Here is a 115343-nt window from a genome sequence, read left to right as displayed (position 1 = left end):
ATTACAACATGCCCCGTGAAAATTTCCCAGAGGTAAAAGAAACCAAGATTTATGTGAGTTCTGTTTATCCGGGAAATACCGCCGAAGATATCGAAAAACTGATTACAGACCCACTAGAAGACCAGTTAAAAACCATTAGTAATGTGGTTGAAATTACGTCTACCTCTCAAGAAGATTATTCTATGGTTATCGTAGAATTTGATGAGAAAATAACAGTGGAAGCGGCTAAACAAAAAGTGAAAGATGAAATAGATTCTGAAACCGCAAGTGAAGATTGGCCCACTTTTAATGATGCTAAAGTAGAACCTAACGTTTTCGATTTAAACCTATCGGAAGAAATGCCTATCCTTAACATTAATATTTCTGGGGATTATCCCGTTGAAAAGTTAAAAGATTTTGGTGAATACCTTCAAGATGAAATTGAAGACCTTCAGGAAATAAAACAGGTAGACATTCGTGGCGCTCAAGACAAAGAAGTTGAAGTCGCTGTAGACATCTACCAAATGATGGCTGCCCAAGTAAGCTTCTCTGATGTTATTAATGCCATTCGTGGCGGAAACGTAACCATGTCGGCTGGGAATTTAATTTCTAGTGGACAACGAAGAACCATACGTATTTTAGGTGAGGTTACCGATCCTCATGAACTAAATAATTTCGTAATAAAATCAGACAACGGCAACCCTATTTATTTAAAAGACATTGCCAAGGTTTCGTTTAAAGAAAAAGACAGAACGACATATGCTCGTGAATTCGGCCATCGTGTAGTCATGTTAGATGTTAAAAAACGTGCTGGAAAAAACATGGTTGATGCTGCCGAGCAAATCAGACAAATTGTTGCAGATACCAAAGAAAATGTTTTTCCATCAGATTTAGATGTGACCATAGCCAATGACCAATCGTCGGTAACAATTGGACAGGTAGACGATCTGGTAAATAATATCATATTCGGTATTATACTTGTTGTTACAGTACTTATGTTTTTCTTAGGCTTTAAAAATGCCTTATTCGTAGGTTTCGCCATACCCATGTCGATGTTTATGTCTTTAATGATTTTAAATATATTAGGCTACACTTTAAATACCATGATCCTTTTCGGATTAATTATGGGTCTAGGAATGCTGGTAGACAATGGTATTGTAGTTGTTGAAAACGTTTACCGTTTAATGGATGAAGAAGGCATGAGTAGAAAGGAGGCCGCCAAAGTAGGTATTGGTGAAATCGCCTTTCCAATCATTATTTCTACAGCAACAACCGTAGCTGCCTTTATTCCATTAGGACTTTGGCCAGGTGTTATGGGACAATTTATGATGCTATTACCTATTACACTATCAACCGTTTTAGGATCCTCTTTAATTGTCGCTATTTTCTTCAACTCGGTATTGGTTTCTAAATTCATGACCACCGAAGACAAGGACATGCCTATAAAAAACATCATCACTATAACCAGTATCGTTTCGGTAATTGGATTACTTATTATAATATTTGGTGGTGCCTACAGAGGCTTAGGTGGACTCATGATTTTTACAGCTATCATGCTTTGGGTTTACAGGTTGCTATTAAGAAAAATGGCTAACAGATTTCAAACAAAAACATTAGTAAAACTTGAAAACTGGTATGAACGTGAGCTGCGTCGTGCATTAAGCAAAAAATGGCCTGCTTTTATTACGATAACAACCTTTGTGTTATTAATTATTGCGTTTATGGCTTTTGGAGCCTCTCTAGCGTCGCAACGTACTAAAGTGGAGTTTTTTCCAGATAATAAACCAAATCAGATTATTGTTTATATTGAATATCCTGAAGGTACCGATATCGAGAAAACCAATGCCATTACTAAAGAAATTGAGAAAAAGGTATATGATGTTTTAGATGATAATATGTACAAGGAAGGCGACTATAACTTTTTAGTTGAAAGTGCCGTTTCTCAGGTAGGTGAAGGCGCTGGTAATCCTCAAACCGATGGCGGTTCGGCTGCCGAAATGCCTCATAAAGCAAAGATTACTGCTTCCATGCGTGAATATAAATACCGTAAAGGAGCCGATAGTGAATTACTGCGTCAAAAAGTACAAACAGCTTTAGTGGGTATTTATCCTGGTATATTAATTTCTGTTGAAAAGGACCAAAATGGGCCACCAGCTGGTTCGCCTATAAACATTGAAATTGAAGGTGATGATTATGCACAACTTATCGGTGTGGCGGAAAACATGCGTGACTTTATCAATGAAAAAAACATCGCTGGTATTGATGAATTAAAAATTGATGTAAACAAAGACAAACCAACCATGATGGTGGAAGTCGATCGTGCCAAATCTGGAGAATTAGGAATAAGCGCGAGTCAAGTTGGAAGTCAGTTACGTAATTCTATTTTTGGTAGTAAAGCTGGTGTTTACAAAGAAGATGGTGACGATTTTGATATTTATGTGCGTTTTAATGAAGCAAATAGATATAATACGAGCGCCATTTTTAATCAGAAAATTACCTTTAGAGATAATACAGGGAAGATTAAGGAGATTCCAGTATCTGCCGTTGCCAAACAAAATAACACATCGGGGTATAATGCCATTAAACACAAGGACACCAAGCGTGTAGTTACAGTGTATTCTGCCTTATCTCCAGGTTTTACTGATGCCGCCGCGATTGTTGGGCAAATTCAAAGAGAAATGAAAACCTTTGAAAACTTACCTAAAGGTGTGAAAATTGATTACACAGGACAAATTGAAGAACAAAATAAGCAAATGGCCTTTTTAATGGGTGCCTTTTTTACAGGCTTAGCGCTTATCTTTTTCATATTAATTTTCCAATTCAACTCGGTTTCAAAACCAGGAATTATCATGTTGGCAATTTTCTTAAGTTTTATTGGCGTATTTGGCGGACTCGTAATCACAGGTGATGCTTTCGTTATTATGATGACCATGATGGGTATTATTTCACTCGCCGGAATTGTTGTAAACAACGGGGTGGTACTTCTAGATTATGCGCAACTGCTTATCGATAGAAAAAAGTTAGCATTAGACTTAGATGATGATACCTACCTAAGTCTTGATGATTTATACGAATGTATTGTTCGCGCTGGTAAAGCACGTTTACGTCCGGTATTATTAACGGCAATTACAACCATTTTAGGACTCATTCCTTTAGCCATTGGTTTAAACATTAACTTCTTTACTTTGGTAAATGAATTCAATGCACATATTTACATGGGAGGAGATAACGTGGTCTTCTGGGGGCCTTTAGCTTGGACCGTAATTTACGGATTACTAATCGCAACGTTCTTAACATTAATTGTAGTTCCGGTGTTGTTCTATTTAATAACACGATTTAAAATGTGGTTGTTTAAAGACCGTGTTGCTACCACCGAAAAAATCGCTTCTTAGAGCATTTATATATCCATTTTAATTGTGTGACTAACTCGATTAATAGCAAGAAAGCTTCAGTTTAATTACTGAGGCTTTTTTTGTTAGTTGATAGTTGTTAGTTTTTGGTTTTTGGTCGCTTACTCTTGCGGGGCTATGACACGGAGCATCGCTGAGATTACACAGAGCTTCACGGAGGGTTTTTTAGACACAGATTTTCACTGATTTTTTTGCCTTCTACATCTTTGCGGCCTTGCGACTTTGCGAGATACTTTTTTTAGTTGTGGGGTTTACTCTTGTGGGGTTATTACACAGAGGTTCGCTAAGGTTTCATGGAGACTCACAGAGAGTTCTGTACTATTTATGAAAATTAGCGTATGAGTAAGTCTAACAACTAATAACCAGCAACTAGCAACCAATAATTCTAGACACAGATTTCACGGATTTCACAGATTTTTACGCAATACATCTTTGCAAACTTGTGTCTCTTGCAAAATACTTCTTTTTACTATGAGAACCTCTGTGAAACCTCTATGTAGCTCAATGGCTGACTAAGTATACAGATTTAAGGATATAATTATCAAAAATAAAATTTAGATTTATTAGAAAATAAGAAAAACAAGAATTAGGAATGATCCAAATAAGTCCTAAATAATTGATATAACTTCACTAAATTTGCACCTCAATTTTTCATTATGTACAGAAGTCATAACTGCGGCGAATTAACAGCCGCACATATAAATACAGAAGTTACTTTAGCTGGATGGGTTCAAAAATCTAGAGACAAAGGTTTTATCGTTTGGGTCGATTTAAGAGACCGTTACGGGATTACGCAATTGGTTTTTGATGAAGAACGTACCTCAAAAGACTTAATCGCACAAGCGCAAAATTTAGGTCGCGAGTTTGTTATTCAAGTTAAAGGAACCGTTATCGAGCGCGCTTCAAAAAATCCTAATTTACCAACTGGAGATATTGAGCTTTTAGTTTCAGAATTAAACATTCTTAACGAAGCAAAACTGCCTCCTTTTACTATCGAAGACAAAACCGACGGTGGTGAAGATATTAGAATGAAGTACCGTTATTTAGATATTAGAAGAAATCCTGTAAAAAACAGCTTAATCTTCCGTCATAAAGTCACTCAAGAGGTTAGAAACTACTTATCTAACGCTGGGTTTATTGAAGTGGAAACGCCTTACTTAATCAAATCTACGCCAGAAGGGGCTCGTGATTTTGTAGTACCTTCAAGAATGAATGCTGGTCAATTTTATGCCTTACCACAATCGCCACAAACGTTTAAACAGCTGCTTATGGTTGGTGGTATGGATAAATATTTTCAGATTGTAAAATGCTTTAGAGATGAAGATTTACGTGCCGATAGACAACCAGAATTCACACAAATTGACTGTGAAATGGCTTTTATCGACCAAGAAGATATATTAAATGCTTTTGAAGGATTAACACGTCACTTACTTAAAGAAGTGAATGGGGTTGAGGTTGAAAAATTTCCAAGAATGCTTTACGACGATGCCATGCGTTTATACGGAAACGACAAACCAGACATTCGTTTTGGTATGGAGTTTGGCGAATTAAACGACGTAGCGCAACACAAAGATTTTGGTGTTTTTAATAATGCAGAATTGGTTGTTGGTATCGCAGTTCCTGGCGGAAATAGTTTCACAAGAAAAGAAATTGACAAATTAATTTCATGGGTTAAGCGTCCGCAAGTAGGTGCTTTAGGCATGGTGTATTCACGTTGTAATGATGATGGTTCATTTAAATCTTCAGTAGATAAATTCTACGATCAAGACGATTTAGCAAAATGGGCAGAAGCAACCAACGCCAAACCAGGTGATTTAGTTTGTATCCTTTCAGGAGATAAAAATAAAGTACGTGCACAATTAAGTGCTTTACGTATGGAATTGGCAGAGCAATTAGGTTTACGTAAACCGGATGAATTTGCACCGCTATGGGTAATGGACTTCCCGTTATTAGAGTGGGATGAAGAGACTGAACGTTACCACGCGATGCACCACCCATTTACATCACCTAAACCGGGGCAGTTAGAATTACTTAAAACAGACCCAGGTGCTGTAAAAGCTAATGCTTACGATTTAGTACTGAATGGTAACGAAATTGGAGGTGGTTCTATTAGAATTCACGATAAAGAAACACAAGCGTTAATGTTTGATTATTTAGGATTCACGCCTGAAGAAGCTAAAGAACAATTCGGTTTCCTTATGGATGCCTTCCAATATGGTGCACCACCACACGGCGGTTTGGCATTTGGACTTGATAGATTGGTAGCCATCTTAGGCGGGCAAGAAACGATTCGAGATTTTATCGCTTTTCCTAAAAACAATTCTGGCCGTGACGTCATGATTGATGCCCCTGCCGCAATTGACGATGAGCAACTCACAGAATTAAGTTTAAAACTGAATTTAAAATCATAACTTTATAAAATCCTGCTTCTTGCAGGATTTTTTGTAGATTTAATCATGCCAAAAAGAACCCTTTTTAAACGCTTCCTTATATGGAGAGCAAAACACATCTCCCATAAACAGTTCGTTTATATTTTAAGCGTAATCATTGGGTTTGCGGCAGGAGTTGGTGCGGTAGTGTTAAAAAACCTCACACACTTTATTCAAAGTTTATTAGAAGGTAAATTAATAGAACATTATCACCATGCCTTCTATTTCCTGTTTCCTATTTTAGGACTTACCATGGTGTATCTTATCATGAAATATGTGATAAGACATAAAGTAAGTCACGGGATTCCTTCAACCTTATTAGCCATATCAAAGCGAAAAGGGATTATGAAACGTTTTCAAATGTTTGGGTCTATTTTAACCGCACCCATTACCGTTGGTTTTGGAGGGTCGGTTGGACTGGAAGGCCCTACGGTAGCTACAGGGGCTGCCCTTGGCTCAAACATTTCGCGAATGTTTCATATGAACCAAACCACCAGAACACTACTTATAGGTTGTGCTGCTGCTGGTGCCATGAGTTCGATTTTTAAAGCGCCCATTGCTGCTATTATTTTTGCCATTGAGGTATTCAGTTTAGATCTTACCATTGCTTCCATGTTACCCCTTTTATTGGCTTCCCTTTCAGCAATTTTAACCTCCTATTTTTTCTTCGGAAATGATGTGATTTTACCCTTTAGAATTGAAGATAAATTTTATATATCTGATGCACCTTTCTACATGCTTCTAGGTGTTATTGCGGCTTTTGTGTCCATATATTTCACCGAAGTATACGATCGTATCCAGAAGCTTTTCGATAAATTAGAATCACCAATCAAGAAACTCATTGTTGGTGGTGTTGGTATTGGTATTCTTGTGTTTTTAATTCCGCCATTATACGGTGAAGGTTTCGATGTGATAAACAACCTTATTGTTGGAAACCCCGAAAAAGCTTTAGAAACAAATTTATTTAGCCTAGACTTAAACAACATTTGGTATGTGATTTTATTACTAATCGGTCTTTTACTATTTAAAATTGTAGCCAGCGCATTAACTTTTGGAGCCGGTGGTGTTGGTGGTATTTTTGCTCCAGTACTTTTTATGGGGAGTATTATGGGCTTTTGCATGTCTAAAATTGTTAACCATTGTGGTTTGTTTAGTCGTAGCATTTCCGAGAGTAATTTTACCCTAGTTGGTATGGCAGGTTTACTAGCAGGAGTTTTACACGCACCATTAACCGCAATTTTCCTTATTGCCGAACTTACGGGAGGTTATGAGCTCTTTATTCCGCTTATGCTTACTGCAACCATATCCTTTGGTATTACAAAATACTTCAGACCTCATTCTGTTTACACCATGGAATTAGGCCGAAAAGGAGAACTTATCACACACGATAAAGACCATGCGGTTTTAACGCTCATGAACATCAATAAAGTTATTGAAACGAATTTTATTTCGATAAATCCAGAAATGAATTTGGAAGAAATGATTAACAAGGCCGTAATCAAATCAAAACGGAATATTTTCCCTGTAGTTAATAAAGAAACCAAAAAATTAAAAGGCATCATTTTATTGGATGATTTACGTCCTATCATGTTCGACCGTACATTATACAAGGAAGTTCATGCCACGCATGTGATGCAAAAACCACCTGCAGTTATCTTCCTAGACCAGGATAAAATGACCGATATCATGCAGAAATTTCAAGACAGTAGCGCTTGGAATTTGCCAGTAACTAAAAATGGTGTGTATTATGGTTTTATCTCAAAATCTAAATTACTCACCGCTTACCGCCGTCAACTGATCAGCTTACAAGTGGATTCTTAATAAAACAGCATTCAAAACACTTCATGAAATATCTCATAAATATACTCGCTCTTGCTGCATTAACTAGCATTATTTTAGGTTTCGTACTCGATGTTGAGTACACCGAAAAACTGATAGGTTTTGGTGTTGCAGGTTTATTTTTTATTGTCTTTCCGCTATTTTCATACCTCCATTGGAAAGATAAAAAAGTTGAAGACTACATGCTCACCAAAGAGAACTTGGATAAAATGCGTGAAAATCAAAAACGCGAGAAATAGGTTTTCTGGCTATGACGCAGTGAATTCCTAAGAGTATTCGCTATTACGCAGAGCGACACTGAGGGTTTCACAGAGATTCACAGAGTAACAAAAAGTTTCTCGCAAAGGCGCGAAGTCGCAAAGATGTATTCGGTAAATAATCTGTGAAAATCAGTGCAATCTGTGTCTAAAAAATATAGCGCAAGAGTAAGTCCTCAAAAACCAACAACAAACAACCATTAACCAATATCTAATTCAAGCCGCGTCGTTCAATAAAAAAACGTCTCATCAAATTTCCTGCTTCTTCAGCCAATACACCACCTTCAATAACCGTTTTAGGATGCAATTTGGTATTTAAATGAATACAACCACGCTGTAAATCACGCGCCCCATAAACAATCTTAGAAATCTGACTCCAATACAAAGCCCCGGCGCACATTTGGCAAGGCTCTAAAGTCACATAAAGCGTGCATTTTTGAAGATATTTACCGCCCAAAAAGTTTGCTGCTGCGGTAATGGCTTGCATTTCGGCATGGGCAGTGACATCGTTAAGCATTTCGGTTAAATTATGTCCGCGAGCAATCACTTTATTATCAATAACAATAACAGCACCAACTGGAATCTCACCCTTTTCAAAAGCAGTTTCGGCTTCTTGAAGGGCTTTTTTCATAAAATAAGTATCATCAAAAGGTTCTAACATATTAGCAAAAATACAATTTCATTCTTGTACTTTTGCTTCGTGCAAAAAAGTCTGTTAGAAAATATTAATTCCCCAGAAGCGCTTCGTCTTTTATCCCAAAAAGACTTGCCGAAACTCGCTCAAGAATTACGTAAATTCATCATCAATATTGTAGCCACAAAGGAAGGCCATTTGGGGGCCAGTTTAGGCGTAGTAGAGCTCACTATCGCCTTACATTATGTATTTAACACCCCAGAAGACCAATTAATTTGGGATGTTGGTCATCAAGCATACGGACATAAAATACTCACGGGACGCAAAGACATTTTTCATACCAATCGCCAATTAGGCGGTATTAGCGGATTTCCAAATAGAGCTGAAAGCACTTACGACACCTTTGGCGTAGGACATGCTTCTACATCGATTTCGGCAGCTTTGGGTATGGCCATCGCCTCACGACTTAAAGGTGATTTAGAAAAACAACACATAGCCGTAATTGGAGATGCTAGTATTGCTGGAGGTATGGCCTTTGAAGGTCTAAACCATGCTGGCGTGTCTAAAGCCAATTTGTTGGTTATTCTAAACGATAATGCCATCGGCATCGACCCCAGCGTTGGTGCTTTAAAAATGTATTTAACCAACGTTAAAAAGGGCACACAAAAGCAAGATAATATCTTTGAAGCTCTAAATTTTGACTATTCAGGACCTATTAACGGCCATGATATGGATGCTGTGATTTCAGAATTAGAACGCCTAAAAACCGTTCAAGGTCCGAAATTTTTACACATCATTACCACCAAGGGTAAAGGCTTAAAGCAAGCTGAAAAAGATCAAGTAAAATACCATGCACCAGGAAAATTTGATGCCAAAACCGGTGATTTAGCGGCAAAATCAACCGAAATACAAGCTCCGAAATACCAAGATGTATTCGGACATACCATTGTTGAATTAGCAAAAAACAATAAGAAGATTGTAGGCATCACCCCTGCGATGCCAACTGGAAGTTCATTAAAATACATGATGGAAAGCATGCCCGATCGTGCTTTTGATGTTGGTATTGCCGAACAACACGCCGTAACCTTAGCTGCCGGTATGGCTACACAGGGCATAATCCCATTTTGTAATATCTATTCCACCTTTTTACAACGGGCTTACGACCAGATTATTCACGATGTGGCGTTGCAAAACTTACCAGTCATTTTCTGTTTAGACCGTGCTGGTTTGGTTGGTGAAGATGGCGCTACGCATCACGGTGTTTATGACTTAAGCTATTTACGCTGTATTCCAAACCTCATCATATTTGCACCGAGAAACGAAATAGAATTGCGAAACATCATGTACACCGCACAGTTAGGATTAGACCACCCGATTGCGATTCGTTATCCTCGCGGTCGCGGAAAAACCATAGATTGGAAACAGCCTCTTTCAAAAATTAATATCGGGGAAGGTGTGCAACTCAAACAGGGCGAAAATTGCGCTATTTTAAGCATTGGAAACATGGCTTATAATGTATCTGAAGCCATTGAAAACTTAAACATTTCGCATTACGACATGCGTTTTGTGAAACCTTTAGATGAAACATTACTGCATCACATCTGTAAAAACTACAGTACCATCGTCACCGTAGAAGACAACAGCATAAACGGTGGTTTCGGTTCTGCTGTTTTAGAATTTATGGCGCTTCACAATTATAAAAACAACATGAAGATTTTAGGTATTCCAGATGCTTTTATTGAACATGGTAAAGTTACTGAACTGCAAGAATCTATTGGGTTGGATTTTGGGAGTTTGAAGCGGTTTATTGAATCTTTAATTGTATTTTGATTGTATAGTGCTTGCGGACACCCCTGTAATCCCCTCAAGGGGATAATGGTTTGCGTTTTTATTGGAAGATAACTTAGAGTGGGTTCTAAAACCCAAAAAACCCAAATTTGAACAGCGTCAAATCTGGGTTTTATAATTTTTTATGAATGTGTATTATAAAATTCTGCTAGTCTTGAGAAGCTTCTTTTCTAACTGTTCTTGCTGCTTCGTTACGTTCAATTTTATGCTCTGGGCGTGTCCATCTTGGTTTTTCACCTAAAGCTTCAATTTGTGAATCTTGCGCTTCAACCGTTGCTGGTTGCACTTTTTTAGTGAATGGTTTTTGAGGTTTCAACCCTAAAAGCTCAAACATTTTCATGTCTTCATCTACGTCAGGGTTTGGTGTGGTTAATAATTTATCACCTGCAAAAATAGAATTCGCACCCGCAAAGAAACACATCGCCTGACCTTCTCTAGTCATTTGTGTACGACCAGCACTTAAACGTACTTGGGTTTCTGGCATCACAATTCTAGTGGTTGCTACCATACGAACCATATCCCAGATAGAAACTGGTTTTTGGTCTTCAAGTGGTGTTCCTTCAACAGCCACTAAGGCGTTAATTGGCGTAGATTCTGGTTGCGGATTTAATGTTGAAAGCGCCACAAGCATGCCTGCACGGTCTTCTATATTTTCTCCCATACCAATAATACCACCACTACAAACGGTAACATTGGTTTTACGCACATTATCAATCGTATCTAAACGGTCTTGATAACCACGTGTTGAAATCACTTCTTTATAATATTCTTCTGAAGAATCTAAGTTATGGTTGTAAGCATATAAACCAGCTTCAGCCAAACGTTTCGCTTGGTTTTCGGTAACCATACCAAGGGTACAACACACTTCCATTTCCAGTTTATTAATGGTTCTTACCATTTCTAAAACCTGATCAAATTCTTCGCCATCTTTAACATTTCGCCAAGCCGCTCCCATACAAACACGAGAACTTCCGCCAGATTTTGCACGTAAGGCTTGCGCTTTTACTTGCTGCACGGACATTAAATCGTTGCCTTCAATATCGGTGTGGTATCTTGCTGCTTGCGGACAATAGCCACAATCTTCTGAACATCCGCCAGTTTTTATAGACAATAACGTAGAAACCTGTACCGTATTTGGGTCATGATGCAGGCGGTGAACCGTTGCTGCTTCATAAAGCAATTCCATAAAAGGTTTGTTGTATATCTCTAAAATTTCTTCTTTGGTCCAATTGTGTCTCATCTCACTCATAATAGCCAACGCTTAATTTTGGGTCAAAAATACTAATAATATGGGAATGGTTTTACGTTTTGCTTATTAAAATGGAAACCGCGTTACCACCAAAGCCTACAGCATTTACAAGAATATGCTGTATTTTTTCTGGCGGATTTTGTGTTTTCGCAAATGGAACCCCTATAAACTCCTGTTTTTGAAGCATCAAAACGGCCAATTCTATACTTAAGGCTCCGGAAGCCCCAAAGGTATGTCCGATTTTCCATTTGTTGGTCGTTAGTGCAGGTTGCTTATTAAGGAACACTTTTTCAATAGCTTTTACTTCTGAAAGATCACCTTTTATCGTTCCAGGGGCGTGCATCACAATCACATCAACGGCATCGGGGTTTAAATCACCCAAAGCCATTTTCATCGATTTCTGAAAACATTTAGCATCGCTTGATATGGAAATATTGTGTTTTAAGATTTCGGTGGCATAGCCATAACCACTAATAACAGCTAAAGCATTATCTTGAATACCAGATTCTAAACAGGCTACTGAAGCCCCTTCACCCAACACCATGGTATTTTTAGTTTTATCTAAATCGAAAGCACGACAAGGAAAATCTGCATGATCAGGTTCTTGTTGCGCATAAATTTTTAAAGCTTGCATTTGCGCAATCGTAAAAGGCGTTAGCGGTGCTTCACTACCTCCCACTAAAAATTTATTACACATGCCTGAATTTATCCAAGCTATACCATTTAACATGGCGTGTAAGGCTGTAGAACAGGTTATGGAATGGCTTATTTCTGGTCCTTCGGTTTGTAAATCGTGAGCCACCCAAGAAGCAATATTTCCTAAAGTCGTTGTTGGCGAACTTAAGGTTTCTGCTTTATTGGTTTTTAAAAAGGAATCGTAATAGGTTTCAAAAAGTTCGGTAGCACCACGAGAAGAACCCAGGTTGATTCCGAAATTATCTGAAGCCTTCCAATTAGCTTGATTTACCGCTAACCGGGAAGCGTAAATAGCATATAAAACGGAATAATCTAAGGATTTATATTTTTGATCGGATGCTTTTAAAGCTTCAATATCCTGTTTAGCCTGTTCAGGGATTTCGGCCACCGCAATGACTTTATCTAAAACGGATTTTGCTGTAAAACAATGCATGTTGTTCAAGTAACTTTGCCAAATTTCATCGGCTGTTTTTCCTAAGGAAGAAATAGATGAAATGGCTGTAATTGAAATAGGTTGTTGCATACTTTATGTTTATGCTGAATGATGTTCAGCAGCACTTTTTGTTTTTATAAATTCTGAATGGTCTTCTGAAATACTAACACCAATGTAATGGTATAAGGCCACAAAAGTACTATTTATGCTTTAGGGATAGAAGCTGCATCCTTTTTAATTTTCTGAAACTTCAAAAAACTTCTCGCTATTGGGCTAGTTCGAGTTTGTAACTCGGACTCACATAATATCATCCAAATCTATGTTTTCTATATTGCTTTATATAATGGATTGAGGCGCCTCTTACTTATTCATACTCTTGACGGCACTCGTTAAAAACGAGCACTAGCGTCGGGGTGTATTCCGTAAATAATCTGTGGAAATCCGTGGAATCTGTGTCTAAAACCTAGCGCAAGAGTAAGCGACCAAAATCCATCAACCAATATACTAAACCGTTTCTAAAGCCATCTCAATCACGGTATAAACTTTAGCTAATTCGGCATCGGTAATCACGTATGGCGCCTGAATGTAAATGGTACTGCCAAGCGGACGTAAAAATACGCCATGATCCATGAAAAACTTGAAAAGCGTATCTCGTAGATTGCCGTAACGCGCCATTTCAATATTTAAATCTAAGGCGAAAATAATTCCCGATTGCCTAGTCGCTTTAACTTTAGGATGGTTTTTAACACGGTTTCCAAAAGCTTCATGAGACACCATAATACGTTTTATATTATTTTGAATGGCTTCCGATTGCAGTAATTCTACACTCGCCAAAGCCGCTGTACAAGCTAGGGGGTTCGCCGAATAGGTGTGCCCATGAAACAGACCTTTACCAATGTCATCGCTATAAAACGCATCATAAATATCTTGAGTACAAGTCGTCAAAGCCATAGGAAGCAAGCCTCCTGTAAGTGCCTTACTCAAACACATCACATCTGGTTTGGTTTCCATATGCAGGGAAGCGAAGTGCTTTCCGGTTTTTCCAAAACCCGTCATCACCTCATCGGCTACGGTAATAATGTTATTGTTTTTGCAGAATTTTAAAATCGCATCTAAACCCTTCGGATCATGCATTTTCATAGCTGCTGCGCCTTGCACCAATGGTTCGTAAACAAAACCTGCGACTTTATTTTCTTTAATTATGGTTTCTAACTGCTGTAAAACGGCGTCTAAATTATCTCCATTAGGAACGGGAATACGCTTAACGTCTAGAAAAAACTCTTCAAACGGACCATTATAAACCGATAAACCCGAGACACTCATTGCACCAAAAGTATCGCCGTGAAAACCGTCTTCAAAAGCGATTAAGGTGTTGCGTTTTTCGCCACGATTGAAATGGTATTGCAGCGCCATTTTAATCCCGATTTCAACACTAGTAGAACCGTTATCACTAAAAAATATCTTCTGTTGATTTTGCGGAAGAATGTCCATTAAAGCTTCCGATAATTTTATGGCAGGCTCATGTGTGAAACCACTAAAAACAACCTGGTCTAACCGTTTCATTTGTTCGGAAACGCGACTGGTTATAAAATCGTTACAATGCCCGTACATACAGGTGTACCAAGAAGCTATAGCATCTATATATTCGTTACCATTTTCATCGGTAAGCACACATTTTTTTGCTTTTGAAATTGCTAAAGATTCCGGATGAATTTTATGCTGTGTTAAAGGATGCCAAAGGTGTTTTTTATCGCGTTCTTGTAAACTCATATTTTTCTATTTCCGCGAAAGCGAAAGTCTTTTTTTTATTAAAATTTGATAACCAATTACAAATTTGGTTTAAACGTATCAGCATATTCTTTTATGACATTCTTATCGAAATACGGCTCTTCATCGATGCGTCCAATAATTGGCACGTTTGTCATTTTTTTAATGATAGTCTCGGTAGTTTTATGTTCGTTTCCGCTAAAAATGATGGAAATATCAAAACCTTTTTCTTTAAGTAAATTCACAGTTAAAAGCGTATGATTGATGCTTCCTAAATAATGTCTAGAAACCACAATAACTTTATAGTTTGGTTTAATAAGGTCTAAAATAGTTTCCGAATCGTTTAACGGTACCAATAAACCTCCAGCCCCTTCAATCACCAAATGATTCTTGGTTTTTGGCGGATTCATTTGGTTTACATCAATTTGAACACCATCAATTTCGGCAGCAGCATGCGGACTCATAGGCGTGTTTAACGCATAAGCATTGGGATGAAATTTAGAGTGACTGTTTGAAATGAGTTTTTCAACCTTTTGGGTGTCGCCATAATCTAATTCACCTGCCTGGATGGGCTTCCAATAATCGGCTTCCAAGGCTTCAGTAACTATGGCGGATGCTACGGTTTTACCAACCTCAGTGGATATACCTGTTATAAAGTATGTGCTGCTATTTTTCGTCATTTCGTTATTTCGTCATACTGAACTTGTTTCAGTATCACATTAAATTAATACTCTAAAGTTTGCAACGTTGGGTTTATGGTTTTAATTAAATTAAGCTTCCACGATTTACGCCAATTTTTTAGTTGTTTCTCTCTAGCAATTGCTTGTTTTATATCTGAAAAAGTTTCAAAATAAACTAAATCCTTCAAATTGTATTTTTTAGTAAATATTAAACCCGTTTCATTATAATGTTCTTGTAACCGTTTTGATAAATCAGCGGTCACTCCAATGTAAAATGTAGTTCTATATTTATTTGTTAATATGTAAATATAACTTGATTTCATATGTATGATGTGACCCTGAAACGAGTTCAGGGTGACGTACTACTTGATGATAAATTTCTACTTCAAATTAAATTCGGTAGCACAGCTGTCACACCTATATTTGTGTTTCATATAGAACGGCAGTGCGCTAAATAAAACGCCAAAAATAAACCAGAATAATGATTTAGCATCCTTAATTGTAGAAAAGAGTTCGACTTTCTTGCTCTTACAATTTGGGCAAACCATGGTTTTACCTTCGTCGTCAATCGCATATTTGCTAATGGTTTCTAAAATATGCTGAGCCTTTAAGGCTTGAACCGACAAGACTTTTAATTTGACACCTCCAATGGCGTTGCTTACCAAGGGATCGGTATCGATAGTTAAAGCATCTGATAAAAACACTTGAATACCTTCGGCCTCCAAGCGTCCTTTTATAATTTGAGCTTCGGTAGAATACTGAAAACGCGCTATGGTTTTAAACTTATCACTCATCTTTTAAGGCTTTGGTTAACAAGTTTAAAACTTCGGAAATTTCGGCTTCGGAATTATACGCGTGTAAACAAAATCTCAGTCGCTCCTGCCCTTTAGAAACCGTTGGTGACAAAATAGGTTTCACATCAAAACCTTTATCCCGAATGTGATTTGCGATACGCTTAACCTTATCGTTTCCTGAAATAATACAACATTGAATGGCCGATGTACTTTCTATAAATAGGTGCTGAAGTTTATTTTTATTTAGCTCGGCCTTAAAAAACTGAATATTTTGTCGCAATACTTGGCTACTTTTAGTTTCGGCTAATGCTTTATAAACGGAATGAATAGTTGCCAAACTGTGTGGCGATAAAGCAGTGGTGTAAATTAAACTTCTTGAAAAATTTACCAAATACTGCTTCAGATTGTCACTACCTAAAATGGCTGCTCCATGACAACCCAAAGCTTTTCCGAAGGTAACAATACGCGCAAAAACATTACTTTCCAGGTCTAATTCTTGTATTAACCCTTCATATTGATTTCCAAAAACACCAACAGCATGCGCTTCATCTACAATTAAAAAAGCTTGATGCTTTTTACAAATTGCTGCTACTATTTTTACATCTGGAGAGTCGCCATCCATTGAAAAAACAGATTCAGTAACCACGTAAATATTTTGTTTCTCCTTTTGTGATTCTGAAACCGCATCTGAATGGCGGGCGATTTGCTTTTCTAAATCGGCTAAATCATTATGTTTAAACTTATACGATTTCGCATGACTCATAGTTATACCGTCTCGAATGGAAGCGTGAATGTATTCATCAAAAAGAATAACATCACCACGTTGCGGCACGCTTGAAAAAAAACCAATGTTGGCATCGTAACCCGAATTAAAGATTAAGGCCGATTCACTTTTATGAAATGCTGCTAATTCTTTTTCAATAATTGGGTATAATTTATGATTTCCGGATAACAATCGTGAGCCTGTTGCTCCATTATGGAGCATATCATGCGTTTTTAAAAAATCATGACTGGCCTTAAAAATGTGTTCGTTTTTTGAAAAGCCCAAATAATCATTTGATGAAAAATCTATGAGTTGATTTTCCGCACCCAACTGCCTTAAAGCATTTTCAGCTTTGCGATTTTCTAATTTTCGATGTAGTTTATCGGGAAACATGCCGTAAATATACTCCGAAATTTAAGCATTCTCATAAATTAGACCTTATGATTTCCTTTGGCATAATTTCTGTATTTTTGAAGTCATTTACAACAGCTTATGAAACCTTATCTCCTTATTTTTTTATTCTCTATTTCATTTATCAGTTTTGCACAAGACAACCACATTGTAAAAACCGATGACGGCCGACGCGTTTTACTGAAAGCCGATTTCACCTGGGAATATATTGATGCTAAAGCCCCTGAAGAAAATGCTATTGAAGCCGCTGTTGCTGCAAACAAAAATGAAGAAGGCTGCCAAATAGCTGCGGACTATGAAGAGCCTAAACTTAATAGCAAGATTCAGGCACAACTTAAAAAAGGGCGTGCCACGATAGATCATGTTAAGGAAAAAGTGGCTAGTGATTATGAATGCCAAGCTAGTGATGTGATCCTTTTATGGGTAAAAGAGCAAAAATCTAAAGCCGTTTATATGTTTTGCGCCAATGGAACAAAAGTGAAATACAAACGTATGGGAAATTCGATTATTGAGGCTGGGAAGTTTTTTTGACGTAACCTCATCATTACAATCAAGTATAAATCATATTTCATTAACCGGCAGCGTTTCTTGCGTTTTCTTTAACTTGTTCCCAAGTAAACGATTTGCTCTCCCCTTTTAAATGTGCTGCTCTTCGCTTATCGATAATTTGGTACTGCTCTTCGCTTAATGACAATTCTTGTTCATCTTCCTGATAGCTTTCCGCTAATGCTTTTATCATTTTTAACAATCTAACATCAGCATTATTTACGTACTCTTTAACAGCTTCTCTTAATGCTAATGTTACCATAGTATTCTCTGTTTCTTATTGTAAAGATACAATTTCTGTTTCATCTTTTATTTTATCCTATTGAATCCTATTTATCAACAGCTTCTTGAAAATTGCTTAAGTCGCTGACTAAGCATATTATGCAAGTGGCAAGCTAAAAAATTCTATCACCTCGTACTAACTCTACGTCTTAGGCAATAACGGCTTTATTATTTTAGTAATTTTTCAAAATCGAACTTAATTAATTCCCAAACTTTTCCGCGATAACAGTTTGGAGTAAAATCATCTTCTGCTATTGAAAAATCGAGTATTTTAATTAACAACTCCTCTTTTGAATAGCCATAGGGATTTCTTTTAAGATAAAAGGCAATCATTTCATCCAATGTATACACCTCTAGCAATTCATGGATATCCCAAAAATCTTTTTTCCGACCACCATGAGCTATGACTTCAAATTTCATAGCCACAATGTCTTCCAAACTTGAAAACCTAACTCCCTGCTCAAGAATAACAGGGAAAACGAATGGGTCGGTATAAAATAAATCCAATTTGATTAATTCATTTTCATTATTTCCGACAAAATAGGACTTACCCATTCCAACTAAATCAGTAGATGACCTATCTACATAAGGAAACGTTTCAAGTAACTTACTTTCAAGAATATCAAAATCTATACTGCCGTATTCAGCATCTGTAAACAAATCGATATCAATAGATTCTCTATGTCCCAATTGAAGACTTAATGCAGTTCCTCCAACAATTCTAAAACTACTAAATTCCTCAATCAACATCAATTGATTTAGGGAATCCCATAGTAAATCGGTAACAGTATTTAAATATAAATCCATTAGACTAAATTATATGCTCTAATATTCTTTTCAAATGACGGCAAATAGCTTTCTTTTATAGATTTAACCACCTTAGAGATTGTTTTTTTTCCGTAGAATGAAATAATTTCATGAATCTCTGTATTATTCCCTCGTTCTAAAATTCTTTTTATAACCGCTTTTTTATTTTTGTCCCAGTCTATTGTATTGATATCCGTATCCCAAAAAACTACCTTCCTTATGTTATTCAGGTTAGGTGTTTCTTTTAATTCAGATTCTGCTATAATTTTTACATCATAACTTGCCTGAAGGCACATAAAGTAATCTTTTTCAGTTTTAAATATTTGAGATAATTTAATGGAGAGACTTGGGTTAACACTTCTTCGCTTGTTAAGAATCGCGCTAATGGTTTGTTTATGCTCACCAATAGCATCAGCCAGCTCAGACCCTTTTAGGTTTTGATTATCTAACGCCCATTTTAATAAAGTTCCGGGGTGTATGCCTTTAATTTTATTGAATCTTGGTAACATGGTTTAGCCATTTTATGTAAAATTAAGAAATAGCTAGATGGTAAACAAAAATGTTTACTAAAAATAAACAATATTGTTTACTTCACTGCCTTCTATTTGGCAATAACGGCGGTGGTTCTCCTGAAAAAGGATTCCACCTACTAATACTTTTAGCTTCCATGCCCGCCGCATTAATAACAGACCGATCGCCATAGCGTTCGCGCATTTTATCAATAGCTTGTGATAAGTGCAATTGTTTTTCATTGTCTTCAAACAAATTAATTTGATGACCACCAGATACTAGGTGACTAAATTTCACACCAATAAGCCGTACTAATAATCGACGGTTATACAGCTTCCTAAACAATTCTAAGGCTACAGGAATAACGGTATGATCCATGGCACTATACGGAATACGCTGCTGTTGGGTATAGGTTTGGAAATCGGAATACCTAATTTTAAAAGTAATGCAAGCCGTTAATTTATTACCACGACGTAATTGATAGGCTAAATTTTCGGTCATTGCTACAATAATACCCCTAAGTTTTGCTACATCGATGGTGTCTTTATTAAAAGTACGTTCGGTGGAAATAGACTTACGCTCATGGTACTGAACCACAGGGTTATTATCTATACCATTAGCCTTTCTCCAGATACTCAATCCGTTTTTACCCAACACCCGATGCATCATATCCATAGGCATATCCTGTACGGTTTTAATCTGTTTCACGCCCAAATCGCACAAGGTTTTATAAGTCACTTCGCCAACCATAGGAATTTTTCTAACCGAGAGCGGTGCTAAAAAAGGCTTTTCATTCCCTGTTAAAATTCGAATTTCATTATTAGGTTTAGCTTCACCCGTAGCAATTTTAGAAACCGTTTTATTGGCAGACATACCAAAAGAAATAGGCAGTCCCGTTTCTTTTATAATCCGTTGCCGTAACTCGGAAGCCAGTTTATGGCAGCCAAAAAACTTATCCATTCCTGTAAGATCGATGTAAAATTCATCTATAGAGGCCTTTTCGTAAAGCGGAACACTTTCGTTAATCACATCGGTAACATCTTTAGAGAAGTTACTATAAATTCCAGCATTTCCACGAAGTACCACAGCCTCTGGGCATAGCATTTTTGCCATACGCATAGGCATCGCAGAATGCACACCAAATTTCCTAGCCTCATAACTGCAGGAGGCCACCACCCCACGATCGGAAGTGCCACCAATAAGTACAGGCCGCCCAATTAAACGACTGTCTAACAAACGCTCGCAAGACACAAAAAAGGTGTCTAAATCCATATGAACAATAGCGCGATTTTTTAACATGATGCGGGTATTACATTTTGATGTTCTACATATCTAGGATCTTGAACTATCGCGCTTTTAAACATAGAAGTCACTTCGATATGAATACACCCAAATTCTTCTAAAACCTTCCCAGTAAGGGTATAAACCCCTTTTCCTCTAAAAGGAAACTGACGCGCTACAGGCGGAAAATGAACCGTATCTATAAAATGACCTTTCCCATCTAAAAAGGTTCCGAAATACATGACTTTCTGATTTTTGGTCACCGTATATTTTGTGGTCACCAAATAGCCATCTATAGTGATTCGTTTTCCTATGAAATTTGATAAATCTGAAGCTAGAAACACCATACTAGCTGGTTTTTCTAACAATTTAAACGGGTTGCAAAGCGGAAAACCTAAAAGCTCTAATTCTTCAAAAGCATTTTCCAATAGGGTACTTGGCAGTTTTGGCATTTTATAATGAACTTTTTCAGATTGAAATAAGGTCGCACGCGGACTTTCAACCTTTATTTTTCGAATTTTTAAATGCGCTTCCCAAAGCAATTCCCGCTTGTTAACGCCTGTAAAACGAAACCCATTAATTTTTATAAGAATAGAAATTTGTTCTATAGAAATAGGCACCCGATCTATAAAATGGTCTAAACTCTTAAAAACACCATGCGCTGTACGTTCTCGCAGTAACATTTTAATCGTTTTATCTTCTAAGGCATGCAAAAACATAAAGCCTAAAAAAATGGTTTTATCCTGAATAATGGCTTCAGTAAAACTTCTATTAACACAAGGCGCTTCAATAAGGCCGCCATGCATTTTAGCTTCATGTGCATAAAACTCGGTTCGGTAAAATCCGCCAAAATTATTAAGTGTGGCCACCATATATTCCAACGGGTAGTAAGCCTTTAAAAACAAACTCTGATAACTCTCAACGGCATAAGACGCAGAATGCCCTTTAGCAAAAGCATACCCCGCAAAACTTTCTATTTGATTCCAAATTTGATGAATAACAACCTCTGGCTCGCCCTTTTGCTTGCAATTATCAAAAAACAGCTGTTTAACGCTTAAAAATTCTTCCCTAGAACGAAATTTACCAGACATGCCGCGGCGCAATTTATCAGCTTCAGCTAAAGAAAGTCCGCCAAAATAATGCGCCACTTTTATAACGTCTTCTTGATACACCATAACCCCATAAGTTTCGGGCATGATATTAAGCAGTACGGGATGCGCTCTTTTTCGGTATTCGGGGTAACGGTGTCGTAAAATATACTCATGCATCATCCCCGATTTTGCCACCCCAGGACGAATAATAGAACTCGCGGCCACCAAACCTAAATACGTATCTACCTGTAATTTTTTAAGCAGCATACGCATGGCAGGCGATTCTACATAAAAACAACCAATCGCTTTAGCATTTCTAAGCAAGTCTTTTATTTTTTCATCTTGCTTAAACCGTTTAATATCATGTATATCTACAGGTGGTTTTTCTGAATGGTTGTATTTTATAATGTTTACGGCGTCTTTTATTTTTCCTAATCCGCGCTGACTCAAAATATCAAATTTGTACAGGCCAATATCTTCGGCCGTAATCATATCAAACTGTGTCGTCGCATAACCTTTGGGTGGTAAAAAGGTGGCAGTATAATAATGAATGGGTTTTTCTGAAATAATAATACCACTGGCATGAATGCCCAAATAGTTTGGAAACCCCTGAATGTATTCGCTATAAATAAGCACCAGCTTGGATAGTTTATCCAAAGTATTCGCAGGGTAACGTCGTTTTGTAAGTTTGTCTATTTCTTCTTTTGGCAAACCAAACACTTTCCCCAATTCGCGTACCGAGGCTTTAAATTTAAAAGTATTATAAACCGCTAACAGCGCGGTATTTTTAAAATTTTTAAAAATAAACTGGGTGATATCGTCACGATCTTTCCATGAAAAATCGATATCAAAATCTGGCGGATTTTTACGGTATAAATTAATAAACCGCTCAAAATACAAGTCTAATTCTATGGGGTCTACATCTGTAATACGCAGCAAATAGGCTACAATACTATTAGCACCACTACCACGACCTACATAAAAATAATCTTGAGATCGCGCATATTCTAAAATTTTCCAATTGATTAAAAAGTACGATACAAAGCCTTTTTCTTTAATAATTCCCAACTCTTTTTTTATGCGGCTATGAATGGCTTCATTAGGATTTTCGTAACGGTAACTTATCCCTGCGTAAGTTAATTTTTTTAGCAACTCGTAATCTGAATCTTCACTTTCGGTATACGATTTTTGATTATTGGGTACTTCGTTTGAAAAGTCGAAATCTACATGACAATCCTTTAAAATGGCTGCTGTATTATTTAAAAGCTCTGGAAATTCTTGATAGGTGTCACACAAATCTTTATACGACAACATACAGTCTGTTTCCACGCCTTCTTCACTTTTAGGCAACTTACTCAATAAAGTATTATTATCTATAGCCCGTAATAAGCGGTGGGTATTAAAGCCTTTTTTATTTTCGAAAGACACGGTTTGCAAAACCACGAGTTTATCTCTTAAATTTTTCCATTTAGAAAACTTAAGCGCGTTAAGATCTTGCGGTTTGATGCCTAAAAATTCATTCTGTTTTAGATGAAGTTTCTTTTGAGATTTATAAGGATAAATAACAAAAACATGGTCTAATTGAGGAGCTACCTCTGGAACCTCTAAACGGTTGTCATGTAAAAACTGCGACAAGTAAGCGTTTATATTTTGAAACCCTTTATTATTCTTGGCCAGTAATATAAACTGCTGATATGCTCCATTTCTAAAATCGACACCCAACACCGGCTTGATTTCATATTTTTCAGATAATCTTGCAAAATCTAAGCAAGCCGAAGTATTATTAATATCGGTTAAGGCTAGTGTTTTAAAGCCGTTTTTAGACGCTATAGCGAGCAACCTTTCTGGTTTTATGGTGCCATAACGCAAGCTGTAGTATGAGTGACAATTGAGATACATAGTTTAGCAAAATTAACTACATTTAATAGTAATTGTTGCTTAAATTTGTAGTAAATAATAAAAATGAAAAATGAAAATAAAATATTTGCAGTACCCTTAAGAGCCAAGAATCAAGAGCCTCAGTTTTCAGTAGTGCAGTACTCGATTAAACAGTTGCACGATTAAACAAATAAACAAGACATCAATTAACAATAAAAAGTTCCATCCACACGTAAACCCAATAGTCAATAGTCAATAGTCAATAAAAAATAACCAATCCTAAGTACAGTCCACAATTAAACGCATAAACAAATAAGCCAAGAGTTTCAATGTCATGTTTAGACTTCCGTCTTCGGTCTTCCGTCAATATTTTCAACTAAACGGTTAATCAATATCAAACTTAATCCCCTGCGCCAATGGCAACTCTGTAGTATAATTAATGGTATTGGTTTGACGGCGCATATAAACTTTCCAAGCGTCGGAACCTGATTCGCGACCGCCACCGGTTTCTTTTTCACCACCAAAGGCACCACCAATTTCGGCGCCTGAAGTCCCAATATTCACATTAGCGATACCACAATCGGAACCTTCAACTGAAAGGAAACGTTCGGCCTCACGTAAATTATTGGTCATAATCGCAGAGCTTAATCCTTGTGCTACACTGTTTTGAATATCCAAGGCATTTTCAACGTCACCCCTATATTTCATCACATATAAAATAGGCGCGAAAGTTTCTTGTTGAACCATTTTAAAATGTGGCTCCACGGCAACAATGGCTGGCTTGACATAACAAGCACTTTCAAAACCTTCACCTGAAATGACACCACCTTCAACAAGCACATGACCCCCTTCTTTTACCACCTGTTTTAATGCTTTCGTGTACATTTTTACGGCATCGGTATCTATAATAGGGCCTACATGATTATTTTCATCTAAAGGGTTCCCAATACGCAATTGTTTATAAGCCTCCACGACGGCAGCTATGATTTTATCGTAAACCGATTCATGAATTATTAATCGGCGTGTCGAGGTACAACGTTGTCCGGCAGTACCTACAGCTCCAAAAACGGCTCCAATTACGGTCATTTTCACATCGGCATCGGGCGTCACAATAATGGCATTATTACCACCAAGTTCTAATAAACTTTTTCCTAATCTGGCCGCTACTTCTTGGGCAACGGTTTTCCCCATTTTGGTCGAACCTGTTGCAGAAATTAACGGAATTCTGGTATCTTTAGTCATAAACGCACCCACCTTAGCATCGCCGTTAATTAGGCAAGAAATACCTTCGGGTAAATTATTTTCGGCAAAAACTTGAGCTGCTATATTATGACACGCGATACCACAAAGTGGTGTTTTTTCGGAAGGCTTCCAAACACAAACATCACCACAAACCCAGGCTAAAGCAGTATTCCAGGCCCAAACGGCTACAGGAAAATTAAAGGCTGAAATAATGCCAACCACGCCAAGCGGATGGTATTGTTCGTACATACGGTGCCCTGGACGCTCGCTATGCATGGTTAAGCCATGAAGCTGACGCGACAGACCAACTGCAAAATCGCAGATATCAATCATTTCTTGAACTTCACCTAAACCTTCTTGGTAACTTTTCCCCATTTCATAGGACACTAATTTACCAAGAGCTTCTTTCTTTTCGCGTAATTTATCTGCAAACTGGCGCACGATCTCACCACGCTGTGGGGCGGGTATTTTTCGCCATATTTTAAATGCCGAAGTCGCTGTTTCCATAACAACATCATAATCGGCCTTTGTTGTGGTTTTTACTTTCGCAATTAATTGTCCGTCTACGGGCGACAAACTACGAATTACACTTCCGTTTGAAAACTGTTCCTCACCTGTAGAAGTTCCTGCGTTTTCTGGCAGTATTCCCAAAATATTAAGTGCTTTATCTATACCAAAATCTAATACCTTTTTACTCATCGCTCATAAAGTTATGCATCTTTCCGCCGTTTTTACTAAGGTATGATTAAAAATATTAAATCTCACCTTAAGTGTAATGGCTAAAAATTTTTATGTTTTTACAATTCATAAAAAAAACCTGCTACATTTTATAAACGCAACAGGTTTTGGAGTATTTTTAATATAGACTAGAGCCTTATTTCTTCAAAAAGATAAACGAATAATAATACACACCAGAATCACTTTTATTGGCACCAATACCGATATGTGTAAAATCGGCTTCAATGTTATTTTTATTCCCAGAATGGTTTAACATGGCCTCTAGAACCTCATCGGCTGTTTTATACTTGGAAGCCACACTTTCTGCCATCTTGCTAGGGTTTTCATTTTCAATCAGTAAAACGGCACGTTCGTTTAAATTGTCGTAACTCAATTTGCTCTGGGCAGCCATATACAAACTGTGTTCATTAGCTAAAGTAGATGCATAAGCATTCATAATTAATACAGGTTTTTCTAAACTCAATCGATGGTCATTTAACGCGCTTAAAACCTGTGTATTAATAGTAGACTCTTCTTTCGCTTCATTACTTTCCGAATCATCGCTTGAAGAACAAGATACGCTACAGATAATCATGGTAAAACAAACCAAGGCGAACCATGGTTTTAAATAGGTGGTTTTCATATTTTTAGGTTTGGGTTTACCAAATATACATGATTTCACCAGCTAAAACGCTAATAAATTCGATAAATTACATAATAAACTGTGTTTTATTCTTACAAAAAAGAAGTCCTATACTTTCAAATAAGACCATAAACCCATAAAAATCACATAGATAAATACTAAAACCATGTAGTTAATCGAAAATAACAACGATACGATAGTTCGTTAAATTATAATAGGTAATTTTGCTACATGTATTTTGTATGTAAATACAAAAAAGAAGAATAAAACAATAGCACCTCTCACGCTCTCAATCGTTATGAAAAAAACCTACACGACTTTTTCTAGGTCTATTTTAGTGACCTTATTTTTATTGGTTAATGTTTATTTTGTTGGTGGGCAGTGTATGCCGTCAAATATTGGAGATACAAATAAAAAAGGAATTTCCAATTTTACTCTCACTGGTGACTCTGGATCAGAAATCAATCATGACAGTGGTGTTCAAGAAGGTGAAGTAGGACAAGAAGGCTACATCAACTACACTTCTAAATCCATAAATGTTACTATCGGTAACACCTATGATTTCACGGCGACAAACTCCGTTAGTAATGGAACTCCAACTGCAAGTATGGGCATTTGGATAGACTACGATGGCAATGGCAACTATGAGTTAGTGTATGATTCTGGTGTTACATCAAACAATTACACTTTTTCGGGTAGTATTACCATAAATGGAACTGCACCAGATACTGCAGTAATGAGAATTGCAACTGTTTACTGTTATAATAATGCAGGTTGCCAAACTATTCCTGCAACCCCATGTGATTTCAATAATGAACTTGCCGAAATAGAAGATTACACCCTAAACTTTTTGTTTCCAGATACCCCTGAAGCTTTTGACGACGAACTTTTAGTGGTAAGCAACTCAAGCGGCACTAATAATCAAATTAACTTAGGTCATAACGACAACATTAGTGTTCATCGTGGTGATGGCGATGATTTTTCAATAGTTTCATCACCAACTCATGGAAATGTTACTGAAGTTTTTGATGGCACTTTTGAATACGTACCAGATACCGATTATGTTGGAAACGATAGTTTCACCTATAATATCTGTGATAGTAACGGCAATTGTGATACGGCTACGGTTAATTTAACAGTTAACTTAGGTGCATGTGAACCGATATCTGAAACTAATGGTAGCGTATATATTACCAATGTTTCACTTGCCGGTGAATCCACAAATATTTATAATGCTTCTGGAGATGACGGTGGATACGGCAATTATTTAAACATTGCCGCTGCCGACTTACTATGGGGCAGTACATATACGGTTTCTATCTCAGGAGCCGGCGCACCAAAATCTAGAGCGTTATATATAGATTACAATAAAGATGGTCTATTTGATAATTCAGAATTTATTAGTGTAAAAAACAAGGAAAACATCTCCTTTACCATTCCAAATGATGCGATTGAAGGAACTACTGTTATGAGAGTAGGTGTATCCGAACCAACACATTTTCAATCAAATTCTTGTGGTGTTCATTACGATCTACAAGAATTCGAAGACTACTTCGTAACCATAGGCAACACATCTGTATCACCATCACCCCCAACACCCACCGTATACCCAGACACCGATGGGGACGGAATTACCGATAATATCGATTTAGATGATGATAATGATGGGGTGTTAGATGATGACGAAAACAACCATTGTAATACAAACCCACATGCAACGGTTGCAAAAACGGTTTTCTTATATGAAACTTTTGGCACTGGAACTAGCAGAGTACAAATTGATGAAAACTTTTCTGCTGCGAGTACAGACTATGAATTTTCGGCTAGTGGTAACGTTGTAGACGGTAAATATACCGTTTATCATAACGCTCAAGACATAGCAAGCTGGGCAGATGAGTATTGGTATAAAGGTGACGATTTCACACCTAATGACTCCGATGGTAGAATGGCTATTTTCAATGCTGAAACTACACCTGGCGGTGTATTTTATGAAAATCAAATCACAGGGGTAACACCAAATGTTACGGTAACCTACAGCTTTGCCGCTATTAACTTAGACCGTAAAGATGATGACAGTAGAAGTAAACCAAAATTCTTAATGGAAATTATAGCGCCAGACGGCACTGTTATAGCCGATAAGACTACCGATGCTATTGGAGGTTCAGACAATACAGGTTGGGTAATAAACGAACTTACTTTTATACCTACCACTTCAGATTTCACAGTGAGATTAAGTAACCTCGTGAGTGGTGGCTTAGGCAACGACCTTGCCTTAGACGACATTCTAGTTGAACAACTCTTTTGTGACTCAGACGGCGATGGTATTGCCAATAGCATTGACCTAGATGACGATAACGACGGCATCCCTACAGTTGTTGAATTAGGACTTTCTGACACTGATAAAGATGGCACTTTACTAGGCGATGGTTGGACAGACAGCGATAATAACGGCGTTCATGATTCTTACGAAAGTGGCGCTACATTAGTAAATTCTGATAGCGATACTGTTCCTAACTATCTAGATCTCGACTCCGATAACGATGGTGTCTTTGACGCTTACGAGTATGACGGACTAGGAGATATTGACATCACAGGAAATGGTGTTGGTGATGGTACCGATAGTGATGGCGATGGTATTTTAGATAGCATTGAGGACAAAGATGGTTTTGGTTTCACAACCTATAACGCCGCTGTAGAAACAACCTCTGGAACTCCCAATTATTTAAATACGCAATCTGGAGGAACAAACGATATTTTAGCAATATCACACCTATATCCTGGCTTGGTTATAGACGCCAATGGCGCAATAGATGACCATACAGATAGTGATGGCGACGGTATTTTAGACGCTTTTGATACCGATACCAGTACCTTTGGATCTCCACGAGATATTACAGGGTCATTTGCCTTATATTTTGATGGACTTAATGATTATGTTGAAGAGCCAAGTTTTATGAGCGACTGGGCAGAAGCAACTCTAATGTGCTGGATAAAGATAGACGATGACGCTTCAGGCACCCGATTTATCATGGGGCAAGACAATTTCTACATGGAACTGGATGATGCTAATTATTTACACACCTATGGTGGTGGCAAATCATTACAAAGTGATGAACCATTACCTACAGGAATTTGGGTACACGTGGTTGCACGTTTTGGTGATAAACTTTGGCTATACACTAATGGTGATTTTTCTGTTGAAAAAATAGATGCTTCTGGAAATTTAGAAACTTCTAATTCTAGCTTTAGTATTGGCCGTACACCCGATACCGACAACAACTATTTTAAGGGTGAAATTGATGAAGTGCGGGTGTTTAACGAAGCATTAAACTCGAATCCAATTAGAAGAATGGTCTATCAAGAATTAGATGAAAACAATTTCAATTATGGCAAAATCATTCCTAAACAAATAGATTCCAATCTTTCTACCCAATTACAGCGTTACTACAAATTAGACGATTACCAAAATGACAAATTAAAAGATCATACTGGAAACAATACTGTAGGCGCAACTATCTACAATGTTAAAGACATTTTACCTCAAACCGCACCACTGCCTTTTGTAACTTTTAGTGACAAATCATGGGAAACCAAAGGCGCTTGGCTACACGGCGATGTTTGGGATATATCGCATACAGACGCGACTAATCAATCAACTCATACCGATTGGGTTATTGTAAACATAGCACACAACATAACTACGACCGCATCACACAATACCTTAGGGGTATTGATTGACAATGGAGCAAAATTAACCGTTGGAGATTCAGTAAAAGATGATGACTATGCGCTCGAGAACAACTGGTATTTAAACATTGAAGATTCAGGGAAAATAGAACTAATAGGCGACTCCCAACTCGTTCAAACCAAAAACAGCACCCTAGGTACTGGAACTGGAACCCTAGAACGCGATCAACAAGGCGAATCCAATAAGCACAATTACAACTATTGGTCGTCTCCTGTAAATTCAGGTGTTAATGGAGACGGGGACAAAACCTACACCGTGGCTAGTGTTTTACGCGATGGAACAGATGAAAACGATCCAAAAACCATTAATTTTATAGGCGGTTATAACGGCGTTAAGGGCGACCCGATCTCTATTGCTGAATACTGGATATGGAAATACGCCAACAACAAAAGTGACACCTATGCGCTTTGGCAACACACTAAAAGTAACGGTGAGATAGAAGTCGGAGAAGGCTACACCATGAAGGGCCCTGGGCAAAAAGGTGTTAATAACACCCAAAATTTCACCTTTATTGGCATGCCTAATAATGGAGACATTACTTTACCTATAAATGCTGGGAATGAATATTTAGTAGGAAACCCATACCCTTCTGCTATTGATGCTTATCAATTTTTAGATGATAATAAGGAAGCCATAGACGGCACCATATACCTATGGGAACATTATGGTGGCGACTCCCATTATTCAGTAGATTATGAAGGTGGTTATGGGTCGTACAATTATTCAGGAGGAACCCCTGCCATGACCGGTACTGCTCCAGATGAAGACCTAACACACGCTAACAAGTCTAAAAAAACACCGGGACGTTACATCTCAGTAGCACAAGGTTTCTTTGTAAAAGCTGCAGAAACCCAATTAAAAACTACAGTAACCTTTAAAAACTCCCAACGTATTTTTGTAAAAGAAGACAACAGTAATTCTATATTCATAAAAGAATCTACTACTAAAACAGCCAAAGAAGAAAGCCCTAAATATGAAGACCTGCGTCCGAAAATTAGAATAGATTACACCTCCCCAAAAGGTTATGTACGCCAGTTATTAACAACAGTAGACAAAAAGGCATCTATAGGATACGATTGGGGCTACGACGGCCTTCTAAACGAAACCAATATAGAAGATATGTATTGGAAGGTTGCCAACGAAGACTACATCATTCAAGGTATCGATACCATTACAAAGCAAACCGTTTTACCATTTACTGTGAAAACAAAATCTGGTGGTTTAGTTGAAATAAGTATTAATGCTTTAGAAAACCTGCCAAACGATGTAGATGTGTATGTGAAAGACTACGATACCTATCATGATTTACGTGCTGCGTCATTTTTTGCAAATGTCCCTGCTGGTGAAACTTACGATCGTTTTGAAATTACATTTACTAACGAATCTTCAACCCTAGATGTTATTGAAGAAAGTACAAATGCGCTACAATTATTTTACAATACACAAAATGCTAACCTTGTAATAAGCAATCCAAATGCCAACACTATCGAAACCCTCAAGGCTGTAAATACACTCGGGCAAGTGGTTTTTGAAACAGCAATTCAAACTTCCGATAGGAAAATTTTAGTGCCAACCAATTTAGCAACAGGGATGCATATTTTCTCTATTCAAACAAATCAGACAGAAGTTACTAAGAAAGTGATTGTGGCGGAGTAACGAGGAGAGGAATTGTTTATTTTTTATTGACTATTGATTATTGGAATTGTTGATTCGTTTATTCGTTTATTCATGGGTGATAGTTAGGAATTGTTTATTTATGTCTTGTCATTCAGAAGGAGGTACGACTGAAGAATCTTTTCACATGACATGTTTAGATGAAAACCTTGATCGAAGACGGAAGACCACTGACAATACGTGAAATTTTTCATTATTAACTTTTCATTTTTAATTGATGAATTATTGATTATTGATTATTGGAATTGTTGATACGTTTAATTGTTTAATCGTGGGTGATAGTTAGGAATTGTTTATTTATGTCTTGTCATTCAGAAGGAGGTACGACTGAAGAATCTTTTCACATGACATGTTTAGATCAAAACCTTGATCGAAGACGGAAGACCACTGACAATACGTGAAATTTTTCATTATTAACTTTTCATTTTTAATTGATGAATTATTGATTATTGATTATTGGAATTGTTGATACGTTTAATTGTGTAACCGTGGGTCATAGTTAGGAATTGTTTATTTATGTCTTGTCATTCAGAAGGAGGTACGACTGAAGAATCTTTTCACATGACATGTTTAGATGAAAACCTTGATCGAAGACGGAAGACCACTGACAATACGTGAAATTTTTCATTATTAACTTTTCATTTTTAATTGATGAAATGTTGAATCGTATAACCTAATTACTGCAACTGCAATTGCAACTTGAAACTAAGAATGGAATAATAACAACAAAGGCTCTATAAAAATAAATTAACATATCTACCCTGTTTTAACTGTTAAAAGCCCAAATTCATCTAAAAAGGACAAGATAATTAGTTTAAAACACCTTTTTATAAGTAAATTTGAAGACCACCAAACTTTAAATACTTTTTTTAAGTTAAATTTTTAGAAATTATGCCAACACCTCTAAAAAATACCCTAGCACTAGCCGTTTTTATATTTTTAAATGCAGGCTTATTATTTGCCAATAACATAACTAACGCCAAATTAAATTATATTAAGCCCGTACAAACTACTACAGTTCCATCCGATATCGTGATTACTAGTGACAACGGCACTTCAATAGAAACAATAGGAAATGGAGATACAACTACAAGTACCCAAAACAACACCCATTTCTCCGATGTATCTATAGACCCCATAACTAGCGGTCTTACATATACATACACAATAACCAATAACGGACCAACTGATGTATTGTTAAGACAAAACCAACCAAGGGTACGTTTCTCAAGTTCGTCAGGAAATTTTACAGTATCTAGTCAACCACTCCCAGATACCAGAAGAATTGCAGCTGGAGATTCTAAAACTTTTCAGATTACTTTTAAACCACGAACTGGAGGAAACCACCAAGAAACCGTTGAAATTGCTATATTCGACAGTAATACTGTCTTGTTTACTTTCACCTTCGTTATTGCTGGTAGAGGAACCTCATCTTCAGTTGACACCGATGGTGATGGCGTTTTCAATAATGCCGATCTAGACTCCGATAACGATGGGCTATTAAATACCGACGAAGATCTCCTTTGTAACCAAAACCCGAATGCAATAAAGTCTACAACCACTTTTCTTAAGGAAACCTTTGGAGCTGGTACTTCTATAGTAGAAATCGATGCTAATTATCCAGGTGCCTATACAGATTACGCGTTTCAATCAACTGGAAATGTAACTCGAGATTATTATGCTGTAAACAAACAATCAAAAGGTACCTTTACTAATAATAATCTTTGGTATCGAGGTGGCGACCATACCGGTGACGCCAATGGTAGAATGGCCATTTTTGATGTTGGTAATGGAGATAATCATCCAGCTTATGATTCCACTACTAATCCTAATCCTAGTAATATTTTCTACCAGATAACCATTACAGGTGTCGAGCCGGGGGTACCCACTTCGTTTAGTTTAGCTGCCCTTAACTTGATTCGCGCAACTTCAACTAATCTAATCGGAAATGAAACCGAACCAGAACTTATAATAACAATAAATGATACAGATATAAATGGTATCGAGATTATTAAAGATCAAACTGGAGAAATTGCGTTTAATACTACCGATTTAAATGGTGATCCTGATACTGTAGATGCGTCTAAAACTTATCAAGAAAACCAAGGCTGGATCACGCATTCCATTTCATTTACTCCAACAAGTGACACATTTTTAGTAACATTAACTACGGCTAATAAGCGTAAAAGCGGCAACGATATCGCCCTAGACGACATCACCATAACACAAGATTATTGCGATAGCGATGGCGATGGTATAGCCGATTTTTTAGACCTGGATAATGATAATGATGGCATGCCTAATGTTGCGGAATTACAGCTTTCAGGAGTAAACATCTCTAAAGGCATGCTCGACATAAGTAATGACGACAGCAACAACAATGGTGTACACGATAGCTTTGAAGGTGGCGCAATAGCAATAGACACCGATGGCGATGGTGCTCCAGACCATCTTGATTTAGACTCCGATAACGATGGGGTTTTTGATGTTTATGAATATGATGGCAAAGGCGATTTAGATGTTTCTGGAGATGGTGTTAGCGAAGGCACCGATGTAGATTCTGGAGTTCCTGCAGATGGCTTCGATGGTGATGGTATTTTGGCTGGAGCCGATGATTTGGACGGCTTTGGGCTAACCAATTATATCCCTGCAATTGATAGTGGCGGAGATTCAACGCCCGATTATTTAACCCCACAATCGGATGGTACAAACAATGACATTCCTGAAATATATGCCCATTTAGACCCAGATGGCGATGGTGTTATTGATGTCTCTACCGATATAGATCGTGATGGTATTGCAGATACACTAGACTCCGATGTTACTGTTGTAGGCTCCCCAAGAGATTTAGATGATAGCTACAGCCTGTATTTTGATGGCCGTAATGATTATGTGGAAACGCCTCAATTTTTAAACAATACTTCTGACGGTACTATGATGTGTTGGATAAAAATTGACCCCTCAGCAACAGGTGGACAATATATTATGGGGCAAGAAAATATATCCTTTATTTCCAATGGCAGTGTAGTAGATTTTTTTGTTAACGGAAACCTTGTTGGTAATACTTCAGTAACCAAAGGGAAATGGATTCATCTAGCAGGAAGTTATTCTAGCAGTGGTGAATATTTCTATGTTAACGGTGAAGAAATCGCAAAAGCTTCAAACAATATGGACTTAGATGGCACTGGTACAAGTTTTATAATTGGCCGTTCACCAGCTAATACAACTAGTTATTTCCAAGGCGAAATAGACGAAGTGCGTGTATTTAACGAAGCCCTAACCCAAGAAGAAATTCAACGTATGATGTGTCAAGAATTGGATGAAAATAATAATTTTACCATTGGTAAAATTATTCCTAGAGAAATTAGCCCATCGCTATCAACCAGCTTAATCCGTTATTACAAAATGGACACATATACAGACGATCAGTTAATTGATCTATCTCCCTCGGGTATTGATGCCACCATTTACAATGTCAAAGAAATTTATTTTCAAAGGGCGCCCTTGCCTTATGAAACTGTAATGACTGGTACTAATTATCTAGAGTGGGGTGATGAGTCAAGTTGGTTACACGGTGATGTTTGGAGTATCAATGACCGCTCTGTATATAATGATGCTGCAATTGTTCGTATAAGACATGACTTTCGAAACCGTTTTAGCGGACGAGGGGAAAATTTAACTCAATTAGGTTTAATAGTTGATCCTGATACTGATTTTATAATACATACTCGTAGAAAACTTGAAAACACCTGGTATTTAGACATAGGTGACAACGGTTTAATCGATTTACACGCCGATGGGCAGTTAATACAAACTGAAGAAAGTACTTTGGGTACCGGTAACGGCGTTATAGAACGCGACCAAGAAGGCACCCTTAACAAATACAGTTACAATTACTGGTCCTCTCCAGTAAATACAGATCGAACGAATGCGACATATACTGTTGGAGGCGTTCTATTGGAAGGCAATGCCGACCATACAACCGTAAATTCTATAGATTTTGTTGGTGGTTATGATGGAAACGACACAACATCACCTAAACAAATCGCCGAATATTGGATAAACATTTTCCCTAATGGTATAGCGGACAACTACTGGGATTGGAAACGTGTTTACAGTACAGGAATTATAAATGTGGGTGAAGGCTATACCATGAAAGGTACTGGAACAGGCCCGATTACCGACGAACAAGTCTATCTTTTTGAAGGCTCACCTAACAATGGCGACTATACCTTAAAGATCAATTCAGGAAGAGAATATTTAATAGGTAACCCGTACCCTTCTGCCATAGATTCTTATGCTTTTCTTGATGACAATAAAACATCCATTGCAGGGAGCCTGTATTATTGGGAGCATTACGGTGGCACCACCCACTTTTTAGCCGATTATGAAGGTAGCTATGCTACTTATAATTATTCTGGAACTTCGCCAAGTGTCACGCAAGTTATACCAAGTTATCCACCCATTAATTCAAGTCCGACACCTAGAAAAACACCCGGGCGATATATTCCTGTAGCTCAAGGCTTTTTTGTTGAAGCAGATCAAGGTGGTGATATAAAGTTTCATAATTCGCAACGTGTTTTTGAAATAGAAAGAAACAATTCCGAATCTGTTTTCATAAAAGAAACCAATACCAAAACTTCAAAAACCACCAACGTAAAAACGGGCGATACCCGACCAAAAATTAGGTTAAAATACAGCTCTCCCCTAGGTTATCAAAGGCAGTTACTCACAACTGTAGACACCAGTGCCACCCAAAATGTGGATTGGGGTTATGATGCCAAACTCATCGAAGACCTCCCAGAAGATATGTCTTGGGAAATAGAAAATGAAAAATACGTGATTCAAGGGATTGATACCATCGAGGCTTCAACCATTTTACCACTTATCGTTAAAACCAGAGAAAAAGCCAGTGATAACGGTGGTATTGTGACCTTTAGCATTGATTCCCTACAAAACGATGCGCAAAATTATAACGTGTATTTAAAGGATTTTGACACCTACCATGACCTCAAACAGGCCCCTTACGATGCCACTGTTGGTAAAGGAGAAACGATAGGGCGTTTTGCACTTGCTTTTTCCGATCAAACTTTAAACATAGAAGAAGAAAGCAACAAACTTGGGGTAAAACTGTTTTACAACAAACAAAACACAAGCCTTATTATTAACAACCCCAAAAACACCACTTTAAAAAGCTTAACTGCAGTGAATACCTTAGGGCAAATGGTATATAGTAAACAATTAAACACCTCCGAAAACCGCTTGGAAATCCCAACACATTTAGCCACTGGTTTGTATGTGTTTTCCGTGCAAACAGAAAATATCGAGCTGTCTAAGAAAGTGATTGTGGCGGAGTAGCTGTTTATTTGTTTAATCGGGGCTGTACGACTAAGAATTGATTATTGATTAATTGGTTTACGTGTGACGGTTCACGTTTTATTTTTAATTAATTGATTGTTTAACTGTTCTCGATTCCGCTCGAACACCGGTAGGAATCACATATATTAACGGTCTTCGAGCGGAGTCGAGAAACTAGCATCAGTGGAATTGATTATTTTTTATTGACTATGGATTAATGGAATTGTTGATACGTTTATTTGTTGAATCGTGTAACCGTGCGTGATAGTTAGGAATTGTTTATTTATGTCTTGTCATTCAGAAGGAGGTACGACTGAAGAATCTTTTCACATGACATGTTTAGATGAAAACCTTGATCGAAGACGGAAGACCACTGACAATACGTGAAATTTTTCATTTTTAACTTTTCATTTTTAATTGCTGAATTGAAAAATTTGACCGAAGACGGGAGACGGGAGACTATTGACTATTGATTATTGGGTTCACGTGAGGATTTCAACTTTTCATTGTTTATTTGTTGAGTCGTGTAGCCGAATTACTGCGACTGAGTCTGTGACCATAACTGTGACTACGCCCGATAACAAAGACCGAAAACAACTACTTGTTGAGGGAAATTTAATTATTTCTAAAAAAATATAAGGAAGTCGTAATTTTCTTTAAAAACTAGCATCCCAACTTTTAAACGACACATTTTTAGCTATATTTGATAATTGGTTAACCAATTTTTTAAAAAAAGTATTTTATAATTACTATAAAATCAGTAACTTATAAACCCTTTCGTTAAATAATCCAGACTAAAAACAAAAATGTATGCTAAAACATTACTCCCTCATTAGTAAACACCTCCTTCTCCTCGTTCTTTTTCTATCTGCGCCCATTTTGCTTTTTGCGCAAGATGGGAAGGCTAGGATATATAACGAAGTCAGTGGTACAAGAGGCCCTTTAATCCCAGACAACAACCCACCGGCGAGCATAACTTATGGCACCGATTTTGGGAATAGTGCAGGAACAAAAACCTTTATCATCACTAGAGACGACCTTACAGGTAACTCAGAGCGCGAAATAGGCGACATGCAGCCTATTACAATTACGGGAGATCCTCAATTTTCAATTACCGAAAACTTGAAAGACTCTGATGATAAATTAACTTCAGGACAAACTGACACCTTTGAAATAACCTATGATGGTTCTGGTCCGGCTACCGCAACAGTCACATTTGAATATACTTGGCATGAGGTATCAAATGGCAGCGATGTAGGTACCAACACCGGAACAACTTACACCTTTCAAATCTCCGGTGGAGGTGGTAACAGCGGCAGCGTATATCCCGACACCGATGGCGATGGTGTTTCCGACAATCTTGATATTGACGATGACAACGATGGTATTGCCGATGACGTAGAAGACGATATTTGTGAAAACAGATCACATGGCACAGCTGAAGTCGTTATGCTTAATGAAGATTTTGGCACGGGTACCAATCGTGCGCGTATCAATGAAAACTTTCCAGGTGCTACAACCGAATACACCTATGAAGATGGTAGTGGTGGTGATGATTTGGAAACTTTAGAATACGCCGTTTACCACGACGCTTCTGATAATGCTCTTGCTACTTGGGCTAGCGGTGATTGGGGCGCCGCTGTAGACCATACTGACGACGATCCTTCCACAGTAGGACGCATGGCTATATTTAATGGTAATAACAACAACCAAGTAAGTAACAACAGTGGTCCATATGTGGTTTACGAAGCCACTATCAATGGACTTACACCTGGTAAAGACATCTATTTTAGTTTTTACGCCGTAAATCTCGATGTGAAAGACCCTAGTACTTATTCCAATACACGGTACGATCCTCAAGTTTCTATGGAACTTTTTGATGTAACAGATCCTGCTAACCCACAATCTATAGGTTCAGCCACATCCATTCCATTACCTAGAAACCCCACGCATAGCACCCCTTTCGGTCCAGACTTTTGGACACACACTGAGAACACCATCACAGGAGGCACAATTACTGCTATAAAAGTGAGATTAGTTGATATAACAGATGAAGGCTCTGGAAACGATTTTGCCATAGATGATATTCGTGTCACCCAACTGTTCTGTGATTCCGACGGCGATAACATACCAGATACCCATGATATTGATGATGATAACGATGGTATTCCTAATGTGGTAGAATTAAGCTTTAGTGGAGATGATAGCGATAAAGATGGTACCTTATATGGCACTGGTTGGGTAGATACAGACAACAACGGCATGCATGACAATTATGAATCTAATATAGGTGATATTGATGATGCCTTAGACTCCGATAACGACGGCACACCAAACTACCTCGACCTAGACTCCGATAACGATGGTATTTTTGACACCCTCGAATACGATGGCTTAGGCGATATAGACGTCACTGGAAACGGCCTAGGCGATGGCCCAGACACCGATGGCGATGGGGTACTCGATACTATGGATACCCTAGATGGTTTTGGGTTAAACGGCTACGATGATCCTATTAAAACTACCAGCGGAATCCCCGATTATCTAAATATAAAATCTAATGGTGCTGATTATGATATTTTAGCCATTGACCATCTATACCCCAACTTAGATGGTGATAATAACGGCGTTATAGACGGTTCAACCGACGCCGATCAAGACGGCATCATGGACGGTTTAGACAGCGATACAGGCGCTCACGGCTCCCCAAGAGCTATAGACGGCAGCTACAGCCTGTACTTTGATGGGCGTAATGATTATGTGGAAACGCCTGAATTTTTAAACAATGCTTCTAACGGTACAATGATGTGTTGGGTTAATATCGATGCATCTGGATTTAATACACAAGAAATTATGGGACAAGAAAATATTAGTTTAGTATATTCTTCGGGTGATGTGAAGTTAGTTGTAAACTCGGCAGAAATTTTAAGTGCTCCCATAATTCAGGGAAAATGGGTAAACATTGCTTGTGCTTATTCTAGTGGTGATTATGGTATTTATATAAACGGAGAAAACAAAGACACATTATCAGGTAGTCCATTGATAAATGGTACTGGAATAAATTTCCGTATTGGTAAGACTCCAACTGGTAGTGCTTTTTTTAAAGGCCAAATAGATGAGGTTCGCGTGTTTAACGAAACCCTAACCCCAACAGACATCCAGCATATGATGTGTCAAGAATTGGATGAAAATAATAATTTTACAGTTGGTAAAATTATTCCTAGAGAAATTAACCCATCGCTATCAACCAGCTTAATCCGTTATTACAAAATGGACACATATACAGACGATCAGTTAATAGATTTATCTACCTCGGGTGTTGATGCCACCATTTACAATGTCAAAGAAATTTATTTTCAAACGGCGCCTATGCCTTTTGAAACGGTAAACGACGGTGATTGGAATATAGAAACAACTTGGCTACATGGTGATGTTTGGGATATTTGGGGTAATGCACCAAATAATTACCCTATTGTACGAATTAAAAATCACGTCACCACTTCTCAAGAACAAAACACTATAGGTTTACTTATAAACAACGACGCTTCCCTCGAAGTACAACCAGACGTTGCTTTAAACAACTCATGGTATCTCGATATAGGTACTAAAGGCACTACAGGCACTAAAGCTTTAATTGATTTACAAGGTGAATCGCAACTTATACAAACCCAAGACAGTAAATTAGAAGAAGATGGTGAGGGATACTTACAACGCGACCAGCAGGGCACGGTTAACAAATACAGTTATAATTATTGGTCGTCGCCAGTACACTCTAGCTCTGGGGCACCATTTACCTATACGGTTAAGGATGTTTTAAAAAATGACAATAATGGTTCAGACCCTACGGTGCCAATAGATTTTGTTAGCGGTTATGATGGAGATGACTCCTCTACACCTGTAAAAATTGCCGAATATTGGATAAACGTATATAATAATGTTGCTAATAATTATTGGAAGTGGAATCGCGTATTAAGCACTGGAACCATAAATGCAGGTGAAGGTTTTACCATGAAGGGTCCAGGATCAGGGCCAATTGGTACAGAAATAAATTATGTGTTTGAAGGAATACCTAACAATGGCTCCTTAGAATTAGGTATATTCTCAGGAAACGAATATTTAATAGGAAACCCTTATCCTTCTGCCATAGATGCCAATTTATTTATTAGTGACAACCAAGGTGTCATCACAGGGAGTTTATATTATTGGGAGCATGTTGGTGGTGGTTCACACTTTTTAGCCGATTACGAAGGTAGTTATGGTACCTATAATTTATCTGGAGCCGCACCACACGTAACAGCACCAAGCGCGATACCTCCTATTGCAAATGTAATATCTACTAAATTACCTAAGCAATACATTCCAGTAGCACAAGGCTTTTTTGTAGAAGCTAGAAATACTAATATAATAACATTTCAAAACTCACAACGTATTTTTAAAACAGAAGGCACCGAATCGGTGTTTATAAAAGAAACCAATACCAAAACTTCAAAAACCACCAACGTAAAAACGGGCGATACCCGACCAAAAATTAGGTTAAAATACAGCTCTCCCCTAGGTTATCAAAGGCAGTTACTCACAACTGTAGACACCAGTGCCACCCAAAATGTGGATTGGGGTTATGATGCCAAACTCATCGAAGACCTCCCAGAAGATATGTCTTGGGAAATAGAAAACGATAAATACGTGATTCAAGGGATTGATACCATCGAGGCATCCACCATTTTACCTCTTATCGTTAAAACCAGAGAAAAAGCCAGTGATAACGGTGGTATTGTGACCTTTAGCATTGATTCCCTACAAAACGATGCGCAAAATTATAACGTGTATTTAAAGGATTTTGACACCTACCACGACCTCAAACAGGCCCCTTACGATGCCACTGTTAGTAAAGGAGAAACGATAGGGCGTTTTGCACTTGCTTTTTCCGATCAAACTTTAAACATAGAAGAAGAAAGCAACAAACTTGGGGTAAAACTGTTTTACAACAAACAAAACACAAGCCTTATTATTAACAACCCCAAAAACACCACTTTAAAAAGCTTAACTGCTGTGAATACCTTGGGGCAAATGGTATATAGTAAACAATTAAATACCTCCGAAAACCGCTTGGAAATCCCAACACATTTAGCCACTGGTTTGTATGTGTTTTCCGTGCAAACAGAAAATATCGAGCTGTCTAAGAAAGTGATTGTGGCGGAGTAGCTGTTTATTTGTTTAAGCGTTTATGTGTTTAATCGGGGCTGTACGACTAAGAATTGATTATTGATTAATTGGTTTACGTGTGACGGTTCACGTTTTATTTTTAATTAATTGATTGTTTAACTGTTCTCGACTCCGCTCGAACACCGGTAGGAATCATATATATTAACGGTCTTCGAGCGGAGTCGAGAAGCTAGCATCAGTGGAATTGTTTATTTTTTATTGATTATTGATTATTGGAATTGTTGATACGTTTAATCGTGTAACCATGGGTGATAGTTAGGAATTGTTTATTTATGTCTTGTCATTCAGAAGGAGGTACGACTGAAGAATCTTTTCACATGACATGTTTAGATGAAAACCTTGATCGAAGATGGAAGACCACTGACAATACGTGAAATTTTTCATTATTAACTTTTCATTTTTAATTGCTGAATTATTCCCTCAAAACAACGGTCTTTATCATTTCATGATCCGATTCTAACGAGTTTATTTTTTTTGAATCTAAAATCTCAAGATCTTTAGACACCCATATATGATCCAAAGACAATAAAGGCAATTCCCATGGCCAGGTTTCTCTAAAACCATTGCCTTTTGAAGAAAACCAATGGTTAAATTGCGCTCTAATCACTTCAAAATAAACCGATTCATAAGGCAAATTAAAATCGCCCAAAACAATGGTTCGCTCTTGAAATTCTAAATGGGCATCCACATAATCTAACTCCCAATGTCGTGGCACATCTCTACTTCCTGTAACATCTACAGCATAAAAATGCAGGTTACACGTTTCAAAATGAACTACAGAGGTATGGTAATTAGACGTCACATCTGAAATGATTTTCATGGGGTGCTTAGAGAAAATAGAAAGCTCTCTTGTCGATTTATAAAAACTATAATCGGGATATTTTTTCTGTAAATCCTTAAAATCGGTATCACTGGCTTCGGCAAGTACCATGACATCAGGAAAATCACCATATTGAGTAATGGCATCTTTAAATTTATGAACTCTTGAAGTATTCCAAAACACAATTTCAATATCAGAATCTTTAATGGGTTCAGCGATGCTAAATCTAAAACTGCGTCCCAACCAAATAACAAGCAATAATCCAGCTAAAAATAAATTGTACTTACGCCACTTCCCAAGAAAAATAGAAAGTCCTAACACAATTAAGATAATTACGGGTAACGGTAAAGGATAAAACAACAAAGACAGCTCGTAAGTCCTGTCTTTGATAATAAAATGCAACATCAATAGTGCAATAATGATAATTACATTTAAGATGCGGTATGAACCTCTAATAAATTTTCGCATTATCTCAAATGGTAGCCTTTAGCCGCCCACCAAGGGTGTACCTCAACTTCTAAACGGTTTGCTTTCACCATAGGATCGTCATTTGCTAAACGTTCTGCCATTTTTTTTGTTGGTACATTATAAATGGTAATACCTCTAAAATCGCTCTCATCACCAAAAGGTCCTGAAATATCGGCATGACCTTCGTTATATAATTTCCCAAGATATTCTAAATGTTGTTCTTGAAGTTCGGCAGCTTCCTCTTCATTTTGCCCGCGAATAGCACCAGACTTTAAAAATGCTATAAAATATTGCTGCATTAAAATAGTGTCTTGAGTTTTTTCATCCACAAAATCGAAAGTTTTATACCCCTTCTTTTTAAGGGCTTCTTTAATTTCTTGCTGTGTTTTTTTCGAAGCCGCTTCGTTAATATAGACGGTATACAAAGAATCTTTTACTCTATTTACAGCAATTTCTTCTGGAGTTAGCACTATAGGCTCTGGTGCTTTTTCCGCCTCATCATGACAAGCGAAAACAGACAACATGATTAAAAAAACGGGGGCTATTTTTTTTATTATTTCCATAATTTAAACGGGTTTTTACTTAATTGGGAATTATAATATTTTACGTCTCCGGTAACCTCTTTAGCTACCCAATCGGGTTTTATATACGTTTCAATTTCGCTTTTTAGCTCAACTTCAGCAACAATTAATCCTTGATTATCTCCAAAAAACTCATCAACTTCAAAAATATGTTCACCAACCTGCACTTCATAACGTATCTTATCAATTACAGTTTCTTCACAAAGCTTTAAAAGTGCTAGCGCTTCATCTTGAGCTATTTCTCTTTCCCATTCAAAACGAGATAAACCAGATGACGACGACGGCCCTTTAACTGTAATAAAACCTAAATTGCCCTTAATACGAATACGCACAGCACGCTCTTTATTAGAATTTAAATACCCTTGGCAAATTCTAGTTTGCTTAAAAGCCTCATTTTTAAAAGCTTCAGAATGCACTAAAAACTTACGTTCAATTTCTATCATATTTCCTACTTCTGCTTAAAAAAGCTTGCTTTACTATTAATTCTATTAAAGATGAGCCACCAAACACTTTTAATTTTAAAAGCACGCTACAAGCCACCAACCTTCATTTTTTTTTAATTCTGAAGTCATACAATTCATGACTGCTCAGGAATTCATAAATTTACAGTATGTTATCCGATTTACCAATAAGAAAAATAATTCATGTCGATATGGATGCTTTTTACGCATCGGTCGCACAATTGGATCACCCAGAATTAAAAGGTAAAGCTATAGCCGTTGGTGGTTCGGGAAACCGAGGCGTCATTAGCGCCGCCAGCTATGAAGCCCGAAAATTTGGTGTTAAAAGTGCCATGTCTGGAAATTTAGCTGCGAAACTTTGTCCGGAACTTATTTTCGTAAAAACCAATTTTGAACGCTATACTGAAATTTCAAAAAAGATTAGAAGCATTTTTTTAGACTACACCGATTTGGTAGAACCGCTATCCCTAGATGAAGCCTATTTAGATGTCACCCAAAACAAAAAAGGCAACCCCAGTGCTTCTTTAATTGCTGAAGAAATTCGTGAACGTATTTTTCAAGAAGTGGGTTTAACAGCTTCAGCAGGTATTTCAATCAATAAATTTATAGCAAAAGTCGCGAGCGATTATAATAAGCCTAACGGACAAAAAACGGTTAACCCAGAAGAAGTCCTTTCTTTTTTAGAAGTATTAGACATTCGAAAATTTTATGGCGTAGGGAAAGTCACTGCCGAAAAAATGTATCAAAAAGGCATTTTTACGGGATTGGATTTAAAAAACAAATCGCTTGAATATTTAGAAACTCACTTCGGGAAATCGGGGCGTTACTATTATCATGTGGTTAGAGGTATTCATACCAGCCAGGTGAAACCAAATCGCATCAGAAAAAGTTTAGCCGCCGAACGGACTTTTAGTAAAAATTTATCTTCGGAAGTGTTTATGCTTGAAAAACTAGACCACATTTCTGAGGAAGTATCGCGAAGACTTTCAAAAAATAAAGTTGCCGGAAAAACGATTACTCTAAAAATTAAATACAGCGATTTCACTTTACAAACTAGAAGCAAAACCTTGCCTTATTATATTAACGATAAAGACATTATTCTAGAAACCGCAAAATCTTTATTATATCAGGAGAAATTAAATAATTCGGTTCGGCTTTTAGGTATTTCCATCTCAAACTTAAATACTGAAACCAAAAAAGCTCCAGAGAAAAAAAGCTTGAGCGTACAATTGAAAATTGATTTTTGATGGTTTTTGGAGACTTACTCTTGAGAAGTTGTTACACGGAGATACACAGAGGATTTCGCAGAGGCTCACAGAGATTTAATATTGATTATTGGTTTGCCATATAAACTGTTTAACTATAAACTGAAACTTATTACAAGAAGGAAATACAACTTTCTTCAGAAACGACGACTATCCTGAAACTTTAAACTTTAAACTATTAGACACTGTTTTTTTATTAGTTGTTGGTTTGTGGTTATTGGTTTTTAGTAGCTTACTCTTGAGGGGTTATGACACGGAGATACACAGAGGATTTCGCAGAGGTTCACAGAGATTTTTTTTGACACCAATTTCACTAATTACCACTAATTTTTGCGCGCTATAGCTTGGCGACTTAGCGTCTTAGCGAGAAATTATGTTGGTTACTGGTTGCTAGTTATTGGTTATTAGTTTTTGGAGACTTACTCTTGACAGGTTGTTACACGGAGATACACAGAGGATTTCGCAGAGGCTCACAGAGATTTAATAATGATTATTGGTTTGCCATATAAACTGTTTAACTATAAGCTGAAACTTATTACAAGAAAGAAATACAACCTTCTTAAGGAACGACGACTAACCTGAAACTTAAAACTATTAGACACTGTTTTTTTATTAGTTGTTGGTTTGTGGTTATTGGTTTTTAGTAGCTTACTCTTGAGGGGTTATGACACGGAGATACACAGAAGATTTCGCAGAGGCTCACAGAGATTTTTTTTGACACCAATTTCACTAATTCCACTAATTTTTGCGCGCTATAGCTTGGCGACTTAGCGTCTTAGCGAGAAATTATGTTGGTTACTGGTTGGTAGTTATTGGTTATTAGTTTTTGGAAGCCTACTCTTGGGGGTTATAACACGGAAATACACAGAAGATTTCGCAGAGATTTAATATTGATTATTGGTTTGCCATATAAACTGTTTAACTATAAACTGAAACTTATTACAAGAAGGAAATACAACTTTCTTCAGGAACGACGACTCAACTTGAAACCTGAAACTTCAAACCTCTAATATTTAACTTCAAATTTAGTCCCCGTCTTCCGTCATTATAAAATTTTTCACTATTAATTATCAAACGGTCCCTTTTCTAACATAATCCTCCAAATTTCATCCAATTCCGAGCTGAAATTTTAACATTCCTAAAAACACTATTAATAATAAATCTAAATAGTATTTAGAATAATTCTAATTTAAGGCCTCAATTCTTAGCACTTTTTTCAAATTTTAGCCTAAAAATAAAATATACTCAAAAATAAAACCCTTATTTGTAATTAGTCTAAATAAACATACTTTTGTTAAAATTTTTATAACGTCTGTTTTGAAAACATATTTAACATCAATATTCCTCTTATTATTTAGTCTATTTGGCTATAGCCAGAATGGTCACTTATACGGTGAAATCGCATTTAATAATGACGAGCCTGTACTTGGAGCACAAGTGGTTTTAAGAGGTGGCAATATTGAACGTATGACCTCATCGGGTATTGATGGTGAATTTGCTTTTAAAAACCTGCCTTACGGAACATACACCATAGAAACCCATTCTTTAGAAGCCAAACCGCACACTATAGAAGCCGAAATAAATGCTGTTGAACAAACCTTAAAATACGTTTTAGAAATCACAGAATTTCAAGATTTAGATGAAGTTCACTTACGTACAAAAACCCAAAAAGAGAAAATTGAAGATGAAGGTTTTGCTGTAAATGTGATTGAAACCAAAGAAGTGAGTCAACGAAATATTCAAACCACTGAGCTATTAAACACCACCGTTGGTGTAAAAATTCGTCAGAATGGTGGTTTAGGATCTCAAGCCCAGTTTAGTTTAAACGGTTTATCGGGTAGTGCTGTACGCATATTTATTGATGGCATTCCTATTTCAATTTATGGTTCTTCCTTTAGTGTAAACAGTATTCCAACATCGATGATTAAACGTATAGAAGTTTACAAGGGTGTTGTTCCAGGTTATTTGGCTGATGACGCACTTGGTGGTGCCATTAATATTGTCATGCATAAAGGCACAAAATCAAACTTTAATGCTTCTGTGTCTTTCGGATCATTTAACACCATCCAAGCCAGTGTTAATGGTTTGTATCGTTTTGACGATTCCGGATTTACCGTAAAAGCATCCATTTTTAATAATTATTCAGATAACAATTACAAAGTCTGGGGCCGTAGTGTTGTAGATAAAGGTTTAGGTGGTGTACAAACACCAATAGTCGCACGACGTTTTAATGATGCGTACCGCTCAACCGGCGGCATGTTTCAAGTAGGTTATACCAATGTAAAATGGGCCGATCAATTTTTTATAGGCGTCACAGGCTCTGATGATTTTAAAGAAGTACAGCACGGTACCTTTATGACGACTACACCGTATAAAGATCGTTTTTTAGAATCGGATGCCCTTCTAGCCAATCTGACCTATCAAAAGAAAGATCTTTTCACAAAAGGACTGGATGTTAACATCAATGGTGCGTTCGGAAAAAGAAACCGTAATGTCAACGATACCGTAGCCAAAGCCTATAGTTGGACGGGAGAACCCGCCATAGATTTCAAAGGTGATGAATATGATTATTCTTGGGGCTCGCAACAGGAAGGCGGACCAACATTAGCAACCATAAAAAGAAACGTAGCCTCCATAAGAACTGGTGTATCCTATGGCATTAACAGGCATCATAAATTTGTGTTTAATCACTTCTATAGCGGCATTGATCGTGAAGATAGCGACGCACTGAAATCGCTTTTAGAAAACACTTTCGTGGGAACTCGTGATTTAGATAAAAATATATTATCGCTGACTTATGAATTAAATGCTTTCAACAACAAATTGAAAGCGAATCTTTTCGGAAAATACTATCAGCAAAAAACCGTGAATATTGACCCTTTCATCAATAGCAGTACCGGTCAACTTGAAGATGATGTCACTTCGGCTAACAACAAAGATGAAGGTTATGGTTTTGCCATTTCATACGCGCTTACGCCTACCATTAGTATTTTAACTTCAGCTGAAAAAGCAGTGAGGCTCCCGGATGAAATTGAAGTATTTGGAAACGATGGTGATAACGTGATTGCAAACCCAAGCATCAACCCAGAAAGTAGTGAGAACTTTAATCTTGGTTTTAGATTTGGTGCCTTCAGAATTAAAAAACATGCGTTCACTATTTCTACAAACCTCTTCACTAGAAACATTAAAGACCGCATTGGTTTACCTATAGAAACGTCTTTAAATGTAAATGACGAAACGATTTTTTACGAAAACCAAGGAAGCGGAACCTCTAAAGGGTATGAAGCTTCATTGGATTACAGCTATAACAATAATTTCAAATTCAATTTCAATATCTCACAATTTGAGTTAAAAATAGTGAACCGTGGTGTGGAAATCGATGTCCCTAACACCCCTTTTGATACCATGAATGCTGGATTGAGCTATGGGTTTTCTGACCTTTTTCAGAAAAACACACGTCTAAACTTATATTACAACCTCTACTACACTGGGGAATTCTCCTATATCGTGCCTCAAGGTTCTAATACCGTTGGTGATGACTTTTTTAAGGTTCCTGAACAATTGGCTCAAGATTTCGGACTCAGTTACAGCTTCCCTAATGAAAAGGTGGTAATGAGTTTCGATATCAAAAACATATTCGACAAACCGGTATATGACAACCTTTCTATTCAAAAACCGGGGCGCGCTTTTTACTTAAAACTTAATTATTTTATAAATAAATTCTAATACAAACAACAATGAAAAATCGTTTTTTAAACCTCAAAACTCTAAGTCTTGCCTGTACAGCTCTATTGCTTACCGTAAGTTGTAGTGATGATCCAGATAGCCCAGTTATAGAAGAAGAAAAAGAAGACTCAAGCCGTTGGATTACCGTGGCTGCCGCTAGAATGGGTGATAACCCTGGTGATGGTAATGGTGGTACTTTAATCTACTCTATTAGTAGTGACGATGCTAAAGCCCCTAGTGTTTCTATCGAGCCTTTTGATAATGGGTTTATCGTACCGTCAAACAGAACAGCACGTTTACAAGCTTCTGAAGATGGTAGTACTATCTTTAACATCAGTTATGCTGGAGATACCGGTGGAAATTACTCAAAATACACAGTAAATGGTGGCCAAAATTTCGTACAAACAGGTACTGGTGTAAGTATTGCCGAGTACGTGGGTACAGCACCAAGATGGATTAAATTATTTGATGGTGATAACACGGGCGCGGCTGTTTATGTAAGTACTGTAAATGAAGTTGACGACAACGGTACGCCTAATGATCTTTTAGATGACACGTATTTCCGTACAGATGCTACTATTGGTGTGGTGACTTTAGACCTTGTAAATTCTACAATAAACAACTTTGAAGAGCATAATATTGCTTTAAGTCCAGAATTAGAAGCTCAAGGTTATTATATTGGTAGAATTGATATGCCTACTTTAAACGCTGCTGGTGATAAATTATACATTGGTGCAAGTATTAGAAAAGTAGATCCTGCAACCACGGAAAGAGAAAGTGATTTTGAAAGATTAGGTTCGCAAACCATTGTTTTAGATTACCCTTCTTTATTAAACCCAACAGTTATTGCTTCAAGTGTAGGTTATGGTGATACAAACGGTTACCGTAGTATCAATGCTTTTGAATACAATGGTAGTGTGTACCAAGCCAACCAAAATGACCCTGAAGGTTCTCGCATCTTAAAAATTGGAGCAAACAACCAATATGACGATTCTTATGATTTCAATTTAGACGAAGCTTTAGGTGTACAAGATGCTTATATCTTAGCTTGGCGTCCTGCTGCAAATGGAAAAGGTGTTTTAGCATACCGTCACGCTGGTTCTGTTGAAGGTGCCGCTGGTGCACAAGGTTTCTTTGCACTAATCGATTTAAACGCTCAAACGGCTACTAAAATTGATGCTATTCCTTACGAACCAGATTTCTACTTATTCCAATACCAAGGTTTTGCAGTTGACGGTACTGAAATTTTCGTAACTCAAGCCCCAGTTGGTAAAAACGGAAACATCTATGCTATAGAAACTGAAACTGGAGAAGTAACAAAAGGTGCTGAACTCGTGAATGTAGAAGGCAGTCACTATATTGGTACGTTCTAAAAACCATAAACATAAAGTTTAAATTTAAAGAGGTTGTTATAATGGCAGCCTCTTTTTTGTTTCAAGAAGATTTCTCTACAGTGAATTATAATTCGTACATTGAACTTCATGTTTTTATACGAATTTACACCAACTAAAATGAAAAAACTCCTTTCCCTTGTTGCCATTGGCCTATTAATCCTTGGCTGTAAGAACAATGAAAAGCCACCAGAAGTAAGACCAGTTGGTTTAGTTATTGAAAACATGGACACCACAGTAAAACCTGGCGATAACTTTTTTGAATATGCCAATGGCGAATGGCTAAAAACAGCCGAGATGTATCCAGGCACGCCTTTTAATGGGAACATGATTGAAATCACATTTAGAACTGAGGATCAAATAGGTGACATTCTTCAAGAAGTTTTAAAGGAAGAGGCGCATCCAAAAAACTCTTCTAAAGGACAAATTCAGGCGTTTTACAAAAGCTATGTTGATACTTTAACTAGAAATCAATTGGGCGTAAAACCAATCCAACCAGAAATTGATAAAATTTTATCTGCAACCACTTTTTCTGAGTTATATGGCTTTATGGGACTTCCTTTAATTCCTAAACTGTGGGATGAGTATATTTTCTTAGATGCTAAGAACACGAAAAGATATTTACCTACTATTGGGCAAAGAGACTTAGGTATGGGTGGTATCGAATATTATTTAGATGACACCCCACGAAATAAAACTATAAGAGAAAAATATCTAAAATTAATTGAAACCTATTTTACATTATCTGGTATAGACAAACCAACACAACGTGCACAATCCATACTCGATTTAGAAACCAATCTTGCAAAGGTATATTGGACGGCTACACAAAAACGTAATCCCAACAAAATGTACCACTTAATGACTGCCGATGAACTTAAAAATTATGCACCAGGTATCGATTGGCAAGCCTATTGGGATACTAAAGGAAAAGATGGTTATAAAGAAATTATAGTACATACGGATACCGCTATTCAAGGGGTATCTGAAATTTTAGGACAAACTAAATTAGAAGATGTAAAATCTTTAATTACCTTTTACTTTATAAAATCGGCAGCATCTGCACTTTCTGATGAATTTGATCATGCAGATTTCGAGTTTTACAAAAAAACATTAGTAGGTATTGCAAATCAAAGACCTCTAGAAACACGCGCGAAAGGCATATCTAACGAAGTTTTAAAATGGCAATTGGGTGAACTTTACGCAGATAAGTACTATACTCCTGAAATTGAAAAACAAGCCAAGTTGTACATCAGTTATATGCACAAAGCAATTTTGAAAAGCTTAACAGAAAACCCTTGGATGGATGAAGAAACCAAAAAAGAAGCTATAAATAAATTTAATAACATTAATTGGAAAATTGGTAGGCCTGAAAAAACAGGAGATCTCTCTGTTTTAGAATTTGATGCTAAAGATTATGTAGGTAACCTTAGAAAAATTACAGCATAGCAAATTAAAGATGATGTAAGTAAACTTACGGAACCGAAAAGAGAGTGGGAATGGCTTATGCCCCCACAAATTGTAAATGCATATTACCAAGCTGAAATGAATGATGTAGTGATACCTATAGGCATCTTACAACCGCCAAATTTTGACCCTAATGCAGATGCTGCCGCTAATTTTGGAGGGATTCTTTCTATAGTTGGTCATGAAGTTGGTCACGGATTTGATGACAAAGGAAGTAAATCGGATGCGAATGGTTTACTACGAAACTGGTGGACAAAAACATCCAGATTAGATTTTGAAAACCGCGCTAATGCATTGGTACAACAATACAACCAATATGAACCGCTTCCTGGTGTACATGTAAATGGTAAATTAACACTGGGCGAAAATATAGGGGATTTAGGTGGTGTAACCATCGCACACCGCGCATATCGCGCTTACGTGAACGAACACCAAGGTGGAGAAGCACCTGTAATTGATGGTTTTACTGGAGACCAACGCTTTTTTCTTGCCAATGGGCAGTTATGGAGTTGGATTTCAACCGAAGCTTATTCAAGACAGGCCGCCGCTACCGATAACCATAGCCCTGGGAAATTTAGAGTGAATGGTATTGTGCGTAATGTAGATGCATGGTATGAGGCTTTTGATGTTAAACCTGGAGATTCGCTATACTTACCTAAAGAAGAACGTGTTGTTATTTGGTAAAAAACAGCTATAGAGTTTAACCAAAAAAGGTTCCAGATTTAAATCCGGAACCTTTTTTTATTATTTTATAAAAGCTTTAAATTAAGCCTTATTCTTAATTTCAGTAACACGTAACGTATTTACCATACCCTTCTCTTGAATAGGCATAGCCGCTAAACTAATCACCATATCTCCTGGATCTAAATAACCTTCTTCGCAAGCAATAGCATTAACATCTTCAATAGTATCATCGGTACTTACAAATTTATCATAATAAAAAGCACGAACACCCCAAAGTAAACTTAAACGTGTTAATAATTGCTTATTTGATGTAAATACTAGAATATGACATGAAGGTCTCCATGCAGAAATTTGAAAGGCTGTGTAACCACTATTTGTTAAAGTTGAAATCGCTTTTGCATTAATTTCATTGGCCATATTAGCTGCGTGATAACAAATGGCTTTTGTGATATAACGATTCGTTCTAATATGAGGAGGCAATTGAGGCACTTGAATTAAGCCTGAATTTTCAACATTTCTCAATATGTCAGACATCTTTCTAATCACCTCAACGGGATACTGTCCAACAGACGTTTCACCAGAAAGCATTACGGCATCAGCACCATCCATTACCGAGTTGGCAACGTCATTTACTTCAGCACGCGTTGGTGTTAAACTATCTATCATAGTTTCCATCATTTGCGTTGCAATAATAACCGGAATTCTTGCTTTTTTAGCACGTAATACCAGTTGCTTTTGGATAAGAGGCACTTCCTCCGCAGGAATTTCCACACCTAAATCACCACGAGCCACCATTAAACCATCACAATGAGCAACAATTTTATCGATATTATCTATAGCCTCTGGCTTTTCAATTTTAGCAATAATTGGAATTTTATCTTCAGTATGCTCGGCAATTAAATCACTCAACTGCATTAAATCTTCCGCATGACGCACAAACGATAATGCAATCCAATCAACTTTTAAGCTAATTGCAAAAATGGCATCTTCAATATCCTTTTTAGTTAAAGCGGGTTGAGAAATATTTGTATTAGGAAGATTTACCCCTTTTTTAGATTTTAATGGTCCCCCTTGAATTACTTTAGTTTTTACTTCAGACTCATTATCTGTAGAAACAACTTCAAAAAGTAATTTACCATCATCTAAAAGTACGCGTTCACCAGGTTTAGCATCTTGAGGAAACGTTTTATAGGTCATGTAAACACGATCTTTAGTTCCAACAAAACGTTCACCAGTGGCAAAAGTGATTTCGTCACCTGGGTTAACTACAATATCGTCTTCCATAACCCCTACTCGAAGTTTTGGACCTTGTAAATCGGCAAGAATAGAAGCTGTAAAACCATATTCTTCATTTAAATCACGAATCATTTGAACACGTTCTGCAACGTCTTTATAATCGGCATGAGAAAAATTTATTCTGAACACGTTTGCTCCTTCTTCAAGCATACGCTTTAAAACTTCTTTAGAACTTGTAGCTGGCCCTAGGGTCGCTACTATTTTCGTTTTTTTTGTTATCGCCATTAGTTAAAAATTAAATTGTCTTTAGATTTCAATATGCTCGAATCAATACTGTAAGCTGTTGCGATTTGAGGTATTTTTAAAATATTATCTAAAATATACTTCGTTTTACTTGAGCTAAATTCACTTTCTATTTTTAAAAGGAAATTTACAGTTTTATATTCGGGCAATAAATGAAATGTTTTTATTATTTTTTCTTGTGTATCAAATAGCGATTCGAATTTTCTACTTTGAATCGCCTCAATTTTACAAATATTAGAGACTAAGCTCCATGTTATTAATTGCTTTTCATCTTCCCATTGGTAAATGGAATATTTAGCTTGACTGTTACTGTAATCTAAATCAGATGCTCTTCTTTTAAGCGCAACTCCTAAACACTTGTTTAAAAGATAAGCCAATCTATAATCCTCAAGCCTACAGTGTATACCTATTAAGGTATATGCTGTTTCATCAAAAGAATCATCTAAAACAAATTTTTGAACAGCCATAACTTACATTCAAACTTCACAAAGATAATATTATATCATGTCGAAATGAAAATATTGACCCATTGTTAACAATAAACACTACTAAAACGTTGTAGTTTGATCTTAATAAAAACAAATGGTTAAATCATTTTAGACATGGTGCTCTGAAATGCAAAAAAGGCACGTTTTGAAGCTTTTTCTTCTGCCTTTTTCTTTGAAGTCGCTCGCGCTTTCGCTACCACTTTATCGTCTATGGATAATTTTACTGAAAAATGACGCAGTTCATCGTTTCCAGTATCGTCATAAACATTATAATTAAAGGTCTTTTTTTCTTTTTGACACCACTCAATTAATAAACTCTTATAGCTTATAACCTTGCCTTCTAAGGTTTCAATATCAACGTGCGGTATAATAACGCGTTTCGTTATAAATTTTTCACAATATTTATAACCACGATCTAAGAAAATAGCCCCAATTAAAGCTTCGAATAAATTCCCATGAATATTATCGCCAAATTGGCCTGCGGGGATTTTACTTTCAACTAAATCGATAAGTTTAAGTTCTTTACCCAGTTCGTTTAAATGCTCTCTGCTTACAATTTTAGAGCGCATTTTTGTGAGGTAACCTTCATCGCCTCCTGGTACTTCAAGATATAGGTGTGAAGCAATTACAGAGCTTAGCATGGCATCACCAAGAAACTCTAAACGCTCGTAGTTAAAAGCGTTCCCTTTACCATCCTTAATGTTCATAGAACGGTGCGTAAAGGCTCTTCTATAATGTTTAATTTCTTTAGGCTTTACACCAAGGATCTCAGTTAATCGCATAAAAAAATTCCCGTTGCGTTTAAAACGGGAATTTAATATGTTGCGAATACTTTTCATCTGAGATCTAATATACTATTTTAATGTCAGATGTAATAAACCATGTTTCATTTTACTGTAAAAATTAATTTATCGTTATGGTTTATTGCATTCGGGATTTAATCTATCTTTTTGAATACTACACAAGCATTGTGACCGCCAAATCCAAATGTATTACTCATTGCTACTTTTACGTCGCGTTTTTGTGCCTTATTCAAGGTTAAATTTAATTCAGGATCAATTTTCTCATCTACAGTTGTATGGTTAATGGTAGGCGGTACAATACCGTTTTCCATAGCCAAAATAACCGATATCGCTTCAATCGCTCCAGCAGCACCTAATAAATGGCCTGTCATTGATTTTGTTGAATTGATATTTATAGATTTTGCATGATCACCAAAAACCTCTGAAATAGCTTTAAGCTCTGCAACGTCACCTAGTGGTGTAGATGTACCATGTGTGTTAATATGGTCTACATCTTCAGGTTTTAAACCTGCGTTGTGCAAACAATTTTTCATTACTGCTATAACACCAATACCATCTGGATGTGGCGCTGTCATATGATGCGCATCAGAAGATAAACCTCCTCCAATAAACTCGGCATATATTTTAGCACCTCTTGCTTTAGCATGTTCATATTCTTCTAGAACTAGTGCTCCCGCACCTTCACCTAAAACAAAACCATCTCTTGTTCCATCAAATGGACGAGAAGCTGTTTCTGGGCTTTCATTTCTAGTTGATAAAGCATGCATGGCATTAAAACCACCCATTCCAGCAATAGTAACTGCCGCTTCACTACCTCCTGTAACAACTACATCTGTATGTCCTAAACGTATAGAGTTTAAGGCATCAAACATAGCATTCGCTGAAGAAGCACAAGCAGAAACTGTTGTGTAATTAGGCCCCATAAAACCATGTTTTATAGAGATGTTTCCTGGTGCAATATCAGCAATCATTTTAGGAATAAAGAAAGGGTTAAATCTTGGTGTTCCATCTCCAGAAGCGAAGTTTAAAACTTCATTCTGAAAGGTTTCTAAACCACCAATTCCTGCACCCCATATCACACCAACACGTAATTTATCAACAGTATCTAGATTTAATTTAGAGTCTTCAATGGCTTCGTCTGCAGCTACCATAGCGTATTGCGCAAACCTGTCCATTTTTCTAGCCTCTTTTCTATCTATAAAGTCGGTAACGTTAAAGTCCTTCAATTCGCAAGCGAATTTTGTTTTGAACTTTTCAGTGTCATAATACGTTATAGGCGCAGCCCCACTTTTACCACTCAAAAGACCTTCCCAATATTTATCTTTGGTATTGCCTATTGGTGTTAAAGCTCCTAATCCTGTGACTACAACTCGCTTTAATTCCATAAAGTATTTTGCTTGTTATTGCTTATTTTGCTGCTTCTATGTAAGAAATAGCTTGACCAACTGTTGCGATGTTTTCAGCTTGATCGTCTGGTATTTGAATATCGAATTCTTTTTCGAATTCCATAATTAATTCTACAGTATCTAAAGAGTCTGCTCCTAAATCGTTTGTGAAGCTAGCTTCAGTAACAACTTCGTTCTCATCTACTCCTAATTTGTCTACGATAATCGCTTTTACTCTTGATGCAATGTCTGACATAACTTTTAATTTTAAATTTTTAATTTAGGCTGCAAAAATAAAAAACTTTATTTTTAAAACACGTCTTTAGTTTAAAAATGTGTCTATAATTTACTAAAATTACTTTTAAGTATTTATATAATCGCTTCTAATTGTTAATAATTATTCTTTTTTTTGCCAGAACAAATATAAGTCTATAAGTCCGTAATTAGCCCGAACTTGTAAAATATTTAACAAGAATTCTCCTAAATCAGCCATCAATAACTTTATACAACAACATAATAACACCTCACAAATAGATGAAACGTATTGTAATTTTTGCTTCAGGAAGTGGTTCAAATGCCGAAAATTTAATCAAGTTTTTCGAAAACAATAATTCAGCATCAGTTGTACAGGTGCTTACTAATAAACCCCAAGCGAAAGTATTAGATCGCGCAAAAAACCTAAAAGTTAGCGCGTTTTCATTTAACAGAGTCGCGATTTCAAAAACCGATGATGTCCTTAATTTACTAAAAGCGTCTAACCCAGATTTAATTGTTTTAGCGGGTTACCTATGGAAATTCCCTGACAACCTATTAAACGCTTTTCCTAACAAAGTCATTAATGTACACCCGGCGCTATTACCAAAATTTGGAGGAAAAGGCATGTACGGCATGAACGTTCATCAAGCGGTTGTAGATAATAAGGAAACTGAAACAGGTATTACCATTCATTATGTGAATGAGCATTATGATGAAGGTGCTATCATTTTTCAAGCGAAATGTGAGGTAGAACCAACTGATTCAGCTGATGATGTGGCCGCTAAAATTCACGAATTAGAGATGGAACATTTTCCGAAGGTTGTGGAGGGATTGTTGAAATAGTAAGTTAAAATGAATTACAAAAGGAAGGGGTTTTTATAGGATTGGCTATAATACCTACTAATCAGAATATATTTGAGAAAAATGAAATTATTAGCCATACTTCTAATATTAGCTGGAACCACAATCAAAGCTCTTTTTGGTCATTTAGCTAAAAATTGGGCTAATTTAGAATCCATTTCGCTGATTTTATATTTGATTGGTTTTACATTATTATTGTACAATTTAGTTTCAAGAATAGACAAGAATAACGAGGAGATTTCATTTAAAAACAATCCTTTAAAATGGATTTTTGGACGTTCCTTTTTTATTTACATTCTAGTAATACCTGTTATGGTAGGGCTCATGTATTTTAGTGAAAATTTAAACATAAAAATACAAGAACATTTTCTTAAGGAAAATACAGAAAAAACTATCGCAACTTTTATTGGTTTTGAGAAACAATCTTATTTAATAAAATACGGGAAAGAAACTAAAGAGTTCGCTATGTTTCAGTACAAAACACCGAATGGAATAATATACCAAGGATTACCTAAAAAAAATTTTAAACCAAAAAAAAGTAGCTTTACGGTAAAAAATAGTCAATTGGTAATTTCGAATAAAATGACAAATCAAAAAGTCGAAATTATCTACTCAAAAAAATACCCAACTATTTTTAAAATATTATAAAATCATGTGGTATAGCCTTTCAACAATCAAAACATTAAATTCATGAGATTTCCGCCTTCGCGGAAATGAAAAAAATGGCAAAACCTAAAAAGAAATACTACGCCGTTTGGAAAGGCCACAAAACAGGAGTTTTCGACTCCTGGAACACCTGCAAATCTTTAATTAAAGATTATCAAGGTGCCCAATACAAATCTTTCCCCACTTTTGAAGCTGCTAAAAAGGCTCTAGACGGTAATTATTTTGATTATGTTGGAAAGAACAAATCTTTTAAAAGTGGCTTATCCTCTGAGCAACTCAAAAAAATAGGGCAGCCTAATTACAACTCCATTGCTGTGGATGCTGCATCAAGCGGAAACCCAGGTATTATGGAATACCGTGGTGTAGACACCAAAACCAAAAAACAACTTTTTATTCAAGGCCCTTTTGAACAAGGCACTAATAATATTGGTGAATTTCTAGCGCTTGTCCATGGTCTGGCTTTACTTAAAAAAAACAAGAGCAACCGCATCATGTACACCGATTCTAGAACCGCCATGAGTTGGGTAAAAAAGAAAAACTGCAACACCAAACTTGAACGCAATGCCAAAAATAAACCCGTTTTTGATTTGGTTGATCGCGCTGTAGACTGGCTAAAAAACAATACTTACGATACCACCATCGTCAAATGGGAAACCAAAGCATGGGGTGAAATTCCTGCTGATTTCGGAAGAAAATAACCCCTAACAATCTCACCTTCAGCACCAAACAATAATCAACTTACTTTATTATAAACTTAGCTATTTGAAGTAATTTGAAATAAATATAATCGCCCTAATCTGTAAAAAGGCTTATATTTGCACAAAAATTATCAGGTCTCCTTATATGAGTAAATTAGTAATTGTTGGCACAGTAGCTTTTGACGCTATTGAAACGCCTTTCGGGAAAACCGATAAAATTCTAGGTGGCGCGGCAACTTTTATTGGTCTTGCTGCTTCTTATTTTAACATTGATGCTGCTGCAGTTTCTGTTGTTGGTGGCGATTTTCCTCAGGAATATTTAGATTTATTAGCAAATAAAAACATCGACATTTCTGGTATTGAAATCGTTAAAGATGGCAAAACCTTTTTCTGGAAAGGCCGTTACCATAATGATATGAATTCTCGTGATACTTTAATCACAGAATTAAATACGCTAGCAGATTTCAGCCCTGTCGTTCCCGGAGACTACAAAGATGCTGAAGTCGTGATGTTAGGAAACTTACATCCGCTAGTCCAAGCTAGTGTATTAGATCAAATTACAAACAAGCCAAAAATGGTGATTTTAGACACCATGAACTTTTGGATGGATTGTGCGTTAGATGATTTGTTAAACGTTATTAAACGTGTAGACGTGATTACCATTAACGATGAAGAAGCCAGACAATTAACTGGAGAATACTCCTTATTAGTGGCTGCTGAGAAAATTCAAACCATGGGTCCAAAATATGTGGTTATTAAAAAAGGTGAGCACGGTGCTTTGTTATTTCATAAAGACCAAGCATTTTATGCCCCTGCTCTACCGCTAAAAGAAGTATTTGATCCAACTGGTGCCGGCGATACTTTTGCTGGTGGTTTTGCTGGATATTTGGCTAAAACCAACGATTTTTCCTTTGAAAACATGAAGCAAGCCGTGATATATGGTTCAACCTTGGCATCGTTTTGTGTTGAAAAATTTGGAACCGAACGTACACAAAATTTATCAAATAAAGAAGTTTATGAACGATTGCTTCAGTTTAAGCAGTTAACACAATTTGAAATTGAAATAGCATAAAACAACGCGCTCGTAAAAGAGTGCGTTTTTAATTATAAACCTTTTAGAATTCAGCAAAATTCAAAAATTCAGTACAAACAAAACCTGAATTGACGAATAAAGCGAAAACATTTATATTATGAGTGATGCCTTAAAACACGAATGTGGAATAGCTGTTATCCGACTTTTAAAACCTTTAGAATATTATAAAGAAAAGTACGGAAGCGCATTTTATGGGGTAAATAAAATGTATTTAATGATGGAAAAACAGCACAACCGTGGTCAAGACGGCGCTGGGCTTGCAAGCATCAAGTTAGATACAAAACCAGGAGAACGCTACATTAGTAGAGTACGTTCTATAGCACAACAACCAATTCAGGACATTTTTGCTCAAATTAACGAACGTGTTAATAACGAGTTTAAAGCACACCCTGAGTACATGGATGATGTAGCGGCACAGAAAAAGAACATTCCATATATAGGTGAAGTTTTATTAGGACATGTACGCTATGGTACCTTCGGAAAAAATAGTGTTGAAAGTGTACACCCATTTTTAAGACAAAACAACTGGATGCACCGTAATTTAATTATGGCGGGTAACTTTAACATGACCAATGTTAAGGAACTTTTTGCCAACCTTATTGAATTAGGTCAGCACCCAAAAGAATACACCGACACCATTACTATTATGGAAAAAATTGGTCACTTCCTAGATGATGAAGTGAGCAAAATCTATAAAGAATTAAAAAAGGAAGGTTATAATAAACAACAAGCCTCACCTCAAATTGCCGAGCGTTTAAAAGTGGCTAAAATTTTAAGACGTGCCGCCAAAAACTGGGATGGTGGTTACGCCATGGCAGGACTTATTGGGCATGGTGATGCCTTTGTTTTAAGAGATCCCGCAGGTATTCGTCCAGCATATTATTATCAAGATGATGAAGTGGTAGTTGTAGCATCGGAGCGTCCTGTAATTCAAACCGTTTTCAATGTAGACTTTGACAATGTAAAAGAATTAGACCCAGGACAAGCTATTATTATTAAAAAATCTGGTGAAGTTCGATTCAAAAAAATATTAGAACCTTTAGAAAGAAAATCATGTTCTTTTGAGCGTATTTATTTCTCTAGAGGATCGGATGCTGAAATTTATCAAGAGCGTAAAAAATTAGGTAGATTATTAATGCCAAAGGTTCTTGAAGCCATCAATAATGATACAAAAAACACGGTTTTCTCATACATCCCTAATACTGCAGAAACGTCGTTTTTCGGAATGATTGAAACCGCAGAAGATTACATAAATGAACGTAAAACTGATGCCATTCTAAATGGTCAACGTTCATTATCTGCAGCCAAAGTGACCGAGATTTTATCGGAACGTGCTCGTGTTGAAAAGATCGCTATTAAAGATGTAAAACTAAGAACTTTTATTACTGAAGATAGCAGTAGAGACGACTTAGTGGCTCACGTTTATGATGTAACTTATGGTGTGATCAAACCAAATGACAATTTGGTTATTATTGACGATAGTATTGTTAGAGGTACCACTTTAAAGAAAAGTATTCTTAAAATGCTTGACCGTCTAAAACCTAAAAAGATTGTTGTAGTATCTTCAGCACCTCAAATTCGTTACCCAGATTGTTATGGTATCGACATGGCTAGATTAGAGGATTTAATTGCTTTTAGAGCCGCTTTAGAGTTGCTAAAAGACCAAGGTAAATACGATATTGTTAAAGAAGTTTACGAAAAGTGTATCACACAAACAGAGTTGGCCGATAAACATGTTCAGAATTTTGTAAAAGAAATTTACGATCCGTTTACAGATGAAGAGATTTCAGATAAAATCTCAGAATTATTAAGTGATGAAAGTGTAAATGCCGAAGTGAAAATCATCTTCCAACCTGTTGAAAACCTGCATAAAGCTTGCCCTGAACATTTAGGGGATTGGTACTTTACAGGAAACTACCCAACAGTTGGGGGTAATCGCGTTGTGAACAGAGCATTTATTAACTTTTTTGAAGGAAATAAAGAGCGTGCTTATTAATAATTATAAAAAATTAGTCGGTAAGCCAAAACCTACTTTAATACATTTCATCGCATAAAAAAACATTTAATCTTATAAATCTACCGTTTATCTAATAAATACATAAGTTACAGGAATTACCTATAAATTGGTAAGACCATAACATAAGTAGGTTAAGTTCATGGTAGATTTGGGGCAAAAAAGGTGAACATCTGTTCACCTTTTTTATTTTAATCAATTCAGTACTAATATCTTACAAAAAAATAGCCGCTACCCCTCTTCCATATAACACTTTCAACACGACAGCCAATTTTTAAGTAGTTTAGCTAATATTTTTCAAGATTTTAAACAAGCAATGTATCTTTGACCCACCATAACATAAGTAGGTTAAGTTCATGGTAGATTTGGGGCAAAAAGGTGAGCATTTATGTTCACCTTTTTCATTTTCATTAGTTACTGGTTCCTGGTTGTTAGTTTCTGGTTTTTGGATGCTTACACTTTCGTGATTGTTACACAGAGCTGCGCTGAGGTTTAACAGAGAGTCGCGGAGATTTTTTTAGACACGGATTGCATTTGTACTATTTTTGAAAACAAGCGTAAGAGTAAGCCTATCAACTAATAACCAACAACTAGCAACCAATAAATTCTAGACACAGATTTATTAGGCTTCGAAGCTTACTCTTTCGTGATTATTACACAGCGCTGCGCTGAGGATATCACGGAGAGACACAAGGAAAAGAAAGGAAGCCCACATTTTCTTATAACTTTAGGCTTCACCGTATCTTATTTTATTTGTTAACGGCATTCGAGCCCACCTATCGGCAGACAGGTGAAGTCGAGAAGCATTTTGCGTTCAAAACAAAAACACTAACTAGTCTCCTCATCCAATACATAAAACGCCATTTCACTATCGTGATCTAGGATTTTTTTGCCTTTAGGCATTTTTAGAAGCAACACGAAAATTAAAAAGTCTCCTGCCGCTGCCATAATCATGAGCAACCCATAGTATAAAAAAGGGAGACTCCCTATTGACAACCCAATAATAACCGGCAAAATACCTAAAATAACTCCAGGCATCACAACAGCTAACATATATTGATTAACAAACAAAGGCGTGCGGCAATGCGCATAAGGTGTTAATTTGGCCCATAGCACCCCAAATTTGACACTTTTCCATTTATCTTCAGAAAAATAGGCAAATATGGCACCGTGAATGAGTTCATGAATGACGATAGACACAAAAGCAACGAATAAAAAGATAAATATGATGCTAAAATCTTTTGGCTCTAAGGCGAGTTTTAAAGAACCCCAAACCAAATAATAAACTAAAACTACAGGCGCTGAAGTTAGCAGCATAAATAATAGCGCAAACCAGTTCGCCTTTTCAATAAAGATTGTTTTTTTCTGCATAATAAGTGTTAGTTATAAACTCAAGTAAATATTGCTTAACTGCAAATAAAGTAAAATAGGACAAGACCAAAGGCATTTTCCTACTTATTTCAAACAAAACCAAAAAAAATCGTCTAAAAAGAAAGACTTTCTAGACGATTTAATATTTTAAAACTTATAAAAAAAGCGAAATGATTTACTTCGCTGCTGCGTAACGCTTTTCAGCTTCATTCCAGTTAATCACATTAAAAAATGCATTGATATAATCTGGACGACGGTTTTGGTAGTTTAGGTAATAAGCATGTTCCCAAACATCAAGACCTAAAATAGGTGTTCCACCACAACCAATTCCTGGCATTAATGGATTATCTTGATTTGCTGTAGAACAGATTTCAACTTTTCCACCTTTATGAACACATAACCAAGCCCATCCTGAACCAAAACGCGTAGCTGCTGCTTTAGAAAATGCTTCAATAAAAGCTTCTTTAGATCCGTAGGCTGCTTCAATAGCATCTTTTAATTCACCTGATAAATACCCTCTATCTTCTGGATTTAATACATCCCAAAATAAAGAGTGGTTGTAAAATCCACCACCATTATTTCTAACCGCTGCATTACTTGTATCTAAATTGGTAAGAATATCTTCAATAGATTTTCCTTCTAAATCTGTTCCTTCAATTGCGTTATTTAAGTTGTTTGTATAACCTTGGTGATGTTTAGAATGATGAATCTCCATTGTTTTTGCATCAATGTTTGGTTCTAAAGCATCATAAGCATATCCTAATTTCGGTAATTCGAAAGCCATAATTTTTGTTTTTAAATATTAATATTTGATTTCACCAAATTTACATATAAAAGCGGGCAATAAAAAATAATAAATAGCTATCAAACCATCGATAGTTTTTATCTTGTATCCAAATTTCCCATTATGCAACCCACCGCACCATTCACCATATACAATGCTTCAGCAGGAAGTGGAAAAACTTATACCCTAGTTAAGGAATATCTAAAAATATTACTTCAATCACCATATAGGGACCAATTTAAACGCATTCTTGCCATTACTTTTACAAATAAGGCCGTTGCCGAAATGAAAGAGCGTATTATTGAAACCCTAAAACGCTTTGCAAACCCAGAGGTTTTAACAAGCAACGACAGTATGTTCCTGTCTATTTGTGAGGAACTACAAATAGAACCCGATGCCTTACACAAAAAATCGGATGCTTTATTAAACAACATCATTTATAATTACGCAGCCTTCGATATTTCTACGATTGATGGCTTCACCCATAAACTCATTAGAACTTTTGCACACGATTTAAAACTCCCCCTAAACTTTGAGGTAGAATTAGACCAAGATGCCTTGTTATATGAAGCAGTAGATAGCCTCATTACAAAAGCTGGAACCGATACCGAGCTCACCAAAATTTTAGTTGATTTTGCATTAGAAAAAGCAGATGATGACAAAAGCTGGGATGTATCCTTCGATTTCAATAAAATGGCCAAACTGCTAACCAATGAAAATGATATTCCTTATATTGAAAAATTAAAAGATAAGAGTTTAGAAGATTTTCGGGTTTTAAAAACTCAACTAAAAAAAGAAATATCCACATCAGAAAATAAAATATCAAATCTGGCTCAGCAGGTTCTTGATTTAATTGAAAATTCAGGCTTAGAAACTTCAAATTTTACCAGAAGTACACTTCCTAACCATTTTAAAAAAGCAAAAGCACTAAACTTCGACAGGCTATACGATAATAAATTAGAAGAAAACATTACCGAGCGAAAAGGCATTTACAGCAAAACACTCGATGATAAATTAAAAGATTTAATTGACAGAATATTACCAGAATTAGAACTGAAATACAAAGCCATTAAAGCAGAAGTGTTTCATCTAAAATTTTTAAAAGCCTTTTATAGAAACATCACACCTTTATCCGTTTTAAACGCGATAAACACCGAGTTAACCGAGTTAAAAGAAGCTCAAAATAAAATGCTTATTTCGGAGTTTAACGCCATCATCAGTACCGAAATTAAAGAACAACCCACACCTTTTATATATGAACGTATTGGTGAAAAGTTCAAACATTATTTTATTGATGAATTTCAGGATACCTCGGTGATGCAATGGGAGAATTTAATTCCGCTTCTGGGCAATTCTTTATCAGCTCAAGGCGGAACCACGATGTTAGTAGGCGATGCCAAACAAGCAATTTATCGCTGGCGCGGAGGGAAAGCAGAACAATTTATAGGCTTATTCAATTCGGACAACCCTTTTCATATTGATAAGCGCGTTGAAAATTTACCTTCTAACTTTAGGAGTTTTAAAGCGGTTGTAAACTTCAACAATGGCTTATTCCAATTTTTATCACATCATGTTTTTAATCATCCAGATTACCAATCTTTATACAAAAACGCTGCCCAAAATATAACCGAAGATAAAGCAGGTTATGTGGAACTCTCTTTTTTAGAGATTGAAAAAGAAGATGTACGTGATGAATTGTTCCCAGAGGTTACTTTAGAAAAAATTAAAAGCTGTCTAGAAAATGGTTTTAAGCTGAAAGAAATTTGTGTTTTAGTAAGAAAAAAGAAAGAAGGTGTTGCTGTAGCGAATTATTTGAGTCAGCATAACATCCCTATCATTTCTTCGGAAACCTTACTCATTAACAATGCGCCTGAAGTTGGTTTTATAAATAATCTGCTTGCACTTTTAATTCAGCCAAAAAACAATGAAATAAAAATTAAGGTTTTAAACTTTCTAACCGATCATTTTCAAATTGAAGATAAGCATGCGTTTTTCATAAACCACATCAATCTGCCTATTTCAGATTTGTTTAAGCGTTTTGAAGCCTTCAATATCTATATTTCTAATACAGGTTTATTACAACTTCCGCTTTACGATTTAGCCGAAACTCTGGTAAGAACGTTCAACCTGGTTAAAAACTCCAACGCCTACGTGCAGTTTTTCCTAGATATTATTCATGACTTTTCACAGAAGAAAGGTTCGGACATCTCGGGGTTTTTAGAATATTTCGATAAGAAAAAGGAGAGTTTGAGTATCATTTCTCCCAAAGGACAAGATGCCGTGCAGATTATGACCATTCATAAATCTAAAGGTTTAGAGTTTCCTGTGGTTATTTTCCCTTATGCCGATTTAGACGTATACCGGGAAATTGAACCTAAAGAATGGTTTAAAATAGATGAAGCGAAATACAACGGACTTTCACACACCTTATTAAATTACAATAAAGACTTTGAACATTTTGGCAACGAAGGTTTAAACATTTTTAACCGTCATAAATCGGAACAGGAATTAGATAACATCAACCTGCTATATGTCGCTTTAACGCGAGCTGTAGAACAATTATATGTGATCTCAACAAAAGATATTTCAGCTAAAGGTGAAGTCAATTCAAAAAAGTACTCTGGCCTCCTTATTAATTACTTACAACATTTAGGCCTATGGCAAGACTCACTATTAACGTATACCTTCGGAAACCAACAAAAAACTTCTGAAGTAGCTTCAGAAATAAGAGACATGGAATTTCAGCAAGCATTTATTTCAACTGCAAAAGAAGACCATAATATAAAGGTAGTCACGAAATCTGGATTCTTATGGGACACAAATCAGCAAGAAGCCATTGAAAAAGGGAATCTTATTCATGATATTATGGCTTTAATCTTTACAGAAGAAGATGTAGATCCTATATTATCAGATTATATAAAATCTTCCATTATTAATTCTGAACAAGCAGACCTATTAAAAGGCACGATATTCGACATCGTAACACATCCCGATCTAAGACAATATTATTCAGAAATCAACACCATATATAATGAACGCGATATCATTACAAAAGAGGGATTAGTTTATAGACCAGACCGGGTGGTTATTAATGATAAAAACGAAGCGGTTATCATCGATTATAAAACTGGCGCAGAAGACAAAAAACATGCCCAACAATTACAACTGTATCAAGATGTCCTGGAAGACATGAAAATAACCGTAAAAAAGAAGATTCTTATCTATACAGATTATGATATTACCGTAAAAGTTGTTTAATTTTGCATAAAATTCAACGAAATGTACGGAAAACTGAAAAATCATCTACAAGAAAAAATTCAAGAGATAAAAGATAATGGACTTTATAAAGAAGAACGCATTATCACATCTGCACAAGGTGCTGAAATCACTCTAAAAACAGGTGAAACAGTTTTAAATTTTTGCGCCAATAACTATTTAGGGTTATCATCGCACCCAGACGTAATCCAGGCTGCTAAAGACACTATGGATACTCACGGTTTTGGGATGAGTTCGGTACGTTTTATTTGTGGAACACAAGATATACACAAAGAACTTGAAGAAAAAATAGCCGATTTCTACCAAACTGAAGACACCATATTATATGCAGCAGCATTTGATGCCAACGGTGGGGTGTTCGAACCATTACTGGGAAAGGAAGATGCGATAATTTCCGATTCATTAAACCATGCCTCTATTATAGATGGCGTGCGCTTATGTAAAGCCGCAAGATACCGCTACCAAAATAGCGATATGGAAGATTTAGAAAATCAACTTATTGCAGCGAATGCCAACGGTGCTCGATTTAAAATAATCGTTACCGACGGTGTATTTTCAATGGACGGTCTCGTAGCGCCATTAGACAAAATTTGTGATTTAGCCGAAAAATATGATGCTTTGGTCATGATTGATGAATGTCATGCCACAGGGTTTATAGGCGCAACAGGCCGGGGCACACTAGAAGATAAAAATGTGCTTGACCGTATCGATATTATAACAGGAACATTAGGCAAAGCATTAGGTGGAGCCATGGGCGGGTATACTACAGGTAAAAAAGAAATCATCGATTTATTACGACAGTTGTCAAGACCCTATTTATTTTCAAATTCTTTAGCTCCAGCTATTGTAGGCGCTTCAATTAAGGTGTTTGACATGTTAACAAACAATACCGAGTTAAGGGATACATTAGAATGGAACACCAATTACTTTAAAAAAGGAATGAAAGCGGCAGGATTTGACATTATAGACGGTGATTCAGCAATTGTTCCCGTGATGCTTTATGATGCAAAATTGGCACAAGAAATGTCAAAATTGCTTTTAACCGAAGGAATTTATGTTATTGGGTTCTTCTTTCCAGTAGTCCCAAAAGAAAAAGCGAGAATTCGTGTACAACTTTCAGCTGCACATTCTAAAGTCCACTTAAACAAGGCAGTTAGCGCTTTTATTAAGGTTGGGAAAACCTTGAATATTATTTAAACTCGGTCTTAACTAAGGTTTAAGGCTATGTAAACTTAAGCTCTAGATAACCATATCTACAATATTTTTATATATTTGTCTTTGTTAATAATAATTAACAACTTACTTTTGTTTACAATTAACACTTAAAATTTAAACTTTTGAATATGAAAAATCTTAGCAGATTATTGTTCGCTATGTTGCTTGTACTTGTTTGTAGCAACGTAAATGCGCAAGACAAAAACAACCCATGGCAAATTTCCATTGGTGCAAACGCAGTAGACTTTTACCCAGTAGGTGAAGATGCTCCTCAAGGTGAGTGGTTCGACGAATTTTTTAACGCGACTGATCACTGGAACATCTTACCTTCATTATCTTCTATTTCTGTATCGAAATATGTAGGTAGTGGTCTTACTTTTGGAGTTGCTGGTTCATTAAACAAAATCTCTAAGTTTGGAGATGATGAAGATGGAATGTACAGTGATGATTCTTACTATGGTCTTGATGGTATCATCAAATACAACTTCTTAGAAGGCACTACAATTGATCCATTTGTTGGACTTGGTGGTGGTTACACTTGGGTTGACGAAATTGGTGCTGGTACTGTAAATGGTACAGTTGGTGTTAACGTTTGGTTTACAGATAACATTGGTTTAACGCTTCAATCATCTTATAAGCATGCTTTCGAAGATTACTTATATTCTCACTTCCAACATACTGCTGGTGTTTCTATCAGATTTGGTGGAGCTGATACTGATGGTGACGGAATCTACGATAAAGATGACGCTTGTCCTCACGTACCTGGTTTAAAAGAATTTGATGGTTGTCCAGATGCTGATGGTGATGGAATCCAAGATAGTAAAGATGATTGTCCTAACGAAGCTGGTTTAGCTGAGTTTAACGGATGTCCTGATACTGATGGTGACGGAATCCCTGATAAAGATGATGCTTGTCCAACTGTTGCTGGTATTAAAGCTTTAAACGGTTGTCCTGATGCTGATGGTGACGGTGTTGCTGATGGTGATGATAAATGTCCAGATGTTGCAGGTCCTGCAGCTAACAGTGGATGTCCTTGGCCAGATACTGATGGTGATGGTGTGTTAGATAAAGATGATAAATGTCCAGAAGTAGTTGGAACTGTTGCAAACAACGGATGTCCTGAATTATCTGAGGCTGTACAAAAATCTTTAAATGCTTACGCTAAAACAATCTTATTTGATACAGGTAAAGCGACTATCAAAAGTCACTCAGCTGAAGTATTAAAGAATATCATTGATATCTTAAAAGAGTACCCTCATGCTAAATTTACAGTTGAAGGTCATACTGATAGTGTAGGTTCTGCATCTTCAAATCTTAAATTATCTGATGCAAGAGCTCTTTCTGTAAAAGAGTACTTAACAAACAAAGGTATTGAGGAATTCAGATTATCTGCTAAAGGATATGGTGAAACTAAACCAATTGACTCAAACAAAACACGTGCTGGTAGAGCAAACAACAGACGTGTTGAAATTAACTTAGTAAAAGAATAAGACTCTTTTTAAAAAGTTATAAAATAGATTAAGAAAAACGCTTCGGGAAACCGAAGCGTTTTTTATTTTTATAACATGACAACATTCATCCTTGACGTATTACAAGATTTAAAAAAGAATCAAACCAACTTATCAGAAGTTACCTTTGTTTTACCCAGCAAACGAGCTGGTGTGTTTTTAAAAGACCAACTCCCACAGGTATTAGAGAAAACACTTTTTGCGCCTAGAATCGTAAGTATTGAAGAATTCGTTGAGGAAATATCTCAACTTAAATCTATTTCCAATACTGAATTACTTTTTGAATTCTACAACTCTTATCTTCAAATATCAAAAGGCGATGAAATAGACACTTTTGAAGCCTTCTCTAAATGGGCTCAAATATTACTTCAAGATTTTAATGAAATAGATCGTTATGTCATAGCGCAGGAACATATATTTGATTACCTCGCTGCGATTGAAGATTTAAAACATTGGTCTTTAGAAGAACCAAAAACGGAATTCGTAAAAAATTACTTAGCATTCTGGAATAAGTTATTTGATTATTACAAGCATTTTACAAAACACCTCATCAAGAATAACCTTGGTTATCAAGGCCTAATATACAGGGAAGCAGCATCTAAAATTGCTTCATATATTGAGAAAAACACGAAAACACAACATGTATTCTTAGGTTTTAATGCTCTTAATACCGCTGAAGAAATAATTATTCAAGCATTACTGGAACATCACTTAGCCAAAATATATTGGGATATTGATCGCGTGTTCCTTGAGAACAAATTACATGATGCCGCTTTGTTTACAAGACAACATAAAAACAATTGGAACTTTTTTAATACCAACCCCTTTCAATGGATCACAGATAACTACTCTAACCCCAAAAACATTTCTGTATATGGAATTCCAAAAAATATTGGACAAGCTAAATACATAGGTACGCTATTAAATGATTTACAAAAAGAAAACCCAGGATTAGAAAATACTGCCGTAGTTTTGGGGGATGAAAATTTACTCATTCCCGTATTAAACGCCATCCCAAATACTATAGATGCGCTAAATATTACGATGGGATTTCCGTTAAAATCGATTCCCTTAGCGTCCCTTTTTGATGCCTTATTTAATTTACATAAGTCGAATTCAAAATCATTCTACTTTAAGGACCTTATTAAAATCATATCACATCAATACGTAAGACCTCTTTTTTATGTTGATGATGTGGATTACGCCGCAATACTCATAGAAACGATTGATACTAATAATCTAGTTTATCTGAGCAACTCACGATTGAAGAAAATTGCCGAAAAGTCTTCAGACGTACTAGAATTACTTTTTTCAAACTGGAATGCTTCCGTAGACCAGGCTTTACACAATTGTTCGAACCTTATTTTAGCCATAAAAAAATGTTTCGATAATAACACAGAATCAAACCTGTTATCCCTAGAATACCTTTTCCGTTTTAACGAACTATTCAATGCACTAACCAGTTTAAACGCCACACATAAACACATTAATGACATTTCAACTTTATATAGTGTTTACAAGGAATTATTAAGTTCAGAATCCCTAGATTTTCAAGGTGAACCCTTACAAGGTTTACAGGTTATGGGTATGTTAGAATCTCGTGTTTTAGACTTTGAAACGATTATTATTTCATCTGTAAATGAGGGTGTTTTACCTTCTGGAAAAAGCAACAATTCATTTATTCCCTTTGATGTGAAAATTGAAAACAAGTTGCCAACCTATAAAGAGAAAGATGCCGTTTACACGTATCACTTTTACAGATTACTACAACGCGCAAAAAATGTATTTATATTATACAATACTGAAGCCGATGTATTAACAGGAGGAGAAAAAAGCAGATTCATCACCCAACTTGAACTGGAAGGCATTCACGATCTAAAACAGCATATTATAGCGCCACAAGTGCCCATAATAGAGCAAAAACTAATTGTAGTTAAGAAAACACCCGAATTAGGCTTAGCGCTCGCCCAATTAGCTAAAGAAGGATTTTCGCCTTCCTCACTTACTAATTACATGCGCAACCCTATAGATTTTTATTATCAGAAAATCCTAAAAATTAGAGATCATAATGATGTGGAAGAAACTGTTGCTGCAAACACACTAGGCACTGTTGTTCACAACACTTTAGAGGACTTTTATAAACCTTTGGAAAATTCCTTTATAACTATTGATATTGTCAATGCCTTAAGACCAAAAATTGAAACACGTGTCTCCTATCATTTTAAAAAAGAATTTAAAGAAGGTGATATTACTAAAGGAAAAAACCTCATCATTTCTGAAATTGCAAAACGTTATGTTTCAAACTTTTTGGATTTAGAAATTAAAAGCTTAAAAGCAGGCAACAAAATAAAGATTATAGCCATTGAAGCCGATAACAATATCTTAATTGACATTCCAGAATTAGATTTTCCAGTAAGATTACGTGGCAAGGTGGATCGGGTTGATGAATGTAACGGCATCATAAGAATAATAGACTATAAAACAGGAAAAGTAGACCAAAACCAAGTAGAAATTGTAAATTGGGAAGACATCACCTCGGATTATAAAAAATTCAGTAAAAGTTTTCAAATTCTAGCTTATGCTTATATGATGCAACAATCTAGTCAATTAAAATTACCAATCGAAGCAGGCATCATTTCATTTAAAAATTTAAGCAAGGGGTTTTTAAAGTTTTCAAAAAAAGAAAGCGGCAGCCGATCAAAAAACACATTAATTTCAGAAGACACCCTTTCAGCTTTTGAAACTGAATTAAAAGAGCTCATCCTTGAAATCTGTAATCTGAATATAGATTTCACCGAAAAAGAAGTTTAGTATGAAAATTACGAAAAACACCGCGATAGCAGGCAAACATGGAAAACCAATTCTAACGGATGTCTTTTTCATCGAAAACCAAAACCCAAAACCTATACTTATCTTTTGTCATGGTTACAAAGGTTTTAAGGATTGGGGTGCATGGGATCTTATGGCAAACGCTTTCGCCGAAAATGGATTCTTTTTTATTAAATTCAATTTTGCCTTTAACGGAGGAACACCAGAACAACCCATCGATTTTCCAGACTTGGAAGCTTTCGGAAACAATAATTACACTAAAGAATTAGACGATTTAGAAACCATTATTGATTGGATTTCAGAAAATCCCGTTTACAAAAATGAAACTAACACAAACAGCATCAATGTTATGGGACATAGTAGAGCTGGTGGTATCGTGTCTATAAAATCTGAGGCAGATTCACGCATTAAAAAAGTAATTAGTTTAGCTGGAGTAAGCGATTATTCCAACCGCTACCCTATTTCAGGAGATGCGGAACAATGGAAAAAAGACGGTGTAAAATATGTTGAAAACGGTCGAACCAAGCAACAAATGCCACATTTTTATCAGTTTTATGAAGATTTCATCACTAATGCTGAACGCCTTGACATCAAACGTGCTGTATCAAACTTAAATAAACCTTTTCTAATCATTCATGGAGATGAAGATACCACCGTTCGAATTGAAGAAGCTCATAATCTTCATTCTTGGAAACCTGATAGCGTCTCTAAAATTATTGCAGGTGCCAATCATGTATTTGGCGCATCTCATCCCTGGGGAAAAAGTAATCTCCCAACACATTTAAAGCAGGTTGTGGAAACAACTATCGCTTTTTTAGAATAAATGAATTAAAAAAGTCCATGTCATGTATGCCAAAAACTGAATCACCGTTTTCCGTATTTAACCGAAACCAACAGATAGAAAAACTACAATCTGATACTTTTGATTTAGCCATAATTGGAGGTGGTATTACAGGAGCCGGCATTGCTTTAGACGCCGCCTCAAGAGGCATGAACGTTTGCCTTATTGAAAAAAACGATTTTGCTTCTGGAACCAGTAATAAATCAACAAAACTCATTCATGGCGGCTTACGTTATTTAAAGCAATTTGAAGTGGGTTTGGTACGAGAATCTGGATCGGAACGTGCTATTGTTCATAAACTAGCCCCACATTTAGTTACACCAGAAAAAATGCTTTTACCGTTAAGTGAAGGTGGTACTTATGGTAAAATAATGACCTCCATAGGACTCAAAGTTTATGACTTTCTAGCAGATGTTCATGGTGATGATAGCAGAATTATGCTAGACAAAGCTGAAACTCTGGAAAAAGAACCTTTACTAGATAAAGCAGTTACTATCGGAGGTGCATTATATGCAGAATATCGTACTGACGATGCGCGTTTGACCTTAGAAGTTTTAAAAAAAGCAGCATCATTTGGAGCAACAATCATTAATTACTGCGAAATGCAGGGTTTCAATTATAACGCACATTCCAAAATTGAAAGCTTAAACTGCATAGATAATAATTCGAATAGAGGTTTTACTATTTCTGCCAAAAGCTACATTTCAGCTACGGGGCCATGGGCAGATTTAATTAGAACCAAAGACCACTCTATAAACCACAAACACTTACATTTAACCAAAGGCGTGCATATTGTATTTCCGCAGGATAAATTACCAATACAGCAATCTATATATTTTGATGTTGAAGATGGCCGTATGATTTTTGCTATTCCTAGAGGACGCGTCACTTACGTTGGAACGACAGACACCAATTATACAGGCCACAAAGACCGTGTTGTAGCCACTAAAAGCGATGTGGCTTATTTATTAAATGCTATTAACAAAACCTTCCCTGACATTCATTTAACCGTGAACGATGTGGAATCTAATTGGGCAGGATTAAGACCATTAATTCATGAAGATGATAAAGCGCCTTCAGAATTATCTAGAAAAGATGAATTATTTGTTTCAGACACCGGGTTAATTTCAATTGCAGGCGGAAAACTCACAGGTTATAGAAAAATGGCTCATCGTGCTTTAAATGCGGTTTTGGATCGTTTAAATTCCGAAGAAAAAAATAAACTAGATACTTCTCAAACGGAACATATTGCATTAGTTGAGCCTAGCTTAAACACCTATGAAGAAGCTCAAGAATTTGAAATAAAACTAAGCCTAGAACTTAAAAACTTAGGAGTATTTGATACTTATCACGCCTGGTATTTATGTTCAAACTATGGGCATCAAGCCCGTTTGATTTTAAGCAAAACAAAAGACTTCGATAATAAAAATATTCTTGAACGTCTAATAAGAGCAGAACTTTGGTTTACTATAAACTATGAAATGGTAAATAGTTTGAGTGATTTTTTTGTAAGACGTACAGGGCGTTTATATTTTGATATTTCGAGTATTGAAAAGTATCGTGGTATTATTTTAGCCGATTGTGCTAGGTACTTAAATTGGGACAAGGATAGAACGGCTTTTGAGCACAAAAAATTAGGAGTGTTCATCCAAGATGCTACAACTTATTATGATGCAGAATTCAAATAGGAAAATTACTAATGGGCAAAAAAAAGGGGGCAGCGAAAATTAAATTCCGTTACCCCCTCAAACTTAAAAATCAAACTTCAAATTGCTATTAATCCCGTTCTAATTTCTAATTAACCTTTATCTTAAAAACTTTCATAACCTTAGCACTTCTGCTTCAATTACTCTACAAATTTACGAAGCTATTTGCGTTTTTAATGCGACACCCTGTGTCATAGATACTTACAAGTCTTCCAGGATTTGTTTCACCACAGCTTCTTCTGCAACCGACAAATTATCCTCTTTTATAAAATTCAAAAGGTTGACGATTTTGCTTAATGAAAAGTCCGAAATATGCTCCGACTTATAATCGATTTGTAACAATAAGTTTTTCACACTTGAAGCCGCATTCAGTTCCTCGGAATTCGCTCCCCCGTCACGCGATATGCTGTTCTCTATTTCCTTTATTTTACTTAAAATCATATGCATATTATAAATATCAAACCTTAAAATTGATAAACAATTAGTTTCTAGCGGTGACTAGGTACATATATTAAATTATATGTGGCATCCTCCCTAAAATTAATCATCCATTGTACTAATAAATCTTCCGCTTTCTCTAAGGAAATCATAAATAAACTTGACAAAGCAGGACCTGTACCAAATAAATCTTTTTTTCTAAATTTAGAAAGCATATGCAGATATAAGAAAACACTGCGCTCTAATGCGGTAATTGGTCTATATTTGTTACTTTTTATATTATGATTCATAATAATTGGTATTAGAAGACCTTAAGAAGGCTTGATTTACGAAATACAAAATTAAGTACTAATACCGATTATCATTGCGACATCAAATGTCATGATGATATTTTAGTTATATTTAATGACCATTTTAAATTTTTAATGAAAAGATATTATTCCATAGGTGAACTATTTAGCGATTATCGCGATTTTAACGACCTTTCTCAAACAGATTTCGCGGCTAGTATAAAAGTTGACCTTAGAACCATTCAACGCTGGGAAAAGAATTTAACTTTAGTCAAATCTGAAAAAGAAGAAGATATTGTTTTGGCAACCTTAATGCCTTATCAGCTCATTCATAACTTGAATGCTACTATACCAATCCCTACTTTTTATAGCTTTAAAACTAGAAAATATTCGCTTTCTGAACAAAATAATGAATTACCAAGTTTGTCTTGGTATAAGGATCAAATAAACCTCACCACACAGAATATTAGAACCATTGATTGCGATTTAGACTTAAAACATATCGATAACTTCCTAGATTCCCAACGTAAGGATGACACCTATGTAAATAATGATTTAATCAAAGAAGCTGTTAGATTATTACCTGAGCTCAATTTTGTATTTGCGGGAAAAACAGGATATTACGCAGGGCATTGCATCGTTTTACCTCTAAAAGCGGAAACATACGAGAAACTAAGAAATAGAGAAATAACAAATAAAAATCTACGTGCAACCGATTTAATTGTTCCAAATCATGTTGAACGTCCCATTTATTACCGTTATGACATTACAGGCGATTGTAATGAGACCATTTTTTATGTGATGGCACAATTTTTCAGATATTTTAGAGATCTCGATAACAAAAACTACATATTAGGGGGCTACACAGAACGTGATGATAATTATAATTTGAATCTACAGATCGGACTTAAAAACGTATGGGAAGATAAAGCATTGCAGGAGCAGTTGAATTTAGATTTTCCGCCAAGATTTATTGAGGGCGATTTTAATCATTTCTTGTTTGGTGACTAACATCATTTTATTCGAAAACATCTAAAATCTCACTTTCTGGATAAATTTTTTGAATCCAAAAAAGTTCATCAAATGTTTGTAAAAATTGAATAAGGGATATAAAATCCTTATGATCTATAAACACCTCAAAACCTAACAAACCGTCTCCAACAACTAATAACTCGATAGGCGCATCATTATAAGCATGATAAGTCATTAAAAACTCAAAACAGGCATTTCCCGCGATCTTTTCATTTTTAACAACCCAAGATCTTACTTGAGATTTGTCATTTTTAATTGAATTATAAACATGCAATTCATTTAAAACATAAGCTTCATATTTATGATAATAAGAGAATTCTAGAAGTTTCTGGTAAAGCGATAAAAAAATAAAGGTTTCTTGCTTGGCTTCACAAGAACAACAACCTGTAAATTTATATTGGCAATTTAAAGTTGGACATTGCCAATTGTATTTTAAATCCTTATAAAAAACATCATATTTCAAGAGCCAAGCTTGCATGTCTTTAAAGGATAAAATACTTGCCTTTTGTAGGTTTTTGAATTCAATTAACGCGCTTTAACTTCATAAAGTAGAATTAGTAACTAGCTACTTACATATTTAGTATTCAACGCCTTTTTTCTTATAATATTATATTGCGCAACTTGGTTAACCGAAGGGCATGTACCCAGTTTATAAAGCATATCATATAGTGCGACACCAAACCATTTTTTTTGTTCGACTGTTAATTTATTAAGCATAGCATAAGCTTCATGATCTGCTCTTGCTGCATATTTATGCACATATTGCTTCTTAATATCAAACCCAATGGTATTAAATTGTTCATGTATATAATTATACATTTTAAGATGTAATTCGTTCTCATCGGCCATCATTACCCGCAAAAAGGAATGCACCATGGCTTCCATCTGCTCATTATTTAAACTCATACTTAATGCTTTTACATTAGTATTTGTTTCAAACCCCAGTGCTTCGTGCTTACTTCTTAATAAATTAACCACAGTATTTATGTTTTATTTTCATACAAAACTAATCTAAACCATTAATTTTCAGTACGACATAACATGTCGGCAGTGCCTTTGAACACTTGAAATACATTTACACCGCTCAAAACAAGTAAATATCAAAATGGATACTTTTAATAAAGTAAGCATAGACTTACTTTAAGTATTTAAAAACTTTTAAGTGAATAAATCATTTTGTATATTGTATTCTTGTAGTGCATTAATTTTTAAAAAAATAAATATTATGAATGATAATGGTAACACATTTTTAGGACTTTTAGCAGGAACTGCAATTGGTGCGGTTTTAGGAATTTTATTTGCTCCAGATAAAGGCGTAAATACAAGACAACGTTTAAGTGATGAGGCAGATACTGCGAAGCACAAATTATCCGATTTAGCTCAAGAACTTAGGGAGCAAGCGATGAGTACAGCTTCTACTCAAAAGAAAAGCTTAGATGAGCATGTAGAATCTATTGTTTCAGATGTAAGTTATAAAGCAGACGATATAATATCAACTCTTGAGAAAAAGCTTAAAGATCTTAAGGACAAAAACAAAAATTTACAAAAATCATAAATATTTATGAGTTTAAACGACTCTTTAGCCGATACCAATAAAAAAGCAAAAGAAGTAAGTGAGAAGTTTTTTCATAGCACTTACGATTATTATAAACTTAAAATATTCCAACAATTAACTGCATCCTTTGGTATAGTTTTTAAAACTATTATCATTGGAAGCATGTTAATTATTGGCTTAACATTTATCGCAATTGCTGCGGCTTTTCTTATAGGTAAAGCATTAGGAAACTATACTCAAGGCTTTTTAATTGTTGGGGGCGTTTTTCTATTTCTTTCTTTGTTGGCTTTTATACTAAGAAAACACATGAGTAATTTTATAGTCCGAACACTTTCTAAAAAGTTTTTTAATTAATATGAAAACATATAAAAACACAAAAAGCCTGGAACGTGATTTAAAGATTTTGGATTTAGAACGTAAAATTGCATTGGAAGAATTTAAAACCTTAAAACACGATTACACAGAAAGTTTAAATCCCGTAAATTGGATTCCTACGAGTTTGAGATGGTTGGTTACCAATTATTCGACAAAATATCTCGTCAAGAAAATTTTCAATAGGTAAATCATATCTAAAAACGAAGGCGTTTATAAAATACAAAAGCTGTTGTGAGGAAACTTACAACAGCTTTTTTTCGTACTTAATATTGTTAATTTATAATCTTTGTCCTTAAACTTTCACCATTTGAAAACTGTACTTGAACGACGTATATCGCATGGCTCAAATGACTTATATCTACCTGTGTTTCGGTAGCGTTTATTTCCAAATCAGCTTGTAAACGCCCTAACATGTCATAGATTTGGATATTTTCTATTTCGATGTCTTTGTTATTCGTATCACACATTAACTGGTTTTTGGTTTGCCCCAGAAAAAAGTTAGGCACCGCTGTTTCAACTTTTTCAACTGACAAAGCTTTTGCATTAAATACAATTTGGAATCTATCAGAGAAATCACCTGTAACATCGCTAACAAAAGTATACCCCGAATCGACCAAATTATGCGTGACATTCAAAGCTTTATCCTGTAAATAAATAGGCGAAACGCTTAAAAAGTGTCCTTGTAGACGATCTAGGCTAATGGTAAATTCTGTTTGCTCTGCAATGTGATTATCAAAACCTAGAGCTATACTTTCATGAATATCAATACTCTGTTTTGCTTTTCCTTGAATTTTAAATTTAGAAGCATCGTTTGGTATCTGAGTATAAAGCGTGGCAAACTTTTTATTGTTTAATAGTTTAGCATCGTAAGCTTCTCCATCGAACCCATTTGTAGCTCCATCTATATAAGCAACTAAAACCTGACTAAACACCCCATTATTGGAGGTTAAATTCACCCAAAGTTTCTCGTTTACAACTCCTACCTGCTTATTATTTGAAACTTTAAAAAATTGTGTATTATCATATGTATCACCGCGCATGCTGTTTTTAAATACTACATCGCCTGAATTTATAGCTGCAACAAAAAAGCTTTGTCCACAGGCTATATAGCCATTTGGATGAACACCAGAATTGCCTGCCCCCGCTGTTCCAGTACCTCCTGAGAGATTATAAAAAGCGTAATCGTCTTGCGAGAAATTTTGCTGCTCATTTCCTATAGTTCCAGCATCGGCAGCTGTAACCTGATCCCAGAAATATATAGTACCGTTTAACAGTGATGTATTTTCAGTTAAAAAATCATCGGCCGAAATAGCGCCAGGATATGGGTTTCCTATTAAATTCCAATTGGTATAACTTGGGCTGTTTGCCACAACGGGAACGGTTATTTCTGCCGTATTAAAAGTACCTACAAAATCATAATCGTTACTTCCTGACTTTGGAAAAGAAGCATAACCCACACCAGGAATCATCGCACCACTAGCACGCTGCCAATCATCTCCATCATCATCAATATCATCTTGCCCAGCTACATAAACACCAGCATTACCAGATTGTTCTGCTAGTAGATCCTCAAAATTAGCAGCATTAAACCAATACCGTCTTCCGGATGGCGTACCTGCTAAAGCATTTTCAATAGTGGTATTCGCAACTGGTGAACTCCAATACGTATATTCCACATTACTATTAGAAACTTTAGTTTTTGTAAGTTTCACTCCTCCAGAAGAATTATCGGTAAAATTGCCTAAGTAATAGTTTTGCACAAAATTCGATTCGCTATCTACCTCTAAATTCCCGTCTACTGTTACATCATGATCAACTTCTACATAGGCACCTTCACGAACTCTCAGCGTAGCTCCAGCATTAATAAATAAAGAACAGGTTTCTAAAGGTCCATTTACAAAAGTGTCATAATCTGCCGTTAAAATAGCAGACTCGTTAATTGTAGGTACTACTCCGAGAGACCAATTGCTCCCATCCCATATATTACTTGGACAGCATGAATAATTACAACCACCAAGTGGGAGGTAAACTGGAGGATCTGTTGAAACCGTTCTTCGAGGAAGTAAATTCCAGTTATTTTCAACAGCAATTTCGGTTTCAATATCTGAGATACCAATAACCGTAGAACAATCGTAAGCCCCTGAAGTATTATTTCCATAGTAAATAGCCGATGGACCATCGGTTAAACCTGGAGGAATATCAGAGAACTGAGCATCCGCAGCAGCTGTATCTCCCCACCCCCTTGCGCCATACATGATCGCATGAACCATAACTGGACTGCTAAAATTTCCATCAAAGGCAATAATCTGATCATTAACCCCTTGTAAACCGAATCCAATATCTGTTTCGGTTGCCGTACCAAAAGTGCAAGTCCAATCACTTTGATTCACTCCTGTTCCTGTAAACAAAAACACTTCCGTACCACAATCAATACCAGTGGCAGGCGCTGTCCATTCTAAAACCCCTTCAGCATTACTGTTACCTCCCCCAGAAATGAACCTGTTTAACGAATTAGACCATCCTATATCAGTAAATTTAATTATTCTACCAGGGTCAATATCGGTTAACACAACAAAAGTAAACTGGTCAGCACCTTTATCATCAGCATTATACCCTGTAATCATGACTTCATTAACACCTAAAACCGTTTGGCCCTCAACCAAAGCAAGGCCACTTATAAACATAAAAGCTATTAAGAAATTCTTTATCATAAAAAAGCAATTTTTATTATTCTAAGCTAAATACCAAAATTAGCGCAGCATGACCTTGCCGAACAGATACATATTACCCAATTTGCAATCTTATTTATCCTGTAGCAGATACGATCAGTACATAAAGATACAAAAAACTAATATATTTAAAATATTTATCGTAATATTGCAATGAACAAATATAACAACTCATGGGATTAGCAAAAACAGAAATGTTTACCGACTTACAAAACGAAATTTCTTTAATTTCAAAAGCATTTAGTCATCCTGCCCGTGTGACTATTTTACAATATTTATTTAAAACGAACTCTTGTGTTTGTGGCGACTTAGTTAATGAAATTGGCTTGGCCCAGCCCACCATTTCACAGCACCTCAAAGAACTCAAACATTTAGGTTTGATTAAAGGGAATGTTGAAGGCACAAGTGTTTGTTACTGTATAAACCATGAAAAGTGGGCTACAATGAAAACAGTCATGTCGGAGTTTCTGGATCAAGACATCCCTAAGAAAAACGACTGTTGTTAAGCACGACATAACTCCTTACCTACTAACCCCCTTAACTCCTTAACTACTTAACTACTTAACTCCTTAACTCCTTAACTCCTTAACTACTAACATCCTTAACTACTCATCTACTTAACCACTAAAAAAATATCAATCGTAAAATCGCAATAAAACAATAAAGCTATGACACTTTCAGAAGTAAAAAACAAACTCACAAATTTAGATCAAATAGCCTTTCAATTACCCAACGGTACTCTAGTTCCAAGTCATTTTCACGTAACCGAAGTTGGAAAAATTACAAAACACTTTATAGATTGTGGTGGCACAGTAAGACATGAAGAAGTGGCTAATTTTCAACTATGGAATGCCAATGATTATGATCACAGATTACATCCTGAAAAGCTATTAAACATAATTGAACTTTCAGAAAAAGCTTTAGAAATAGGTGATTTAGACATTGAAGTGGAGTATCAAGATTCCACTATTGGCAAATATGGATTGGATTTTGACGGTACCAATTTTCTATTGACCACCAAGCAAACCGATTGTCTAGCCAAAGACAACTGTGGTATTCCTGAAGAAAAACCAAAAGTAAAATTATCGGAAGTTGAAGCTTCATCATGTTGCTCACCAAGTAGCGGTTGTTGTTAATCGACATAACATTTTTTAAACAACCCTGTGCTGAATAAGCATCAGCATCACATCATTTATAACATACAATCAAACAAAAAATGAGCCTTTTTAAGAATATTGAAACCACGATTTCAACACTAAACGTTGAAACCATTTCGAAGGAACGTAAAGAAACTTTACAGCCTTTAATCGATTTTATACAAACTAAAGTTGATGCGAATCAAGACATTCGTATCAACTTTATCTGTACACATAACTCACGTCGCAGTCATTTATCACAAGTCTGGGCACAAACCTTAGCCTATCATTTTAACATCAAAAATGTGTTTTGTTATTCTGGAGGCACCGAAGCTACAGCACTTTTCCCTATGGCTGCCGAAACTTTAGCGCATACAGGATTTGAAATAGAAACCCTTTCCGAAGGAAAAAATCCGGTGTACAGTATTAAATATACAGAGAACGCACACCCGATTATTGGTTTTTCTAAGAAGTTGGATGCTAAATTCAACCCATCATCTGAATTTGCAGCCATCATGACCTGCTCCCAAGCCGATGGTGGCTGTCCTTTTATCGCTGGTGCAGAAAAACGTATCCCAATTACTTTTGAAGATCCAAAAGCTTTTGACAATACGCCGCAACAGGCTGAAAAATACAACGAACGAAGCTTGCAAATAGCAACTGAATTATTTTATGTATTCAATCAAATAAACGCTTAAAATGGCTTCAAATAAGAAACTGAGTTTTCTAGACAGTTACCTGACACTATGGATATTTATAGCCATGGCTATAGGCGTTGGCATTGGCTATTTCGTGCCATCGTTTCCAGATGTAATCGATTCGTTTAGCGTGGGCACCACAAATATTCCTATTGCCATCGGACTTATTTTAATGATGTATCCGCCACTAGCAAAAGTGAATTATGCCCTACTCCCAAAGGTTTTTAAAAACACAAAAATTTTATCCATTTCCCTTATTTTGAACTGGATTGTTGGTCCTGTTTTAATGTTCTTTTTAGCTATTACGTTTTTACGTGATTACCCTGAATATATGGTAGGGCTTATTCTAATTGGATTAGCCCGATGTATTGCCATGGTTTTAGTATGGAATGACCTTGCCGAAGGCAATGCCGAATACGGCGCTGGATTGGTAGCCTTAAACAGCATATTCCAAGTGTTCGCTTATAGTTTCTATACTTGGATTTTCATCACAGTTTTACCGCCTTACTTTGGGTTTGAAGGTGCCATTGTAGATATCTCCATTGCAACAATTGCTGAAAGTGTCGCCATTTACTTAGGTATTCCTTTCTTACTAGGAATTTTAAGTAGGGTTATTTTAGTGAAATTAAAAGGCGAAGTTTGGTACAATACCAAATTTATTCCAACCATTTCACCACTAACCCTAATCGCACTTTTATTTACTATCGTCGTGATGTTTTCACTAAAAGGAGAATTGATTGTTGAAATTCCAATGGATGTGTTAATCATTGCCGTGCCTTTACTCATCTACTTCGCCCTAATGTTCATCATTGGTTTCTTTTTTACAAGAGCCATGGGTGCAGAGTACGATAAAACAGCCGCAGTAGCTTTTACAGCCGCTGGCAACAACTTCGAATTGGCCATTGCAGTTGCCATAGCCGTTTTCGGATTAAATTCCGGACAAGCATTTACGGGAGTTATAGGACCTTTAGTTGAAGTTCCCGCCTTAATACTCTTAGTACGTGTATCGTTTTGGTTACGTAAAAAGTATTATGGAAATACACTTAAAAAAGCACAATAACTAATTTCACGTTCGCATTTGGAAAGAATATATTCCCTGATCTTAAAAAAGCTCCTAAAAGTTAAAACTTATAGGAGCTTTTTTTAATTACTAATTAATTTCTCTTCTTCTTATTTAAAACCCATGAAGTAACAAATTTGTTACAAGCGATCCTAAACTCACTATAAATAAAGTTAAGTAAACAAACTTGAACAAATTGTATCCTAAAATTTCGGTTTCATTATCTAATTGTAACGTGTCTTGTAAAGTGTCCATGATATTGAGGTTTTCAAATTAAGCACAGTTTCAATCGATAACATCTTGATAAACATCTGACTAAACTGTAATTAGCTTGTGTTAATATTATACCTCAAATCTACCCCAATAAAAAGTTTAATAATACGACATACCGTGTCATGTATTTAAGGCATAGCGTTTAGGGGAGTTCGGACTTATATTACAAAAGTTTAAACCAAATTAAATCATGAGAAAAAGTATAACTATAATTGTAATCTCCTTATTTCTTAAAAAATCAACAAAGTCATCTAGACATTCGAAATAGTCATAAAAAGCACTGGTTAAAGCCTTCATGGGTTTTAGTCGGTGCTTTATTGTAATACCGCTGAAATTTTTCCAAATCTATCAAAAAACACCTGCTACAACCCTTTATTTCTTAGTAAAAACCCCTTCCCAGACCTCTACTTTTAAGAGTCTCAAAATCTTCCTAGTATAAAATCATTTATTATTCTAAATTTGCACACCAAAATAACTACTTTACAGGCCGTTATTAAAACAATATTTCACGCATAAAAACAATATCGATGTTAAAACTAGATGGCACGCTCAGGATTGAAGAATTTTATAAAATTATTTTTGAAAACAACCCTTTAGAAATTGACCCGAGTGTTTATCAAACTATAGAAAACAGTTTTAACTTTTTAAAAGACTTTTCGGAAAACAAAACCATATACGGTGTAAACACTGGGTTTGGACCGATGGCTCAATATAAAATTAACGATGCCGATCGTATAAAACTGCAATACAATTTAATTAGAAGTCACGCTTCTGGAACAGGAAATATTATAGCGCCACAATACGTAAAAGCGGCAATGCTTGCCCGTTTAAACACACTATCGTTAGGGCATTCTGGGGTTCATAAATCGGTTATCGAATTAATGAATCAATTGATTAACAGAAATATTATTCCATTAATTTACGAGCATGGTGGCGTTGGTGCAAGTGGCGATTTAGTTCAATTAGCACATTTAGCCCTTGTTTTAATAGGTGAAGGCGAAGTGATTTACAAAGGCGAATTAAAACCCACAAAAGACGTTTTCGAGATTGAAAACTTAAAACCTATTTCTGTCGTTTTACGTGAAGGTTTAGCCTTAATGAATGGTACTTCTGTCATGACAGGAATTGGTATTGTAAATACGATAAATACGAGACGTTTATTAAATTGGGGGATTTTATGTTCGTCTGCAATTAACGAAATCATGCAGGCTTATGATGATCATTTATCATTAGAATTAAACCAATCTAAAAAACATAAAGGACAACGTGAAATCGCAAAATTGATGAGAAATCATTTGAGCGATAGTCAACTCACTAGAAAACGTGAAGAGTTCTTATATAATAAAAACCCTGATGTTAAGATTTTTGAAGAAAAAGTTCAAGAATACTACTCCATTCGTTGTGTGCCTCAAATTTTAGGACCAGTTTTAGACACCCTAAATGATGTGGAACGCATTTTAATGGAAGAAGTCAATTCAGCAAACGACAATCCGATTGTTAGCGTTGAAAAACAACACGTGTACCACGGTGGAAACTTTCACGGCGATTATGTATCCTTAGAAATGGACAAGCTTAAATTGGTCGTTACTAAAATGAGCATGCTTGCTGAACGTCAACTTAACTATTTATTAAACCCAAATCTTAACAATACCCTACCAGCATTTGTTAACTTAGGTACTTTAGGTTTAAACTTTGGTATGCAAGGTGTACAATTTACAGCAACCTCAACAACTGCCGAAAACCAAACGCTTTCTAACCCCATGTACGTACATAGCATCCCTAACAATAACGACAATCAAGATGTTGTAAGTATGGGAACCAATGCAGCGTTAATAACTAAAAAAGTTGTTGAAAATGCTTATGAAGTTATGGCGATCGAATTAATCACAATTGTTCAAGCCATTGAATATTTAGACGTTCAAGACAAAATTTCTTCAAAAACTAAAAAAGCATACGAAGCTATTAGAAAAATAGTCCCTGCATTTAAAGAAGATATTATCATGTATCCTTATGTAAATGAAGTTAAAGCGTTTATCATGAACCATGAAAATAATATCGTATAATGAAAGCGAAGCACGACATGACAAAATACGCATTAGTAACAGGAGGTTCAAGAGGTATTGGTAAGGCCATATGTATTCAATTGGCAAAAGATTCCGATTACCACATTATTATAAATTACAACAGTAATAAAGCAGCCGCCTTAGAAACTTTAAAATCTGTTGAAGAAGCTGGAGGAACAGGTGAAATATTAGGATTTAATGTTTCTAATCTTTCGGAAGTTGCTCAAGCTTTAGACACATGGCAGGACAATAATAAAGAAGCGATTATAGAAGTGATCGTAAACAATGCCGGTATTACAAAAGATGGTTTATTCATGTGGATGAAGCCAGAAGATTGGAATGATGTGATAAACACCAGCCTTAACGGTTTCTTTAATGTTACCAATCACCTTATACAGAAATTATTAGTTAACAAATATGGCCGTATCATTAATTTAGTCTCGGTTTCCGGACTAAAAGGTACACCGGGGCAAACCAATTATTCTGCCGCAAAAGGCGCTGTAATTTCAGCAACCAAAGCATTAGCTCAAGAAATTGCGAAAAGAAATATTACCGTAAACGCTGTGGCACCAGGGTTTATTAAAACGGATATGACGGGAGAATTAAATGAAAAAGAATTGAAAAAATTAGTGCCAGCCAACCGTTTTGGAGATGCTGAAGAAGTTGCACATTTAGTATCATTTTTAGCTTCTAAAAAAGCTTCTTACATTACAGGAGAAGTTATTAATATAAACGGCGGTATTTACTCCTAAACAAGTAAAGAATGAGAAGAGTTGTTATAACAGGCATGGGAATTTATTCCTGCATCGGGAAAAATCTAGACGAGGTAAAGACATCTTTATATAATGGCACTTCAGGAATAATCTATGATGACAAAAGAAAACCTTACGGTTATCGCTCCTGTTTAACGGGTATGGTAGATATGCCAGACCTAAAAAAGCAACTTGGAAGAAGGCAGCGTATTAGCTTAGGAGAAGAAGGTGTTTATGCTTATGTAGCCACCAAGGAAGCCTTAGATAACGCAAAAATAACGCAAGACTATCTAGACACACACGAAGTGGGCATCCTTTACGGAAACGATAGCACAGCGAAATCGATTATTGAATCAGCCGATTTAATACGAGAGAAAAAAGACACCAATTTAGTAGGTTCTGGGGCTATTTTTAGAGGCATGAACTCTTCGATTACCATGAACCTTTCAACTATATTCAAATTAACAGGCATCAATTTTACAGTTAGTGCCGCTTGTGCTAGTGGTTCTCATGCTATTGGCATGGCATACCAGCTTATAAAAAGCGAGCTACAGGACTGTATTATTTGCGGTGGCGCTCAAGAAATTAACGAATTAGCCATGGGTAGTTTTGATGGTTTAGGGGTGTTTTCTGTAAATACCAACGCACCAGGAAAAGCGTCACGACCATTCGATAAGAACCGCGATGGTTTGGTACCGAGTGGCGGAGGGGCCACACTTATTGTTGAAAGTTATGAGTCTGCGGTTAAACGTGGTGCTCCTATTTTAGCTGAAATTGTAGGTTATGGTTTTTCTTCTAATGGTGAGCATATTTCTACACCTAATGTAGAAGGCCCTGCACGTGCTATGAAAAAAGCCCTCGATCAAGCAAATATTCCAACCGAAAAAATTGATTACGTGAATGCTCATGCTACTTCTACACCTGTAGGCGACAGTAATGAAGCGAAAGCTATTTTTGATGTATTTGGCGAAAATGGACCACATGTAAGTTCAACCAAGTCTATGACTGGACATGAATGTTGGATGGCTGGAGCTAGTGAAGTGATTTACTCGATGCTCATGATGCAAAACTCGTTTGTTGCACCTAATATTAATTTAGAAAATCCCGATGAGGATGCCAGTAAATTAAATTTAGTAAGCAAAACGATAGATAAAAAAATTGATGTATTTTTGTCGAATTCCTTTGGTTTTGGAGGAACTAATTCAGCATTAATAATAAAAAAATTGTAATACAGAGATGGAAAAAGGAGTTATTATTGAAAAAATAAACAACTTTCTTGTTGATGAGTTTGAAGTTGAATCGGAGGCGATATTACCCGAAGCAAATCTAAAAGATACCCTAGAGCTTGATAGTTTAGATTTTGTGGATTTAGTGGTGGCTATTGAAGCAAATTTTGGTGTAAAATTAGTGAGCGACGATTTTATAAATGTAGACACACTTCAAAATTTTTACGACCTTATTGAAAATAAATTAGGCTAGGTTTTTTGCTGAAATTTTAGCCTAATCATTAGTTAAAAATTCACATCAACCCTAAAGTTAAATACAAAAAAGCATCTATTGTCGCGATAGATGCTTTTTTATGATATTACTAAATTTACACAGAGCTCGAATGCTTTAAAATGTAATAGTATATTTGTACAAGATAATGATTTGATTTTGCTGGATAAATCAAATGCTAACCAACAATGAAGGAGACCGTAACACATAATACATCAACCACTTTGCCTTGTTGCGTTATTATACCTACTTATAATAACCAAAAGACATTGCAAAAGGTTATTGATGGGGTTTTAGAACATACTAAAAGTATTATTATTGTGAATGATGGTGCAACCGATGATACATCAAGCATTCTTAAACAATATCCAGACTTACAACAAATTCATTTTACTAAAAACAAAGGTAAAGGTCAGGCCTTACGCGCTGGTTTTAAAGAAGCTTTACGTTTGGGTTATAAATATGCCATTACTATAGATTCTGATGGGCAGCATTTCCCTGAAGATATTCCAGTGTTTATAGACACCTTAGAAAAAGCAGAAAACAAAAACCTCTTGTTAATAGGCGCTCGAAATATGAGTCAGAAAAGCGTGCCTAAAAAAAGTAGCTTTGGTAATAAATTTTCTAATTTTTGGTATAAACTAGAAACAGGTATTGAACTTCAAGACACCCAATCTGGATTCAGACTCTACCCGATTCACCAACTTAAAGATTTAAAATTTTACACCTCAAAATTTGAATTTGAAATTGAAATTATTGTAAAAGCCGCTTGGAAAGGGACCGATGTAAAAAACATTCCGATTAATATTTTATATGATGAAACTGAACGCGTGTCGCACTTCCGCCCATTTAAAGATTTTACACGTATTAGTATTTTAAATACTTGGTTTGTTATTCTCACTTTTCTCTATATTAAACCGAGAAACCTTTTCAGAAAATTAAAAAAAAAAGGACTTAAGCGTTTCCTTATCGAAGACTTTATAAGTCATAACGATTCCCCTAGAATAAAAGCCCTATCCTTAACTTTAGGCGTTTTTATTGGGCTAACACCTTTATGGGGTTTACATTCTGCTCTGGTTATATTTTTAGCCGTTATTTTTAAATTAAACAAAGCGATCGCTTTTACTTTTTCTAACATTAGTATTCCGCCCTTTATACCCTTTATCGTGTTTTTAAGCTTTGTTTTAGGAAACTTTATCTTAGGCCAAGATGAAACTTTTAAACTTAACGACATCACTTTAGATATTGAAGTATTAAAACACCTTAAAACCTACCTTATTGGAAGTTTTAGTTTGGCCATACTCTCCGCATTAATCGTAGGACCTTTAAGCTATTTGCTTTTTTCATTCTTTCAAAAGAAAAATGTAACAGAAGTAAATGTATAAATTGTTTTATAACATATACACCTACTTTCGCGGCAGAAAACTATTAGGTTTTGGGTTATTGATTCTAATTTTTACCTGCTTAATTTTTACCGCTTCTAAAATTGAATTTGAAGAGGACATCACAAAACTTATCCCAAGTACCGCTGAAAATTCTGAAGCCCAAAAGGTTTTAAAAAATGTAAATTTTACGGATAAAATTATCGTGAATATTACAAAATCCCCCGATGCTTCTGTTGATGCTTTAACCCAATACGCCTCTCAATTTATAGATAGCATTTCTCAAAATTCAGGAGACTACATTAAGCACATTCAAGGTCAGGTGGAGCAATCGGAAATGCAGCACACCATAAATTTCGTTTATGAAAACCTGCCTTTATTTCTAGAAGATTCAGATTACGAAAGTATCACAAACAAAATTGGAAAAGATAGCATAGACGCCATTACTTTAAACAATTATAAAACGTTAATTGCGCCTTCAGGAATTATAGCCAAAGACTTCATCTTAAAAGATCCTTTGGGTATTTCATTTATAGCTTTAAAGAAATTACAAGATTTAAGTTTTGGTGAAGACTTCACTCTAGAAAACGGTTTTCTAGTAAGTAAAGACAAATCGCATATTTTATTATTTATCACACCGGTTTTAGATGCCAGCGAAACATCACAAAACACACAGTTTGTTGAACACTTATATACCACAAACACGCAACTAAATGCTGCTTTTAAAGGCAAAGTAAACAGCGAATATTACGGCGGAACCCTAATCGCAGTCGCTAATGCCAACCAAATTAAAAAAGATATTCAGCTTACTGTTAGTATGGCGTTAACCGTATTACTGCTTATTTTCATCGTATTCTATAGAAAGTTAACCATTCCTATTATATTATTCATACCAACAATTTTTGGCGGATTATTAGCCATTGTGATCTTGTTTTTGGTTCGAGAAAAAATATCTGCCATTTCATTGGGTATTGGGTCGGTGCTTCTGGGTGTCACTTTAGATTATTCCTTGCACATCTTAACGCATCTACGAAGCCATGATCATGTAAAAAACTTATATAAAGAAATTTCCAAGCCTATTTTAATGAGTAGTTTAACCACAGCTATGGCTTTTTTATGCTTACTCTTTATAAACTCTCAGGCGTTACAAGATTTAGGACTTTTTACAGCAATAAGCGTTATGGGATCTTCAGTTTTTGCTTTGCTTTTTATCCCACATGTGTATAAAAAATCAACTGGAAAAGTTAAGAAAAACACCTTGCTGGATAAGATGGCCTCTTATAATATACATCAAAAAAAATGGGCTATTATTGGTTTGGTTTTACTCTGTATAGGAAGTTTATTTACCTACAACAGTTTAAAATTCAACAATGATATTAGTCAGTTAAACTACCTACCAGATCATTTAAAATCTGCCGAGTTACGTTTAGACAAACTTATAAACAGCAGCTCTAAATCTATTTATATTGCGGCATATGGCGATACCGAAGAAAAAACACTTCAAGTGAATGACGCCATTTTAAAGCAGCTTAAAACATTAAAAAGCAACCAGGCTATTCTCAATTACAGTTCGGTAAGCACTTTAGTGCATTCGGAAAAACAACAAAATCAGAAAATTGCTAAATGGCATGCCTTCTGGGATTCTGAAACCATTGAAAACACAAAAAACAACATGATTGAAAGTGGTAAGACCTTAGGTTTTAAACCCAAAACTTTTAGTGCGTTTTACAATTTACTCAATCGAGATTTCAACAGCTTAAAAAGCCAAGATTATAAAGCATTAAAATCGATTTCGGTTGATGATTACATTTCTACTTCAGAAGATTTTACAACCATTACCACTTTGGTAAAAGTTGAAGATGAAGCGACCATATTAGAAGCCTTTAAAGGCCAAGAGCACGTACTCCTCATCGATAGAAAGCAAATGAACGAAGCCTTTTTAGGGCATCTAAAAAGTGATTTTAACAAGCTTATTGGTTATTCATTAATTGCGGTTTTAATCTTATTACTACTTTACTACAAAAGCTTATCACTCACCTTGGTTACAGGTTTACCAATTTGCCTCACCTGGTTGTTAACCATCGGGATTATGGGACTGTTCCATATTGAATTTAACATTTTTAATATCATTATTTCAACCTTTATTTTTGGTTTGGGTATCGATTACAGCATTTTTATAACCAACGGCTTACTTCACGAATACCGTACCGGTGAAAAAGCACTCAATACACACAAAACATCCATTTTACTTTCTGTAATTACCACAATATTGGGCGTAGGTGTTTTAATTTTCGCAAAACATCCAGCATTGCATTCCATATCGTTAGTAAGTTTAATAGGTATTTTATCTGCAGTACTTGTGGCTTTTACAATTCAGCCCTTATTATTTAAATTATTTATAGGCAGTAAAAATAAACGCCCGGTGTCTTTACGCGTTTTTTTGTATTCCATCGCATCATTCACCTATTTTGGCTTAGGCGGGTTACTACTATCGCTGTTCAGTGTAACGATCTTGAGAATTATTCCGCTTCCGAAGAAAACAAAAATGAATTGGTTTCATGTGCTCATTTCAAAATTCATGAAATCGGTACTTTACACACAGCTATTTCTTGGCAAGAAAGTGATTAATCTTAACCAAGAAGATTTTAAAAAACAAGCGATTATTATCGCGAATCACACCTCGTTTTTAGACATTTTAGCCATCGGAATGCTGCATCCAAAAATTATATTTTTAGTAAACGATTGGGTATATCACTCACCTGTTTTTGGAAAAGCCGTACAATTGGCTGGTTTTTATCCGGTATCAAACGGTATTGATAATGGATTAGATCATTTGAAGAAAAAAGTAGATCAAGGTTACACCTTAATGGCTTTCCCCGAGGGTACACGATCTAAAACTCATAAAATTAAACGCTTCCATAAAGGCGCTTTTTATCTCGCCGAACAATTTAATTTAGATATTATTCCTGTGCTTATTCATGGAAATTCGGAGATTATTCCAAAAGGAGAATCTATGATTAGAGATGGCCAGATTACCTTAAAAATATTAGATAGAATTACACCAAACGATACGCGTTTTGGTAAAAACTACTCGCAACGTGCCAAAGGTATTGGCGCGTACTTTAGAAGCGAATTTAGCAACTTAAGAAAAGAAAAAGAAGGCCCAACTTACTTTCATAAAATACTTTTAGACGATTACAGGTATAAAGGCCAAGCGTTATACAAAAATGTTCGTGAAGATTTAAGTACCAACAAAGACACCTACCAAACCATATTAGATGCTATTGGTCCTAAAGACACTATTGCTCATGTTACTAACGATTCGGGACAACTTGACCTTTTACTAGCGTTACATGGTGTAGATAGAAAGATCATTTCATATATTGAAAATCAAAATAATAGAACCCTGGTTAGAAACAGTTACATTACAAATGCAAGACATATAACTTGTGTAGAAAATTTTAAAGAATTAGCCACATATCCAGCAAATGTTTTAATTTTAAACTCGAGTCAAATTCATGATGAAGCGATTCTTAAGCCCTTTCTTAACTCGGTAAACCATGTTGTATTATTGAAAGAAAGCAGGCACTTAGAAACTTCAAACATTTGCAATCAAGGCTTTCAACCTAGCCATCTAAATAATAGCGTTATAATCTTAAGCAAAACAACAGATTAATACATGAAATCACGTTACGACATTGTCATTATTGGAAGTGGATTAGGTGGTTTGGTTTCTGCTAATATTTTGGCAAAAGAAGGCTATAGCGTTTGCGTGTTAGAAAAAAACAACCAATACGGTGGCAATCTACAAACTTTTGTTCGTGATAAAACCATTTTCGATACAGGCGTACATTATATTGGAGGCTTGAGTGCAGGGCAGAACTTATATCAGTATTTTAATTATCTCGGCATAATGGATGATTTAAAGCTGAAAAAATTAGATGAAGACGGCTTTGATATCGTAACCTTCGACGATGATCCTACAGAGTATAAACATGCTCAAGGCTATGACAAATTCATCGCACAATTGGTCGCTCAATTTCCTGAGGAAGAAAAAGCCATTAGAGCCTACTGCGATAAACTCAAAACCTTCTGCGAAAAATTTCCGTTATACCGATTAAAACTTGGCAAACCTTACCATGAAAATTCAGATATATTCAGCCTTAAGGCCAAAGACTATATCGATTCGATAACAACCAACGAAAAATTACGTGCCGTACTTGCGGGTTCAAACTTTTTGTATGCTGGCGATGCTAACCGTACACCGTTTTACGTACACGCCTTATCGGTAAACTCCTTTATTGAAAGCTCCTACAGATGTATTAATGGTGGCAGTCAAATATCCAAGCTTTTAATTAGAAGATTGAAAGAAAATAACGGAGAAGTCTACAACCATCAAGAAGTGGTTAAATTTAATTATGAAGACAAAAAAATAAGGTCTGTCGTCACCAAAAAAGGCCATACCATTTCTGGCGATACCTTTATATCTAATATCGAACCTAAACTAACAATTCAAATGGTTGGTGCGGACAAGTTCAGGAAGGTTTACGCCAATCGCATTAAGGATATAGAAGCTGTTATAGCTGGATTTAGTCTTTATATCGTTTTAAAACCCAATAGTTTCAAATATCAAAACCGAAATTTCTACCATTTTAAAAATAAAGAAATGGTCTGGAAAAGTCAAGACTACACCAATGAGAGTTGGCCCGAAAGTTATATGATTTCTATGGGAATCAATAAAAAAACCAATGTTTACGGCGATAGTCTAACCGTTTTAACTTACATGCGTTATGAGGAGGTTGAAGCTTGGGCAAACACAACAAACACAGTAGTTAACAAAAATGATCGTGGTCAAACTTACGAGGAATTTAAAGCAGAAAAAGCAGAAATAATCATTGGCGAATTAGAGAAAAAATTCCCAAATATTAGAGCATGTATTCAAGAAACATATACCTCTACTCCGTTATCGTATAGAGATTACATAGGTTCTCATAACGGCTCCATGTATGGCTATGTTAAAGACGCCAACAACCCATTAAAATCGTTTGTTTCGCCAAGAACAAAAATTAAAAACCTATTATTAACAGGACAGAGTTTAAATATGCATGGTATTTTAGGCGTTACTATTGGAGCCGTTCTAACAAGCTCGGAAATAGTTGGTATGGAACCTTTATTAAACAAGATACAAGGCGCCAATAAAATAGAAGATAACACTTTAAGTTAATGGCATGGGACAATTTAAAACAACGCCAATCACCAGAGTTAAAAACATTAGTAAAGCAGACTTTATTAAGCATTACTACAAACCCCAGCGCCCTGTTTTAATTGAAAATCTGACTTCCGATTGGCCGGCTTTTAAAAAGTGGAACTTGGACTATATTCAAGATCGTTCAGGCGATCAAATCGTACCCTTATACAACAATAAACCTGCAACTGGTAAACAAAGTGTTTACGAACCTTTTAAAAAAATTAAGCTTTACGACTATATAGAACTGCTAAAAACAGAACCTACAGATTTACGTATTTTCTTTTACAATATTTTAGACAGCATGCCCGAGCTACTTAAAGACTTTAAGTATCCAGATATCGGATTAAAATTCTTTAAACGCTTACCAGCACTATTTTTTGGAGGCGGCAACTCTAAAGTTTTTATGCATTATGATATTGACTTGCCAGACAGCATGCATTTCCATTTTCATGGCCATAAAAGTGTAACCTTATTTTCGCCAGAGCAATCTAAATACTTATATCAAGTGCCTTTTTCTATTCATAATTTGGATAAAATAGACATGGACGAGCCAGATTTCGATAAATACCCCGCATTACAATTCGCCCAAGGCATTCATGCCGAAATGAAACATGGCGATGCACTTTATATGCCAAGCGGTTATTGGCATTATATTAAATATTTAGATGGCGGGTTTTCAATGACGTTGAGAGCACTACCTAAGCGCCCAAAGAAATTTTTAACCATGATGTACAACGTCTTTATTATGCGACATTTTGATAATGGCATGCGCCGTTTTTACGGACAGAAATGGTTAAATTACAAAGAGGAACTTGCCGTGAAAAAAGCAGATAAAACGATAAGAAAAAATGCCTAAACCAGCTTTTAAAGCCTTTTTATATGGCCTCATTTTTTTACTCGTAGTCTCCTGTGGCGTCTCAACCTCATTGCACGATGTGCCCAATGTGAGCGCATATAACGACTCCATCCCAAAACGTACACAATCAAACGATTCGAGCTTTGTTTTAGGCAACAATTCACTTAACAAAAACAAACAAGGCCTGTGGGAGTTATATGTTGAAGGCGATCCTTATGAACGCGGACTTATTACAGGAAGTCTCACCAAAGAATTATTCCAAAACCAAGAGCGCTATTTCTTATCTAAAATAGATGATTTAGTACCATCGGAAAACAATCAGAAATTTTTACGTCATTTTTTATCTTGGTACAACCGTAAAATGTATTTACATGTACCCCATGAATATAAAACTGAAATTTACGGCCTCTCAAAATACGCCATAAGCGATCAAACGCCCTTTACTAACAGTTATCTTAGAGTGCTGTATTTCCACGGGGCACATGATATTGGCCACGCCTTACAAGATCTTGCTTTAGTGGGCTGTTCTTCATTTGCCGCCTGGGGCGATAAAACTGAAGACGGCAGTTTAATTATTGGTAGGAATTTCGATTTTTACGCTGGAGACGATTTTACAAAAGATAAGATCGTTAGTTTTATAAGTCCCACAACTGGCTATAAATTTATGTCTGTGTCTTGGGCAGGCATGATTGGTGTGGTTTCCGGCATGAACGAACACGGTTTAACCGTAACCATTAACGCTGGAAAATCAAAAGTACCTTTAATAGCAAAAACACCCATTTCGATAGTAAACCGCGAGATTTTACAATACTCCACAAACATTGAAGAAGCCATTGCTATCGCCAAGAAAAGAGACGTCTTTGTTTCCGAATCCATTTTTATAGGTAGTGCCAATGATAACAAGGCAGTCGTAATTGAGGTCTCTCCAGATAATTTTGGTATCTATGATGTTGCCAATGCCAATCAATTAATCTGCGCGAATCATTTTCAAAGTAACGCTTTCGCGGAAGACCAAAACAACCAGAAACATATTAAAGAAAGTCATTCCATGTACCGATACCAGCGCATGGAAGAACTTTTAAATGAACAAACGAAAATAACACCACAAATAGCAGTAGACATTCTAAGAAACAAAAAAGGCTTGAACGGTAAATCGATAGGCTATGGCAATGAAAAAGCGCTAAACCAATTATTGGCCCATCATGCAGTGGTATTTAAACCTGAACAACTCCTAGTTTGGGTCTCTTCAAACCCCTATCAATTGGGCGCATTCGTGGCTTATAATTTAAATGATATTTTTGATAATCCGCAAAAAACAGGTTTTTCAAATACCGATTTAACCATTGAAAAAGACCCGTTTCAGTTCACCGAAGCCTATAAAAACTACGAAAAATACAGAGTGCTTCGAGCGCAAGTCATTTCGGCTATAAATTCTGAAAAACCACTTGATGATGCTGTTCTTAAAAATTTAGAAGTTGCAAATTCAGAATTTTGGGAAGCTTATTATTTAGTAGGTTTGTACAATTACAATAATGATTATTATGCCGCTGCACTAGAGGCCTTTGAGATAGCGCTCACCAAAGAAATCACTACGGTTCCAGACCGTGAAAATGTTGCAGGATACATTAAAAAATTAAAAAGAAAATTACGTTTATGATTCCAGATATAGAAAAAGCATCGACCGCCGCTATTAAAGCGTTTCAAGAAGTGCAGCTAAAAACACTTCTAGGCTATTTAAACACCCATTCTACGTTTTATAAGCGTCTTTTTGAAACCGAAAACATAGATATCAACAGCATAAAAACCTTAGAGGATTTAGCGGTCATTCCAACAACCACAAAGGACGATTTACAGCAATTTAACGACGATTTTATTTGTGTACCACGCCATAAAATTATCGACTATGTGACCACTTCTGGGACTTTAGGAGAACCTGTTACTTTTGCCTTAACAGATAACGATTTAAATCGTCTAGCGCATAATGAAGCCATTTCTTTTGCCTGTGCAGGTGTGGAGCAAAAAGATGTCATCCAGCTCATGACCACCATAGACAGGCGTTTTATGGCAGGATTGGCCTATTTTTTAGGAGCCCGAGAACTTGGAGCTGGTATCATTAGAGTAGGAAACGGGATTCCAGAATTGCAATGGGATTCCATAAAAAAATTCAAACCCACCTATATTATTGCGGTACCGTCATTTTTACTGAAACTTATAGGACATGCCGAGCAGCACGGCATCGATTTAAACGCCTCAAGCGTAAAAGGCGCAATTTGTATTGGCGAATCGTTACGAGAACAAGATTTTTCGCTAAATATTCTATCCAAAAAAATTAAAGAAAAGTGGGATATTGAGTTGTTCTCTACCTATGCTTCTACAGAAATGAATACCGCTTTTACCGAATGTGAAGCCCAGCAAGGCGGACACCATCATCCGGAATTAATTATCATTGAAATTTTAGATGAATTCAATCAACCGGTTGCCCCAGATGAATCTGGTGAATTGACCATTACCACTCTAGGCGTTGAAGGCATGCCGTTACTCCGATTTAAAACCGGTGATATTGTAAAAGCGCATCACGAGAAATGCAGCTGCGGCAGAAATACCACCCGTTTAGGACCAGTAATTGGCCGTAAAAAGCAAATGATAAAATATAAGGGCACGACATTATATCCACCAGCGATGCATAACATTCTAAATGATTTTAACGAGATAGAATCGTACATCATTGAGATTTCACACAACAGCATTGGTACCGATGAAATTCTTCTTAAAATAGCAACCTCTAATCCAACCGATCACTTTTTACAGCATATAAAAGACCACTTTAGAGCCAAACTAAGAGTGCTTCCTAAAATAGAGTTTTGTGATAGAAAAGAAATTCAAAAGATTCAATTTCCAAAAATGAGTAGAAAACCTTTAATGGTTATTGATCGTAGGAGTTAGTGCTTTTTAATGGTTTCCAAAAGAAAACTCAAAAAACACCTAAAAAGGAAATCGACAAAGCAATGAAATTAATGAATATATATTTTCAAAATAAAGACAAAAAAATGGAAAAATATAAAAACGTTACTGACTTCGAGCAACTCATAGAAGTTGAGCATGGGAAAATAGGAACCGAAAGCAGAAATAAGTATGAAGAAGGCACTCAAATGTTTATTATTTCCGAAATGTTAAAACAAGCTCGAAAAGAAGCTAAATTGACACAAGAACAATTAGCGGAAAAGACAGGTACAAAAAAAAGCTATATCTCTAAACTTGAGAGTGCTAAAGGAAATATTCAACTTTCAACATTAATTAGAATTTTTGAACAAGGACTGAATAAACGAATCGGATTGACATTTCTCTAAATAAATAACGCAAACAATTTAGAAATCATTTCCCGATAAATTCGGAATCACTTAAGGTATGCATAAAAGCAATCAACTGATCTTTTTCAGCTTCAGAAAGCGGAATTCGGTTGTTATTTTCCTTTAAAATAGGATCTAAATTATCAGCTTCTAAAACACCATTGCTTAAATAATCCAGAACAGCTCTTAAGGTTTCAAACTGCCCAAAACTTCCGTAAGGCGCGGTGTGCGCAATATTTCGTAATGAAGGCACTCGAAAACGCATAAAATCTTCCGCCAGGCCTGTAACACGACTTCTACCAGCTTCTTCATCATCAGGATTTAGAGGAAAGCCAATGTTTCTAAAACTTAGATCGGTAAATAGTTCGGTACTATGACAACTCACACATTTATCTTGAAAAACTTGATAGCCCAAAGCTTCAGCCTCAGTAAAGGTTTCGCCTTCATTGCGCTTCACTTTATCATATTTACTGTTTGCAGAAATTAGGGTGTATTCAAACTGAGCAATACTATTAAAAATACCATCGGCTGTAATACCTTCACCGTTGAATGCTTTGTTGAATAGTTCCATATATTCAGGGTCTTCTTCAAGCTTCCCTATCACTTCTAAAATGGAAGAATCCATTTCAAAATGCGTGATTATGGGTACCAGTGGTTGGTTTTCTAACACACGTATGTTGCCATCCCAATTAAACACCTTCATAAAGGCCATATTTTGCACGGGTGGTGTATTTCGGAGTCCGATGCGACTTTCAATACCAACGCCTTTCCCGTTACGGTCCGCAAAAGCGTGTTCTTGAATGTGACAACTTGCGCAAGAAATCGTGTTATCGGCACTGAGCCTGGTATCATGAAATAACTTCTCTCCCAATGCCACACCATACTTGGTGGGTTTGTTGGTGTACACCGAATTATTAAACTCCGGAAACCCAAAAGGCACCTCTAGCTCAAGCTCCGGGTTTTCATAAGAAATAAGAACCGTCTCCTCACCGTTACAAGCGGTAAATAAAGCAAAAATAAAAAGGCTTCTGATTAAATTTTTCATTGGAAATAAAAGTTTTAGGGTTTAAAATTGAGGTTAGTAGTTCGTTGATATTTTGTTGAATGTTAAAGCGCAGTCCGGATTGACAATAGCATTTCATGCAAGCTTCTCGACTTCGCTCGAAGACCGTTAATAACCAACTCTAGAGATGGTGTTCGAGCGGAGTCGAGAACAATGCTGACTCGCAAAGACACAAAGCGCAAAGATGTATTGCATAAAAATTTCGTAACTAACTACTAACCTCTAATAATTTTAGTTTTCTACATGAGAAATAGAAAACATTCCTGTGCTATCAGAAGAACCGTCACCACCGATATTATCTACATATTGAGACATAGAAACTGAAGTATGCGCGCTAGGTGTTGCGTTTTTATCATCTAGTAAAATCGTGTTTGTTTTTCCGCTTAATAAATAATCAAAATCAGCTTCAATAACAATTTTAGGACTGCGTTCACCAACTTTAGCCATTGCAGGAAAAACTAAAGTAATTTCTCTGTAAGCGTCAAAACCTGGCACATAAGTACTTTCATCATCTTTGGTACCTTCTAAAGTGCTACCAGAATGGAAAGACAAGGCTTTATTATCGGTATCATAGAACCCTTCAATTTTTGTAAAACGGTATCCTGTACCCCATTCCCAGTGCATTTCTGTATCGTTTTCTCCTGTAGCGGCATAAAATTCAGGGAAACTCACTTGATCTAAATCGTTTAAACTTGTTTTTACCCCTAATCCGAATATAATTTGGTTATAATCATCCGTTGGAATAGCGTTTAAAACATATTTTAAAGTTTCAGCTTTAGATTGATCAACTACCGTAGCACCTTTATCTAAATTATTCACGTTATAAGGGATTTCAGTACCATTTTCTTTAATCAAACGGATGTTACTTATAACATATTTTAATTCAGAAAAGTGGTGTATTTGGCCTTCCGCGGAAGTATTTGTAGTAGCCTCTGTACTGGCAGCATCACCAAGAACGATTGTTTCTCCTTGAAATGTATTGTTAAACTCTAGAGTAACATTGTTAGCCACAGGCACATCGTCATCACTACAGGATACAAAAGCTAAAGCGATAGCAGGTAATAAAAGATACTTTTTGAAATTTTTAATAGTTTGTGTTTTCATTGTTTTTATGATTAATGGTTTAATTATTCTTTTTATTCTAAATGTTATGTTATAATACTTTGATTTCGTCATACCGAACGTGATTCGGTATCACATCCCGTTTATAAGCCCATATCTTATGATGAGCCCCTAAAATAAATTCAGGGTGACGAGCTGTTATTATGCGTGTTTAATAGTTTGTAACACCTGTTTTTGTTGTTATAAATTTATTTTTAAAGACGTAAAAAAATTACGCCCCATTCTTGGGATATTCCCCCAGTCGGCATAGGTGCTGTAATAGGTATTGAACACATTTTCGGCACCAATTTGAACGACTGTTTTATAATTGTTGATATAAAAGCTATAATCTGCTGAAACATTTAAGTTGGTGTAAGACGGTGTTTCATCTTCACCGTATTCCGGACTGTAGTTCACCTGCATCAAATCACCATTTAATGCCGCCTGAATCCCGAATTTACGATAGGAGTAATGCAAACCTGTTTGATAGCTTAACGGCCGAATAAACGGCAGGTTGTTTTGGTTATCATCTAAACCACGGGCATAGGTTAGTGTGCCCTTCCAATGCACATTTTGTAAGATGCTGTAATTAGCATTCAATGAGAAATTAAACAACGTTGCATAATCCAACGAGGTATACCCCTTAACACCAACCGACTGATAATTCATCGGACTTCCAGCGCTTAAAATTCTTCCTATGATGTAGTTTTGAATGTAGAAATAATTCACCTGTGCTTTTATACCGCCTTTTTTATGAGTAAAACCAGCACTAGCATTAACTTCATAAGAAATTTCATTTTCTAAATCGGGATCACCAATGTAATCGTAACGATCAAAACTATTGTAAATATAATAGCCATAACCTTCGGAAACTGAAGGCGCTCGATGGCCGTAACCTGTACCAATAGAAAAGTTAAACCCTTGATTATCCCATTGATAACTGGCATATACATTTGGTAGAAATCGTGTTTTTTCTTGTGAAGCTTCTGGGTGAAAAATCCTGTTGAATTCTATGTACTTTGAATAATTGTAATTCACACCTAAAGACCCTCCAAAGTTCAACTGACTTCTATTAGAAATATCCCAAGCATTGCTCATTGAAAGTCCCGCATAGCGTGTGGTGACCCATGGCCAGCTATAGGCAAACATGGTTCTTTCGCTACGATCTTGCGGATACATGCGCATTTCAGCAATGGATAAATTATCGTAAGCGTTTAGCTGAATTTCGGCTGTATAATTTTCACCCTTAAGATTAACTTTCGATATCAACCCATAGGTGGTACTCCATCCAGGCATATCCATATGAACCAAATTTTCTGGTCGCGTGGTATCGTCCATGTAGTGTTCAACCGCATTAAAATACACTTTGGAATCCCATACTTTTACAAGTCCTTTTTCAAAAAACTGCTTAAAAGCCACAGATGTAATAAGCGCTCTGGACAATGACAAATCCATTGGAAGTGCTGGATACCCCACATCATTTGCTTGATCGAAAATGGCATCAACACGCAAGGATGACAAATCACTAGTTTTATAGGCAAGGCCCAAAGAGGTATTAAACTTTGTGAATTGTGAATGGTCTACTTCATCGTTATTTCCGTCGGAATAATCATCTGCTTTTCTATGCGACATACTGGCGTCAACCACTAATTTATCACTAGAATACGACATGTTACCCAGGTTAAAAAACTGCTTATTATTAAACTCAAAACCTGTTTGGTACGCCCCATCCCAGGTTTTTGCCCGTCCGAATGCGGTACTTTTTCGCTTTAAATCGATACTTCCAGCAACGGTTGCTCCATTTAAACTGCCTTCTTGCCCCGATTTGATATCGATATCAGATAAATTATTACTTTCAACATAAGCTGTTACCGGGTCCATTTTGTCGGTACAAGCACCAAAAACATGCATGCCATCAATGGTAATTGTTGAACGTTCGGTACTCATATTGTTCAGCAATGGTTCCCAAGCATAAGCACCACGTTTTACAAAGCTTATATTATCTGAAGACGCTAAAAACTCATCAACCGAAACTGCCATTTTCATGTCGGTTTCAATCTTAGCTTTTTTAGCTGCAACAATTAAAACCTCATCTAACACCACATCTAAACTATCGCTTGTTACAGGCGTGTTTTGCGCTTGAACCCAAGGGCCAAAAACTAGTAATATGAGTGTTAGAAAGCGCATTTTAAAATAAGATATCGATATAAAGTTCACTTTTTTTACCTTCAATTCCTGGTGTAAAATCTATTGGAACTTCAGTCCCTTTTATGGTTTTTCCGTTAACATCCTGAAAAATGAAATTCAGTGTCCAGTTTCCCGTCATCGTATAATTCACAACCCCATGGTATAAGCCATCATTTCCTTGTGTCAAATTTTCATTATAAGGCGAAGAATGATTTCCCATCGAAGGTTCTGGCATTCTTGGATCTAATAACAAACTATGATCATCAACAATGGCATAAGTATACTGCGAGGGATCTGGAAAATCTCCAGCAGGTTGATTAGGCTGTATGAATTTATAGATACCAGCAACCAAATCGTTCTTGGCAACATCAGGACTTTGAGGCGCTACTAAGGCGATAAAATACTGGTTATTATCTTGTCCTGTAAAGGCTGTCATGTTTAAGTTTTTATTCACTTGCTCTTCAACTGTAACACTTTCAACCAGCTTATTCAAATCATTACCAATTGCGAAATCGATATACAAATCCCAACTTGAAGTTGTGCTACTTGCATTAGTAAAAACCGAGTACCCTTGGTAATAACCGTTAATCGCATCATAACTCAAGCTGTATTCATGCGGACAAGAAGACTTATTACCATTGGCATCTGTTAAGATGGGTAAAAAAGCGAGGTCTGCATTTTTAATCTGCTCATCGGTCTGAGCATGCACTATAATTATGTGAATTTCATTATAACCTTTGTACAGCGTACCGTTTAAGGCCTCAATAGTTACCTTGTAATCACCTTTTTTTATAGTAGTTACTTCTTCAAAATCGAAGTATTCGGTAGTATCGGTAGCGATTTCAGCATCGTAGTCTGTTTTCTCAACAGTACAAGCAGTTACCATCGCACAGATAGCAAGCAGCAAATAGATTGCATATTTCATGATTAAAAAACTGTTTTTCTTGTTTTACACACATAACAAGCGCTTTATTATATGTTCAACACCTCATAGGAATCCCCAGAGTTTACCAATTTTTTAGTTTTGAAATCTTAGTTTCAAGCGATCCTAAAACCTGTGGCTGCCTAAAAATTGTTTCGTTCGTCGTTCTGAATATATTTTCAGAATCCTATCATATGGTGTACCAATTGTGATGGGAACCTGAAACAAGTTCAGGTTGACGCAAGTTTATCTTTTAAAACAGTTTATAGTTACTGAATAACACCTAAAAAAGAGTTTCAAACTAAGGAAAATAACTTGTGGATTTTAGAAGTAAGCGTAGTAAGACAGCCGTAAAAATATAAATAGACGAACCGCTATCGATATAAATCGACAGTGCTTTATTCTAAAAAAAGATTTTTAAACTTGAGGTGGGTGAAAAACAGAATCTAGATTTAAATAAGAATATTCTAGATTATAATTTGTAAATATGCTGTTTTTATTGAAGATGACCAATGGGGTGATAAGCTGATTAGTGATTTCCTGATAAAAAACAACTAGGGTTTCAAAAGCCATTTGTTTTTCATCATTTCCATTCTCTGGAGCTTCGGAAGCTTTCGCCATTTCTTTAGCTAAGTGGCACTTTCCATTACATTGCATTTCAACAATTTCTTTGTTTTCACAAAGTTCATTTTTAATGTAATCGTAGAAAACAGCGTATTCCACCAATGGAAGTACTGGCTTAAAAAGCAGAAATAAGGCTAAAAAAAGTGTTACTGTTTTCACGCCGCGAATTTCAAGCTTTTTTTTAAAACTTCCTAATTATTTGGTGTTAATGGTTGGTGTTTCAATTTACAACACAGGTTTAGACAGACGATTAATCGGTTTAACAAAACTAAAAACCCGTAAGGTTGCCAAACAACTTTACGGGTTTTATAAAACTTCTAAAAATGTAATTTTATAATCTTTACTATTTCTGAAATCCGCTTTGTAAAGCTTCTCGAATACCCTCAAGGTTTTCAGAAAACTGCATCATTTGCGAAAGCAATTGTGCCATTTCATTTTTATCTCCAAAGCCTTTAAGCTTATTATTTTTTTGGAAGGTTTCTTTAATAGTCTCCCATCTTGCCGTTTCCTCTAGAGATAATTCACCAACAAGCTCTTTATATTTAAGCAAGTTAGCCTCGGCTGAAGACGTTAAGGTTTGCGATTCACTTTCATAATGCGAAAGCACCAGTGTTTTCAACTCTTTATCGTTCATCACCGGAACAACTTTGGCTACCAATTTATTCATATCCCTGTAGGATCCCTGAAGTTTAAAGGAAGGTTCTGTTCGATATTCATCCTCCATTGCGGCACTTTTTATGTAAGTTTCATTCACCTTAAGTACCGAATTTCTAATCTGGATCACTTTTTCTAAAACAGAAACATATTCTTGCACCTCTTGATTGGTGTGATTGCCTGTTAACTGCACTTCTTGATTATCATTTTCAATACGATCGAGAAGACCGTAAACATCTTCAAAACTCTTTGAACTCAATTGGTGCAACACAGGATTAGCCGTTAATGAGTTTTCTATTAAACTCAATCTAAATAAATGCGCCGTATCTCCAATAATATCACCCAAATTGTAGATATCTGCTCTATTGGCTAACATATCTGGAATTCTAAATTTATCACCACTTTCGGTGTATGGATTTCCGGCCATAACCACACAAAATTTCTTTCCACGAAGGTCGTAAGTTCTAGATTTTCCATTATAAACACCTTCTATTTTTCGAGTGCCATCGGAAAGGGAAATGAATTTTTGTAAAAACTCCGGATTGCAATGCTGAATATCATCCAAATATAACATCACATTATTGCCCATTTCAAACGCTAAATTCAATTTTTTAAGCTCTTCTCGTGCGGCGGAATTTGTTGCTGAAGCAGGATCAACCGATGTGACATCATGCCCAATAGCTGGTCCGTTAATTTTCATAAAAATCAAACCAAGCCTATTGGCTATATATTCCATTAAGGTCGTTTTACCATATCCTGGAGGTGAAATAAGCAATAACAAACCCATTCTGTCTGTTCTTTTTTGAGCACCAACGGTTCCCAGTTGCTTGGCCATATTATCTCCAAATAGCGGAAAATAAACTTGATCTATCAATTTATTTCTCACAAAAGAGCTTAAAATCCCAGGCTTAAACTCTTCTAATTTTAAATCTTCTTTTAACTGAACGGTGACCTCATGTTTTGCTTTTCTAAACGCATTAAATGCTGGTACTTTTATATCGAAATAACGACTATGAACCGCTATAAAATCATGATAATTAAACTGATATACGCCATTATTAATAGTCGAATGATCGCCCAATAAGCCCAGAATATTTTCTGAAGGTGATGTGAATTTTGTATTTAAAACAGCCTCATCTTCAAACAAGATTAAACACACCACTTCATTAACATATTTAAGTTTTAGATAAATACCTTCAGGGTTTTCACTTGATAAAAAGGCTTTAATCCACTGCCGAATTAAGGCTACTTTGGCCTCGTTAGCTTCTAAGGTATCTAAACTTTTCCTAAATTTAAGATCGGCCTTTTGCGCTTTTAACTTCTTTAAAAATGCTTCTTTAATTTGAATGGCAATACCACTTTTTTGAAAATCATCGTCATTTTGAAGCTCTTCAAAAAGGTAGCGCGCCGCATCTTTAGCATAAATAGCATCATAAACCCCGGAAGCTTCACCAAATTCCAAAATAGCTGTTTGAAGCTTGTTTAATATGAAATCATACTCATTCGTATTTGGAAAATATTGAATAACTTCACCAGCAGCTTTTATGGTCTCATTAAGATATTGCTGATTTTCTTTACTTGTGAAATGCCAAAAATATTGCGCACAAGACCTCGTTTCGGGGTGAAACCTTAAAAGGTCTAGCGTTTTATATTTTTGAATAAGTGTCGTTAATATTTTGGTGGCATCTAAATCATGAACACCCTTTATGTAACCTTCAGAATAATCTTTACTACTTTCACTTTGAACCCATTTTAAAAGGGCTTCTGGTGTTTTTTCTAATATGGCTTCTTTATCTTTTTGAAAGATTTTATAAGCCAAATAGGCACCTCTATAAATGGTTTTGTTTTCAGAAATATAATCTTGATCCCAAAATTCTTCAGAAGTTAAAAGTGTTTCATTTTCAATATTTTCATAAAAATCTGTCCCTGTAAGGTGGTATTTCAAATGGCCGTCGGCAAAAACAATTGTTAGGTCTAGCTCTTGGTTATTTACCCCAAATTTATGTTTCCCTAAACGGATCACATTATCACCGTCTTCGTAAAGTTCTTTTTTATCTTTCAGCTTTCTTAATGCATCTTCGCGAGCAGATTTTAGTAAGGATAGAATCTCTTCAGATTTCCCACTATCGTCCATTTCCTGAAGCTGCTTGGCGAGGTCTCGTGCTTTATTCACCAAGATATCTGAAGCGAAATAGCCATTGATATCGGCAATTTCAGTAAAGGATTCCATCTTTTTCCTAACCCCTTTTAAAATTCGCTCTGCCGATTTCTGAAAAACCATAGCACGCTTATTCCGTCTTTCAATAAGACTGTTTTTTCGGGCCTGAAAAGCATTTTGCACCTCTTCCCGCTTCTCTAAAATAAGACTAATAAACGTCTCGTAATCGGAAAACTTTCCTTCAAGCTCCTCCAACTGAATGGAAATTCTTGTTTGAAAATCGTCACATTTCTCAGGAACATCTGCAATATCTAAGTAATTAATGATACTCTGATCGATGAGTTTTAATTGTGCAGCAAATTCGGCTTGAGCCTCTTCACTGCCAAGCGATTTACGCTTTTTTCTAATGGCGGCTTTTAATTGATTTATCGTAGCGAAAATCAGTGAAATATTATTGATAATCCCTGTAGAATGCGAGGTGTCTTCTATTTCTAAATTCGAAACAATATCTATAAGTAGTTCAAGATCTTTTGATATGTTGTTTACTTTTTCTTCTAATACTTTAGCATCGACAACCTTTTTTACTTTCTCAAGGACCTTTTCACTTTCTTGAACAGCTTCCTCATAGGGTTTTAAAGCTTTATCGTCCAATAGAAAAGTGGCACAACGCTCGGATATGGTAGAGGTCTGCTCTGCAATACTTACCTCTAAAGTATCAATAAATGCCTCATCAACATAGCGAATATCTTTCAGACTTATGGCTTCACCACGAAGGCCCCTTAATTGGGTTAGAAAGTTCACAAAATCATTAATACTCCTAAAGCTTGTACTTTTAATTTTATTGAAAATTTGATCCGCTTTCTGCTTAATTTCTGCGGTTTGCTGCCCTGCGTTTTTCTTTAACTGCAATACCTTCTGAAACTCATCTATAGCCGCATTTGCCGCTTGATTTATTTCATTTAAAGGTTCGTTTAACTGCAGAGTTTCGGTTTCATGCAACCAATAATAAGAATCTAGAATATCTTTAGAACGCTTGGCTAAATCTGAATACAAACCATCATAATTATCCTTTTTATTTAAAAGATTAATGAGACCGTTAACCTCAGCCATGGCCTTTACAATATCCTTATTCCCGATTTTATAAAGCAGGCTATCTTCATGTGCTGAAGGCATGAAATCGGTTTTTAAATAAGGCGTTTGCCAAATCTGAATGACGTGATGGCGTGTCTGCTCATTTTCATTTCTAAAATAGCACAACTCACCATTTTCTAGAATGGTAAACCCATTACAAATAATAGGGGTTTGAATTTTTTGAGTGATCACGTTATAGCTCATTAAATTATAGAGCCCGTGTTTGGACGAGTAAAACACATACAGAAAGTCTTCACCATTTGGTGACGTTACTTTCTCTTGAAACTTCACATCGGAAATACTGTTATCAAAAATATGATATTCTCCCGTTTGCAAATAATAACCTGTTGGAAAAATAATACCGTGATCATCTGGAAGTAGCACACAAGTATCTTGGATACTATCAATTTTCTGAACTTCCTTGAGTTTATGATTATAAACAAAAAATCGAGAACTTTCCTGAAACGGTTTAACATCTAAAACAATGAGGTTCCCTAGGTTTGCAAAGCGGTACTGGGCATCGTCTAAGGTTTGATCACGATACTCAACATCTTCGGAGTAAATACCACGACCGTCCTCGGTATTATCTTCTATTTTAATCGTTAAATCACCTCCAATAGTTTCTACAAATACGCGATCTAAAATGGATACATGGGCATGTTCACCATGACGGTGCATATCTCTAGATACTTCTTGCCAGTTAAATTCATGTTGTTTTGGTAGCTTATATTCATGTTCGCTACGATTATCTACATACTGTAACGTATTATCTTTAATTAACCATTTAAAGGCTTTAATATCGGTAACACTTTCGCTTAACTGAAACACCATATACAGGTAATTCCCAATAATGGCGAATTTTGAAAAAATGGTATTTCGATAATATTTATAAAGGTTTTCGAAATCGGAATTAAAAACATCATCTTCTAAAAGCTTCAATGTAACAGGCTCAAATGTATTTGCTTTGAACTCGTAAACACTCATAACGTCTTTAAGCGCAATGTCTGTTCTTAATCCAAAATGCACATTATAGCCAAAAACGCAAGTATTCCCAAGAGAAACAATATCTCTAGCGATGCAATTATTTTCTGTATTAATGCGATCGTTAGCAATGAGTTTGGTTTCTAAAGAACCAAAAACATCCTTTCTCCCTGCATTCAGTTTTTTAAGCCGTTGTTGTAATTCAGTTTTTTGTTTTTGAAGTCGGTTTTGTATCACCTCATAGGTGCCAACATCCAATTTTTGAGCATGCGTTTCCTTCATAGGTTTATTAGTCATGATATCCTATCCTGAATTTTTAAATTATAATTTCTAGTTAGTTGGTTTAGCTGAAAAATTTGAGGCTGTCTAAAAAGTAAAGTTTTCGTCAACCTGAACTTGATTCAGGTTCTCATAACGACTGGTTATCAACATGATGCGATTCTGAAACAAGTTCAGAATGACGTGCTTTAACACTTTTTGTACAGCCTCTTTATTTTTATTTGCCCAACTTTGAAATAGAACTTCCTGAAATCCCAAGGCCTTTAGCCATGTTTAAAAGATTTCCAAGCATGGTATGTTCGTCCTTATCATCAGATTTCAACTTTAAATCTGCAATTAGGCTAGCAATACTTACGTTTTTAACATCTTCTGTAGAAATGCCATATTTAGAAGCAAAATTGCTCACTTTTTCTAAAAGATTTCCTTTAACATCGTCACTTCCTAAAATGGCAGATTTCACTTCTTGAATATTATTAGAGTTTTCTACTAACCTATCAAAACCTTTACCTCTTGTGATTTGCCCAACAATTTGATCGAAGAACATCGTTTCACCACCAACGATATCAATTTTCGCAGCTTTTAAGGCATCACCTATAACTTGTGCTTGTGCGTCGGCAATTTCTTTCTGAATATTAATATTTGCAAGATCTACCTCAAGCTCTTTGTTAAGTCGTAATTTAAACTCTTCGTGTTCTTTACCAACACCGTCAAGTTTCTTCATAGCAGCAGCTTTTTCCTCAATTCCAGAAGCATCAGCAAGTGCTTTTTCTTTAATTACATCCGCCTCAGCAACACCATCTTTACGTTTAGCATCTGCCTTGGCCTCCACCCCTGCAGCTTCCGCTTTAGCTTTTTTCTCAATAATATTAGCTTCAACTAATCCTTGACGCTCATGCGCATCTGCTTTAGCGTGCATCACTTGGGCTTCAGACATACCAACGGTCGCTTCTTCTTTAGCTTGAGCTTCGGCTAATATTTTACGAGCTTCGGCTTGTTTCTCACTGGCTTCCTTATGGGCTAAAGCTTCAATATTAATTTCTTCAGCCTTCTGTTTAGCAGCTTGCTTTTGTGCCTCGGCAGCCTTTGTAGTTCTAATTAAATCTTCTTCAGCTAAAGCTTCAGCCGTTGTAATTTTAACTTGTTTATCTCTGTCGGCTGTTTTAAAAGCTTGAATATCTTTCATGTTTTCCTGCTCTTCAACCACACCTTTTTCAAGCATAACACGATCGCGAATAACGTCTTGAATGTTTTTCTTCTCAACCTCAACAACTTTCTCCTTTTCAATTTGAGCTAAGGTAACCACACGCTCTCTCTCGGTAGCTTCTAACAATCTATCTTTCTCTACTCTTTCAGATTCTACGGCATCTGTACGTTCTTTATTTTTAAGGGCAACAATAACCTGACGTTGCATATTTTCCTCTGCAACTTTTACTTTTTCCTCGGTTACAATTCTAGCACTTTCAGATTTCAAACGCTCTTCTTCGTTCACCTTTAATATCTCAGCCTCTTCACGCGCTTTAATATTTAAAATTTCACGATTTTGTTGTTCTTCTTTTTCAGCCAATTGCTTATCCAGCTCTAAAATGGCTTCTCTAGCCTCAACATCTTGCTTACGAATGGTTTTTTCTTCGTCACGCTTAATCAAGTTTGCCTTCATGTTTTGAACGGCGGTAAGCTCGGTAATTTTCTTAATACCTTCGGCATCTAAAATATTATCTGCCTTTAGTTCCTTTACAGAGGTTTGTTCTAAAAAGTCGATCGCACAATCCTCTAGGGTGTACCCATTTAAATCGGTTCCTATAATGTTTACAATTTCATCACGAAACTCTCTTCTGGCTTCATATAGTTCAATAAAATCGAACTTTTTTCCAACTGTTTTTAGTGCTTCTGAAAATTTTGCTTCAAAAAGATCTTCTAATGTGGCTATTTTGGAAGCCCGATCAACCCCTATAGTTTGCGCCACCTTTTTGATGTATTCCACATCATTATTAACGCGAACAAAGAAGGCGACTTTAATATCTGCTCGCATATTATCTTTACAAATAAGACCTTCATGAGCGAGTCTTTCAATTTGGATTTTCTTTACAGAAATATCCATAATTTCGGTTTTATGAAAAACCGGAACGGTATATAAACCTTTGTCGGTTGCTACTTTTGTACCACCAAAACCGGTTCTAATAAGTGCCTGACCTTGTGGTATTTTTTTATAGAACATCGCGATTATCGCGAAGTAAACGATGATTAGGAACAGTAAAACGCCTATTCCAATGCCAATAATTGGTAAAATTGATTCCATTTTTAGTTTAATTAGTGTTTAAGATTAATTATTCGTTATAAGATTGTACTAAGTAATAATTGTGATCGGCCGATCTTTTTATAATGAGTATACTAGCGCCGTAAGTTAGAGATTCTCCGTTTAGTGACTTCACGTATATAGACATGGTGTCTCCATTAACTTTCACCTCGGCGTTCCCCATTTTTTCATCAGAAATTGATGACAACAATGTTGCTTTTCTTCCTAAATAATCAATGGGAGCATCGCCATCTTTATTTAAGTTTTTAAAGAAACTTTTAAACGGACTTGTTAGAATTTTGGTTATAATTAGAGCAGGAAAAAAAGCAATAAGCATTATGGCAAATCCTAAAAAATGATCGTATGTATAAGTTACGGCAGTTGTTATCGTGGTTAAAAACCACCAGACAAAAATCCAGAACGTAAACGTGAACATGAAGGGTAGACCAACAAAATTAAAGTAGATTAAAAAAATCTGCCACCACTTTAAAGGTTGGCGTTTCTTACCAACAACGTCTTCTTTATTGATTTCGGTGTTCGAGATGTCTTCAAAATCCAAATTCCCTCCTTCTATACTTGAGTCTACATCGGCATCGATATCTGCATCAATGTCTAGGTCGATATCAAAATCAGGTTCGAAATCTAGGCCCCCAATCATGGTAACTATCCAATACAAGATTAGGAGAATTAGCAATATGCTGAGTACCATATTGACTTCTGAAAAAAGTATGTTAGTTAGTTCTTTCAAGATTAGTTGTCTTTAGTGGGCTTCATTCCCAATTGTTCTTTTAGTTTCTCAAGTTCATTATCTGCTTTAGCTTCAGAAGTATTTGCG

General features: G+C 36.1%; 83 protein-coding genes and 1 pseudogene (2 of these 84 cut by a window edge). 45 read left to right on the top strand and 39 right to left on the bottom strand.

Features of this window, described 5'->3' with window-relative positions; all coding sequences use genetic code 11:
• The 4 genes from KO493_RS07190 to KO493_RS07175 all read left to right on the top strand — a co-directional run.
• Positions 1–3371 carry the 3' portion of an efflux RND transporter permease subunit gene (locus tag KO493_RS07190; RefSeq protein ID WP_216067266.1) on the top strand. Its footprint begins 118 nt before the window's first position, so the window shows 3371 of its 3489 coding nt (coding positions 119–3489); its start codon lies off the left edge, out of view; the stop codon is at positions 3369–3371.
• A gap of 674 nt (positions 3372–4045) precedes the next feature.
• Positions 4046–5800: an aspartate--tRNA ligase gene (aspS, locus tag KO493_RS07185; RefSeq protein ID WP_216067265.1), complete on the top strand. Its 1755-nt coding sequence runs from the start codon at positions 4046–4048 to the stop codon at positions 5798–5800.
• A gap of 45 nt (positions 5801–5845) precedes the next feature.
• Positions 5846–7639, top strand: a complete 1794-nt coding sequence (locus KO493_RS07180) for a chloride channel protein (protein WP_216067264.1) — start codon at positions 5846–5848, stop codon at positions 7637–7639.
• Positions 7640–7662: 23 nt separating this feature from the next.
• Positions 7663–7896: a hypothetical protein gene (locus KO493_RS07175; protein ID WP_216067263.1), complete on the top strand. Its 234-nt coding sequence runs from the start codon at positions 7663–7665 to the stop codon at positions 7894–7896.
• 229 nt (positions 7897–8125) lie between these two features.
• Here the strand turns inward: KO493_RS07175 and KO493_RS07170 are convergent, their stop codons facing one another.
• Positions 8126–8575, bottom strand: coding sequence for a nucleoside deaminase (locus KO493_RS07170; protein WP_216067262.1), 450 nt, complete (start codon positions 8573–8575; stop codon positions 8126–8128).
• A 39-nt stretch (positions 8576–8614) separates the two neighbouring features.
• Between KO493_RS07170 and dxs the strand changes: the two genes are divergently transcribed.
• Positions 8615–10378, top strand: coding sequence for a 1-deoxy-D-xylulose-5-phosphate synthase (gene dxs / locus KO493_RS07165; protein WP_216067261.1), 1764 nt, complete (start codon positions 8615–8617; stop codon positions 10376–10378).
• A 166-nt stretch (positions 10379–10544) separates the two neighbouring features.
• Here dxs and bioB read toward each other — a convergent pair whose 3' ends face one another.
• The 7 genes from bioB to KO493_RS07130 form a co-directional block, all read right to left on the bottom strand.
• On the bottom strand, positions 10545–11645 hold the full coding sequence (gene bioB / locus KO493_RS07160; RefSeq protein ID WP_216067260.1) for a biotin synthase BioB: 1101 nt from the start codon (positions 11643–11645) through the stop codon (positions 10545–10547).
• Between the two features lie 52 nt (positions 11646–11697).
• On the bottom strand, positions 11698–12864 hold the full coding sequence (locus KO493_RS07155; RefSeq protein WP_216067259.1) for a beta-ketoacyl synthase N-terminal-like domain-containing protein: 1167 nt from the start codon (positions 12862–12864) through the stop codon (positions 11698–11700).
• Positions 12865–13278: 414 nt separating this feature from the next.
• Complete coding sequence (gene bioA / locus KO493_RS07150) at positions 13279–14544, bottom strand: adenosylmethionine--8-amino-7-oxononanoate transaminase (protein ID WP_216067258.1); 1266 nt, start codon at positions 14542–14544, stop codon at positions 13279–13281.
• 56 nt (positions 14545–14600) lie between these two features.
• Positions 14601–15221, bottom strand: a complete 621-nt coding sequence (gene bioD / locus KO493_RS07145; RefSeq protein WP_216067257.1) for a dethiobiotin synthase — start codon at positions 15219–15221, stop codon at positions 14601–14603.
• 44 nt (positions 15222–15265) lie between these two features.
• Positions 15266–15544, bottom strand: coding sequence for a GIY-YIG nuclease family protein (locus KO493_RS07140; RefSeq protein WP_216067256.1), 279 nt, complete (start codon positions 15542–15544; stop codon positions 15266–15268).
• A 57-nt stretch (positions 15545–15601) separates the two neighbouring features.
• Positions 15602–16015 (bottom strand): DUF2007 domain-containing protein, encoded by a 414-nt coding sequence (locus tag KO493_RS07135; RefSeq protein ID WP_216067255.1) that lies wholly within the window; start codon positions 16013–16015, stop codon positions 15602–15604.
• The gene (locus KO493_RS07130; protein WP_216067254.1) at positions 16008–17171 is read right to left on the bottom strand and encodes an aminotransferase class I/II-fold pyridoxal phosphate-dependent enzyme; all 1164 of its coding nucleotides are present in this window, start codon (positions 17169–17171) and stop codon (positions 16008–16010) included. The genes KO493_RS07135 and KO493_RS07130 overlap by 8 nt, the downstream gene beginning before the upstream one ends.
• A 99-nt stretch (positions 17172–17270) precedes the next feature.
• Between KO493_RS07130 and KO493_RS07125 the strand changes: the two genes are divergently transcribed.
• A complete protein-coding gene (locus KO493_RS07125; RefSeq protein WP_216067253.1) occupies positions 17271–17720 on the top strand; it encodes a DUF3157 family protein in 450 nt (149 codons plus the stop codon).
• Positions 17721–17760: 40 nt separating this feature from the next.
• Here the strand turns inward: KO493_RS07125 and KO493_RS07120 are convergent, their stop codons facing one another.
• From KO493_RS07120 to KO493_RS07090, 7 genes are all read right to left on the bottom strand, one after another.
• Entirely contained in the window at positions 17761–17997 is a 237-nt protein-coding gene (locus tag KO493_RS07120) for an addiction module protein (protein WP_216067252.1), read from the bottom strand.
• Between the two features lie 188 nt (positions 17998–18185).
• Positions 18186–18824: a nucleotidyl transferase AbiEii/AbiGii toxin family protein gene (locus KO493_RS07115; RefSeq protein WP_216067251.1), complete on the bottom strand. Its 639-nt coding sequence runs from the start codon at positions 18822–18824 to the stop codon at positions 18186–18188.
• Positions 18824–19333: a HigA family addiction module antitoxin gene (locus KO493_RS07110; RefSeq protein WP_216067250.1), complete on the bottom strand. Its 510-nt coding sequence runs from the start codon at positions 19331–19333 to the stop codon at positions 18824–18826. Before KO493_RS07110 ends, KO493_RS07115 begins: the two co-directional genes overlap by 1 nt.
• Before the next feature lie 82 nt (positions 19334–19415).
• Positions 19416–20633 carry a DNA polymerase IV gene (dinB, locus tag KO493_RS07105; RefSeq protein WP_216067249.1) on the bottom strand — a complete coding sequence of 406 codons (1218 nt, stop codon included), beginning with the start codon at positions 20631–20633 and terminating at the stop codon, positions 19416–19418.
• Positions 20627–23605, bottom strand: a complete 2979-nt coding sequence (locus tag KO493_RS07100; RefSeq protein WP_216067248.1) for a DNA polymerase III subunit alpha — start codon at positions 23603–23605, stop codon at positions 20627–20629. Before KO493_RS07100 ends, dinB (KO493_RS07105) begins: the two co-directional genes overlap by 7 nt.
• Before the next feature lie 363 nt (positions 23606–23968).
• On the bottom strand, positions 23969–25525 hold the full coding sequence (gene amaB, locus KO493_RS07095; protein WP_216067247.1) for an L-piperidine-6-carboxylate dehydrogenase: 1557 nt from the start codon (positions 25523–25525) through the stop codon (positions 23969–23971).
• A gap of 175 nt (positions 25526–25700) precedes the next feature.
• Positions 25701–26186, bottom strand: coding sequence for a CAP domain-containing protein (locus KO493_RS07090; protein ID WP_216067246.1), 486 nt, complete (start codon positions 26184–26186; stop codon positions 25701–25703).
• A gap of 298 nt (positions 26187–26484) precedes the next feature.
• On the opposite strand from KO493_RS07090, the gene KO493_RS07085 reads away from it, so the two are divergent.
• The 3 genes from KO493_RS07085 to KO493_RS07075 all read left to right on the top strand — a co-directional run bounded on the left by KO493_RS07085 (position 26485) and on the right by KO493_RS07075 (position 42168).
• Entirely contained in the window at positions 26485–31590 is a 5106-nt protein-coding gene (locus KO493_RS07085) for a LamG-like jellyroll fold domain-containing protein (RefSeq protein WP_216067245.1), read from the top strand.
• Between the two features lie 909 nt (positions 31591–32499).
• Positions 32500–36966 (top strand): LamG-like jellyroll fold domain-containing protein, encoded by a 4467-nt coding sequence (locus tag KO493_RS07080; protein WP_216067244.1) that lies wholly within the window; start codon positions 32500–32502, stop codon positions 36964–36966.
• Positions 36967–37776: 810 nt separating this feature from the next.
• Positions 37777–42168 carry a LamG-like jellyroll fold domain-containing protein gene (locus tag KO493_RS07075; RefSeq protein WP_216067243.1) on the top strand — a complete coding sequence of 1464 codons (4392 nt, stop codon included), beginning with the start codon at positions 37777–37779 and terminating at the stop codon, positions 42166–42168.
• A 433-nt stretch (positions 42169–42601) separates the two neighbouring features.
• Here KO493_RS07075 and KO493_RS07070 read toward each other — a convergent pair whose 3' ends face one another.
• The 3 genes from KO493_RS07070 to KO493_RS07060 are packed head-to-tail and all read right to left on the bottom strand — an operon-like array spanning position 42602 to position 44501.
• Complete coding sequence (locus KO493_RS07070) at positions 42602–43477, bottom strand: endonuclease/exonuclease/phosphatase family protein (RefSeq protein ID WP_216067242.1); 876 nt, start codon at positions 43475–43477, stop codon at positions 42602–42604.
• Positions 43477–44040: a YciI family protein gene (locus KO493_RS07065; protein ID WP_252723176.1), complete on the bottom strand. Its 564-nt coding sequence runs from the start codon at positions 44038–44040 to the stop codon at positions 43477–43479. The genes KO493_RS07070 and KO493_RS07065 overlap by 1 nt, the downstream gene beginning before the upstream one ends.
• The gene (locus tag KO493_RS07060) at positions 44031–44501 is read right to left on the bottom strand and encodes a CYTH domain-containing protein (RefSeq protein ID WP_216067241.1); all 471 of its coding nucleotides are present in this window, start codon (positions 44499–44501) and stop codon (positions 44031–44033) included. Before KO493_RS07060 ends, KO493_RS07065 begins: the two co-directional genes overlap by 10 nt.
• A 167-nt stretch (positions 44502–44668) precedes the next feature.
• On the opposite strand from KO493_RS07060, the gene dinB (KO493_RS07055) reads away from it, so the two are divergent.
• From dinB (KO493_RS07055) to KO493_RS07035, 5 genes are all read left to right on the top strand, one after another.
• On the top strand, positions 44669–45766 hold the full coding sequence (gene dinB, locus KO493_RS07055; protein WP_216067240.1) for a DNA polymerase IV: 1098 nt from the start codon (positions 44669–44671) through the stop codon (positions 45764–45766).
• A gap of 1335 nt (positions 45767–47101) precedes the next feature.
• Positions 47102–49510 (top strand): TonB-dependent receptor, encoded by a 2409-nt coding sequence (locus KO493_RS07050; protein ID WP_216067239.1) that lies wholly within the window; start codon positions 47102–47104, stop codon positions 49508–49510.
• A gap of 11 nt (positions 49511–49521) precedes the next feature.
• Positions 49522–50883, top strand: coding sequence for a hypothetical protein (locus tag KO493_RS07045; RefSeq protein ID WP_216067238.1), 1362 nt, complete (start codon positions 49522–49524; stop codon positions 50881–50883).
• A 138-nt stretch (positions 50884–51021) separates the two neighbouring features.
• On the top strand, positions 51022–52350 hold the full coding sequence (locus KO493_RS07040; RefSeq protein WP_216067237.1) for a M13 family metallopeptidase: 1329 nt from the start codon (positions 51022–51024) through the stop codon (positions 52348–52350).
• Positions 52351–52407: 57 nt separating this feature from the next.
• Positions 52408–53052, top strand: a complete 645-nt coding sequence (locus tag KO493_RS07035; RefSeq protein ID WP_216067236.1) for a M13-type metalloendopeptidase — start codon at positions 52408–52410, stop codon at positions 53050–53052.
• A gap of 81 nt (positions 53053–53133) precedes the next feature.
• Here the strand turns inward: KO493_RS07035 and pyk are convergent, their stop codons facing one another.
• The 5 genes from pyk to KO493_RS07010 all read right to left on the bottom strand — a co-directional run bounded on the left by pyk (position 53134) and on the right by KO493_RS07010 (position 57523).
• Positions 53134–54573, bottom strand: coding sequence for a pyruvate kinase (pyk, locus tag KO493_RS07030; protein WP_216067235.1), 1440 nt, complete (start codon positions 54571–54573; stop codon positions 53134–53136).
• Positions 54573–55058 (bottom strand): IPExxxVDY family protein, encoded by a 486-nt coding sequence (locus tag KO493_RS07025; protein WP_216067234.1) that lies wholly within the window; start codon positions 55056–55058, stop codon positions 54573–54575. The genes pyk and KO493_RS07025 overlap by 1 nt, the downstream gene beginning before the upstream one ends.
• 119 nt (positions 55059–55177) lie before the next feature.
• Complete coding sequence (gene rnc / locus KO493_RS07020; protein WP_216067233.1) at positions 55178–55918, bottom strand: ribonuclease III; 741 nt, start codon at positions 55916–55918, stop codon at positions 55178–55180.
• 98 nt (positions 55919–56016) lie between these two features.
• Positions 56017–57267 (bottom strand): beta-ketoacyl-ACP synthase II, encoded by a 1251-nt coding sequence (gene fabF, locus KO493_RS07015; protein WP_216067232.1) that lies wholly within the window; start codon positions 57265–57267, stop codon positions 56017–56019.
• A 22-nt stretch (positions 57268–57289) separates the two neighbouring features.
• A complete protein-coding gene (locus KO493_RS07010; protein WP_007647141.1) occupies positions 57290–57523 on the bottom strand; it encodes an acyl carrier protein in 234 nt (77 codons plus the stop codon).
• 278 nt (positions 57524–57801) lie between these two features.
• Between KO493_RS07010 and KO493_RS07005 the strand changes: the two genes are divergently transcribed.
• From KO493_RS07005 to KO493_RS06985, 5 genes are all read left to right on the top strand, one after another.
• The gene (locus KO493_RS07005) at positions 57802–58365 is read left to right on the top strand and encodes a phosphoribosylglycinamide formyltransferase (RefSeq protein WP_216067231.1); all 564 of its coding nucleotides are present in this window, start codon (positions 57802–57804) and stop codon (positions 58363–58365) included.
• 81 nt (positions 58366–58446) lie between these two features.
• Positions 58447–59031, top strand: coding sequence for a hypothetical protein (locus KO493_RS07000; RefSeq protein WP_216067230.1), 585 nt, complete (start codon positions 58447–58449; stop codon positions 59029–59031).
• 74 nt (positions 59032–59105) lie between these two features.
• Positions 59106–59747 (top strand): ribonuclease H1 domain-containing protein, encoded by a 642-nt coding sequence (locus tag KO493_RS06995; RefSeq protein WP_216067229.1) that lies wholly within the window; start codon positions 59106–59108, stop codon positions 59745–59747.
• A gap of 145 nt (positions 59748–59892) precedes the next feature.
• Positions 59893–60819, top strand: a complete 927-nt coding sequence (locus tag KO493_RS06990) for a PfkB family carbohydrate kinase (protein ID WP_216067228.1) — start codon at positions 59893–59895, stop codon at positions 60817–60819.
• Positions 60820–60937: 118 nt separating this feature from the next.
• Positions 60938–62836: an amidophosphoribosyltransferase gene (locus tag KO493_RS06985; protein WP_216067227.1), complete on the top strand. Its 1899-nt coding sequence runs from the start codon at positions 60938–60940 to the stop codon at positions 62834–62836.
• An 846-nt stretch (positions 62837–63682) separates the two neighbouring features.
• On the opposite strand, the gene KO493_RS06980 is transcribed toward KO493_RS06985, so the two are convergent.
• Positions 63683–64225 carry a DUF3267 domain-containing protein gene (locus tag KO493_RS06980; RefSeq protein WP_216067226.1) on the bottom strand — a complete coding sequence of 181 codons (543 nt, stop codon included), beginning with the start codon at positions 64223–64225 and terminating at the stop codon, positions 63683–63685.
• A gap of 175 nt (positions 64226–64400) precedes the next feature.
• Positions 64401–65009, bottom strand: coding sequence for a superoxide dismutase (locus KO493_RS06975; protein ID WP_216067225.1), 609 nt, complete (start codon positions 65007–65009; stop codon positions 64401–64403).
• 123 nt (positions 65010–65132) lie between these two features.
• Here KO493_RS06975 and KO493_RS06970 point away from each other — a divergent pair, with 123 nt between their 5' ends.
• From KO493_RS06970 to KO493_RS06945, 6 genes are all read left to right on the top strand, one after another.
• Positions 65133–68267, top strand: coding sequence for a UvrD-helicase domain-containing protein (locus KO493_RS06970; protein WP_216067224.1), 3135 nt, complete (start codon positions 65133–65135; stop codon positions 68265–68267).
• Positions 68268–68288: 21 nt separating this feature from the next.
• The gene (kbl, locus tag KO493_RS06965) at positions 68289–69482 is read left to right on the top strand and encodes a glycine C-acetyltransferase (protein WP_216067223.1); all 1194 of its coding nucleotides are present in this window, start codon (positions 68289–68291) and stop codon (positions 69480–69482) included.
• A gap of 146 nt (positions 69483–69628) precedes the next feature.
• The gene (locus KO493_RS06960) at positions 69629–70990 is read left to right on the top strand and encodes an OmpA family protein (RefSeq protein WP_216067222.1); all 1362 of its coding nucleotides are present in this window, start codon (positions 69629–69631) and stop codon (positions 70988–70990) included.
• Positions 70991–71065: 75 nt separating this feature from the next.
• Complete coding sequence (locus KO493_RS06955; protein WP_216067221.1) at positions 71066–73819, top strand: PD-(D/E)XK nuclease family protein; 2754 nt, start codon at positions 71066–71068, stop codon at positions 73817–73819.
• Position 73820: 1 nt separating this feature from the next.
• Entirely contained in the window at positions 73821–74660 is an 840-nt protein-coding gene (locus KO493_RS06950) for an alpha/beta hydrolase family protein (protein ID WP_216067220.1), read from the top strand.
• A gap of 26 nt (positions 74661–74686) precedes the next feature.
• The gene (locus KO493_RS06945; RefSeq protein ID WP_252723175.1) at positions 74687–76366 is read left to right on the top strand and encodes a glycerol-3-phosphate dehydrogenase/oxidase; all 1680 of its coding nucleotides are present in this window, start codon (positions 74687–74689) and stop codon (positions 76364–76366) included.
• A 219-nt stretch (positions 76367–76585) separates the two neighbouring features.
• Here KO493_RS06945 and KO493_RS06940 read toward each other — a convergent pair whose 3' ends face one another.
• Positions 76586–76825, bottom strand: coding sequence for a hypothetical protein (locus tag KO493_RS06940; protein WP_216067218.1), 240 nt, complete (start codon positions 76823–76825; stop codon positions 76586–76588).
• A gap of 47 nt (positions 76826–76872) precedes the next feature.
• On the bottom strand, positions 76873–77112 hold the full coding sequence (locus KO493_RS06935) for a hypothetical protein (protein ID WP_216067217.1): 240 nt from the start codon (positions 77110–77112) through the stop codon (positions 76873–76875).
• Between the two features lie 135 nt (positions 77113–77247).
• Here KO493_RS06935 and KO493_RS06930 point away from each other — a divergent pair, with 135 nt between their 5' ends.
• Positions 77248–78123, top strand: coding sequence for a helix-turn-helix domain-containing protein (locus KO493_RS06930; protein WP_216067216.1), 876 nt, complete (start codon positions 77248–77250; stop codon positions 78121–78123).
• Positions 78124–78130: 7 nt separating this feature from the next.
• Here KO493_RS06930 and KO493_RS06925 read toward each other — a convergent pair whose 3' ends face one another.
• Both KO493_RS06925 and KO493_RS06920 read right to left on the bottom strand, forming a co-directional pair.
• Positions 78131–78622, bottom strand: coding sequence for a hypothetical protein (locus KO493_RS06925; RefSeq protein WP_216067215.1), 492 nt, complete (start codon positions 78620–78622; stop codon positions 78131–78133).
• A gap of 83 nt (positions 78623–78705) precedes the next feature.
• Positions 78706–79122 (bottom strand): hypothetical protein, encoded by a 417-nt coding sequence (locus tag KO493_RS06920; protein ID WP_216067214.1) that lies wholly within the window; start codon positions 79120–79122, stop codon positions 78706–78708.
• 247 nt (positions 79123–79369) lie between these two features.
• On the opposite strand from KO493_RS06920, the gene KO493_RS06915 reads away from it, so the two are divergent.
• Genes KO493_RS06915 through KO493_RS06905 form a run of 3 tightly spaced genes read left to right on the top strand, consistent with a single transcriptional unit; the run spans position 79370 to position 80261 of the window.
• The gene (locus KO493_RS06915; protein ID WP_216067213.1) at positions 79370–79699 is read left to right on the top strand and encodes a YtxH domain-containing protein; all 330 of its coding nucleotides are present in this window, start codon (positions 79370–79372) and stop codon (positions 79697–79699) included.
• 6 nt (positions 79700–79705) lie between these two features.
• A complete protein-coding gene (locus tag KO493_RS06910) occupies positions 79706–80053 on the top strand; it encodes a hypothetical protein (RefSeq protein ID WP_216067212.1) in 348 nt (115 codons plus the stop codon).
• Position 80054: 1 nt separating this feature from the next.
• Positions 80055–80261 carry a hypothetical protein gene (locus tag KO493_RS06905; protein WP_216067211.1) on the top strand — a complete coding sequence of 69 codons (207 nt, stop codon included), beginning with the start codon at positions 80055–80057 and terminating at the stop codon, positions 80259–80261.
• An 85-nt stretch (positions 80262–80346) separates the two neighbouring features.
• Here the strand turns inward: KO493_RS06905 and KO493_RS06900 are convergent, their stop codons facing one another.
• Positions 80347–82785, bottom strand: coding sequence for a T9SS type A sorting domain-containing protein (locus KO493_RS06900; protein WP_216067210.1), 2439 nt, complete (start codon positions 82783–82785; stop codon positions 80347–80349).
• Between the two features lie 191 nt (positions 82786–82976).
• On the opposite strand from KO493_RS06900, the gene KO493_RS06895 reads away from it, so the two are divergent.
• The 16 genes and pseudogenes from KO493_RS06895 (at position 82977) to KO493_RS06820 (ending at position 101115) form a co-directional block, all read left to right on the top strand.
• Entirely contained in the window at positions 82977–83309 is a 333-nt protein-coding gene (locus KO493_RS06895; protein ID WP_216067209.1) for an ArsR/SmtB family transcription factor, read from the top strand.
• Positions 83310–83471: 162 nt separating this feature from the next.
• Positions 83472–83939, top strand: coding sequence for a DUF6428 family protein (locus tag KO493_RS06890; protein ID WP_216067208.1), 468 nt, complete (start codon positions 83472–83474; stop codon positions 83937–83939).
• A gap of 80 nt (positions 83940–84019) precedes the next feature.
• Positions 84020–84637, top strand: a complete 618-nt coding sequence (locus KO493_RS06885) for a low molecular weight phosphatase family protein (protein ID WP_216067207.1) — start codon at positions 84020–84022, stop codon at positions 84635–84637.
• 1 nt (position 84638) lies between these two features.
• Complete coding sequence (gene arsB, locus KO493_RS06880; protein WP_216067206.1) at positions 84639–85697, top strand: ACR3 family arsenite efflux transporter; 1059 nt, start codon at positions 84639–84641, stop codon at positions 85695–85697.
• Positions 85698–86497: 800 nt separating this feature from the next.
• Entirely contained in the window at positions 86498–88033 is a 1536-nt protein-coding gene (locus tag KO493_RS06875) for an HAL/PAL/TAL family ammonia-lyase (protein WP_216067205.1), read from the top strand.
• Positions 88033–88785 (top strand): 3-oxoacyl-ACP reductase FabG, encoded by a 753-nt coding sequence (fabG, locus tag KO493_RS06870; protein WP_216067204.1) that lies wholly within the window; start codon positions 88033–88035, stop codon positions 88783–88785. The genes KO493_RS06875 and fabG overlap by 1 nt, the downstream gene beginning before the upstream one ends.
• An 11-nt stretch (positions 88786–88796) precedes the next feature.
• Positions 88797–90014, top strand: a complete 1218-nt coding sequence (locus tag KO493_RS06865) for a beta-ketoacyl-[acyl-carrier-protein] synthase family protein (RefSeq protein WP_216067203.1) — start codon at positions 88797–88799, stop codon at positions 90012–90014.
• A 7-nt stretch (positions 90015–90021) separates the two neighbouring features.
• Positions 90022–90264, top strand: a complete 243-nt coding sequence (locus KO493_RS06860) for a phosphopantetheine-binding protein (protein ID WP_216067202.1) — start codon at positions 90022–90024, stop codon at positions 90262–90264.
• A gap of 206 nt (positions 90265–90470) precedes the next feature.
• Complete coding sequence (locus KO493_RS06855) at positions 90471–91667, top strand: DUF2062 domain-containing protein (RefSeq protein ID WP_216067201.1); 1197 nt, start codon at positions 90471–90473, stop codon at positions 91665–91667.
• A complete protein-coding gene (locus KO493_RS06850; RefSeq protein ID WP_216067200.1) occupies positions 91660–95340 on the top strand; it encodes an MMPL family transporter in 3681 nt (1226 codons plus the stop codon). The genes KO493_RS06855 and KO493_RS06850 overlap by 8 nt, the downstream gene beginning before the upstream one ends.
• Before the next feature lie 3 nt (positions 95341–95343).
• The gene (locus KO493_RS06845; RefSeq protein WP_216067199.1) at positions 95344–96888 is read left to right on the top strand and encodes a phytoene desaturase family protein; all 1545 of its coding nucleotides are present in this window, start codon (positions 95344–95346) and stop codon (positions 96886–96888) included.
• Positions 96889–96892: 4 nt separating this feature from the next.
• On the top strand, positions 96893–97768 hold the full coding sequence (locus tag KO493_RS06840; RefSeq protein WP_216067198.1) for a cupin-like domain-containing protein: 876 nt from the start codon (positions 96893–96895) through the stop codon (positions 97766–97768).
• Positions 97761–99425, top strand: coding sequence for a C45 family autoproteolytic acyltransferase/hydolase (locus KO493_RS06835; RefSeq protein WP_216067197.1), 1665 nt, complete (start codon positions 97761–97763; stop codon positions 99423–99425). Before KO493_RS06840 ends, KO493_RS06835 begins: the two co-directional genes overlap by 8 nt.
• The gene (locus KO493_RS06830) at positions 99422–100711 is read left to right on the top strand and encodes a phenylacetate--CoA ligase family protein (RefSeq protein WP_216067196.1); all 1290 of its coding nucleotides are present in this window, start codon (positions 99422–99424) and stop codon (positions 100709–100711) included. The genes KO493_RS06835 and KO493_RS06830 overlap by 4 nt, the downstream gene beginning before the upstream one ends.
• Positions 100708–100812: pseudogene (locus tag KO493_RS06825) on the top strand (type II toxin-antitoxin system RelE/ParE family toxin); the annotation flags it as partial. The gene KO493_RS06830 and the pseudogene KO493_RS06825, both read left to right, overlap by 4 nt.
• Before the next feature lie 3 nt (positions 100813–100815).
• Positions 100816–101115, top strand: coding sequence for a helix-turn-helix domain-containing protein (locus KO493_RS06820; RefSeq protein WP_216067195.1), 300 nt, complete (start codon positions 100816–100818; stop codon positions 101113–101115).
• 25 nt (positions 101116–101140) lie between these two features.
• Here KO493_RS06820 and KO493_RS06815 read toward each other — a convergent pair whose 3' ends face one another.
• From KO493_RS06815 to KO493_RS06775, 9 genes are all read right to left on the bottom strand, one after another.
• Entirely contained in the window at positions 101141–102160 is a 1020-nt protein-coding gene (locus tag KO493_RS06815) for a cytochrome-c peroxidase (protein WP_216067194.1), read from the bottom strand.
• A 249-nt stretch (positions 102161–102409) separates the two neighbouring features.
• On the bottom strand, positions 102410–103282 hold the full coding sequence (locus KO493_RS06810; RefSeq protein WP_252723174.1) for an MbnP family protein: 873 nt from the start codon (positions 103280–103282) through the stop codon (positions 102410–102412).
• Positions 103283–103480: 198 nt separating this feature from the next.
• Positions 103481–105466, bottom strand: a complete 1986-nt coding sequence (locus tag KO493_RS06805) for a TonB-dependent receptor plug domain-containing protein (RefSeq protein WP_216067193.1) — start codon at positions 105464–105466, stop codon at positions 103481–103483.
• A 1-nt stretch (position 105467) separates the two neighbouring features.
• Positions 105468–106391: a hypothetical protein gene (locus KO493_RS06800; RefSeq protein ID WP_216067192.1), complete on the bottom strand. Its 924-nt coding sequence runs from the start codon at positions 106389–106391 to the stop codon at positions 105468–105470.
• Positions 106392–106805: 414 nt separating this feature from the next.
• Positions 106806–107171: a hypothetical protein gene (locus tag KO493_RS06795; RefSeq protein ID WP_216067608.1), complete on the bottom strand. Its 366-nt coding sequence runs from the start codon at positions 107169–107171 to the stop codon at positions 106806–106808.
• A 184-nt stretch (positions 107172–107355) separates the two neighbouring features.
• Complete coding sequence (locus tag KO493_RS06790; RefSeq protein ID WP_216067191.1) at positions 107356–112233, bottom strand: DNA repair ATPase; 4878 nt, start codon at positions 112231–112233, stop codon at positions 107356–107358.
• Positions 112234–112432: 199 nt separating this feature from the next.
• The gene (locus KO493_RS06785; protein ID WP_216067190.1) at positions 112433–114511 is read right to left on the bottom strand and encodes an SPFH domain-containing protein; all 2079 of its coding nucleotides are present in this window, start codon (positions 114509–114511) and stop codon (positions 112433–112435) included.
• Positions 114512–114539: 28 nt separating this feature from the next.
• Positions 114540–115256 (bottom strand): OB-fold-containig protein, encoded by a 717-nt coding sequence (locus tag KO493_RS06780; protein WP_252723173.1) that lies wholly within the window; start codon positions 115254–115256, stop codon positions 114540–114542.
• Positions 115257–115258: 2 nt separating this feature from the next.
• Positions 115259–115343, bottom strand: the 3' portion of a protein-coding gene (locus KO493_RS06775; RefSeq protein WP_216067189.1) for a PspA/IM30 family protein. The gene runs 632 nt beyond the window's last position; only the last 85 of its 717 coding nucleotides appear in the window; its start codon lies off the right edge, out of view — the gene reads right to left on this strand; its stop codon occupies positions 115259–115261.

The organism is Pseudotamlana agarivorans (assembly GCF_018860245.1).
In the GTDB taxonomy this organism is placed as follows: domain Bacteria; phylum Bacteroidota; class Bacteroidia; order Flavobacteriales; family Flavobacteriaceae; genus Pseudotamlana; species Pseudotamlana agarivorans_A.
Note: the sequence above shows the minus strand (reverse complement) of the source record. Positions and strands in the feature narration are given on the sequence as shown.

Coding starts and splice junctions, on each gene's coding strand:
- KO493_RS06900 (WP_216067210.1), bottom strand. CDS start 82,785: ATGATAAAGAATTTCTTAATAGCTTTTATGTTTATAAGTGGCCTTGCT.
- bioA (WP_216067258.1), bottom strand. CDS start 14,544: ATGAGTTTACAAGAACGCGATAAAAAACACCTTTGGCATCCTTTAACA.
- KO493_RS07025 (WP_216067234.1), bottom strand. CDS start 55,058: ATGGCTGTTCAAAAATTTGTTTTAGATGATTCTTTTGATGAAACAGCA.
- KO493_RS07135 (WP_216067255.1), bottom strand. CDS start 16,015: ATGAGTGATAAGTTTAAAACCATAGCGCGTTTTCAGTATTCTACCGAA.
- KO493_RS06975 (WP_216067225.1), bottom strand. CDS start 65,009: ATGGCTTTCGAATTACCGAAATTAGGATATGCTTATGATGCTTTAGAA.
- KO493_RS07080 (WP_216067244.1), top strand. CDS start 32,500: ATGCCAACACCTCTAAAAAATACCCTAGCACTAGCCGTTTTTATATTT.
- KO493_RS06925 (WP_216067215.1), bottom strand. CDS start 78,622: ATGCAAGCTTGGCTCTTGAAATATGATGTTTTTTATAAGGATTTAAAA.
- KO493_RS06835 (WP_216067197.1), top strand. CDS start 97,761: ATGCCTAAACCAGCTTTTAAAGCCTTTTTATATGGCCTCATTTTTTTA.
- KO493_RS07175 (WP_216067263.1), top strand. CDS start 7,663: ATGAAATATCTCATAAATATACTCGCTCTTGCTGCATTAACTAGCATT.
- KO493_RS06840 (WP_216067198.1), top strand. CDS start 96,893: ATGGGACAATTTAAAACAACGCCAATCACCAGAGTTAAAAACATTAGT.
- KO493_RS06820 (WP_216067195.1), top strand. CDS start 100,816: ATGGAAAAATATAAAAACGTTACTGACTTCGAGCAACTCATAGAAGTT.
- KO493_RS07010 (WP_007647141.1), bottom strand. CDS start 57,523: ATGTCAGACATTGCATCAAGAGTAAAAGCGATTATCGTAGACAAATTA.
- KO493_RS07040 (WP_216067237.1), top strand. CDS start 51,022: ATGAAAAAACTCCTTTCCCTTGTTGCCATTGGCCTATTAATCCTTGGC.
- kbl (WP_216067223.1), top strand. CDS start 68,289: ATGTACGGAAAACTGAAAAATCATCTACAAGAAAAAATTCAAGAGATA.
- KO493_RS07005 (WP_216067231.1), top strand. CDS start 57,802: ATGAAACGTATTGTAATTTTTGCTTCAGGAAGTGGTTCAAATGCCGAA.
- KO493_RS06865 (WP_216067203.1), top strand. CDS start 88,797: ATGAGAAGAGTTGTTATAACAGGCATGGGAATTTATTCCTGCATCGGG.
- KO493_RS07180 (WP_216067264.1), top strand. CDS start 5,846: ATGCCAAAAAGAACCCTTTTTAAACGCTTCCTTATATGGAGAGCAAAA.
- KO493_RS07100 (WP_216067248.1), bottom strand. CDS start 23,605: ATGTATCTCAATTGTCACTCATACTACAGCTTGCGTTATGGCACCATA.
- KO493_RS06910 (WP_216067212.1), top strand. CDS start 79,706: ATGAGTTTAAACGACTCTTTAGCCGATACCAATAAAAAAGCAAAAGAA.
- KO493_RS06905 (WP_216067211.1), top strand. CDS start 80,055: ATGAAAACATATAAAAACACAAAAAGCCTGGAACGTGATTTAAAGATT.
- KO493_RS06960 (WP_216067222.1), top strand. CDS start 69,629: ATGAAAAATCTTAGCAGATTATTGTTCGCTATGTTGCTTGTACTTGTT.
- KO493_RS07115 (WP_216067251.1), bottom strand. CDS start 18,824: ATGGATTTATATTTAAATACTGTTACCGATTTACTATGGGATTCCCTA.
- KO493_RS06875 (WP_216067205.1), top strand. CDS start 86,498: ATGTTAAAACTAGATGGCACGCTCAGGATTGAAGAATTTTATAAAATT.
- KO493_RS06970 (WP_216067224.1), top strand. CDS start 65,133: ATGCAACCCACCGCACCATTCACCATATACAATGCTTCAGCAGGAAGT.
- KO493_RS06950 (WP_216067220.1), top strand. CDS start 73,821: ATGAAAATTACGAAAAACACCGCGATAGCAGGCAAACATGGAAAACCA.
- bioB (WP_216067260.1), bottom strand. CDS start 11,645: ATGAGTGAGATGAGACACAATTGGACCAAAGAAGAAATTTTAGAGATA.
- KO493_RS07060 (WP_216067241.1), bottom strand. CDS start 44,501: ATGATAGAAATTGAACGTAAGTTTTTAGTGCATTCTGAAGCTTTTAAA.
- arsB (WP_216067206.1), top strand. CDS start 84,639: ATGGCTTCAAATAAGAAACTGAGTTTTCTAGACAGTTACCTGACACTA.
- KO493_RS06850 (WP_216067200.1), top strand. CDS start 91,660: ATGTATAAATTGTTTTATAACATATACACCTACTTTCGCGGCAGAAAA.
- KO493_RS07000 (WP_216067230.1), top strand. CDS start 58,447: ATGAAATTATTAGCCATACTTCTAATATTAGCTGGAACCACAATCAAA.
- KO493_RS07125 (WP_216067253.1), top strand. CDS start 17,271: ATGAAACCTTATCTCCTTATTTTTTTATTCTCTATTTCATTTATCAGT.
- KO493_RS07045 (WP_216067238.1), top strand. CDS start 49,522: ATGAAAAATCGTTTTTTAAACCTCAAAACTCTAAGTCTTGCCTGTACA.
- KO493_RS07090 (WP_216067246.1), bottom strand. CDS start 26,186: ATGAAAACCACCTATTTAAAACCATGGTTCGCCTTGGTTTGTTTTACC.
- KO493_RS06790 (WP_216067191.1), bottom strand. CDS start 112,233: ATGACTAATAAACCTATGAAGGAAACGCATGCTCAAAAATTGGATGTT.
- KO493_RS06830 (WP_216067196.1), top strand. CDS start 99,422: ATGATTCCAGATATAGAAAAAGCATCGACCGCCGCTATTAAAGCGTTT.
- KO493_RS06855 (WP_216067201.1), top strand. CDS start 90,471: ATGAAGGAGACCGTAACACATAATACATCAACCACTTTGCCTTGTTGC.
- KO493_RS06985 (WP_216067227.1), top strand. CDS start 60,938: ATGAGTGATGCCTTAAAACACGAATGTGGAATAGCTGTTATCCGACTT.
- KO493_RS06890 (WP_216067208.1), top strand. CDS start 83,472: ATGACACTTTCAGAAGTAAAAAACAAACTCACAAATTTAGATCAAATA.
- bioD (WP_216067257.1), bottom strand. CDS start 15,221: ATGACGAAAAATAGCAGCACATACTTTATAACAGGTATATCCACTGAG.
- KO493_RS06800 (WP_216067192.1), bottom strand. CDS start 106,391: ATGAAATATGCAATCTATTTGCTGCTTGCTATCTGTGCGATGGTAACT.
- dinB (WP_216067240.1), top strand. CDS start 44,669: ATGTTATCCGATTTACCAATAAGAAAAATAATTCATGTCGATATGGAT.
- KO493_RS06930 (WP_216067216.1), top strand. CDS start 77,248: ATGAAAAGATATTATTCCATAGGTGAACTATTTAGCGATTATCGCGAT.
- KO493_RS07035 (WP_216067236.1), top strand. CDS start 52,408: ATGCCCCCACAAATTGTAAATGCATATTACCAAGCTGAAATGAATGAT.
- KO493_RS07120 (WP_216067252.1), bottom strand. CDS start 17,997: ATGGTAACATTAGCATTAAGAGAAGCTGTTAAAGAGTACGTAAATAAT.
- fabG (WP_216067204.1), top strand. CDS start 88,033: ATGAAAGCGAAGCACGACATGACAAAATACGCATTAGTAACAGGAGGT.
- dinB (WP_216067249.1), bottom strand. CDS start 20,633: ATGTTAAAAAATCGCGCTATTGTTCATATGGATTTAGACACCTTTTTT.
- KO493_RS06940 (WP_216067218.1), bottom strand. CDS start 76,825: ATGATTTTAAGTAAAATAAAGGAAATAGAGAACAGCATATCGCGTGAC.
- KO493_RS07140 (WP_216067256.1), bottom strand. CDS start 15,544: ATGAAATCAAGTTATATTTACATATTAACAAATAAATATAGAACTACA.
- KO493_RS06935 (WP_216067217.1), bottom strand. CDS start 77,112: ATGAATCATAATATAAAAAGTAACAAATATAGACCAATTACCGCATTA.
- KO493_RS07085 (WP_216067245.1), top strand. CDS start 26,485: ATGAAAAAAACCTACACGACTTTTTCTAGGTCTATTTTAGTGACCTTA.
- rnc (WP_216067233.1), bottom strand. CDS start 55,918: ATGAAAAGTATTCGCAACATATTAAATTCCCGTTTTAAACGCAACGGG.
- fabF (WP_216067232.1), bottom strand. CDS start 57,267: ATGGAATTAAAGCGAGTTGTAGTCACAGGATTAGGAGCTTTAACACCA.
- KO493_RS07130 (WP_216067254.1), bottom strand. CDS start 17,171: ATGTTTCCCGATAAACTACATCGAAAATTAGAAAATCGCAAAGCTGAA.
- pyk (WP_216067235.1), bottom strand. CDS start 54,573: ATGGCGATAACAAAAAAAACGAAAATAGTAGCGACCCTAGGGCCAGCT.
- KO493_RS07075 (WP_216067243.1), top strand. CDS start 37,777: ATGCTAAAACATTACTCCCTCATTAGTAAACACCTCCTTCTCCTCGTT.
- KO493_RS06885 (WP_216067207.1), top strand. CDS start 84,020: ATGAGCCTTTTTAAGAATATTGAAACCACGATTTCAACACTAAACGTT.
- KO493_RS06895 (WP_216067209.1), top strand. CDS start 82,977: ATGGGATTAGCAAAAACAGAAATGTTTACCGACTTACAAAACGAAATT.
- KO493_RS06945 (WP_252723175.1), top strand. CDS start 74,687: ATGCCAAAAACTGAATCACCGTTTTCCGTATTTAACCGAAACCAACAG.
- KO493_RS06990 (WP_216067228.1), top strand. CDS start 59,893: ATGAGTAAATTAGTAATTGTTGGCACAGTAGCTTTTGACGCTATTGAA.
- KO493_RS06785 (WP_216067190.1), bottom strand. CDS start 114,511: ATGGAATCAATTTTACCAATTATTGGCATTGGAATAGGCGTTTTACTG.
- KO493_RS06955 (WP_216067221.1), top strand. CDS start 71,066: ATGACAACATTCATCCTTGACGTATTACAAGATTTAAAAAAGAATCAA.
- amaB (WP_216067247.1), bottom strand. CDS start 25,525: ATGAGTAAAAAGGTATTAGATTTTGGTATAGATAAAGCACTTAATATT.
- KO493_RS07170 (WP_216067262.1), bottom strand. CDS start 8,575: ATGTTAGAACCTTTTGATGATACTTATTTTATGAAAAAAGCCCTTCAA.
- KO493_RS07110 (WP_216067250.1), bottom strand. CDS start 19,333: ATGTTACCAAGATTCAATAAAATTAAAGGCATACACCCCGGAACTTTA.
- KO493_RS06845 (WP_216067199.1), top strand. CDS start 95,344: ATGAAATCACGTTACGACATTGTCATTATTGGAAGTGGATTAGGTGGT.
- KO493_RS06810 (WP_252723174.1), bottom strand. CDS start 103,282: ATGAAAACACAAACTATTAAAAATTTCAAAAAGTATCTTTTATTACCT.
- aspS (WP_216067265.1), top strand. CDS start 4,046: ATGTACAGAAGTCATAACTGCGGCGAATTAACAGCCGCACATATAAAT.
- KO493_RS06860 (WP_216067202.1), top strand. CDS start 90,022: ATGGAAAAAGGAGTTATTATTGAAAAAATAAACAACTTTCTTGTTGAT.
- KO493_RS07065 (WP_252723176.1), bottom strand. CDS start 44,040: ATGGAAATAATAAAAAAAATAGCCCCCGTTTTTTTAATCATGTTGTCT.
- KO493_RS06915 (WP_216067213.1), top strand. CDS start 79,370: ATGAATGATAATGGTAACACATTTTTAGGACTTTTAGCAGGAACTGCA.
- KO493_RS06805 (WP_216067193.1), bottom strand. CDS start 105,466: ATGCGCTTTCTAACACTCATATTACTAGTTTTTGGCCCTTGGGTTCAA.
- KO493_RS07070 (WP_216067242.1), bottom strand. CDS start 43,477: ATGCGAAAATTTATTAGAGGTTCATACCGCATCTTAAATGTAATTATC.
- KO493_RS06995 (WP_216067229.1), top strand. CDS start 59,106: ATGGCAAAACCTAAAAAGAAATACTACGCCGTTTGGAAAGGCCACAAA.
- KO493_RS06980 (WP_216067226.1), bottom strand. CDS start 64,225: ATGCAGAAAAAAACAATCTTTATTGAAAAGGCGAACTGGTTTGCGCTA.
- KO493_RS07155 (WP_216067259.1), bottom strand. CDS start 12,864: ATGCAACAACCTATTTCAATTACAGCCATTTCATCTATTTCTTCCTTA.
- KO493_RS06815 (WP_216067194.1), bottom strand. CDS start 102,160: ATGAAAAATTTAATCAGAAGCCTTTTTATTTTTGCTTTATTTACCGCT.